At 37.5% G+C, this 115,343-nt stretch carries 106 protein-coding genes, 2 tRNA genes, 3 riboswitches and 3 other annotated features (2 of these 114 running past the window's edge); of the genes, 47 read left to right on the forward strand and 61 right to left on the reverse strand.

Annotation, left to right across the window (positions count from 1 at the left end):
* The 3 genes from CNQ82_RS00590 to CNQ82_RS00600 all read left to right on the forward strand — a co-directional run.
* On the forward strand, positions 1 to 59 hold the end of the coding sequence (locus CNQ82_RS00590; protein ID WP_123143608.1) for a hypothetical protein. It extends 214 nt beyond the left edge of the window; only the last 59 of its 273 coding nucleotides appear in the window; its start codon lies off the left edge, out of view; its stop codon occupies positions 57 to 59.
* Positions 60 to 181: 122 nt separating this feature from the next.
* The gene (gene merB / locus CNQ82_RS00595; RefSeq protein WP_123143609.1) at positions 182 to 772 is read left to right on the forward strand and encodes an organomercurial lyase; all 591 of its coding nucleotides are present in this window, start codon (positions 182 to 184) and stop codon (positions 770 to 772) included.
* 99 nt (positions 773 to 871) lie between these two features.
* Positions 872 to 1,162 carry a HesB/YadR/YfhF family protein gene (locus tag CNQ82_RS00600; RefSeq protein WP_123143610.1) on the forward strand — a complete coding sequence of 97 codons (291 nt, stop codon included), beginning with the start codon at positions 872 to 874 and terminating at the stop codon, positions 1,160 to 1,162.
* 29 nt (positions 1,163 to 1,191) lie between these two features.
* Here the strand turns inward: CNQ82_RS00600 and CNQ82_RS00605 are convergent, their stop codons facing one another.
* The gene (locus CNQ82_RS00605) at positions 1,192 to 1,581 is read right to left on the reverse strand and encodes an NUDIX hydrolase (RefSeq protein WP_123143611.1); all 390 of its coding nucleotides are present in this window, start codon (positions 1,579 to 1,581) and stop codon (positions 1,192 to 1,194) included.
* A gap of 165 nt (positions 1,582 to 1,746) precedes the next feature.
* Between CNQ82_RS00605 and CNQ82_RS00610 the strand changes: the two genes are divergently transcribed.
* Entirely contained in the window at positions 1,747 to 2,043 is a 297-nt protein-coding gene (locus tag CNQ82_RS00610; protein WP_123143612.1) for a HesB/YadR/YfhF family protein, read from the forward strand.
* A gap of 155 nt (positions 2,044 to 2,198) precedes the next feature.
* On the opposite strand, the gene CNQ82_RS00615 is transcribed toward CNQ82_RS00610, so the two are convergent.
* From CNQ82_RS00615 to CNQ82_RS00650, 8 genes are all read right to left on the reverse strand, one after another.
* A complete protein-coding gene (locus CNQ82_RS00615; RefSeq protein WP_123143613.1) occupies positions 2,199 to 3,218 on the reverse strand; it encodes a LysM peptidoglycan-binding domain-containing protein in 1,020 nt (339 codons plus the stop codon).
* 290 nt (positions 3,219 to 3,508) lie between these two features.
* Positions 3,509 to 4,297 (reverse strand): arylamine N-acetyltransferase family protein, encoded by a 789-nt coding sequence (locus CNQ82_RS00620; protein WP_123143614.1) that lies wholly within the window; start codon positions 4,295 to 4,297, stop codon positions 3,509 to 3,511.
* A gap of 93 nt (positions 4,298 to 4,390) precedes the next feature.
* Complete coding sequence (locus CNQ82_RS00625) at positions 4,391 to 5,002, reverse strand: LysE/ArgO family amino acid transporter (protein WP_123143615.1); 612 nt, start codon at positions 5,000 to 5,002, stop codon at positions 4,391 to 4,393.
* 127 nt (positions 5,003 to 5,129) lie between these two features.
* Positions 5,130 to 6,275, reverse strand: coding sequence for a bifunctional cystathionine gamma-lyase/homocysteine desulfhydrase (locus CNQ82_RS00630; protein WP_123143616.1), 1,146 nt, complete (start codon positions 6,273 to 6,275; stop codon positions 5,130 to 5,132).
* Between the two features lie 42 nt (positions 6,276 to 6,317).
* Positions 6,318 to 7,214 carry a PLP-dependent cysteine synthase family protein gene (locus tag CNQ82_RS00635; protein WP_123143617.1) on the reverse strand — a complete coding sequence of 299 codons (897 nt, stop codon included), beginning with the start codon at positions 7,212 to 7,214 and terminating at the stop codon, positions 6,318 to 6,320.
* Between the two features lie 201 nt (positions 7,215 to 7,415).
* Positions 7,416 to 8,747: a sodium-dependent transporter gene (locus CNQ82_RS00640; protein WP_123143618.1), complete on the reverse strand. Its 1,332-nt coding sequence runs from the start codon at positions 8,745 to 8,747 to the stop codon at positions 7,416 to 7,418.
* Positions 8,748 to 9,063: 316 nt separating this feature from the next.
* On the reverse strand, positions 9,064 to 9,654 hold the full coding sequence (locus CNQ82_RS00645; protein ID WP_123143619.1) for a TetR/AcrR family transcriptional regulator: 591 nt from the start codon (positions 9,652 to 9,654) through the stop codon (positions 9,064 to 9,066).
* 271 nt (positions 9,655 to 9,925) lie between these two features.
* Positions 9,926 to 10,660, reverse strand: a complete 735-nt coding sequence (locus CNQ82_RS00650; protein ID WP_123143620.1) for an alpha/beta hydrolase — start codon at positions 10,658 to 10,660, stop codon at positions 9,926 to 9,928.
* Positions 10,661 to 11,436: 776 nt separating this feature from the next.
* Between CNQ82_RS00650 and CNQ82_RS00655 the strand changes: the two genes are divergently transcribed.
* The 5 genes from CNQ82_RS00655 (at position 11,437) to CNQ82_RS00675 (ending at position 15,157) form a co-directional block, all read left to right on the forward strand.
* On the forward strand, positions 11,437 to 12,135 hold the full coding sequence (locus tag CNQ82_RS00655) for a type 1 glutamine amidotransferase domain-containing protein (protein ID WP_164711914.1): 699 nt from the start codon (positions 11,437 to 11,439) through the stop codon (positions 12,133 to 12,135).
* Positions 12,136 to 12,520: 385 nt separating this feature from the next.
* Entirely contained in the window at positions 12,521 to 13,045 is a 525-nt protein-coding gene (locus CNQ82_RS00660) for an HTH domain-containing protein (protein ID WP_123143622.1), read from the forward strand.
* A complete protein-coding gene (locus CNQ82_RS00665; RefSeq protein ID WP_123143623.1) occupies positions 13,042 to 13,899 on the forward strand; it encodes a hypothetical protein in 858 nt (285 codons plus the stop codon). The genes CNQ82_RS00660 and CNQ82_RS00665 overlap by 4 nt, the downstream gene beginning before the upstream one ends.
* 14 nt (positions 13,900 to 13,913) lie before the next feature.
* Positions 13,914 to 14,456 carry a DUF805 domain-containing protein gene (locus CNQ82_RS00670; protein WP_123145605.1) on the forward strand — a complete coding sequence of 181 codons (543 nt, stop codon included), beginning with the start codon at positions 13,914 to 13,916 and terminating at the stop codon, positions 14,454 to 14,456.
* Positions 14,453 to 15,157, forward strand: coding sequence for an LptM family lipoprotein (locus CNQ82_RS00675; RefSeq protein ID WP_123143624.1), 705 nt, complete (start codon positions 14,453 to 14,455; stop codon positions 15,155 to 15,157). Before CNQ82_RS00670 ends, CNQ82_RS00675 begins: the two co-directional genes overlap by 4 nt.
* Positions 15,158 to 15,252: 95 nt before the next feature.
* Here CNQ82_RS00675 and CNQ82_RS00680 read toward each other — a convergent pair whose 3' ends face one another.
* The 8 genes from CNQ82_RS00680 to CNQ82_RS00715 all read right to left on the reverse strand — a co-directional run bounded on the left by CNQ82_RS00680 (position 15,253) and on the right by CNQ82_RS00715 (position 21,177).
* Positions 15,253 to 15,804 carry a hypothetical protein gene (locus CNQ82_RS00680; RefSeq protein WP_123143625.1) on the reverse strand — a complete coding sequence of 184 codons (552 nt, stop codon included), beginning with the start codon at positions 15,802 to 15,804 and terminating at the stop codon, positions 15,253 to 15,255.
* Positions 15,805 to 15,972: 168 nt separating this feature from the next.
* Positions 15,973 to 16,788, reverse strand: a complete 816-nt coding sequence (locus CNQ82_RS00685) for a DUF4097 family beta strand repeat-containing protein (RefSeq protein ID WP_164711915.1) — start codon at positions 16,786 to 16,788, stop codon at positions 15,973 to 15,975.
* Entirely contained in the window at positions 16,785 to 17,345 is a 561-nt protein-coding gene (locus tag CNQ82_RS00690; RefSeq protein ID WP_123143627.1) for an HAAS signaling domain-containing protein, read from the reverse strand. Before CNQ82_RS00690 ends, CNQ82_RS00685 begins: the two co-directional genes overlap by 4 nt.
* Positions 17,338 to 17,661 carry a PadR family transcriptional regulator gene (locus tag CNQ82_RS00695; RefSeq protein WP_123143628.1) on the reverse strand — a complete coding sequence of 108 codons (324 nt, stop codon included), beginning with the start codon at positions 17,659 to 17,661 and terminating at the stop codon, positions 17,338 to 17,340. Before CNQ82_RS00695 ends, CNQ82_RS00690 begins: the two co-directional genes overlap by 8 nt.
* A 224-nt stretch (positions 17,662 to 17,885) precedes the next feature.
* Positions 17,886 to 19,013: a 5-methyltetrahydropteroyltriglutamate--homocysteine S-methyltransferase gene (locus tag CNQ82_RS00700; RefSeq protein WP_123143629.1), complete on the reverse strand. Its 1,128-nt coding sequence runs from the start codon at positions 19,011 to 19,013 to the stop codon at positions 17,886 to 17,888.
* A 67-nt stretch (positions 19,014 to 19,080) separates the two neighbouring features.
* Positions 19,081 to 19,327 (reverse strand) — a binding site (T-box leader).
* 122 nt (positions 19,328 to 19,449) lie between these two features.
* Complete coding sequence (locus tag CNQ82_RS00705; protein WP_123143630.1) at positions 19,450 to 20,097, reverse strand: DUF5067 domain-containing protein; 648 nt, start codon at positions 20,095 to 20,097, stop codon at positions 19,450 to 19,452.
* Between the two features lie 63 nt (positions 20,098 to 20,160).
* Positions 20,161 to 20,832, reverse strand: coding sequence for a DUF5067 domain-containing protein (locus tag CNQ82_RS00710; protein WP_123143631.1), 672 nt, complete (start codon positions 20,830 to 20,832; stop codon positions 20,161 to 20,163).
* A 165-nt stretch (positions 20,833 to 20,997) separates the two neighbouring features.
* Complete coding sequence (locus CNQ82_RS00715; RefSeq protein WP_123143632.1) at positions 20,998 to 21,177, reverse strand: hypothetical protein; 180 nt, start codon at positions 21,175 to 21,177, stop codon at positions 20,998 to 21,000.
* 73 nt (positions 21,178 to 21,250) lie between these two features.
* Positions 21,251 to 21,356: riboswitch (SAM riboswitch) on the reverse strand.
* Positions 21,357 to 21,521: 165 nt separating this feature from the next.
* On the opposite strand from CNQ82_RS00715, the gene CNQ82_RS00720 reads away from it, so the two are divergent.
* The gene (locus CNQ82_RS00720) at positions 21,522 to 21,995 is read left to right on the forward strand and encodes a thioesterase family protein (protein WP_123143633.1); all 474 of its coding nucleotides are present in this window, start codon (positions 21,522 to 21,524) and stop codon (positions 21,993 to 21,995) included.
* 117 nt (positions 21,996 to 22,112) lie between these two features.
* Here CNQ82_RS00720 and CNQ82_RS00725 read toward each other — a convergent pair whose 3' ends face one another.
* The 10 genes from CNQ82_RS00725 to CNQ82_RS00770 form a co-directional block, all read right to left on the reverse strand.
* A complete protein-coding gene (locus CNQ82_RS00725; protein WP_123143634.1) occupies positions 22,113 to 22,895 on the reverse strand; it encodes a (S)-acetoin forming diacetyl reductase in 783 nt (260 codons plus the stop codon).
* A gap of 138 nt (positions 22,896 to 23,033) precedes the next feature.
* The gene (gene cysC, locus CNQ82_RS00730; RefSeq protein WP_123143635.1) at positions 23,034 to 23,633 is read right to left on the reverse strand and encodes an adenylyl-sulfate kinase; all 600 of its coding nucleotides are present in this window, start codon (positions 23,631 to 23,633) and stop codon (positions 23,034 to 23,036) included.
* Positions 23,634 to 23,638: 5 nt separating this feature from the next.
* Positions 23,639 to 24,838: a sulfate adenylyltransferase gene (gene sat / locus CNQ82_RS00735; RefSeq protein WP_123143636.1), complete on the reverse strand. Its 1,200-nt coding sequence runs from the start codon at positions 24,836 to 24,838 to the stop codon at positions 23,639 to 23,641.
* An 18-nt stretch (positions 24,839 to 24,856) separates the two neighbouring features.
* Positions 24,857 to 25,759, reverse strand: a complete 903-nt coding sequence (locus CNQ82_RS00740; RefSeq protein ID WP_123143637.1) for a sulfite exporter TauE/SafE family protein — start codon at positions 25,757 to 25,759, stop codon at positions 24,857 to 24,859.
* A gap of 152 nt (positions 25,760 to 25,911) precedes the next feature.
* Entirely contained in the window at positions 25,912 to 26,691 is a 780-nt protein-coding gene (cobA, locus tag CNQ82_RS00745; protein WP_123143638.1) for a uroporphyrinogen-III C-methyltransferase, read from the reverse strand.
* Positions 26,692 to 26,719: 28 nt separating this feature from the next.
* Positions 26,720 to 28,429, reverse strand: a complete 1,710-nt coding sequence (gene cysI, locus CNQ82_RS00750; protein ID WP_095107072.1) for an assimilatory sulfite reductase (NADPH) hemoprotein subunit — start codon at positions 28,427 to 28,429, stop codon at positions 26,720 to 26,722.
* A gap of 23 nt (positions 28,430 to 28,452) precedes the next feature.
* Positions 28,453 to 30,303 carry an assimilatory sulfite reductase (NADPH) flavoprotein subunit gene (locus tag CNQ82_RS00755; RefSeq protein WP_123143639.1) on the reverse strand — a complete coding sequence of 617 codons (1,851 nt, stop codon included), beginning with the start codon at positions 30,301 to 30,303 and terminating at the stop codon, positions 28,453 to 28,455.
* A 163-nt stretch (positions 30,304 to 30,466) separates the two neighbouring features.
* Complete coding sequence (locus CNQ82_RS00760) at positions 30,467 to 31,192, reverse strand: phosphoadenylyl-sulfate reductase (protein WP_276308790.1); 726 nt, start codon at positions 31,190 to 31,192, stop codon at positions 30,467 to 30,469.
* A gap of 311 nt (positions 31,193 to 31,503) precedes the next feature.
* Positions 31,504 to 33,402 (reverse strand): glycosyltransferase family 2 protein, encoded by a 1,899-nt coding sequence (locus tag CNQ82_RS00765; protein ID WP_123143640.1) that lies wholly within the window; start codon positions 33,400 to 33,402, stop codon positions 31,504 to 31,506.
* A 207-nt stretch (positions 33,403 to 33,609) separates the two neighbouring features.
* Positions 33,610 to 34,206 carry a complement inhibitor SCIN family protein gene (locus tag CNQ82_RS00770; protein WP_123143641.1) on the reverse strand — a complete coding sequence of 199 codons (597 nt, stop codon included), beginning with the start codon at positions 34,204 to 34,206 and terminating at the stop codon, positions 33,610 to 33,612.
* A 159-nt stretch (positions 34,207 to 34,365) separates the two neighbouring features.
* Here CNQ82_RS00770 and CNQ82_RS00775 point away from each other — a divergent pair, with 159 nt between their 5' ends.
* Positions 34,366 to 34,770 (forward strand): NUDIX hydrolase, encoded by a 405-nt coding sequence (locus CNQ82_RS00775; protein ID WP_123143642.1) that lies wholly within the window; start codon positions 34,366 to 34,368, stop codon positions 34,768 to 34,770.
* Positions 34,771 to 34,921: 151 nt separating this feature from the next.
* On the opposite strand, the gene CNQ82_RS00780 is transcribed toward CNQ82_RS00775, so the two are convergent.
* From CNQ82_RS00780 to xpt, 5 genes are all read right to left on the reverse strand, one after another.
* Positions 34,922 to 35,968 carry a PTS sugar transporter subunit IIC gene (locus tag CNQ82_RS00780; protein WP_095107091.1) on the reverse strand — a complete coding sequence of 349 codons (1,047 nt, stop codon included), beginning with the start codon at positions 35,966 to 35,968 and terminating at the stop codon, positions 34,922 to 34,924.
* Positions 35,969 to 36,237: 269 nt separating this feature from the next.
* On the reverse strand, positions 36,238 to 37,779 hold the full coding sequence (gene guaA / locus CNQ82_RS00785) for a glutamine-hydrolyzing GMP synthase (RefSeq protein ID WP_123143643.1): 1,542 nt from the start codon (positions 37,777 to 37,779) through the stop codon (positions 36,238 to 36,240).
* A gap of 16 nt (positions 37,780 to 37,795) precedes the next feature.
* The gene (gene guaB / locus CNQ82_RS00790) at positions 37,796 to 39,262 is read right to left on the reverse strand and encodes an IMP dehydrogenase (protein WP_123143644.1); all 1,467 of its coding nucleotides are present in this window, start codon (positions 39,260 to 39,262) and stop codon (positions 37,796 to 37,798) included.
* A gap of 33 nt (positions 39,263 to 39,295) precedes the next feature.
* Positions 39,296 to 40,564, reverse strand: a complete 1,269-nt coding sequence (gene pbuX, locus CNQ82_RS00795) for a xanthine permease PbuX (RefSeq protein WP_123143645.1) — start codon at positions 40,562 to 40,564, stop codon at positions 39,296 to 39,298.
* A 1-nt stretch (position 40,565) separates the two neighbouring features.
* Positions 40,566 to 41,144: a xanthine phosphoribosyltransferase gene (gene xpt / locus CNQ82_RS00800; protein ID WP_095107097.1), complete on the reverse strand. Its 579-nt coding sequence runs from the start codon at positions 41,142 to 41,144 to the stop codon at positions 40,566 to 40,568.
* A 394-nt stretch (positions 41,145 to 41,538) separates the two neighbouring features.
* A riboswitch (purine riboswitch) is annotated at positions 41,539 to 41,640 on the reverse strand.
* A 239-nt stretch (positions 41,641 to 41,879) separates the two neighbouring features.
* Between xpt and CNQ82_RS00805 the strand changes: the two genes are divergently transcribed.
* The 4 genes from CNQ82_RS00805 (at position 41,880) to CNQ82_RS00820 (ending at position 45,839) form a co-directional block, all read left to right on the forward strand.
* Positions 41,880 to 42,260 (forward strand): general stress protein, encoded by a 381-nt coding sequence (locus CNQ82_RS00805; RefSeq protein ID WP_123143646.1) that lies wholly within the window; start codon positions 41,880 to 41,882, stop codon positions 42,258 to 42,260.
* Positions 42,261 to 42,368: 108 nt separating this feature from the next.
* Positions 42,369 to 43,034, forward strand: a complete 666-nt coding sequence (locus tag CNQ82_RS00810; RefSeq protein WP_123143647.1) for a hypothetical protein — start codon at positions 42,369 to 42,371, stop codon at positions 43,032 to 43,034.
* Positions 43,035 to 43,152: 118 nt separating this feature from the next.
* Positions 43,153 to 44,127: a hypothetical protein gene (locus tag CNQ82_RS00815; protein WP_123143648.1), complete on the forward strand. Its 975-nt coding sequence runs from the start codon at positions 43,153 to 43,155 to the stop codon at positions 44,125 to 44,127.
* Positions 44,128 to 44,513: 386 nt separating this feature from the next.
* A complete protein-coding gene (locus CNQ82_RS00820; protein ID WP_206125367.1) occupies positions 44,514 to 45,839 on the forward strand; it encodes an L-cystine transporter in 1,326 nt (441 codons plus the stop codon).
* 119 nt (positions 45,840 to 45,958) lie between these two features.
* Here the strand turns inward: CNQ82_RS00820 and nfsA are convergent, their stop codons facing one another.
* Positions 45,959 to 46,714 carry an oxygen-insensitive NADPH nitroreductase gene (gene nfsA, locus CNQ82_RS00825; RefSeq protein ID WP_123143649.1) on the reverse strand — a complete coding sequence of 252 codons (756 nt, stop codon included), beginning with the start codon at positions 46,712 to 46,714 and terminating at the stop codon, positions 45,959 to 45,961.
* 162 nt (positions 46,715 to 46,876) lie between these two features.
* Here nfsA and CNQ82_RS00830 point away from each other — a divergent pair, with 162 nt between their 5' ends.
* From CNQ82_RS00830 to CNQ82_RS00860, 6 genes are all read left to right on the forward strand, one after another.
* Entirely contained in the window at positions 46,877 to 47,656 is a 780-nt protein-coding gene (locus tag CNQ82_RS00830; RefSeq protein ID WP_123143650.1) for a 2-keto-4-pentenoate hydratase, read from the forward strand.
* Between the two features lie 401 nt (positions 47,657 to 48,057).
* Positions 48,058 to 48,627 carry an alkyl hydroperoxide reductase subunit C gene (gene ahpC / locus CNQ82_RS00835; RefSeq protein WP_095107108.1) on the forward strand — a complete coding sequence of 190 codons (570 nt, stop codon included), beginning with the start codon at positions 48,058 to 48,060 and terminating at the stop codon, positions 48,625 to 48,627.
* 16 nt (positions 48,628 to 48,643) lie between these two features.
* Positions 48,644 to 50,167, forward strand: coding sequence for an alkyl hydroperoxide reductase subunit F (gene ahpF, locus CNQ82_RS00840; RefSeq protein WP_123143651.1), 1,524 nt, complete (start codon positions 48,644 to 48,646; stop codon positions 50,165 to 50,167).
* Between the two features lie 581 nt (positions 50,168 to 50,748).
* Positions 50,749 to 51,378, forward strand: coding sequence for a phosphatase PAP2 family protein (locus tag CNQ82_RS00850; protein ID WP_123143653.1), 630 nt, complete (start codon positions 50,749 to 50,751; stop codon positions 51,376 to 51,378).
* A 68-nt stretch (positions 51,379 to 51,446) separates the two neighbouring features.
* Positions 51,447 to 52,070, forward strand: coding sequence for an NDxxF motif lipoprotein (locus CNQ82_RS00855; protein WP_123143654.1), 624 nt, complete (start codon positions 51,447 to 51,449; stop codon positions 52,068 to 52,070).
* Between the two features lie 243 nt (positions 52,071 to 52,313).
* Positions 52,314 to 53,480, forward strand: a complete 1,167-nt coding sequence (locus CNQ82_RS00860; protein WP_123143655.1) for an ArgE/DapE family deacylase — start codon at positions 52,314 to 52,316, stop codon at positions 53,478 to 53,480.
* Between the two features lie 58 nt (positions 53,481 to 53,538).
* Here CNQ82_RS00860 and CNQ82_RS00865 read toward each other — a convergent pair whose 3' ends face one another.
* From CNQ82_RS00865 to CNQ82_RS00895, 7 genes are all read right to left on the reverse strand, one after another.
* On the reverse strand, positions 53,539 to 54,132 hold the full coding sequence (locus CNQ82_RS00865; protein WP_123143656.1) for a histidine phosphatase family protein: 594 nt from the start codon (positions 54,130 to 54,132) through the stop codon (positions 53,539 to 53,541).
* Between the two features lie 224 nt (positions 54,133 to 54,356).
* Positions 54,357 to 54,950: a hypothetical protein gene (locus CNQ82_RS00870; protein WP_123143657.1), complete on the reverse strand. Its 594-nt coding sequence runs from the start codon at positions 54,948 to 54,950 to the stop codon at positions 54,357 to 54,359.
* Positions 54,951 to 55,500: 550 nt separating this feature from the next.
* Complete coding sequence (locus CNQ82_RS00875) at positions 55,501 to 55,719, reverse strand: hypothetical protein (RefSeq protein ID WP_123143658.1); 219 nt, start codon at positions 55,717 to 55,719, stop codon at positions 55,501 to 55,503.
* An 838-nt stretch (positions 55,720 to 56,557) separates the two neighbouring features.
* On the reverse strand, positions 56,558 to 56,800 hold the full coding sequence (gene rpsR, locus CNQ82_RS00880) for a 30S ribosomal protein S18 (protein ID WP_012664058.1): 243 nt from the start codon (positions 56,798 to 56,800) through the stop codon (positions 56,558 to 56,560).
* 56 nt (positions 56,801 to 56,856) lie between these two features.
* Complete coding sequence (ssb, locus tag CNQ82_RS00885; RefSeq protein ID WP_123143659.1) at positions 56,857 to 57,375, reverse strand: single-stranded DNA-binding protein; 519 nt, start codon at positions 57,373 to 57,375, stop codon at positions 56,857 to 56,859.
* A gap of 21 nt (positions 57,376 to 57,396) precedes the next feature.
* Entirely contained in the window at positions 57,397 to 57,693 is a 297-nt protein-coding gene (rpsF, locus tag CNQ82_RS00890) for a 30S ribosomal protein S6 (protein WP_095107129.1), read from the reverse strand.
* A gap of 145 nt (positions 57,694 to 57,838) precedes the next feature.
* The gene (locus CNQ82_RS00895) at positions 57,839 to 58,864 is read right to left on the reverse strand and encodes a thermonuclease family protein (RefSeq protein WP_123143660.1); all 1,026 of its coding nucleotides are present in this window, start codon (positions 58,862 to 58,864) and stop codon (positions 57,839 to 57,841) included.
* 155 nt (positions 58,865 to 59,019) lie between these two features.
* Between CNQ82_RS00895 and CNQ82_RS00900 the strand changes: the two genes are divergently transcribed.
* From CNQ82_RS00900 to argF, 3 genes are all read left to right on the forward strand, one after another.
* Positions 59,020 to 59,277, forward strand: a complete 258-nt coding sequence (locus CNQ82_RS00900) for an AbrB/MazE/SpoVT family DNA-binding domain-containing protein (protein ID WP_123143661.1) — start codon at positions 59,020 to 59,022, stop codon at positions 59,275 to 59,277.
* On the forward strand, positions 59,271 to 59,609 hold the full coding sequence (locus tag CNQ82_RS00905) for a type II toxin-antitoxin system PemK/MazF family toxin (RefSeq protein WP_095107133.1): 339 nt from the start codon (positions 59,271 to 59,273) through the stop codon (positions 59,607 to 59,609). Before CNQ82_RS00900 ends, CNQ82_RS00905 begins: the two co-directional genes overlap by 7 nt.
* Positions 59,610 to 59,819: 210 nt before the next feature.
* Entirely contained in the window at positions 59,820 to 60,824 is a 1,005-nt protein-coding gene (gene argF, locus CNQ82_RS00910; RefSeq protein WP_123143662.1) for an ornithine carbamoyltransferase, read from the forward strand.
* 255 nt (positions 60,825 to 61,079) lie between these two features.
* Here the strand turns inward: argF and CNQ82_RS00915 are convergent, their stop codons facing one another.
* Both CNQ82_RS00915 and CNQ82_RS00920 read right to left on the reverse strand, forming a co-directional pair.
* Entirely contained in the window at positions 61,080 to 65,342 is a 4,263-nt protein-coding gene (locus tag CNQ82_RS00915) for an Ig-like domain-containing protein (RefSeq protein WP_164711917.1), read from the reverse strand.
* 180 nt (positions 65,343 to 65,522) lie between these two features.
* On the reverse strand, positions 65,523 to 66,176 hold the full coding sequence (locus CNQ82_RS00920) for a DUF5780 domain-containing protein (RefSeq protein WP_123143664.1): 654 nt from the start codon (positions 66,174 to 66,176) through the stop codon (positions 65,523 to 65,525).
* Positions 66,177 to 66,616: 440 nt separating this feature from the next.
* Here CNQ82_RS00920 and CNQ82_RS00925 point away from each other — a divergent pair, with 440 nt between their 5' ends.
* On the forward strand, positions 66,617 to 67,327 hold the full coding sequence (locus CNQ82_RS00925) for a dihydrofolate reductase family protein (RefSeq protein ID WP_123143665.1): 711 nt from the start codon (positions 66,617 to 66,619) through the stop codon (positions 67,325 to 67,327).
* A 68-nt stretch (positions 67,328 to 67,395) separates the two neighbouring features.
* Here CNQ82_RS00925 and ychF read toward each other — a convergent pair whose 3' ends face one another.
* The 4 genes from ychF to CNQ82_RS00945 all read right to left on the reverse strand — a co-directional run bounded on the left by ychF (position 67,396) and on the right by CNQ82_RS00945 (position 70,516).
* Positions 67,396 to 68,493, reverse strand: a complete 1,098-nt coding sequence (ychF, locus tag CNQ82_RS00930; protein ID WP_123143666.1) for a redox-regulated ATPase YchF — start codon at positions 68,491 to 68,493, stop codon at positions 67,396 to 67,398.
* Entirely contained in the window at positions 68,493 to 68,705 is a 213-nt protein-coding gene (locus CNQ82_RS00935; RefSeq protein WP_095107140.1) for a DUF951 domain-containing protein, read from the reverse strand. Before CNQ82_RS00935 ends, ychF begins: the two co-directional genes overlap by 1 nt.
* Positions 68,706 to 68,723: 18 nt before the next feature.
* On the reverse strand, positions 68,724 to 69,623 hold the full coding sequence (locus tag CNQ82_RS00940; protein ID WP_123143667.1) for a mechanosensitive ion channel family protein: 900 nt from the start codon (positions 69,621 to 69,623) through the stop codon (positions 68,724 to 68,726).
* 89 nt (positions 69,624 to 69,712) lie between these two features.
* Positions 69,713 to 70,516: a ParB/RepB/Spo0J family partition protein gene (locus CNQ82_RS00945; protein WP_123145608.1), complete on the reverse strand. Its 804-nt coding sequence runs from the start codon at positions 70,514 to 70,516 to the stop codon at positions 69,713 to 69,715.
* A 315-nt stretch (positions 70,517 to 70,831) separates the two neighbouring features.
* Positions 70,832 to 71,155: a binding site (T-box leader), on the forward strand.
* 117 nt (positions 71,156 to 71,272) lie between these two features.
* Between CNQ82_RS00945 and CNQ82_RS00950 the strand changes: the two genes are divergently transcribed.
* The 4 genes from CNQ82_RS00950 to CNQ82_RS00965 all read left to right on the forward strand — a co-directional run bounded on the left by CNQ82_RS00950 (position 71,273) and on the right by CNQ82_RS00965 (position 77,356).
* On the forward strand, positions 71,273 to 72,445 hold the full coding sequence (locus CNQ82_RS00950; protein ID WP_123143668.1) for a trans-sulfuration enzyme family protein: 1,173 nt from the start codon (positions 71,273 to 71,275) through the stop codon (positions 72,443 to 72,445).
* On the forward strand, positions 72,399 to 74,240 hold the full coding sequence (locus CNQ82_RS00955; protein ID WP_123143669.1) for a bifunctional homocysteine S-methyltransferase/methylenetetrahydrofolate reductase: 1,842 nt from the start codon (positions 72,399 to 72,401) through the stop codon (positions 74,238 to 74,240). The genes CNQ82_RS00950 and CNQ82_RS00955 overlap by 47 nt, the downstream gene beginning before the upstream one ends.
* Complete coding sequence (gene metE / locus CNQ82_RS00960) at positions 74,237 to 76,480, forward strand: 5-methyltetrahydropteroyltriglutamate--homocysteine S-methyltransferase (protein WP_123143670.1); 2,244 nt, start codon at positions 74,237 to 74,239, stop codon at positions 76,478 to 76,480. Before CNQ82_RS00955 ends, metE begins: the two co-directional genes overlap by 4 nt.
* Positions 76,481 to 76,603: 123 nt before the next feature.
* Positions 76,604 to 77,356 (forward strand): cyclase family protein, encoded by a 753-nt coding sequence (locus CNQ82_RS00965; protein ID WP_164711982.1) that lies wholly within the window; start codon positions 76,604 to 76,606, stop codon positions 77,354 to 77,356.
* 461 nt (positions 77,357 to 77,817) lie between these two features.
* Here CNQ82_RS00965 and CNQ82_RS00970 read toward each other — a convergent pair whose 3' ends face one another.
* From CNQ82_RS00970 to rpmH, 9 genes are all read right to left on the reverse strand, one after another.
* A complete protein-coding gene (locus CNQ82_RS00970; protein WP_123143672.1) occupies positions 77,818 to 78,978 on the reverse strand; it encodes an aminotransferase class I/II-fold pyridoxal phosphate-dependent enzyme in 1,161 nt (386 codons plus the stop codon).
* Between the two features lie 97 nt (positions 78,979 to 79,075).
* A riboswitch (SAM riboswitch) is annotated at positions 79,076 to 79,187 on the reverse strand.
* A gap of 111 nt (positions 79,188 to 79,298) precedes the next feature.
* The gene (locus CNQ82_RS00975) at positions 79,299 to 80,252 is read right to left on the reverse strand and encodes a hypothetical protein (protein ID WP_123143673.1); all 954 of its coding nucleotides are present in this window, start codon (positions 80,250 to 80,252) and stop codon (positions 79,299 to 79,301) included.
* Positions 80,253 to 80,265: 13 nt separating this feature from the next.
* Positions 80,266 to 81,195, reverse strand: coding sequence for a hypothetical protein (locus CNQ82_RS00980; protein ID WP_123143674.1), 930 nt, complete (start codon positions 81,193 to 81,195; stop codon positions 80,266 to 80,268).
* Positions 81,196 to 81,330: 135 nt separating this feature from the next.
* A complete protein-coding gene (noc, locus tag CNQ82_RS00985; RefSeq protein ID WP_123143675.1) occupies positions 81,331 to 82,173 on the reverse strand; it encodes a nucleoid occlusion protein in 843 nt (280 codons plus the stop codon).
* 46 nt (positions 82,174 to 82,219) lie between these two features.
* Positions 82,220 to 82,942 (reverse strand): 16S rRNA (guanine(527)-N(7))-methyltransferase RsmG, encoded by a 723-nt coding sequence (gene rsmG, locus CNQ82_RS00990; RefSeq protein ID WP_123143676.1) that lies wholly within the window; start codon positions 82,940 to 82,942, stop codon positions 82,220 to 82,222.
* Positions 82,943 to 84,817, reverse strand: coding sequence for a tRNA uridine-5-carboxymethylaminomethyl(34) synthesis enzyme MnmG (mnmG, locus tag CNQ82_RS00995; RefSeq protein ID WP_123143677.1), 1,875 nt, complete (start codon positions 84,815 to 84,817; stop codon positions 82,943 to 82,945).
* Between the two features lie 15 nt (positions 84,818 to 84,832).
* Entirely contained in the window at positions 84,833 to 86,212 is a 1,380-nt protein-coding gene (mnmE, locus tag CNQ82_RS01000; protein WP_164711983.1) for a tRNA uridine-5-carboxymethylaminomethyl(34) synthesis GTPase MnmE, read from the reverse strand.
* Positions 86,213 to 86,344: 132 nt separating this feature from the next.
* Positions 86,345 to 86,692, reverse strand: coding sequence for a ribonuclease P protein component (gene rnpA, locus CNQ82_RS01005; protein ID WP_123145609.1), 348 nt, complete (start codon positions 86,690 to 86,692; stop codon positions 86,345 to 86,347).
* A 142-nt stretch (positions 86,693 to 86,834) separates the two neighbouring features.
* On the reverse strand, positions 86,835 to 86,972 hold the full coding sequence (rpmH, locus tag CNQ82_RS01010) for a 50S ribosomal protein L34 (protein ID WP_000240855.1): 138 nt from the start codon (positions 86,970 to 86,972) through the stop codon (positions 86,835 to 86,837).
* 642 nt (positions 86,973 to 87,614) lie between these two features.
* On the opposite strand from rpmH, the gene dnaA reads away from it, so the two are divergent.
* From dnaA to gyrA, 6 genes are all read left to right on the forward strand, one after another.
* Positions 87,615 to 88,976 carry a chromosomal replication initiator protein DnaA gene (dnaA, locus tag CNQ82_RS01015; RefSeq protein ID WP_123143679.1) on the forward strand — a complete coding sequence of 454 codons (1,362 nt, stop codon included), beginning with the start codon at positions 87,615 to 87,617 and terminating at the stop codon, positions 88,974 to 88,976.
* Between the two features lie 258 nt (positions 88,977 to 89,234).
* The gene (gene dnaN / locus CNQ82_RS01020) at positions 89,235 to 90,371 is read left to right on the forward strand and encodes a DNA polymerase III subunit beta (RefSeq protein ID WP_095102357.1); all 1,137 of its coding nucleotides are present in this window, start codon (positions 89,235 to 89,237) and stop codon (positions 90,369 to 90,371) included.
* Between the two features lie 377 nt (positions 90,372 to 90,748).
* Positions 90,749 to 90,958 carry a S4 domain-containing protein YaaA gene (gene yaaA / locus CNQ82_RS01025; RefSeq protein ID WP_371685364.1) on the forward strand — a complete coding sequence of 70 codons (210 nt, stop codon included), beginning with the start codon at positions 90,749 to 90,751 and terminating at the stop codon, positions 90,956 to 90,958.
* On the forward strand, positions 90,955 to 92,067 hold the full coding sequence (gene recF, locus CNQ82_RS01030; RefSeq protein ID WP_123143680.1) for a DNA replication/repair protein RecF: 1,113 nt from the start codon (positions 90,955 to 90,957) through the stop codon (positions 92,065 to 92,067). Before yaaA ends, recF begins: the two co-directional genes overlap by 4 nt.
* Before the next feature lie 12 nt (positions 92,068 to 92,079).
* Positions 92,080 to 94,011, forward strand: a complete 1,932-nt coding sequence (gene gyrB, locus CNQ82_RS01035) for a DNA topoisomerase (ATP-hydrolyzing) subunit B (protein WP_240624929.1) — start codon at positions 92,080 to 92,082, stop codon at positions 94,009 to 94,011.
* A gap of 45 nt (positions 94,012 to 94,056) precedes the next feature.
* Entirely contained in the window at positions 94,057 to 96,729 is a 2,673-nt protein-coding gene (gene gyrA, locus CNQ82_RS01040; RefSeq protein WP_123143682.1) for a DNA gyrase subunit A, read from the forward strand.
* A 63-nt stretch (positions 96,730 to 96,792) separates the two neighbouring features.
* On the opposite strand, the gene CNQ82_RS01045 is transcribed toward gyrA, so the two are convergent.
* Complete coding sequence (locus tag CNQ82_RS01045; RefSeq protein WP_123143683.1) at positions 96,793 to 97,626, reverse strand: NAD(P)H-hydrate dehydratase; 834 nt, start codon at positions 97,624 to 97,626, stop codon at positions 96,793 to 96,795.
* Positions 97,627 to 98,002: 376 nt separating this feature from the next.
* Entirely contained in the window at positions 98,003 to 98,497 is a 495-nt protein-coding gene (locus CNQ82_RS01050) for a hypothetical protein (RefSeq protein WP_123143684.1), read from the reverse strand.
* A gap of 263 nt (positions 98,498 to 98,760) precedes the next feature.
* Between CNQ82_RS01050 and hutH the strand changes: the two genes are divergently transcribed.
* Positions 98,761 to 100,275: a histidine ammonia-lyase gene (hutH, locus tag CNQ82_RS01055; protein WP_123143685.1), complete on the forward strand. Its 1,515-nt coding sequence runs from the start codon at positions 98,761 to 98,763 to the stop codon at positions 100,273 to 100,275.
* 85 nt (positions 100,276 to 100,360) lie between these two features.
* Positions 100,361 to 100,566, forward strand: a binding site (T-box leader).
* A 93-nt stretch (positions 100,567 to 100,659) separates the two neighbouring features.
* The gene (gene serS / locus CNQ82_RS01060; RefSeq protein WP_123143686.1) at positions 100,660 to 101,946 is read left to right on the forward strand and encodes a serine--tRNA ligase; all 1,287 of its coding nucleotides are present in this window, start codon (positions 100,660 to 100,662) and stop codon (positions 101,944 to 101,946) included.
* A 277-nt stretch (positions 101,947 to 102,223) separates the two neighbouring features.
* Here serS and CNQ82_RS01065 read toward each other — a convergent pair whose 3' ends face one another.
* Positions 102,224 to 102,445 (reverse strand): hypothetical protein, encoded by a 222-nt coding sequence (locus CNQ82_RS01065; protein ID WP_123143687.1) that lies wholly within the window; start codon positions 102,443 to 102,445, stop codon positions 102,224 to 102,226.
* A gap of 127 nt (positions 102,446 to 102,572) precedes the next feature.
* Positions 102,573 to 102,767 (reverse strand): hypothetical protein, encoded by a 195-nt coding sequence (locus CNQ82_RS01070; RefSeq protein WP_123143688.1) that lies wholly within the window; start codon positions 102,765 to 102,767, stop codon positions 102,573 to 102,575.
* Between the two features lie 226 nt (positions 102,768 to 102,993).
* Between CNQ82_RS01070 and CNQ82_RS01075 the strand changes: the two genes are divergently transcribed.
* The 5 genes from CNQ82_RS01075 to CNQ82_RS01095 all read left to right on the forward strand — a co-directional run bounded on the left by CNQ82_RS01075 (position 102,994) and on the right by CNQ82_RS01095 (position 109,406).
* Complete coding sequence (locus CNQ82_RS01075; protein ID WP_420876458.1) at positions 102,994 to 103,914, forward strand: DUF2232 domain-containing protein; 921 nt, start codon at positions 102,994 to 102,996, stop codon at positions 103,912 to 103,914.
* A gap of 14 nt (positions 103,915 to 103,928) precedes the next feature.
* A complete protein-coding gene (locus CNQ82_RS01080; protein ID WP_123143690.1) occupies positions 103,929 to 105,896 on the forward strand; it encodes a DHH family phosphoesterase in 1,968 nt (655 codons plus the stop codon).
* Positions 105,893 to 106,339: a 50S ribosomal protein L9 gene (rplI, locus tag CNQ82_RS01085; RefSeq protein WP_046099742.1), complete on the forward strand. Its 447-nt coding sequence runs from the start codon at positions 105,893 to 105,895 to the stop codon at positions 106,337 to 106,339. The genes CNQ82_RS01080 and rplI overlap by 4 nt, the downstream gene beginning before the upstream one ends.
* 34 nt (positions 106,340 to 106,373) lie before the next feature.
* Positions 106,374 to 107,771 (forward strand): replicative DNA helicase, encoded by a 1,398-nt coding sequence (gene dnaB / locus CNQ82_RS01090; RefSeq protein WP_123143691.1) that lies wholly within the window; start codon positions 106,374 to 106,376, stop codon positions 107,769 to 107,771.
* A gap of 348 nt (positions 107,772 to 108,119) precedes the next feature.
* Positions 108,120 to 109,406: an adenylosuccinate synthase gene (locus CNQ82_RS01095; RefSeq protein WP_123143692.1), complete on the forward strand. Its 1,287-nt coding sequence runs from the start codon at positions 108,120 to 108,122 to the stop codon at positions 109,404 to 109,406.
* A 505-nt stretch (positions 109,407 to 109,911) separates the two neighbouring features.
* Here the strand turns inward: CNQ82_RS01095 and CNQ82_RS01100 are convergent.
* Positions 109,912 to 110,805, reverse strand: coding sequence for a YitT family protein (locus CNQ82_RS01100; RefSeq protein WP_123143693.1), 894 nt, complete (start codon positions 110,803 to 110,805; stop codon positions 109,912 to 109,914).
* A gap of 106 nt (positions 110,806 to 110,911) precedes the next feature.
* Between CNQ82_RS01100 and CNQ82_RS01105 the strand changes: the two genes are divergently transcribed.
* Positions 110,912 to 110,986: transfer RNA gene (locus CNQ82_RS01105), tRNA-Glu, on the forward strand.
* A 5-nt stretch (positions 110,987 to 110,991) separates the two neighbouring features.
* Positions 110,992 to 111,064, forward strand: a tRNA-Asp gene (locus tag CNQ82_RS01110).
* Between the two features lie 52 nt (positions 111,065 to 111,116).
* On the opposite strand, the gene CNQ82_RS01115 is transcribed toward CNQ82_RS01110, so the two are convergent.
* The gene (locus CNQ82_RS01115; RefSeq protein WP_123143694.1) at positions 111,117 to 111,719 is read right to left on the reverse strand and encodes a stage II sporulation protein M; all 603 of its coding nucleotides are present in this window, start codon (positions 111,717 to 111,719) and stop codon (positions 111,117 to 111,119) included.
* Between the two features lie 394 nt (positions 111,720 to 112,113).
* Between CNQ82_RS01115 and yycF the strand changes: the two genes are divergently transcribed.
* The 3 genes in view from yycF to CNQ82_RS01130 are tightly spaced (at most 11 nt apart) and all read left to right on the forward strand, a layout consistent with a single transcriptional unit that may run on beyond the window.
* On the forward strand, positions 112,114 to 112,815 hold the full coding sequence (gene yycF / locus CNQ82_RS01120; RefSeq protein WP_095102401.1) for a response regulator YycF: 702 nt from the start codon (positions 112,114 to 112,116) through the stop codon (positions 112,813 to 112,815).
* A gap of 11 nt (positions 112,816 to 112,826) precedes the next feature.
* Positions 112,827 to 114,671, forward strand: coding sequence for a cell wall metabolism sensor histidine kinase WalK (gene walK, locus CNQ82_RS01125; protein WP_123143695.1), 1,845 nt, complete (start codon positions 112,827 to 112,829; stop codon positions 114,669 to 114,671).
* Positions 114,661 to 115,343, forward strand: the 5' portion of a protein-coding gene (locus CNQ82_RS01130; RefSeq protein ID WP_123143696.1) for a YycH family regulatory protein. The gene runs 652 nt beyond the window's last position; 683 of the gene's 1,335 nt are visible here — the first part of the coding sequence; it begins with the start codon at positions 114,661 to 114,663; the stop codon falls past the right edge of the window. The genes walK and CNQ82_RS01130 overlap by 11 nt, the downstream gene beginning before the upstream one ends.

A 115,343-nucleotide genomic window follows, 5' to 3' on the forward strand; every position in this document is an offset into this window, starting at 1 on the left:
ACTTAATAGCAGTATTCGCAACATCTTATAATCGCTTCAAAGAGTTGCGCAGTAAATAAGCTGACAGGGAGCGGAACAGAAAAATTTTTCTGTTCCGCTCCTTTTGCACTTTTTCAGATTTAGCTTTAAACTTAAATCAAAATCATTACGTTTTATAAACAAATAAGCGAGGAGCAACGTTATGAAAACTTTTAATTTTAAAGCGCAACTTAATCCCAAAGAACAACATCTTCGTCACAAACTGATTCAACAAATATTAAATCATCCTACTAAAACGATTCCGTTCAAATCTAAGTACCAAGCATTATTAGATAAACATGTATTGAATATCGAAGATGATCAAATTACATGTCTCTATCCTTTTTCATTAAAGTCGAATCACTTTAAGGTAACTTTAACCGAGACAAAGCAAACTATTTATGCGATGTGCGCAGTCGATGCGATTGGAGTATGCGATACACTTAAAACACCTATCAAAATAGACACAGTGTGTGCAGAAACAAATACGCCTATTCAATTATCAGTAGAAAATAATAAGATACACAATCTGACAGACTATCCTGACCTGCGCGTACTTTACAAAGATTTATGTCCAGATAGCCAATGCTCAGTTAATTGCTGTCCTTATATTCAATTTTTCAAAGATGAAGAGGCTTTAGAACAATATTATAATGAACAAATTGGGCATGCTCCCACTATCTCTGAAGATACTGCTTATCATTCACTATCACTTCAACAAGCGCGAGAAGTTGCTCGAGAACTATTTGCATAATCCTCTGGAAAAATCAGGCTAGCAGCCTATTTCTTATTCAGAACAAACCACTTATAATGATAAGTAAGCGAACTGAAAGAGAAAACGAGGAGGTACACCATGGAAATCCACATTACAGAGGATGCTTTAAATTGGTTTAAAGAAGAAGTTGATTTAGAGGCTGGCGATAAAATTAATTTCTTTGTACAAACCTATGGAAGCAGCAAATTACATGATAACTTTATGTTAGGATTTAAATTTGATCCGAATGATAAAGAAGCTGCAGCTGAAATAACTGTTGAAGATATCAGTTTTTATGTTAATGAATCTGACGAATGGTTCTTTAAAGGTTATGATTTATATATTGAATATAATCAAGAAAAAGACGAAATTGATTACGATTTCAAATAAAGCTAAAACGGATATTTGGCTGAGAAAGCTCAAATATCCGTTTTATTATTCTCTATCCATTTTAAAACAGCTGGCGCAATATGTTGCGTATCGCGCTTTGATATCCAACGCAGGTCAGTAATTTCTCCAGCCGGGCGGAGTTCGTTCCAGTCAATTTCATGAAGTACTCTATAACAGTTCAGCTCTGTCTGTGCATTCTTTTGCGGGTACGCAGGCCCAATAACTGTCCCAATGTATTCTACTTCTGAGGGTGAAAGTTCAAGGTTCAGCTCTTCAGATATTTCACGTATGAGTGCTTCAATTTGTGTTTCACCTGGATCTATTTTTCCTCCAGGGAAGTAATATTTTGCACGATTATGTGCTTGGACTAAGAGAATTTGTTCTTCAGTTTCTGCTACGAGACAGACACAACGTATCATCTTTATCATGTTCCTTTCTAGGTCTTATTTTTAGCTAGTATATCAAATTTTTATATCTACTTTCGCTTAAATCTGATATAATCACGTTAGATAGTGAATTAATTCACAATCTCATAATTAAACACACCAAACACACTATGTTAAGACATCCAGGAGGGAAACATTATGAAAATTGAAGTTACAGACAAAGCTTTGAAGTGGTTTAGAGATGAATTGGACTTAGAACCGGGTGCTAAAGTGAATTTCTATGTTCAAACTTATGTACACACAGGATTACATGAACATTTTACAACTGCTTTCAAAGTTGAACCACATGATAAAAATGCATCCGCTTCTGTTACTGTTGACAGAATCACTTTTTACATTAATGAATCTGACGAATGGTTCTTTAAAGGGCTTGATTTATTAGTGGATTATAACGCTGAAACTGACGAAATAGAATATAAAAACACACAATTATAAATGTTTAAAGGAAAGAGCGGGACAGAAACAATGTCCCGCTCTTTCATATTGGGGCGCAACTGCCCCTCTCCGCTCAACACAATCCCGTATCATTTTTCCGAACTCAAAAACCCAGAGGCAGAACGCCTCTGGGCATATTTTTCAAAGTCTATGAATTAATGAATATAATTAAAGTAACCTCTTTGGCTTGCTGGAATTGTACGATAAGTTAAAATGCCTGGGCCTGCTGAATAGTTCATTTCAGAGACAGTAATACTGCCGTCGCCATTCACGCGTTCTACGAAGGCAACGTGGCCGTAGTATCCCGCATCTGATTGCATGATAGAACCTACTGTCGGATTATGATCGACAGTATAACCATCTGCACGTGCGCCGCTATCCCAGTTGTTCGCATTCCACCAGTAAGTACTGATGCCTTTGCCGATTTGAGCACGACGGTTGAATGCATGCCATGTACACTGACCCCAATCATATAAGTTTGAATGATTGAAGACAGGAGAATAATATCCGCCTGCACCAGTTGATGCTGCAGGTGATGGAGATTTAGTCACTGTCGCTGTAGAGCCTGTTACTTTTAACTTTTGACCAGGGAAAATCAAGAAACTATTTAAACCATTCAAGTTCATGATATTTTGGTAAGTTGTATTATATTTAGAAGCAATCAAAGACAAAGAATCTCCAGGTTGAACAGTATAAGTTGAACCTGTTGCTGTATTTGGTTGCGTTCTTGTTGTATTGTTTGAAGCTGCTGGTGCAGAAGCTGTCCCAGATACTTTCAAGACTTGGCCTGGATGAATTAAGAAACTGTTCAATCCATTAAGTTTCATAATATTTTGGTAAGATGTCCCATATTTAGAAGCAATCAGTGATAAAGAATCACCTGCTCTTACCGTGTAAGTCGAACCGCCTGATACAGATGAACTGCTAGACGTGCTGCGATTCGTTGACGTGCTTGTCCCTGATACCTTGATAACTTGATTCGGGAAAATTAAGTTAGAACTTAAGTTATTAAGCGACTTTATATTCGCAATAGACGTGTTGTAACGCTGCGCAATGGACCATAAAGAGTCACCGCTTTGAACGCGATATGTTGTTGCTGCATCGGCTGCTCCTGCAGTTGCTATAGCAGAAACGGCTCCTGTCCCAACAACGGCAGCTATAATTTTCTTTTGCAATGGAAATGCCTCCTGACAATTTTATATTCTACCTATCAGTTTCACGTTCATCTCTCGCTTTGCCCTTGCATGATGAACCCGCTGATAATCATCTCTCTTTTCCACCTATACACTTAATTATTATACACATTGTCGTGTTACTTAATATATTTATTAGATGACATTTAGATTACAATTCATTTTTCTACTTTAAAAAATGAATTTAGTAAGCGCTTTCATTCATAATAAAAAAAGTGCTGGAGCACTCTCAAATAGCTCCAACACTGCCTCTTTACATGTTTTCAACCGCTTCACGCATTAAATGTTGCTATCTGCATCTCTGGAATACCAAAATACTTCGACAAGAGCCCCTCATAATTGGTAGGTCTCACATCCAAGGCTTTCTTTTCCCCCTTAGACAAAATAGTAAGCCGTCGCTCAGTCATCGTATGGCGCCCGGTCTCAGTGGCTTTCGTGATGAGCAGGCCTTTCACAAACGGGGAATCGGGATGGTGCTGATTGAAGTCGATACCGTCTGCGAAATCTTCCAACGACTTCGGTTGATACAACGCTCGATATTGTATGTGCCACTCCTCATCCGCTTCCGACCATTTCTGCACATCATAATGCTGTGCATCCGCAAAGTGCACTCGATACACGCCGGTCACGTCACGCATTCCTTCTGCCGGACAAGTATGCAGGGGCAGAGCAAATTTCGGCATGTCGCCAAAGCCGATATCGACGACATATTCCGTATCATCCACTGTCACAACCAGCGACATATGCGAATTCTCGCGCGCCCAACCATTCGGGCTCATGACCGTCGCAGACATCGCACCCACCTTAAATCCATAGTACTCTAAATAATGTTTGAAGAAATAATTCATTTCATAACAGAAACCGCCTCGATGCTCGTCCACAACCTTGTGCATCATCGCTTCATCCGTCAACGCAAGCGGCCAGCCATTCTGGACATTGATATTCTCAAACGGCACGTGCAGCATATAGTGGCGGATCAACATGTTCAACGTCGCTAAATCCGCAGCTTTCTGTTTCGTATCCATCTCTAAATAACGGTCCAACTGTTGAAAATTTGTCATCGCAAAGCCTCCCTTTCCTCCACTATATCATGGAAAAAGAAAGACTTGGAAAGCAGGCAACTCAAGAAGAGTGCCTTTCCAACACACTACCGCTTACAACAATTGAATAATATGTTTCACAATTACAAAACTGACGATTAAAATAATAACGCTCGATACTTTATTCAGTATCACAATATATCTGCCTGTTTTATCGACAGAACCTAGCATTCGGCCTGCGACTGCTAAGAAGATAAACCACAACCAGGAGACTGAGACGGTGGCTACTGTGAACAAGACTTTATCGAGTCCATTATAGACTGAGGCGCTCGTTCCAATTACGCCGATAGTATCCATAATGGCATGCGGGTTCAGCAATGAAACAGACAGCGCGAATCCGACTTGTTTGCGCGCACTCATCGGCTCGAAATTCTGCAATTTATCAGGCTTTTCTCTCCATAATGACCAAGCCATATAGAGCAGAAAGATAAGTCCGACGATATATACAATCAGCTGCAACACCGGTAATGACATTAATACCAACGACATGCCTAAAATGGCGAGTACAATCAGCAAAGTGTCGCATAATCCGGCAGTTATGATTACCGGCAGGGCCTTGATCCATTTCTTCTGATTGGCCCCTTGGTTAAAAACAAAGACATTTTGTGCGCCTAAAGGCAAAATCAAACCTAGCGCGAGTAGAAATCCGTGGATAATCGGCTGCAATCCAAACAACTCCCCTAATTGATAGAATTGTTTTCTATTCTACACAAATTTCTAACCATTCTCAAAATAATTTTCGTATAAAAAAAGCGCCTACCTCATTGGGTAAGCGCATTTCCATCTATCTCTATTAGTTCAATTTATCTAATGCTTGTTTTAAATCAGCTACGATATCATCTGTATCTTCAATACCTACTGATAAACGGATAAGTCCGTCTGCAATGCCTTCTTTTTCACGTACATCTTTAGGAATAGAAGCGTGTGTCATAAGCGCCGGCACAGAGATTAAGCTTTCAACCGCACCTAAGCTTTCTGCTAATGTGAAGTATTCAGTTTCACGAATGACTGCTTTAGCAGCGTCGACATCTTTCACGACAAAGGAAACAACGCCTGTGTGGCCAGAAGCTTGGCGTTCCTGCACATCATGATTTAAATGATCTTTCAAGCTTGGGTGGAAGACTGCTTCCACATTTGGATGTTCTGATAACATTTCAGTGACTGCCACAGCGTTGCGGCTCACTTGATCCATACGTAATGCCAATGTTTTAATACCGCGAATCAACAAGTAGCTGTCTTGAGGTCCTAAGATACCGCCTGTTGAGTTTTGGATGAAGCCGATGCGTTCAGCTAATGCTTCGTTATCAGTCACGACTAATCCAGCGATAACATCACTGTGTCCGCCGATATATTTAGAAGCTGAATGCAAGACAATGTCAGCACCTAAAGCTAATGGATTTTGGAAATAAGGTGACATGAATGTGTTATCCACTACTGAAATCAAGTTGTGTTTGCGTGCGATATCAGCTGAAGCTTGGATATCTGTCACACGTAATAGTGGGTTAGATGGTGTTTCGATAAACAACATTTTAGTTTCTGGTTTGATTGCTTTTTCAATATTTTCAGTGTGCGTTGTATCTACGAAATCTGCATCGATACCTAAACGCTTGAAGACTTTCGTCAACACGCGGAAAGTACCGCCATAAACGTCAGAATTCACTACGATATGGTCACCTTTGTCTAATAACATTACGACTGCAGAAATAGCTGCCACACCTGAACCGAATGCGTAACCGAAACGTCCGCCTTCTAAGTCAGCAATTGTGCTTTCTAAAGCTGCACGTGTTGGGTTGCCGCTACGTGAATATTCGTATCCTTCACGTAAATCACCAATATCATCTTGTAAATAAGTGCTTGTTTGATAAATCGGTGTTGTTACCGCACCTGTGTAATCATCAGTTGTATGTCCGCCATGAACCATTTGTGTTTTCTTTTTCATTATCTCTTTCGACTCCTTTATTCAATAGGTTTGAAAAATGCTTTATTTGCTTTGATAATTAAAAATTGCTTTCGACATGTAACGGTCACTGCCGTCTGGGAAGATAGTAACAATAATTCCCTTGTCGATACGTTGCTTTATTTCTAAAGCGCCTTGCAATGCAGCCCCCGATGAACTGCCGGCTAATATACCTTCTTGCAATGCGAGTTGTTTAACATTTTTAAATGCGTCTGCATCACTGATAGTTAAGATTTCTGATACTAAATCTTTTTCCAAGAAGCCCGGCCATTTTTCAGAACCGATGCCTTCCGTATCATGCAGATGTCTAGGTCCGCCGTTCAAGATGGACCCTTCAGGTTCAACCAGAATGTTTTGAGCATGACGTTCTGCTAAGCCTTCAGCTGTTCCTGTAAAAGTACCCCCAGAACCGACGCCGGCTACGAAATAATCGAATTCCGGTAATTCCTTCAAAATTTCTTGTGCTAACGTGTCGCGGTAAGCACCTGGATTGTCCTCTGTTTCGAATTGGTTAGTGTAATACGCGCCATGTTCTGCCGCATAAGCTTTAGCAGCATTTTGTGCACCAATCATACCGCCATTTTGCGGTGTGCGGATAACTTCTGCACCTAAGGCTTCCATAATCGCTATCTTTTCAGCTGCGAAACCTTCTGGCGCATAAATCACACAACGCAAACCATAATGATTGGCCGCAATGGCTAATCCAATTCCGGTATTACCAGCTGAAGCTTCTACAATCGTATCGCCACGTTGAATTTGTCCGCGTTCCATTGCTTGTTCGATTAGATATTTGCCTAAGCGGTCTTTCACGCTGCCGCCAGGATTGTACTGCTCTAATTTCGCATAAATCTCAACGTTGTCATCGCTGAACGATTCCAATTTGACTAGAGGTGTATTGCCGATTAAATCAAATGCAATCATGAGTGTCCTCCCCGAGAATTCCAAGCAGAATGGCCCGATTCCATTACCACTTTGAAACTCTCCCTTTATTCCTACTATACTGATATGGATTATAACCCATTAGGGCACATATTGCAATTAAGCTATTTCTATTTATTTTCTCTTACAAAAAAAGAACAGAAGAGGAAATGTTGCTGAGTTTTCCCTTCTGTTCTGAAGCTTCTATTTAAATAATTGCATAACAAAGACTAACAATATGACTGCGGGCAAAATGTATTTTACTAAGTAATACCAAGGCACAAAGAGTTTCAACTTATCGCGGCCGAAGACGCTCTCCAAGTCTTTCTTTTTCAACAACTGGCCTACAAAGAGGGTAGTTGCTAGTGCGCCTAAAGGCATCAAGATGTTGGACACGAGGAAGTCCATGTTGTCGAAGATGCTGCCGGCGCCGAAATGAATACCGCTTAAGCTGCTGAATGACAGGGTCGCGGGTATGCTAAGCAAGAAGACGAGCACGCTGCCGATAATTGCGACTTTGGTACGTTTGCGGTTATCGTTCTTGGTGAAGTTGGAAACGTTCAATTCGAGCAATGAAATGGATGAAGTCAGTGCTGCGAATAGGAACAAGATAAGGAATATCAGGTAGAAACCTGTTCCGAAACTCATTTGTTCGAAGACGCGCGGCAAGACTTTAAAGAGTAAGCCGGGTCCTTCTTCTGGTTTGTAACCGAATGCGTTGATGGCTGGGAAAATTGCCAGTCCTGCAAGCAAGGATACGATAATGTTCATAATGACGATGGACAGCGCGGATGTTTTAATGGTCATTTCCTTCGGTGCATAACTGGCATAGGTAATCATGCCGGTTGTACCGAGTGACAATGCGAAGAAAGATTGTCCTAAGGCAAAGAGCACGCCTTGCATCGATAAATCTTCCATGCGCGGTTCTAAGATGAAGCGTACGCCATCTGCTGCCCCATCTAGTGATAATGATTTAATTACAATCAGGATTAAGAAAATGAAGAGCAAAGGCATCATTACTTTGGATGCTTTCTCTAAACCATGTTCTACTCCTAGCATCACAATGACCATAGTAATTAAAATAAAGATACCTTGGCCCGTGATAGTATATACTGGATTGCTGATAACTTGGTCAAAATGAATATCCGCAAGTGATCCGCTTCCCAATCCGAACAGCTGCATGGCTACTTGTGCAATATAGATAATTATCCAGCCGCCGACTACACTATAGAAGCCGAAGAGCACGAAGACTGCTAGATTTCCGCTCCAGCCGATAATATTGGTCCACTTCTTGCCGGAAAGCTTTCCAAAAATGGCAGTGGTATAAGTACGGCCGAGTTTACCAATCGTGAATTCCATAATCAGTAAAGGGAGACCGATAAATATAGTGAAGATTAAAAACATAAGTAAGAACGCGCCTCCACCGTATACTCCGGCCATATATGGGAATTTCCACATGGCACCGAGTCCGATTGCGGAGCCCGCGCTCGCTAAAATAAAGCCAGTTGACGTTTTCCATTGTGATTGTTTAGACACTTCGTTCATCCTTTTCTCTCTGTATGTTATATCGCATTAGAGTTGAATTAATACTAGAATTAAACCGTTCTAATTGTGAATTGCATAATTTTAAAAAGTTAAATGAGTAATGTTTTTGATGTTTACTTTAAAGCGTTAAAGCGTTTAAGTAATTAAGTAAACTATATCACAATTTCAGCTATTCAGCAACTGCGCTTTTCGCTTCTGTGTCCTCTTTCTTCCTGTCATCACAGGGTTCAAACAAAATAAAAGAGATTGCGCCGTAGTATTCGGCCAACCTCCATGTGCTTAATCTATATGAAATTAATACTCTGTTTTATTGATTATCTTTTACAGTTTCATTCAATTCAAATAATAAATCTAACATGTTTGCGACGTCTAATTTTAAAGTTTTACGACGATAGCTGAGTTCATCGAAATAATTAATAAACGTTGTACGGATAAATCCGCTTTCCATGACGCCCAATACTAATTCACGATATTCTTTAAAGGAAACTTCAATGTCATTTGTTTCATAGTAACGTTTAAAAACGTCATCTAATTTCTCATGCAAACCTGAAACGCCTTCATATAACTCTTCTTTAAATTCATCTGGCGCTTGCGTAAATTGCAAATACAAACGTAAATAATTAATATCTGTTTTAAATACAGTATCCAAGATAAATTGTTTTAAATTACCTAAAGTCAATGTGGAAGCGCTTTTATTTTTCTGTACTTTAATCACGCGGTCGAAATAATCAATACAACGTTGGGTACACTCACGATAAATTGCGGCTTTACTCGGGAAATAATAATATAAGCTTGCTTTCTTTATATCTACACTTTTAGCTAATTCATCTAATGTACAGCCGAAATAACTTTTCTGTGCAAACAATTCAATTGCATTATCTATAATTTCAGTTCTCAATACGGACTTCCCCCACTCTTCTTTCGATTTCGAAATGACACTTGTCTCAATTCTATCATGTTTACACAAAAATATTACTATTATTATAAAAATTCCATTAAAATACGAAATTCTTTATTCATTCATTAACTTAACTCAATAATTTTGTAACTACGACTTCACATTGAATAACGACATAAATTAAATGTATCTAAAAAATAGATTGTTTATCACTATTTTTATATATATTACGCTATTTAGAGTATCCTTGTAAATTATTTTTACGCAATTATTACGCTTTACACATAAAATCCACAATTCTTTCAATAATAGCTGTTTTATCTGGGCTGTGTGGCATAAGATGTCCTGCATTTTCAAAGCATTCGACCGTTTTATCTTGCACGTTTGACAATTGCGCTTCTATTTTAAAGGCACTCTCACGATAAGACGGTTCATCTTTTCCGCCGTATAATAATAACGCCGGTGCATGAATCTTATCTAATTGCTGCATCGTTTGATCCGTAAATCCTTCAAACCGAATTGCTCCCGAACGATACTCCGGCACATGCGCCATTTCTTCAGCCTGTTCTTCTGCTGTACATAAAATATAATGCTGCAAACGCTCGCCATAAGCAGTCAAACGTTCCAACACACCCGCTTCTTTCTTCTCATAAGGAATAGACATGCCTACTACTCGACCGATTTCGAACCGCTCAGCCAATTTCAGAGAAAAGATACCGCCTAACGACACACCGATTGCATCAATCTGCTCATAACCTTCATTGCGCAAAAACTGATACGCTGCCTCAACGTCCTTCCACCAATCCAAAATATCATGGCGCACAAATTCAGACACCGGTAAACCATGCCCCGAATAACAAGGCGCATAACACGTAAAGCCTTCCTCATTTAAAGTTTCAGCAATCGCTTTGATATCCTGGACCGTACCCGTAAACGAATGCAACAGCAACACCGCACGTTCGTCGCCCTTCAAATAAAGATCCTTTGGTGCTTTGACATTCAACATAAAAATCCACTCCCGAGTATTCTTATCTGTTATTGTACAACCTTTTCGGAAGTTCCACCAACCTGCCACCTTACAATCTTTTTTCAGAAAAAGAGTACTTGAAAGCGACTGACCACTTAAAAGATACTCTTAACTTTAATATGGATGCGACATCGCCTGTTCTTCCTGGCGAATGCGTAGATATAAAATAAAAAAACCGTATGTATTTATGAGGACAGGGATATGATCATCATAAGAGCATACGGCAAAGAATTGAGAAATTTCGAAGTGACGTCTTGGGAGTTGTACGAGTCATTCTCAATTTTATTTAACTGAGAGAGATATTATTCTATTAGGAGAATATTGTGACTGTTATCAAGCGATGCTCGATATTCTTTATGAAGTGAAGGAATAATATCTACCTGTGAAAAACTTACGCTGTCGATAATACGCTTAATCTCTGATACAGATGAAAATACTGAGGTGGTTTCTAGATGAGAAGTTGATTCAATAGATGTAATAACTGTTCTGTTGCAAGACTATGATGTAAGTTCTTGATGATTTCTGTGTATACGGATGTTCAACTTTGTTTATCAACACCATTTATTTTACTCGCAATTCTCATCGATGCCCATTAATTAAAGTTAAATAAAAAATTAAATATAGTTAATAATTTAAATTTAAAGTTAACTAAACCGAGTGGATTAATATCCTTTTGAAACTGCAGAAGTGCATATCACATAGGTTTGAGGGTAAGAATACTATATAATGAATATACTTATTGAAAGTATGGAGGGATGACCGTGGTTAAGAAAGTTTTAATCGTTAATACAAGTACGGATCACTTTGCAGATTCAGATGTTCCAACAGGATTATGGTTAGGAGAACTTGTCCACTTCTATGATCTATTGCACCAAAACCACGTACAAATTGATATCGTGAATACAAAAGGTGGTTTAACACCGATTGATCCCGTGAGTACGTCACGTTTTATGTTAGATAAACTTACTAAGAAATATTTAAATGATGATACATTTATGACACTATTGAAAAATTCACCTTCTATTAAAGAAGTCGCACCTACCGATTATAATGCGGTTTATTTCACAGGCGGTCATGGTGTAATGTATGATTTCCCAGGAAATCCAGATATTCAGCGCGTTATTGCAGCTGTCAGAGAAAATGGCGGCGTTGTTTCAGCTGTATGTCATGGTATTTGTGCTTTTCTCGACTTCAAAGGCCGTGATGGACGTTACTATGTCGATGGCAAACGTTTAACAGGCTTCTCTAATATAGAAGAAAAATTAGCAAACCGTAAAAAATTAGTACCTTTTATGTTAGAAACTAAATTAAAAAATGAAGCCGCAGACTACAGTAGAGGTTTCTTGCCGTTTCGTCCTTACGTCGTGCAAGACGGCCACCTTGTTACAGGTCAAAATCCACAATCGCCTAAAGGGGTCGCTGAAAAAGTATTAGAATTACTGAATGTGAAATAAGTAACCTTAAAAATAAAAACCGCGCCGGCAGGGCTCAAAACTTTCGTTTTGAGCCCTGCCGTTTTTTTATCATCGAAAATCTTCACAAAACCTCTGAAAAAAATATCCTCTCAAGCTTGTGCCCACTCTCCCATCTTTTCTTTTTCAAAAATGAAGAGGCTTTAAAACACGTTGTCCTAGGGGCCAACGTGTAGATCCGGCCACGAATTTAAATAAGGAGGTCGGTTGGACATGAGATGTCTTTATCGAAAGAAAAATTTAAAAGTAAATTGTTTGAAACCCTATTGCAATAAGTATTATAGCGAATTTCAAAATTCTCGCCAAAGTGACGCTTCGTGCCTATATCTCTTTTGTATCATAGTGTTAGCGGATTGAGGTGAGGATTATGGAACAGGCATATCGCATTTTAAATATTTACACAAGGCTGGTGCAGCGTCAGACGGTGAATAAATCTGATTTGGCTGAACGCTTTGATGTGAATAAACGTACAATTCAACGTGATATTGATAATTTAAGGAATTATTTGTATGAGAATGGATCTTGGCAGACGCAGATTTTATATGATGCTAAAGCTGAGAGTTATTATCTCAATCGTCCTGATTTAATTAATCCTAAAACCTTTCGTCATTATCCTAAAATCTCTGTCACCTTTGAAATGACATTGGAAGTTTTTGATAAACTCCGCCCTTATTACACCTCAGAACTATTACAACAAGAAGCAGACGATGTAGTTCTTGTTCGGATGCAGATACCCGAACCGAACGCACTTTCTCTCGTCTTTATTTACCATTCTCGCATTCGAGTTATTGAACCTGCTTCTCTGCTTCATAAGGTCATCGACGCGATGTTAGAGATGCAAAAAACGTATTTAAATCAAGAAATCAAAACAAATTCAGGAGGCACAACTTGAAAAAATTAATCCCTGCACTTTTGATTGCAGCTCCGCTTCTTATAGCGGGTTGTGGTCAAAGTAATAGTGACGAAAATGACCAAAAGCACAGTGACAAATCAACTACTGCAACTACTTCTGATTCTGAAAATAAGAGTGAACAAACAACCCAGAAGCATTATAAAGAAATTACACTTTCAGATATATTTGCAGATGGGAAACCGCACATTCTCTATCGAGCAAGTCCTGGAGTCGAAACAGGCGGAGAAGATGATAAACATCAACCAGTTAAAGTAAACACTAATTCACTCAATGAGGCTTCAGTCAGCCAAGTGATTTACGTAAAGAATAACCAAGCACGTCAATTTTTCGTCTATAGTAATGATGATTTAAGACTAGGAAAGTTCTTAAAAACCAGTCCTGATGAAGTATTAAAGAAAATGGATCATTTAGCTGAAATAGAGAAAAAAGACAGCGATAATATGAATCCTTTAGTGACTACCATTGACAATTTTACTAAGATTGAAAAATTTATCTATCAAAAAAATCATAAAGTCGAGGGGAACGGTTATAACTTCTCACCAGCAACAGACGGCACCTTAGAAATGGAACCGGAAAATCCTAATTTAAAATTACGCACTAAAGAATTCAAACCTGATTTCACAGCTAAAGTTAAGCCTTTTGAATATAAAGGCAAAACTTATGCAGGTATCTCTCCATACGATGGTGAAATTTTGATAACTGAAGTACCTGCAGACACTGAAATAGAGTTAGAAACTAAAAAAGATAAAGAAATGCATGTCATTGATTATAAAGATTCTGAAAGCGGAAAAATGGAAGCTGATGAAAAAGAAAAAGAATTCGATAACTTATAAGGAGGTTACTCATCATGTATTGCAATAAATGCGGAGCTAAATTAAATTCAAATGATGCCTTTTGCGCTCGGTGTGGAGCGCCAATCGCATCTAATAAACAAACGGCAACATCTTCTGTTTCTTCTGAACTAAATATTTGGCAGAATTACCAAGCTTTTTGGCGAAATTTTATTAATTTTAAAGGCTACACAAAACGAACACCTTTTTGGGTGAGTACGATTATAAATATCCTGATTACAACTCTATTAATGATTCTCGGTATTACTGGAAGAGACGAATTAACCGGGCAAGCGTCTCCGATATTATATGTAGCGATTTTCTTTATCATCGCAACCCTCTGTCCCCAACTCGCAATCACATTTCGACGTTTCAACGATGTAAAGAAACGCAAATGGAGCATTTGGGTAAGTCTTATTTTACCTATTGAGCCATTTTTTGAAGTATCTAGCGGTGCAGGAAACCCTATCGCATCGCTGCTCTTATTAGTAACAATCGGTTTATTTATCTACAATTTCACCATTTTAATTTCACCATCAAAGGAGCGTGCTCAACAATGAAAAAGATATTTATGATTCTATTTGCACTTGTTTTAATTACGACTTTAACAGGGTGTGAAAAAGATTTTAAAGATAAAAAAGAAGTTTCGATTAAAGATATTATCAACGATGAACACGAACATGTGATTTGGGCAACAGGCGGTGGCGGCGAGCATTCTGGATATGTTTCGCAAATTATTTTTACAAAGAACGGCAAAATCAAATCCATTCCAATTAATCAATCAGCTGAAATGCCCACAACCTTCCTTGAAAGTAATACCCCTTCTGAATTAGAAGATAAATTGAAAAAAGAAGACGCTTCTAAGTATAAAGAAGCCAAATGGCAAGACCCCGCCTACATCGTGATTGAAAACAGCGACAATAAACCTCTTGTCACTATGATAATTAGCAATAAAAAAGGAATGAAGGACCACGACACAAAATCCGTAGACCGTGTTATGGAAGATTTAAGTAACAACGAGGGTCACTTAATGTACACGGAAACGAGCAGCAGCGGTACTCAATACCCTACAGACAAACCTAAAACTTATGGAACATTTACCTTCGATCCTTCTGTCGTGACTGGCAGTGATGATGCTGATAAATCATTAAGTTTCACTACTTTATTAGAAAAAGATCAGAAATTGGTTCCATTATCTAAAGACGATTTGAAAAACGATAAGAATGTCTATAACTTTAGTAGAAGCGAGCTTGAAAATTAATATATTAAATACAAACAACCTAGGTAAAGTGGAATTTCAATTATTTCTCCACTCTCCTAGGTTTCTTTTTTTAGGTGTACAAATTTTGCCACCTCTTAATCATCGTGTTTAATTGCGGATGCTTGTACAAATTGCAATTCGTAAGTCGGATTTTCTGAGAAGTGGTTAAACATGTCTATTTTTCCGAATAATTCTAGATATTTATATTTCTTACTTAAATTGTGTTTGTATTCCAATTCTACTTTCAAATCCGCTTCATAACCATTTTGTTTAATCGTTTCTGATAACTCATGAAATACTTCGTCGTTAATCGGCACTAAATACCATTCTTTGCTTGGCAAGATACTGACATATTTCTTTTGTAATACTTTATTCTCTGCCATGTGCTTGATTGTGATAATGACTTCTTTAGCTGATCCGCCGCCTAAGTTATACAGTTTCAGGTAACGATTGCTTTCTTCACCATTAGTACTGATATTATAAAATTTCAAACGGCCGTCATCTCTTTGTAAAAGGATTTGGTTGAAGCCGAGTGCTGGCACGAATGAAATGCGCATTTGATAGAGTTGTATTGAAACGGAAATGAGATAGAAACAAGCCATAATGAAGGTACCGATTGAGCCCACTGCAGATATAATGTTAATCATCCAATCCTCTCTTTCTAATGAGTTAAGGATTGTTATTGTAACGCATCTTTAAATACAGACAAAGTTATTAAATTTGAAATTAAAATAAATATTAATTTCATATAATTACAATTTTGTACTACAAAAAAAGAAACGGGACATTATTTCGTCCCGCTTCTGTCATTAATATTAATTAATTTCTACATAACCCGTATCTGTATCTACCTCAACTTTATATTTGCCTTGTCCATATTTTTCAGCTTTCAATTGAGGTTGGTTCACCCTTACTTCACTACCATTATCTTCATCAGTGTGGTTAATGAGTTTCGTATTTTGAGGAGGTTCTGTGTAATTCAATTCAATATCGCCAGTATCTGAGTCTGCTTTAATATTAGCATCTCCCTTAATTGAATTAATAGTAATGTCGCCAGTGTCACTTTCAGCTGTCACATCTTTGAAATGCGTTTTAGCCAAATCGATATCTCCTGTATCATTGACTAGGTTCAACTGATTGATGTCACTATTTCTAAATTCAATATCTCCTGTACTTGCGTTAGCGGTGGCTTGTTTAGCTTTCAATCCTTTTACAGTAATGTCAGTTGAATCATTATATAATTCTACTGTTTCCAACATGCGGTCCGGCACTGTAATCGTAATGTCTGAAGCCTTGATATCACCAATGTTGAAATTGATATTTGAGCCTTTATGTTTTTCTTTGACAATCAATGTACCATCTTTAATTTCACTTGTTACTTCTGTTTTCTTTTTATCTCCGCCTGCTGCTTCAACCTTAAAATGTTTACCACGTTGCACTTCAACATCAGCCAACTGACTATTTACTTTCAACTTTTTAATTGCAGCATCTTCTTTTTGATAATCCTTTACGTAGTGGAGAGGCGTTCTTGGTTGATTTGCAATCTTTTTAGCTTCAAAAAAGGTTGCTGAGCCAAATCCGATGAACATGAGCAGCCCGACTGTAAACAAAATGATTAATATTTTTTTCATGAGCGTGCACTTCCCTTCACAACATCGATATTCCATCTGAGATATTTCATGAATAAGATGAAGCTCCACTTACAAGCTAAGTACGTAATGACTAGAAGCATTAATCCGACACCGAATAAAGCAAAGACTGAGTAGATATCCAAAGGAATGATGGTACCGAATCCGTCTATGAAACCTTTCACTAAGAGTAAAACAGGTGAAACCAGGAGGGTGGCAGTTGCTGTGATTAGTCCAAAAAGGAGGCCAATCAATGTAGTCAGTACCACTATGACTACAAAGAAGTTAAGAATGCTAAGGCCCATAACTGCTAGTACAGCATTAGTCACATGATTAGGATTTTTAGAGCTCTCTGCTTTATCCATTGCTGCTGTGGCACTCATTTCGCGACCGATATATTTAGGATTACCGAGTTCTTTAGCAATTTCATCTTCTGATTTGCCCGCTTCTTTACCGCTGATAAAATGTGTTTCGTACTCGTCTAAAATATCGCGTCGCTCTTCTGGAGTGACTCTTGTTAAATAACGATCTAATAATCTCAAATATTCTTGTTTACTCATCGGCTTCACTCTCCTTTATAAATAAATTGACAGCGTGGGTGAAATCTTTCCATTCTGCTAATAGCGACTGAAGACGCTCTCTACCTTCTTCAGTGATTTTATAATACTTACGTGCAGGGCCTTCTGTAGACGGCTTGAAATAAGTGGTTAAATAACCTTCTTTTACCAGGCGGCGCATAAGCGGGTAAACCGTACCTTCCGCGATTGCGATGCGAGGTGTAATCTTTTGGACTAAGGAATATCCGTACTGATCTTCACCTTTAATGATGAGTAATACTAGAAATTCCAATGCACCTTTTTTAAATTGTACATTCATCGCATTACCTCCAATATACATTACTTAGTACTGTGTAATGTTCACTAGTTGTTATCTATAATATAGCATGAGGTATTAAACATTACAAGGTACTGGTTAATAAATATATGTATAAGTTGTGTCAGATTTTCTATCTAAGCCATCAACACTGCTATTAAAGCTTTCTACGCATAAAAAAACGTTGCTTCGGCGTACCCAAAACAACGATTTCTTTCTTATTCTATTTATCCTTCAACTTTTTCAGTATTCCACACTTCTTCAGCAATACTTTTCACTAAACGAATCTTAGCCCATTGCTCTTCTTCCGTGAGATTATTGCCTTCTTCTGTAGAGGCAAATCCGCATTGAGTACTCAAAGCTAAATTTTCTAATGGAATATATTGGCTTGCTTCTTTAATTCGTGCAATGACTTCATCGCGATCTTCGAGTTGGCCGTCTTTCGAAGTAATTAATCCTAGCACCACATTTTTACCTTCTGACACATATTTTAACGGTTCGAACCCTCCTGAACGGTCTGTATCATATTCTAAAAGGTAATTATCTACGTTTTCTCTATCAAAAAGCGGAGTAGCAACGGAATCATAAGCGCCTTCAGCAAACCATGTTGAACGGTAATTTCCGCGACATACATGTGTTTGTACCGTTAAATCTTCAGGCAATCCTTCGATGGCTTTGTTGTTCGCTTTAACAAATACTTCTTTCAATCGTTCTTTCTCTTTCGCATCTCCACTTTTACCGTTAATTTCTGTTTGATCTCCTACTAATCTGCCCCAAGTTGTGTCATCGAATTGGATAGTCCGTAATCCTTCGTCGTATAAATCTTGGATGACAGTTTGATAAGCTTGTGCAATCGCATCAATCAACGCGTCATCTGTGGGATAAAATTTTCTAGTCGCTTCAATATTTTCTTTACGTGTCAGTTCCGAGAATAAACGGGCTGGTGCCGGTACAGTTTGGCGGGCTTCAATGCCTTCTGGTGTGTGTGCTTTTAAAAATTTGTAGTGCTCAACGAATGGATGACGTTCTCCGTTTATGTAATTACTTAATCTTGCCGTTTCAAAGCGAGATTGTACATTCGCAAATTCAAATCCGCCTGCATCTTTAATCGCTTCTACACCATTTAGTCCCCAAAAGAAATCTAAGTGCCACCAGCTGCGACGAAATTCACCGTCCGTAATGGATTTCAAGCCATTTTCTACTTGTTTTTTAATGAGTTGCTTAATCTCTGCATCTTCTACCGCTGAAAGTGCGGCTTGGTCGATTTCACCTGCTTCAAATTGAGCACGTGCTGTTTTCAATGCTTCCGGTCTTAAAAAACTTCCTACAATGTCATATCTTAATAATTCACTCATATTAAATCCCCCTGTTTTTTTTATCTTGTCCAAATAACACGAAAAAACCCCTATAAAGCTAAAGCTCTATAGGGGCGAAGAATCTATTTCCACGCGGTACCACCCGAATTTGTATGCATCGTAGCACACCTCTGAAAAAGCACTATTCAATATTAGTACTTCCGGCAATTATAACGCGCGCCACTACGTGTCAACTTAATCATTCAGCCGACAGATTCAGAGTCCATTTTCTATATTCTCAAATCGCTTTTTCACACCATCCAAAAGCTCTCTGCAGATTTTTAAATATATACTTTACTCATCTTTATCTTTTCGAATTATTTGATTAATGCTCATTGTATATTTAAAAGAATATTCTGTCAACTTTAGTTATTAAATGTGTTAGTGGAACAGAAAGCAAGAGCTAGGATACCTTAATACCCCAGCTCTCAATCCATTATAATTCAGTTGTTTTTTCTTTTTTATCATCTTTTTTACTTTTTTCTGTTTTAGCATCTTTAATATTTACTTTGATTGTACCGATATGATTATCGCCCTCATAAATATCTCTGTCTCTTGCTTTTAATAACACTGGATCTGTTTCATTTTTAAGTTCATAGATTTCCATTGTCTCAATGGTAGCGCCTTTTTTAATATTATCATCTTGTTTATCTTCAGCAGCTTGAAACTTATCTCCACTTAAAAATTCAGTATCCAATTTTTGTTCTGAATCTTTTTGATCTTGATATACTTCAAAAGTACGTCTCCATGACATACCTGCTTTAACATCTTCACCCTCAGTTGAGTTGTTAGTTACTGCGTATTTCACAATGATTACTGGTTTCTCTTGAAACTTTTCAGTGCCTGCCGGTAATACTTCAGTAGATAAGACTTTAATTTTTACACCCTTAATTTCTACTGCATTGTTTTTTAACTCAGGTTTTTTCTTTTTTTCTGCTTTCTTAGCATCTAAACTTGATGATACTTTATCGTCTGAACTGCTCTTTTCGCTTGAGCTGCTAGATGATGTCTCTTTACTTTCTTTGTCTCCACATGCCGCCAATAAAATTGCCAGGGCACTTATTAATACTGCTAGTTTTTTCATTGGTGTCCTCCTGAATAATAAGCATTGTGCTTCTAAATCGAAAATTTTAATGTACTTTTATATTTATAATTCAGTTGTTTCTTCTTTATCTTTATTTGGCTTCTCTTTTTTAGCATCTTTGATATTTATTTTAATGGTACCAATCTTATTATCTCCAGTATAATCCTCATGATTAATTATTTTTAACAATACTGGATCTTCCATATTTTTTAATTCATAAAATTCCATCGTCTCAACTGTAGCGCCTTTTTTAATGTTGTCGTATCGACTATCTGTATACTTATCATATTTATCGCCAAATAAGAAGCCTGGATTTAAATGTTGCTCTGAGTCGTTTTGATCTTGATAAGCTTCAAATGCATACAATGCTTCTCCTGGCTTTACTTCTTTATCTTTAGTTGAATTGTTAGTGATAGCAAATTTGACTGCAAGTAAATCTTTTCTTTGATAATCTTCAGTGCCTGCCGGTAATACTTCTGTAGATAAGACTTTAGTTTTAACGCCATTGATTTCAACAGCATTATCTTTCAACTCAGGTTTTTTCTTTTTTTCTGCTTTTTTCGCATTCATACTTGATGATACTTTATCATCTGAACTGCTGTTATCATTTGAGCTGCTGCTTTCGCTTGAGCTGTTGCTTTCGTTTTTACTTGATGTCTCCTCCTTACTTTCTTTACTTCCGCATGCCGCCAATAAAATTGCTAAGGCACTTATTAATACTGCTAGTTTTTTCATTGGTGTCCCTCCGATTAATAAATTACGTCTCTCTATATTTAATTAATATTATACACTATAATGCACTGTTTAATAATAATAATTTTTAAACGTTGAAAACACACCAACTCATTATTAAGCTGATGTGTCTTTGTATTAATATATTTTTTTGTAATACCTAACCCTTTATTCCTTCAACCATTCTTTAATCACTTCAATAGGCATCATCCCTCTGATTGAAGCTTTAAGATTGTTGATTTGTGCTTTTCTTCCCATACTGCTCGCCATATTCATGGGTTTATAATTTTCCCAGTGTTCAAGTTCGTCCATCTTTTCTCTAATTTGTTGTTTGCTGAATTGTTTCATTTTATTTACCACCTTTATTGTTTTTGGATAAATAAAATAGCCCTCCTTACAAGAAGAAGCGCTTCAACACATCTTCTTATCTTTCAAGTCATCAACTTGTTGGATTTAGCACGATACCGTAAAACGGTTGCTGCTGGAGTTTCACAGGGCCAAGTCCCTCCACTCACTCTTAATAAGAACTATTTTATTCAATTATAATCATACCGTATTCCTGTACTTTTTCAACTTATTCACTACAAAAAATAAGGTAAAGTCGAAAATTTCATTTATAAACCATCTAAACTATTTATTGTACAAAATTATGTTAAACTTCAAATATGTTCAAATAAAGGGAGATGTTTGAAATGAGTACAATTTATACATACGAAGATAAGGTCCATCCGTCTTGGATTGATCATAATCAACATTTACATGATGCGCAATATTTCTCTATATTCAGCGATGCTGTAGTAGGCTTCTTTGCAAGTTTAGGATTCTCGATTGATTATCGTCAAAATCACGATACAACTATTTTTAATTTAGAAGCACATATTACTTTCATGAAAGAAATGGTCTTAGACGAAGAATTTAAAGTGGAGGTATATGTTTATGACTTCGACCATAAACGTGTGCACTTCTTCTTAAAAATGTTCAATCAAGATGGTGTACAAACAGCGGCTTATGAAGTCATTATGATGTGCATTAATAACGAAGAACGTCGCAGTGCTGAGTTCCCTGAGTTCGTGTACGGAAATATTGAAAAATATTATCAAGAACAAGGAGATTTTGAAACGCCGAAACAACTAGGACATCAAATTGGAATTAGACGTAAAAAATAAGGGAGCAGAATAGAAAAGAGCTCGGAACAAGCCCACTTTCTGTTCAGATAGCTACTTCCATTTGAAAATGAAGAGCTGAGACATTATAATGTCCCAGCTCGTTTCATCTTATATTGCTTAGTTAAATACCATGCCGCCATCAATAATCAATGCTTGGCCTGTCATGTAATCACTATCTGGTCCTGCTAAATAAGATACACATGCAGCGACATCAGATGGTTCTGACAAACGTTTCAAAGCAATATTTTTAGAGAATTGTTCCATTCCCCATTCGTAAGGTTTGCCCGCTTCATCCGCAGTTTTTTGCGCAATATCTTCCATCATTGGTGTTTTCACAATACCTGGGCAATAAGCGTTCACTGTAATACCTTTGTCTGCTAAATCACGCGCTGCAGTTTGTGTAATTCCGCGAATTGCAAATTTAGTAGCACCATATAAAGCTAAACCTGGGTTGCCGACTTGACCTGCTTGTGAAGAAGCACTGATAATTTTACCGCCATGTCCTAGAGACTCAAAAGCTTCAACCGCTGCTTGGATACCCCAGAAAATGCTGCCAACGTTTACATCAAATACTTGGCGATATTGCTCATAAGTAATCGTATCTAATGGTGTTTGCGGTCCTAAACCAGCATTGTTCACAATAACATTAAAATCACCGAACTTATCTTTCACTTCTTTTACAGCCGCAAATACTTGGTCACGATCCGCCACATCTACTTTTACAGCAACCGCCTCATGTCCTGCATCACGTAAACTTTGCGCAACTTTTTCAGCAGTTTCGATTTTATAATCTGCAACTCCTACTTTAAACCCATCTACTGCTAAACGACGGCAAATGGCTTCCCCAATACCTTGCCCTCCACCTGTTACTAATGCTACTTGTCCTTTTACTTCTGTCATCTTGATGTCCAACTCCTCGTTGTATGAAATATGAATTCTCACTTATATTATAGTTTATTTTCTGAATAATCTCAAAACAATCTATAAAAATAAGCACATACAGTCCCTCATTACTGTATGTGCTTCTCATTTAAAAAATTATATTACTTTTTGGTCTTCTAAATATCGGATAATTTGTTCTACCGCTTCTTCTACCGAATTTTCTTCTGTATCTACGATGATTTCTGGGTGTTCAGGAGCTTCATATGGAGCATCAATACCCGTAAAGTTTTTAATTTCTCCTGCACGCGCTTTTTTATACAATTGCTTAGGATCTCTTTCTTCACAAGCTGCTACACTTGCTTTGGTATAAACTTCTACAAACTCGCCATCTTCTAAGATTTCACGTACATGGTCACGATCTTCTCTATAAGGCGAAATAAACGCTGTTAAAGTGATTAATCCTGCATCTGCTAGAAGTTTGCTCACTTCTCCGATACGTCGGATATTCTCTTTACGGTCTTCAGGACTGAATCCTAAATTATTATTCAGTCCATGACGGATATTATCACCATCTAAGCGATAAGAACGCACGCCGCGTTCAAATAATGCTTTTTCTAAAGCTACACTGATAGTAGACTTCCCAGAGCCTGATAAGCCAGTAAACCAGAGCACCACACTCTTATGGCCATTCTTTTCTTGGCGTTCTTTTTTTGTCACTTCTGAATCATGCCAAGTAATATTTTGTGATTTCACCATTTACTTTACGCCTCCCCATTTTGTTCTCTATGTCTGCGTAAACCACGAATCAGCACTTCTGCTACTTCAGGTCTTGAGAATTCTTTCGGCAATGGCTCACCGTTACGTAATTTCTCACGTACTTTTGTACCGCTTAAATGTACATGATATTTTTTATCATGCGGACAAGTTTTTGCAGTTGCCATATTTTCACATTTCGTGCAGTAGAAAGCATGTTCAAATTTCATAATATTAATGCCAAGTTCATCTTCGTATTGACTGATGAGTTCTTGAGCTTCGTATGTACCATAGTAATCACCGACACCCGCATGATCACGGCCGACAATGAAATGCGTACAACCGTAATTTAAACGTACAATGGCATGTAAGATAGCTTCACGTGGTCCTGCATAACGCATTGCGGCTGGATAAATTGCTAAACGCGCTCTATTTTCCGGGAAATAATGCTTCAAAATAACTTGATAGCTTTCCATACGTACGTCTGCTGGAATATCATCCGCTTTCGTTTCACCTACTAAAGGATTTAATAATAATCCATCTACTGTTTCTAAAGCCGCTTTCTGAATATATTCATGCGCACGATGCACTGGGTTGCGTGTTTGGAAACCGACTACTGTTTTCCAGCCTATATCATGGAACATGTGTCGGACTTCAATCGGATCTAATTCGAATTCTTCAAACTCGCTATGGTCAGGACGGTTCACTAATTGAATCGGACCTGCTAAATAAACGTTACCTTTTTCATAAACTTTTTTCACGCCTGGATGTGCTTCTTCAGTTGTTCCATAAACATTCTGCGCTTCTTTTTCTTTATCGTAAGTAAATTTTTCTTGTAATTCTAATACTCCATAAAGTTTGTTATCTTCCCCATACAAAGCAATTTTGTCACCTACTTGATAAGTCTCAGCTTGTGCTTCAGTTACAGGTAAAGTAATAGGAATACTCCATAAGGTGCCGTCAGCTAAATGCAAGTTCTCCACCACATTCGTATAATCCGCTTCTCCCATAAATCCTGTTAAGGGACTGAATCCGCCGATTGCAATTAATTCCAAGTCAGATAAACTCCATGCGTTCAACGTCAATTTCTTGAAAGAAGCAGCTTCCTTAATAAGCTCTTCTCTTTCTGAACCTTCAAGTTGACGGTTAATCAGTTCTCCACCATGAGGGGTACTTGTATCCTTAATAATTTGAGTTGCTGTTGCCATTTTATCCATCTCCCTTGTTTAATTTTTTTCTACTTTGTGTGTTTGCTTTTTCTGAAAATAGTTGGGCAATTTGCCAGCTTTATTCAAGGTGTAAACTAAAAGTACTAACCATGCGACTACTACTGTAATTCTTACAACTGCTGCGACCGCTGCATCAGCTCCGAAAGCATTCATCAACGTGTTACTATTAGTAAATATAATTAAACCGCCGACAAAGATACCCAGGACTTCTACAGGAATCACCTTTACCATCCATGCAGCAAATGGCGCGGCTGCCACGCCTCCGATACTCAGTGCTGCTACTAATCCCCAATTAATTTGATCTAATCTTAGGAAAATTAAGAAACTGATTGAAGCAGCGATTGTAACAAAGAATTCGCTGACTGAAACACTGCCGATGACGTGACGTACGTTCGCATTACGTCTTGAAACTAATACCGATGTATTCACCGGTCCCCAACCTCCGCCGCCGACAGCTGTTAAGAATCCTGCCAAAGAACTAAGCGGAATTAACAGCTTATTACTTGGTGGAGGACCATCGCTGTAGCTTTTCTTACCTTTAAATGCAAATTGATACAGAATATATATTCCAATCGAAATCAGGAACAAAGCAACGGCCGGTTTGACTAATCCAGCATGCAGATGACTGACTAAGGCTGCGCCGATGAAAGCGAACATGGATCCCGGCACCGCCAATCTTAGAATGAGTTTCTTATCTGCATTTGCAAATGACATATGTGAAATACCTGATGCTGCGGTAGTTGCAATTTCAGAAAAATGAATTGTCGCTGAAACAATGGCAGGAGTAAGTCCGAGTGTTAATAAGATAGAGGATGAAGTAACACCGAACCCCATGCCGAGAGACCCGTCAATCAGTTGTGCAAAGAAACCGACAAAAGCGATTATTATTAATTTTTTCATTGTCTCTGCTCCTTTCTTCGAGTAGATATTTTCAAAATTTTCAATTTATTTAAACTGACTTTTCAGTCAATAATTTTACTATTCCTATGTGTTTACAAGGATTTATAGTCGAAAGAATTTCGCTTTCTTCATGTATGACGCACATTAACTTATTACGATTGCGCCGCTGCTGCTTCTGTTTCTTGCTGATGTTGTGCATATTCTTGGAACCAGTTGATTTTACTGTTCATACGTACAACTTCTCCAACGACAATCATCGAAGGATTCTTAAAATCTTTCGCATCTTCTACAATCGTTTCTAACGTTCCAATCGCTGTTTGTTGTACATCAGACGTGCCTTGATAAACCAATGCTGCGGGTGTATCTGCAGCTCTGCCATTTTCAATCAGCAAACGACTGATTTCAGGCAAACGGCTGACCCCCATATAAATACACAAAGTTTCAGGTCCACGTGCTAAATGTTTCCAATAGTCTTGTTTAAAGGTTTGCGATTTATTGACGCCTGTTACAAACGCTACAGAAGAACTGTAATCGCGATGTGTTACAGGTATTCCTGCATAGGCAGGTGCTGCAATACCGGAAGTGATGCCCGGCACAATTTCAAATGGCAAATGATGGTCTGCCAATACTTCTGCTTCTTCTGCCCCTCTGCCAAACAAGAAAGGATCTCCGCCTTTAAGACGTGTGACGGTATGTCCTTTGCTTGCTAAGCTGACCAATAAATGATTGATCTCTGATTGAGGGATAGAAGGCCCATTCGGATCTTTGCCGCAATAAATAAATCGTGTGTTAGGTTTAGCGTATTCTAATAATGTTTTATTAACAAGGCGATCATATAGAATCACATCGGCGCTCTCAATGGCCTTCATGCCCTTGACGGTGATTAAATCCGGATCGCCCGGGCCTGCTCCAACTATATATACTTTTCCCATCTGATCACCTCGTTTGTTTTTTAAAAAATTAACCGCGGAAATCGCGTCCATCTGTTACTTTATCTACAATGCCTTTGCGTACTACGAAGTCGCCGAAATGTTCGCCTTGTTCGCGTTCTTTACTATATTGTTCTAGAATCGGACGCAGACTTTCTAAGATTTCTTTTTCAGCAATATTTTCTTTATATAATTTGTTCAAACGGTCGCCTTTGAAACTGCCGCCTAGGTAGAAATTATATTTACCCGGTGCTTTACCGATAAATGAAATTTCAGCTAAAGCCGGACGTGCACATCCATTTGGACAACCTGTCATACGAATTGTAATTTCTTCTTCGCTTAAACCGAATTCATCTAATAAATCTTCAATTTTACTCACTAATGAAGGTAAATAGCGTTCTGATTCCGCCATAGCAAGTCCGCAAGTCGGGAAGGCCACACATGCCATAGAGTTACGGCGTAAACCGCTGTAATTCTTGCCATCTGTTAAACCATACTCATCAATAATCTGTTGAATTTCTGGTTTATCCTTTTCATCTACGTTAGCAATAATCAAATTCTGGTTCGGTGTCATTCTGAAGTCACCTTTATGAACTTCCGCCAAGGCTTTAATTGCGGATTTCAACTTGTAATCTTCAGTGTCTTTGATACGGCCATTTTGAATGAAAAGTGTGTAATGATGTTTGCCTGAACCTTCTGTCCAACCTAAGCGATCTCCGTTATCTTCAAATTCAAACGGTTTCGCTTCTTCTAACTCCCATCCTAAACGGTCATTCAATTCTTGCTTAATCCAATCTAGACCTTTACGGTCAACTGTGTATTTAAATCGAGCTTGTGCACGATCTGAACGATCGCCGTAGTCACGTTGGATAGTTAAGATTTTTTCACAAACTTCTTCCGCTTTATCTTTAGGAATAAATCCAATCACTTTACCGACTTGAGGATAAGTTCTCAAATCATCATGTTTCATTCCCATACCACCGCCGACAGAGACGTTATAGCCAATCAATTCGTCGTTCTCTACGATACCGATTAAACCGATATCTTGTGAATACACATCGATATCATTTGAAGGCGGTACTGCGATGCCGATTTTAAATTTACGTGGCAAGTAAGTTTTGCCGTACATCGGTTCATGGTCTTCTTTTTTAGTATCTACAATCTTCTCGCCATCCAGCCAGATTTCATGGTAAGCCGTTGTTTTCGGCAGTAAATGTTCACTGATACTATCTGCTGCGCGATTGACTTCTGCGTAAATGTCAGACTGATAAGGGTTCGGGTTGCACATCACGTTACGTGTAACGTCGCCGCAAGCTGCAATCGAATCTAATACAGCATCATGAATACTCTGCATAGATTTTTTTAAATTGCGTTTTAAAATACCGTGGTATTGTAAGGTTTGTCGTGTTGTTAAACGAATTTGTTCTCCCGCATAATTATCTGCTAATGCATCAAGTTTCAACCATTGGTCTGTTGAAACTTTACCGCCAGGGATTCGTACGCGAATCATGAAAGCGTAGAGTGGTTCTAACTTTTGTTTACGGCGTTCTTGACGCAAGTCTCGATCATCTTGCATGTAGCTGCCGTGGAACTTCAACAGTTTAGTATCCGCATCTGCAATGGCACCTGTGACAGGGTTGTTCAACCCTTCCACGATAGTGCCGCGCAGATAATTACTTTCTCCTTTTATACGCTCTAAATCATCTAAGCCTTTGTATAACTCATTATCATTTTTCGCCATCTTGGACTGTCCCCCCTTAAATATTAATAAACGTCACGTTGATAGCGTTTGTCTTTTTTCAATTCTGCTAAATAATTCTCTGATTCTTCTTCAGTCAAGCCGCCTTCTTTTTCTAAAACATGGACAATTGCTTGGTGTACATCTTTAGCCATGTTTTTTTCATCGCCGCAGACAAAGACAGCTGCGCCATTTCTTAACCAGTCGTAGAATGATTCGCTATTTTCATCAATTAAATGTTGAACATAACGTTTTTCTTCTTGGTCTCTTGAGAAGGCCAAATCTACTTTTTCCAAGACACCACTATCTAACCATTCTTGAATTTCAGTTTGATATAAGAAATCTGTTGTAAAATGTGGGTTTCCGAAGAATAACCAGGTTTTACCTGTTAAATCCAACTCTTCACGTTCTTGTAAAACAGCACGGAATGGCGCAATACCTGTTCCTGGTCCAATCATGATAACAGGTGTGGTTTCATCAAACGGGAATTTGAAATTAGGATTTTTCTTCAAGTACACTTTCAATTTATCGCCAGGTTCTACTCGTTCTGCTAATTGCACACTGCAGACGCCTGAACGTTCGCGGTCGTGTGCTTCGTAGCGGACCGCGCAAACTGTGATGTGGACTTCGTCCGGATTTGCCTGGTTACTGCTGGAAATAGAATAGCTGCGTGCCGGAATTTTTCTCAAGAATTGATATAACTGATCAGGTTGCAATGATTCAGTCGGGAAATCATCCAATAAATCCAGTAAATCGCGACCGTAAATATATTCTTTCACCCATTCGTTATCTGAAAGACGATCCATCAATTCTTCGTTATCAAAAATTTGAGCTGCGCCTTCCAGTAACGGTTTCGTTAATTTGGTGATTTCGAAATAAGAAGTCAATGCATCTGATAAAGTCATTGTTCCGCCTTGTGTATCGACTTCAATTTCTTGTTCAGAATCCCAATCTTGCATTTCGATTAATTCGCTGACGAGAGCTGGGTCATTTTCAGGTAAGATATTTATCGAATCTCCTGGCGCATATTCGTCACCGTAACCTTCTAATGAAAGTTCAAGATGGCGCACTTCTTTGTCAGAACCGCGTCCTGTAATATTGATATTTTCTAACACTTCCGCTTCATACGGATTCGTGCGTGAATAAACAGGTGCAGCTATATCATTTTGAATCGGTTCACTTTGCGCATCTTGAACGACTTGCTTTACCTCTTGGTCACCTAATTCGTTGATGATGTTATCAATCCATTCATTCGCTAATTCTTCAAAATCAATATCACAATCTACACGCGGCAAGATACGATCTGCCCCTAATTCCTCTAAGCGTGCATCGAAATCTTTACCTGTTTGACAGAAGAATTCATAAGATTGGTCACCGAGTGCTAATACGGAGAAGCGCGCACCTTCTAAGTTAGGCGCTTTGCGTCCATATAAGAAATCATAGAATGAAATTGCGTTATCCGGCGGGTCCCCTTCACCATGTGTGGAAGTTACAATCAATAAATCTTCTACTTTTTTCAGTTCTTTTGTTTTGTATTGATCCATTTCAGATAATGTAACATCGAAATCATTTTCTTTTAATTTACTTTCTAATAGTTCAGCCACCCATTGTGCATTACCAGACTCAGAGCCGAATAATACTGTGATTTTTCTAGGCTCGATGACTTGCGGTTGTGCTGCTTGTGCACCTTGTGTTTCAGGTACTTGTACAGCTCCAGCTGCTGGCGTTGGAACTGCGCCTGCTTCGCTGCCTTGCATATTAGCTGTCAAATAACCGCTCAACCAAAGTTTCTGGTCATTGGATAAGGTTGATAAAGCTTGGTTAATAAGTTGTGCCTGTTCATCGTTGAACGGACTGTTTGTTGATGATAAGTTCAAGTCTCTTCCCCCTATATATTCAATTTATTCTTAGTTTTTTAGTAGGAATTATGCTTAAAAAAATATATTTTACGGAACCTAAACGCTTATCATTATTGCGCTGGTCTAATTCCAATAGGATTACTAAGAATTAACAACAAAATTTTTTTGCCGCGACTTAACTTTAAGACTTACGGCCTACATGCAGTCCGCATTCGGTCTTCATATTGTTCGACCATCTGCCTTCTCTGGAATCTCCACCTGCTGCCACGGGCGATGTACATGGTGCACAGCCGATACTCGGATAATTCTGATCGTGAAGTGCATTGTAGGGTAAATGATTAGATTTAATATAATCCCATACATTATCCCAAGTCCAATGGATTAATGGACAGACTTTCACAGATTGAAAACGTTCATCTTTATTTAAAAAGTCTGTGTTTGCTCGTGTAGGAGACTGTTCTCTTCTAAGTCCTGAAACCCAGGCTGTTTGACCTGTCAAAACTTCTTCTAACGGTTTCACCTTACGAATATAACAGCACTGATTAGGATCTCTACGCCATAGATTGTCGCCGTAATGTTCTGCTTGTTCGTCTACAGTTAAGTCTGGTTTCTTTAATTCAATGTTCAGTTCTGGATACTTTGCTTTAACGCGTTCGATTAAATCATAAGTTTCTTCAAAATGGAGTCCTGTATCGAGAAATACAATGCGTGCATCTGGTTTCACTTGTGAAATCAAATCAATTAAAACAATGCCCTCAGCTCCGAAACTGCATGCATACACAATTTCATCTCCATAGGTATCATAAGCCCATTTCAAGACTTGATACGCACCCTTCGTTTCATCAAAGATATTTAATGAATCAAATGGGTGTGAGGCGAAGTTTGTATAAGTGATTTTAGAATCCAAATAAATACTCTCCCCTCATATTATATAAATTTTGCGAGTTACAATTCAAACAGTAACGATGTACGAATTGTCTGAAAATAATTATGTTATGAATCATACCGCGTTCTTTTATTCATGTCAATGAATTATCGGAAGATTTACAAAATTAACATCCTATCTCTTTTTATGCTAATTTATGCCTCTTTAGAGACCGGTCAGACTCCGGGAAGTATATAATTTTATTTTTAAGACTGCTCTCCCAGTTCTTTTTTCAAAAAATAAACTAAAGAGGAACCAAGTATTAAACTCAGTTCCTCTTTCAATATCTTAAATTAGATTATCGGCTTTACAAAGTCTCGATTAGCAGTCATATATGTCCCTTTATCTGTCTTCAAACGCGGCGTGCCATTAGAAGAGAAAACGATTTTAACAATATTTACAACATTACCTTTCGCAAACTTCGCACCCGTTTCCTCTTTAAAGTCACGGTCATTATAGGCCTTGCAAACTTTCAGCACTTGCACGCTTGCGGGAACTTCTACTAAATATTGTTCTGCCACTGAATCATCCAAAACAGTAACGAACTTTTTATTTGCTGTCACAACTGATCCGTCTTCCAAAATGAGACGTGGCGTTCCTTTTTCTGTATATTGAATCTCTTTCACCGCAAACAACTCACCGACCTCAATTTCGCGGGCAGCCTCATTTTGAAATTCCACGTCTTCATACACTTTAAATTGCTTAGCCGCATACACTTTACCAGGATTTTCATCATAATACTTACTAGTATCCACAAATTGCGGTTGATCAGCCGCTTCTTTATAACGCTTATCTTCAAATTCAGCTTTAAATTGTTGCCACTTCAATGCAGGATGCTGGCTAGCACTTGGCAAATTCATATTAACTGTGCATCGACGATAGTGATTATAGGTGATTTGAATATTAAAGTTGAAATCCGCATCTTCCAACTCTTTCGTCGGAATACGCAATCGTCCACCCCTGACTTGATATCCAACATCTCTCGTCACCGCTTCATCCCCAAGCTTCACCAACTGCACACGGCTAATTTGGGCAGCCATGCGTTTATAGAGATAAATCACCTCATAAAATTGGCCGTCCGCTTCTTCCGTTCCGCCGTACACGGCAAAGAAATCTTCAGAGAGCGGGGCAACTTCTTGTAATTCCTCTGGCACTGCAAAGTGAACTAAACCGTTTGAAACATAACGTGGCGCACGTTCACCTTTAACCAGAATTTTAATCAGCTTCACAACTTTTTCTTTATCCGACTGATTAAGTAATTGGTAGACTTTTTCATATTTATCTTCAGTAAGATAATCTCTAATGTTGAGATGATGGTGGTTTAATACCGTTTCCATTTCCGCGAAAGCATCATAAAATGCTTGCTTATCCTTACTTTTTAAGAAACGTTTATTAATAAAGAGACGAGATAGATAATCCATCTCTATAATACGGCTAATAGCATTGTGTCGTGCCGTCTCAGGGATGTCTAGTTCAAATAATTTTTTCAAGATTTCCAGGTTGCAAGTTGTCTTTTCAAAGATATCTGTTTCGCTAATTAACGAGCGGTTCGCACCATAACGATTTACGTGATAGACTATAGCTTCATTCATTCCTGCAGTTTGTGATTTAGCAATTACTTCAGTGAAGAATAATTTATCTTCACCATACTTCATGTGTTCAAAACTGATATCGTTTTCTTTAATAACGGAGGCCTTTATAATTTTTCCAGGGGGGCCTACTGCTCTGAATATTTTATCTATCTCATAAGGGATGAGATTAGAGGCTGTTTCATATGAAGAGAAGCGGGCAATTTTACGCACAGAATGATTTTTATGTCGCAAACTTTGTCCAAATAAAATATCATTTTGTGTACCTAATGCTTGTTGCAGCAGTTTAGGAAAACCTTCTGCATCCAACCAATCATCAGCATCTAAAAAAGTGATGTATTCACTATCAGATGCGTCTATTCCTACGTTGCGAGGCATTGCAGGACTTTCCGTATTTTCTTCTAATCGTATTGTCCTCACATATTCATATTCATTTTCATAAGTTTTTATTTTTTCTAAAGATTGATCTGTAGAGGCATCATCTACAAAAATTACTTCTATCTGAGATTTATCGAGATTTAAGTTATCAATTGAATTCATAGTTTTATCTAAAAATAGTTCTTTATTGTAAACTGGAACGATGATTGCTAAATCTTTAGTCACAAAAGTTCCTCCTCGTCTGCATGGTCTTCTGAAATATTTTATTTACTTTTTACCCGCTACATAAAAATTCATGTTTACAGATGATAGTCGTCCAATTTTACAGTCAGTTTTATAGATTTTTCGCTGAGTTTTGTCAAAATATATAGTAAAAAGCAGCCTTACTCTATGCAACAATGTACATGAGAAAGACTGCTTATCTTCATTTTATTAACGATGGTTTACGAATGCTTTGTATTGTTCAACGTTTTTAATACCTTGTTGTACAGTGCTGATTGCATTGACTAATTCATAATCTGGTTGCGCTTGCTTTAATACAGTTTGTGCTTGTTCCACTGTCTTTTTCAATTGTGCTTCATCTTGATTCATTAAATGACGACTTTCTGTTAATAAACCGTTTGCTTTAATAATTAAATTTTGTAGTTCTGTCTTTTTACTTTGAACATCTGAACTACCTTTTTCAGTTTGCAAGTGGATTTGGAAAACTTCGTTATAGACAGCTGATAATCTGTTAATCGCTGTTACAACTTGTGAATCATTTGAAGCATTTTGTTGTTTTTTAGCAAAGTGCAACTCTTGATTCAATTTATTTTGATAAAATCTTGCCCCTGATTCTTTCGCCATTCCTTTATAATACGAACTTGCATTAAGTAAGTTCTTTAAGTTTTCTTTCGCTGTTACATTATAGTCACGGAACTCATATGCCCCATAAGAAGCAGCTTCAGCTTGCTTTGAAAATATGTTTGCTCCTGCAGATCCAAGTAAAGCGACTGCTAATCCTGAGAGTAAAAATTGTTTAAAATTCATGGTTGTAATCTCCTTTAATTTACATACTCAAATTGTAAGTCAGAAATAGCTTTTATTGAATTAACCAATTATTAAATATTAATTATTTTATTCAAAGAATAGATGAGATAAACTTATAATCATCGGGTATAGGAGAACAGCAATGAAAGGAGATTTATAATGCCCCCAAAACATATCGTGTCTGCTTCATGTGTTGTATTAAACGACGAAGATATAATTTTATTAATCAAAAGTCCATTGCGCGGTTGGGAAATTCCTGGTGGCCAAATTGAAAACGGAGAAACTATTCGAGAAGGCGTCATCCGTGAAGTCAAAGAAGAATCAGGCGTTGACGTTGAGTTGACTGAGTTCTGTGGTGTCTTTCAAAATACAGAGCATTCTATTATCAACAACTTGTTTAAAGGTAAATATATCAGTGGTCAACTCACAACGAGTGACGAAAGTTTAGAAGTCGGTTTCTTTACTTATGCAGAAGTAATGGAAAAAGTAACCTGGGGAAATTTCACTGAACGCATACGTTTGTGCTTTTCTGAGGAAGAGCAACCTTTTTTAATTTCGTTTTAAACGCTCAATAAAACAACTTTTTCTAGTCTAAAATATTATTTTCCATATTTTTCACTTTGCAAATTATTCTCTATTATTACTAATAATATACTCTCAAGTTTATACACTAAAACACAGTAACCCCTAAGAAGATTACTGTGTTTTAATTTTCTTATACTTTTGTTAGTTCTGGATTTATTTTCGATTGATATCCTGTAACTTCACTGTTCCGAATAGGATAATTTCTAAATAAATAAGACATTACGATACCTACAATAAAGCAGATTATTGCAGCAATCGCAGCATATTTCAACACTTCTAATGCAGGATTGAATCCAAACATCACCAATATACCTGGCGTCGGCGCTGCAGTGCCTGGCGCGTCATTAATTAAACCTGAATAAGCAATTACCATTCCAGCCAGTCCGCCGCCTATAAAGTTTGTAACATATATCGGCACAGGATTCGATGATACTAAATCCGCTTTTGATAAAGGTTCAATTGCAATAGAAATCACAGATTTCAAATTACCGATTTTCAGGCGATGCAAGAGAGTTGTATTCATGAAGCTGGAAGCAAACGCTGTTAGAGCTGCAACTGCCATCGGAGCGCCTGTCAATCCTAACATCGCTGTAAGTGCCATAGAACTCAACGGTGAGGTACCTACTACTGTGATAATACCGCCAAGTATTAAGCCCATAAGCAATGGACTTGCTGCCATCGCCGCATCAATAATACCTCCAATTTTTAGTAACGATCCATCAACTAACGGGGTAAAACCTACTCCTAATAGACGCGCTAATGGAATACAGAAAATCACAACTATGATAAAGTCTAATCCATTTGTAATTTTCTTTTCTATCAATCGAATAACAAATGTCATAAGATAAGCTCCGAATAATGCTGGAATTAATCCGATTCCTGCAAATGACACAGCAAGCAGAGCTGAATTTTGTGTGTTTATTTTTCTAGACAAAGCAACTAGAAAACCTACAATAACACCACTTAATGTCCCTGCTAATTTCCCTGTTTTTTTCAAAAATTCAATATGCAAGATATCTCCCAAAACATATCCTTGAAGTGCTTCAACTAAAAATGTCGCAATTGCTGCAGTGGCCAAAGCCCCCATTACTGCACGGCCATCTGGTGCATAATATGTAAATAACGTGAAAAAGACTAAGATGAGTAATAATAAGCCAGTACCAATTATAATATCTATTTTACACAGCTCCTTAAAAAGTATAGTGTCTCAACTTTATCTTTTTTGTAGGAAAATTGCAATGAGTTTTTTGTTTAATTTGAATTCTCTAAATTGTGATTACAATTTCAGATTGATATTGTTTCAGAAAAGTTTCTCAAGAGTCCATAAACAATCTAATCATGATTTAGACGTTTATAATACGTAGTTACACAGTCGCTGATAATCGAAAAAAGAGGCTAGAAAACGCCTTATATCAACGTTTCTAGCCTCTTATATCAGTTATATTATTATTCCCACTCTATGGTACTTGGCGGCTTAGAAGTTACATCATAAACAACACGGTTTACGTGATCAACTTCGTTTACGATACGACTTGAGATTTTTTGTAATACTTCCCAATCGATACGCGCAAAGTCACTTGTCATACCATCGATAGAAGTTACGGCGCGGATACCAATCGTATAATCATAAGTGCGATAGTCACCCATAACACCTACTGAACGCATACCTGGTAATACTGTGAAGTATTGCCAAATTTCACGTTCTAATCCTTCTTCACGAATCACTTCACGTAGAATCGCATCAGATTCGCGGACGATTTCTAATTTTTCTTCAGTGATTTCACCTAGTACACGGATACCAAGTCCTGGACCTGGGAATGGCTGTCTCCAAACTAAGTGTTCAGGAATACCTAATTCAATACCTAAAGCACGTACTTCATCTTTGAATAAAGTATTGATAGGTTCGATTAATTCAAACTGCATGTCTTCAGGTAATCCACCTACGTTGTGGTGAGATTTAATTGTTTGTGCAGTTTTAGTACCTGATTCGATAACATCAGTGTAAAGCGTACCTTGTGCAAGGAAGTCTACACCTTTTAATTTAGAAGCTTCGTCATCAAATACATAAACGAATTCGTTACCGATGATTTTACGTTTTTGTTCTGGATCAGAAACACCTTTTAATTTATCCATGAAACGATCTTTGGCATTTACACGAATAATATTCATGTTGAAACCTTCACCGAATTGTTCCATTACCATGTCGCCTTCGCCTTTACGTAACAAACCATGGTCAACGAAGATACAAGTCAATTGGTCGCCGATAGCTTTATGCAATAATACAGCAACAACGGATGAGTCTACACCGCCGCTCATAGCACATAATACTTTACGGTCGCCGACTTGCTCACGAATTTTTTCGATTTCTAAATCGATGAAGTTTTCCATAGTCCATTCACCTGTACAGTCACAGATACGACGTACGAAATTACGTAAAATATCGTTACCATATTCTGTATGACGTACTTCTGGATGGAATTGAACACCGTAAATTCGACGTTCTTTATCTTCAATCGCAGCATATGGCGTACTTGGGCTATCTGCAATGGATTCAAAGCCTTCTGGAATTTCAATCACTTTATCAGAATGGCTCATCCATACTGTTTGTTCTTCAGGTAATCCGAAGAATAATTCATCTGCTTTAGCACGAATGATGGCTTTACCATATTCTCTTTCGTTTGCACGTTCTACTTTACCGCCTAATAATTTAGTCGTTAATTGCATACCGTAGCAAATACCAAGAACAGGTACGCCTAGATTATAAATTTCAGGGTCGATTGTGTATGAGCCTTCTTCGTATACTGAGTTAGGACCACCTGACAAGATGATACCTTTTGGGTTCATCTTTTTAATTTCTTCAATAGAAATTTCGTGGTCATGCAACTCACTATATACGCCCATTTCACGAATACGACGTGTAATTAATTGGTTGTATTGGCTACCAAAGTCTAATACAAGAATTAACTCTTGTTCTTTCGCCATTTCCATAAATCAGTTTCTCCTTTTATCTTGAGTAGTTTGGTGATTCTTTTGTAATTTGGATGTTATGCGGATGGCTTTCTGCTAAACCAGCTGGTCCCATACGAGTGAACATTGCTTCTTCACGTAATTCTTTCAAGTTGTGAGAGCCTGTGTAACCCATTCCGCTTCTCACGCCACCCATCAATTGATAGATGTTGTCTTGTAATAAACCTTTATAAGCAATACGGCCTTCAATACCTTCCGGCACATATTTTTTAGGTACTTTATCTTCTTGGAAGTAACGGTCATTTGAACCACTTTCCATAGCGCCCAATGATCCCATTCCGCGATAAGTTTTATATTGTCTGCCTTGGAAGATTTCAGTTTCTCCTGGGCTTTCTTCAGTACCTGCAAGCAAGCTGCCTAACATTACGGCATGTCCGCCGGCTGCTAATGCTTTCACAATATCACCAGAGAATTTAATTCCACCGTCAGCAATAATTGTTTTACCTTGTTTACGTGCTTCAGTTGCGCAATCGTAAACTGCAGTAATTTGAGGGACACCTACACCTGCAACAATACGTGTTGTACAAATTGAACCAGGACCGATACCTACTTTAACGACATCTGCACCCGCTTCAAACAATGCTTTAGTAGCTTCGCCTGTTGCAACATTTCCTGCAATCACTGTAACTTCAGGATAAGTTGTTTTGATGTGTTTAACTTGGTCAATTACACCTTGTGAGTGACCGTGTGCTGTATCAATAACTAATGCATCTACGCCTGCTTCAACTAATTTTTCCGCACGGATATCAGTATCTTTAGAAATACCGATTGCTGCTGCACATAATAAACGACCTAATGAGTCTTTCGCTGCAAATGGATATTCATGAACTTTTTCAATATCTTTGATAGTGATAAGTCCTTTTAATTTGCCATTTTCAACTAATGGTAATTTTTCGATTTTGTGTGTTTGTAAAATTGATTCTGCTTCATCTAAAGTTGTGCCTACTGGAGCTGTAATTAAATCTTCTTTCGTCATGACATCTGAAATTTTAATTGAAAAATCTTCAATAAAACGTAGGTCACGGTTAGTGAGAATACCAACTAAGTTGCGGTCTTCTTTGTTATCTACGATAGGTACACCAGAAATACGGTATTTACCCATTAACGCTTCTGCTTCGTAAACTTTTTCATCTGGAGTTAAGAAGAATGGATTAGAAATAACGCCATTTTCAGAACGTTTTACTTTTTGTACTTCATCCGCTTGGTCTTCGATGTTCATATTCTTATGAACAACACCTAGACCGCCTTGTCTTGCCATTGCAATTGCCATTTTTGATTCAGTAACAGTATCCATACCTGCTGAGACTACTGGAATGTTTAATTTGATTCTGTCTGATAATTCAACACTTAAATCAACTTCCTTCGGTAATACATTAGACTCCGCTGGAATTAATAGTACATCATCGAACGTCAAAGATTCTTTAGCAAATTTATTTTCCCACATTGAATACAGCCTCCATTTATTTTATTAATTACATTATTTCACATTTTCCTCATTTTGTTGATACTTTATACCGTTAAAAAAGAAATTAAGAATGATTGCTGAAATTGCACCGAGTACAATTCCATTTTGTGTTAACCAAGCAAACTGTTCTCCCATTGCTTTAAATGCTTCAGGAACAGCACTGATGCCTGTACCGAGTCCTACTGATACTGCGATTATTAATAAATTGTTTTGGTTCTTGAAGTCGATACCACCTAAGATACTTACACCATAAGCCATTACCATTCCAAACATCGCAATCATTGCGCCTCCAAGTACAGGAAGTGGTATCACGTTGGCTAAAGCACCTAATTTCGGAATACATCCGCAAATTAAGAGCAGTATGACCATTCCATAGATGATATTATTCTTTTTCACGCCAGAGAGGGAAACCAAACCGACATTTTGAGAATAAGCAGTGTATGGAAAGGCATTGAAGATGGAACCTAGGATAATCGCAAGACCTTCGGCAGTGTAACCTCTGCGATAATCTTTACGATTTAATTCTCTGCCAGTGATTTTACTTAATGCTGTGTAAACTCCAGTTGACTCAATCAAGCTGACAAGTGCAACAATAAAGAATACGAGTGTAGCGCCTATGTCAAAGCCGAAGCCGGAGAAGCGGAAAGGTCTTGGTAATTCAAACCAATGCGCTGTACCGATTTGATTTAAATCTACAATCCCGAAGACGCCTGCTAAACAAGTACCTGCAATGAGTCCGAGCAGTATAGCAATAGATTTCAAAAATCCACGCGTAAAACGTTGTAAAATTAAGATGATCAGCAAAGTTGAAAAGCCTAAGATAATATTTTTCATATCACCATAATCTTTAGCACCCTGGCCTCCAGCTACGTAATTCATAGCTACGGGCATCAAATTAATTCCGATAATTGTGACAACACTACCTGTAACAACAGGCGGAAAGAACTTTACTACGTAGGAGAAGACGGGAGCAATTAAGACCACTAGGATACCAGAAAGGAACAAGGAGCCGTAAAGGACGCCCAATCCTTTGGTTTGTCCTATTAATATCATCGGGGCAACCGCCGTAAAGGTACAACCTAAGACAATCGGCAAGCCTGTACCTGTAATCTTGTTTGCTTCTAAAAATGTTGCAACCCCGCACATGAAGATATCTGCTGTGACTAAATAAGCAATTTCTTCTGGGGTAAATTTGAGACTTGTCCCGACGATAATTGGAACAAGTATAGCACCTGCATACATGGCAAGTAAATGTTGTAGACTTAAAATGAAATTCTTCATATTATTCTTCTCCGACCAAAGTCACTTTATTACCGGCAAGAGAAGCTACTTCACATAAAGAAGATACTTTTAAGCCAGCTTCTTCTAATCTTGTACGGCCTTGTTGGAAACTTTTTTCTACTACAATACCGATACCGACTGTTTCTGCGCCTGCTTGATGAACTAAACGGTTCAACCCAAGGGATGCATCTCCATTCGCTAAGAAATCATCAATAATCAATACGCGATCATTTTCATCTAAGAATTCTTCCGAAATAATGACACTGTTCGTTTTATTTTTTGTAAAGGAATGAATATCTGTTTGATAGAAACCTTTATTCAAAGTGTTAGGTTTTGCTTTTTTCGCAAATAAGCAAGGCACTCCGAATTTGTAAGCAACCATAATTGCAGGTGCAATACCTGAAGCTTCTACAGTTAGAATTTTAGTCACCTTTTGATCTTTAAATTGGTCATAAAATGTTTCGCCGATTTCATACATAAGCTGTGCATCAATTTGATGATTTAAAAAACCGTCAACTTTCAAAATCTTTTCTCCGATGACTACACCATCTTCTTTAACTTTCTGTCTCAACGCTTCCACGTAAAAACAACCTCCTCAATTTGTGTATAAAAAAATCCCAAACTACTAACTTAGTTTCAGGATCTATGAGTGGCATAAGCAATACATATCATTTTATTATTTGCTTGGAATAAGGAGGTTATGAAAATGATAACCGACTTTATCGCTCCATATAAATTAACAGCTGCTGAGGCTGTTGTTTCATATCAGCTCTAGCCAAAAACCCCTTATAGCTAGGTGCCAAAGCAAAAATATGAAAGATGATGGTTTGAGAAACTAGAATGTTTCCATTTCGCAAATAGAAATGTATCATCCTGCAAGCAATGAAGTATATGTCCCATTTCCCCAAATAGTCCTCACATATAAATCGCTGCACTGCATGCACTTCCCGCATTTCTAAAAAGCACCATTGTGTTGTATTGTTTAAGTGACTCATAGTCATGTCGTTAAGGCGACATGGTAGAAACTTCTAAAGCCTGATTCTCTAGATTATATGAGTTAGTTAAATTATTTACTGATAATACCACATTTTGAGGCTATTTTTCAATATTCCTTAAATAGATATTCTAATTTTCTAGGAATTCTATTTTCATTGTAAATAACTATAAAAGACGGTTTCTTTTTTCAGAATTTTCAACTTTATCTTCTTGAAAACCTCTAAAATTAGACGTACCATAATAATTGAACCGTTTACATTATTATCAGATAGGGTAAATAGTTTTATATTAGTAATAATTTCGGAGGGGGAGCTTTACTATGGCAGATATTCTTATTCTTACATCACAAGATGAAATTTTCGACGCATTAAAACGTAAATTAGATGAGGGTTACACAAAAGAGGAGCTATCGGTAATTAGTAAAAACAAACTGCATATCGGCAGCGTTGAAAGTACAGACGTAAAAGTGCAATCAACGAGCGGTACATTCAGTGACCGAGTAGCCCGCCTCCTTACTGGAGAAGATGGAGAAGCAGCAGTATTAGGTCATTACGATTTAACAGACACAGAAAAACAAGTGTGCAAACGCGAAATCTTGAATGGCAATATTGTAATTTTAGCTGACAAATATGCGCACAGCAGAAAAGAATTCAAATCAGAGCACGATGAAAAAAAGCCTGAGAAAGAGTATGAAATTTAATACTTAGTTGAGTGATGAAATCGGCAGTATTTCTGCCGATTTTTTTATTTCTTAATCATTATTTCCGCTATGCTATAATGAAAAGAAAAATGCGGGAGGGCAATCTTTATGGAATTTAAACTAGTAAAACAAACATCTGATCCGTTGTATGAAACTGCCTTAAACTTATATGATACCTACCAATTCGGCAATGTAATGCAGCAACATCACGTCTTCAAACAATCTCTTGAAAATAAAAGGACTAAAAATGATTACGTCTTTTTAGTAGGTTTAGATAAAGGAGAGGTTGTGAGTTTAGCAACTGCTCATTATGAGGCCACTACCAATGCTGCATTTATTATTTATCTCGTAGCTGTAGATACACCTGAACGTGAACAATATTTGACCGATACACTCGCACAAGTTCAAAATGAATTAGATCATTTGGCTCAACGCGTTCATAATCGCGAAGTGAATTTCTTTATGATGGAAGCCTTACCGTTACCTGATTCAATGGACGAGAAAGATGCTGACCTACTCTTTAAACGCCATCGCTTTTTGAATGATCACGGCTTTGAAGAACAAACTGAAATTGATTATAAGCGTCCAGGGTTGGAAAAAGATGCACCGCCTATCCCGTTAAATTTATTCCTGCACACTCGAATTCCTCTTACGAAAGATATTTATGCTACAAGTGTGAAGTCATGTTATATCTTAAAATATGTTTTTGCGAATCACCTTTCACGAAAAAGAGTGTATCCTCTGTTAGAAGAAATGGACTTACGAAAATCTTAAGACAACTTGAAATATTGCAGCAATCACGGTAAACTAGCATAGAGGTTAGACTGACGTTTGTGTGCCGGAAGACAGACGTCTCACTAAAACAATATAGAAGTGAAAGGATACTGATCAGATGCTAACAAAAGAATTTGCCCAACGCGTTGAATTGAGCGAGAAACAAGTACGTAAAATCGTTCAACATTTAGAAGAACGCGGTTACCATTTAAATAAAACAGAATACCGCGGCCGTGAAGCGACTGACTTCCAAGAAGAGGATATTGAACTATTTAAAGAAATAGCGGAGAAAGTTAAAAAAACCAACAGCTACGAATTAGCTTTTGAAGAATTAGAAAAAGAAAACGACTTCTTGCAAATTGTCGTTAAAGAAGACGAAGAAAATCTTCCAAGCGACCAAAACTTTGCGAAGATTTTAAACGACTTGCATAATGACATTGCAAAAATGCGCGAAGAACGTCAAATGCTCGGTCAAATGATTTCTCAAGTGCATCAGCAACAAAAGGACTTGCAAACATTGCAACAACAAATGACTGATAAGCTAGATCAACATGCTGAAACATTGAAAGCAATCGAGACAGCGCAGCAAGAACACGCTAAAGCGGTGGCAGATAACACTAAAGCTGTAGAATCAAATACAGCTAAAGTATTGTCTCAACCGCAAGAAGCTAAACAAGAAACTAAACCTGAAGCATCAAAATCAACTACCGCTTCTTCCACTAAAGCGGAACCTGCTAAAGCAGCATCTCAAAATGAAAAACCAAATTCTACAGCAGACTTCAAAGGCGTTGCCGTTTCAGCACAACCTGAGAAAAAAGAAGAAAGCAAAACAACTGCTTCTGCTTCATCTGAAGATCAACCTAAAGCGACTGCTGCTTCTACTGACAAAGAAGATAAGCCTAAAACTGAAAATCAATCTTCTTCAAAACAAAAAGATTCAAACAGTGTACCTGAATCTGAAGTACAAGGCACACCTAAAACAACAACACCTGAGCCAGAAGTTCCTGTGGATGCACCACGTAATGAACACCAACCATCTGCTCACCATAAACAAGAGAAGAAAGGTTTCTTCGCTCGTTTATTCGGAATGTAACTAATTAGAATATACAGAACTGAGCCTTCAATAAAAGGCTCAGTTCTTTTTCTATATACCAGCCTTTACTCACAGTTAGTCCTCTTCCTTCTCCTTATCAAAACCGCCATTGACCCGTGTTGATAAATACGATATATTTACTAAGGATTTAAATAGCATTAATAATTATTTAATAATAGATATCTACTCTTAATTTGTCTTTTGTAATTATTCATGTCTACAATTAAGCTAGGGATATGTGAACTTTCTACATAAATGCTATTTAAAACTCATAATTGTGCTTCTTACAATATCAAATTATCAGAAGAAAGGAAGTTTCGATTCGATTGGGTTTTATCATTCTTAACATCATTGTATTTTTACTTCTCATCATAGGGTTATTTTTCATGGCGAAGAAACACGTGGCTTTCTCTAAGCGCGTCTTCGCAGCACTAGGCATCGGAATTGTATTAGGGGCAATTCTACATCTCGCTTACGGATCAGATTCAAAGATCACTACCACAACTACAGACTGGTTCAGTATTGTCGGAGATGGTTACGTCGCCTTATTACAAATGATTGTCATGCCTTTGATTTTCATCAGTATCGTTTCAGCATTCACTAAGATTCAATTAGGTGAAAAATTTGCGAAAATCGGTTTCTTCATTTTCGTCTTTCTCATCGGTACAGTCGCTGTAGCCGCTATTATCGGTATCATTTCAGCACTAGTATTCGGCTTAGATGCTTCATCTATTGATTTAGGAAGCGCTGAACATGCACGCGGAACAGAAATTACTCAAAAAGCTAAAGAAATGACTGCAAGTACCTTGCCGCAACAAATCTTAGAATTATTACCTACTAATCCATTCTTAGATTTCACAGGTCAACGTACAACTTCTACCATTGCAGTAGTTATCTTTGCAACATTTATTGGCTTTGCCTACTTACGTGTTGCACGTAAACAACCAGACAATGGTCATATTATTAAACGCGGTATTGAAGCCGTTTATTCATTAATCATGTCTATCGTTACTTTCGTCTTGCGCTTAACGCCGTACGGAATCTTAGCGATTATGGCTTCTACCATTGCTACAAGTGATTTCGGCGCGATTTGGACACTCGGAAAATTCGTTCTTGCTTCTTATGCAGCCTTAATCACCATGTTCATCATTCACTTGATTATTGTAGGAGTGCTTGGATTAAATCCTTGGCGTTATTTAAGAAAGACAGCAGAAGTTCTTATTTTCGCCTTTACTTCACGTTCAAGTGCAGGCGCATTACCATTAAACGTGCAAACGCAGAAATCCCGTTTAGGTGTGCCAGAAGGTATTGCGAACTTATCCGCTTCATTCGGTCTTTCCATCGGCCAAAACGGTTGCGCAGGTATCTACCCTGCTATGCTTGCCGTAATGGTTGCACCCGTAGCACACGTACAAGTCGACTTCCAATTCATCATTACGTTGGTGGCAGTAGTAGTTATCTGTTCATTCGGTGTAGCTGGAGTCGGAGGCGGCGCAACTTTCGCAGCCATCTTAGTTTTATCAACATTGAACTTGCCAGTCGCACTTGCAGGGGTCCTAATTTCAGTTGAACCCTTAATCGATATGGGACGTACAGCGTTGAATGTAAATGACTCTATGTTAGCAGGCACAGGTACAGCAAAACTTACACATAATCTAGACAAAGAAAAATTCAATTCAAACCAATATGGTGATTTAAGCACAGATTATTAAGATAATCAGAATTAGAGTACTGACTGAGGTTCCAACCTTTCCGTCAGTACTTTTCTTTTTGAAAAAAATAAAAAAAGAGCAGAATCCTCTTCAAGAGAACCCCACTCCTTAATAAGTACTTATCTTTCAATAAATCCAGATTTATGCAATTCATCCAACATGTCTGCACGTTGTTTAGAACCTAAGAAACCAGCAATTTGTTGTGACCAAGTTTCACTACGTTGTCCGCCAGTACGTTTTTTATAATATTCACTGACTTCTGTATCAAATTCTTTCAAGTAAGCTAATTGATCTGCTTTATCTTGATTGTATTCATTTTCATGGAAGACACTTTCAAATGGTAGACGCGGTTTCGGTGCACCATTTTCATCATCAGCCGGCTCTCCTACTGCCATACCAAATAATGGGAAAGTGTACTCAGGCAATTTCAAAAGTTCTTTAACACGAGCTACATCGTTTCTCATTGAACCTAAGTAAACGATGCCTAATCCTAAACTTTCAGCTGCTACCGCCATATTTTGTGCTAATAATGCAACATCAATGGTTCCTACAAGCAATCCTTCAGCAGATTGGAATGATTTTTCCATGTCTCCATCAATTTGTTCATTAATCAATTCATGACGATGATAATCCATTACAAACATAAATAAGTAACCATTTTCTTCTACATAAGCTTGTCCAGAAACTTCACGCAACGCTTTTTTAATCTCAGGATCAGTGATACCGATAACTGAGTATGTTTGCAAATAACTAGAAGTTGAAGCGCTTTGTCCCGCTTGTACCAACTGTTTTACAGTTTCTTTACTTAATGGTTCTTGTTTGAATTTTCTTACTGAATGATGTCGATTCATTAATTGTTCGATTACATCTGACATAAACATTCCGCCTCCAATTTATTAGCTTTAAATAGTTAAAGTTATAATACTGTTCCCTATTCTACCTTCTCTTCAATCAAATATAAAAATAAACGCTTTGAAAGTTTTTTCAATTAAAGTTATTCTAATAATAGTAATATTCTGATAAAAGGAGTGATTTTTGTGACTCAACACAAAAAAGAAATCGTCAATACCTTATTCAAAGCGCAACAAAATCATGAACCCGTAGAATTTATCTCTAAAACTTACGAGGTAGAAGAGCCTGTCGCTTATCAAATTCAAGACGAACTGATTTCCGAACTGAAAAAAGCTGATAACAGTGAAATTGCCGGCTATAAAGTGAGTATGACTAGTGCTGAAACACAGGCCTATGCAAATACAAACGAACCTGCTTATGGCACTATCTTATCTAATAAAGTAGTCAAATCCAGAGATACAGTAGCTTTATCTAAACTATTCGCACCGTTAATTGAACCTGAATTAGTCTTTGTCTTGACTGAAGATTTAACTGTCAGTGCTTCAGATGAAGAAATTTTACAAAGTGTTAAAGTAGCACCTGGCATTGAAATACCTGATGCACGTTATATCGACTGGTTCCCTAACTTTACTTTAGGCGATCTAATTTCAGATAACACCGCTTCTGGATTAGTAGCACTCGGTGAAGCAGCAGACCCCGTTTCTTATGAAGACTTTGCAAAGATTACGTTAAAACTTTCTCATAATGATGAAGAAATTGCGACAGGCGTGTCTTCCGATGTCTTGGATAATCCGATTGAAGCATTGAAATGGTTAATTCGCAAACTTGATGAACAAGGCAAACGCCTCCACAAAGGAGAAATCGTATCATCAGGTACCTTTGTACCGCCTGTCCCTGCCAAAGAAGGCACTTATACAGCTGAATATAGTTATCCTGGCGCTATCCAAGTTACTTTTGAAAAATAAACACAAAGACAAGACGGTTTATTGAAGTTTTCTCACTGCACATACACTGGTGTTAAGTGGGTATAATGATAATGGAAATGTGATTGCGATTAATAATCACTATTCTTTATTGAGAAAATGAAACGCTAATTGATATTACGAAGCACGTATCAATCTCTAAGAAATCTTATTTCACGCAGATAAGCACGAAAGGTCTAAAAACCTTTATAAATCAAGAGATTCGCCTTAAAAATAAAGGTATTCTCAAATTGAGTTTCTTATATTGACTATTTATAACGTAAATGTGATAATAGGTTTCGAAGAGATTAGAATTATTATAATTAAATAATTAAGACAATGTAGCTTTCTTAATTGAGTTCTAATCTAAATTAACTACTTATATTTCTAGGAGGATGTATTTTATGTCATTGATTAACAAAGAAATTTTACCATTCACAGCAGACGCATATAACCCTAAAGAAGATGAATTTATCGAAGTTTCAGATGAAACATTACGCGGTTCTTGGAACGTTGTAGTATTCTATCCAGCTGACTTCTCATTCGTTTGCCCAACTGAATTAGAAGACGTTCAAGGTCAATATGATGAATTACAAAAATTAGGTGTGAATGTTTATTCAGTATCAACTGATACTCATTTCGTACACAAAGCTTGGCATGACCATTCAGATGCAATCAGCAAATTGCAATATACAATGATTGGTGATCCTTCTCAAACAATCACTCGTAACTTCGACGTATTAGACGAAGAAAAAGGCTTAGCTCAACGCGGTACTTTCATCGTTGACCCAGACGGCGTAGTACAAGCTGCTGAAATCAACGCTGACGGAATCGGCCGTGATGCAAGCACATTAGTACACAAAATCAAAGCTGCTCAATATGTACGTCAACACCCAGGTGAAGTTTGCCCTGCTAAATGGGAAGAAGGCGGAGAAACTTTAGAACCAGGTCTTGACTTAGTGGGTAAAATTTAAGGAGGCATTCATTTAAATGCTGAAAAAAGAGTTAAAATCACAATTATCCCAACTTCTTAAATTAATGGAAGGCGACGTGGTTTTAACAGCGAGCTATGATGACAGCGAAAAATCTAAAGAGTTGAAAGACCTGTTAGATGAAATTGCTGATATGTCATCTCATATCACTGTTAAAGAGGATACACTAGAACGCACACCAAGTTTTAGTGTAGACCGTCCTGATGAGCGCACTGGTATTGTATTTGCCGGTGTGCCGTTAGGTCATGAATTCAACTCACTCGTTCTGGCTTTATTACAAGTCAGCGGCCGCCCTCCTAAAGAAGAACAAAGTGTTATCGATCAAATTAAAGCGCTAGATCAACCGCTTCATTTTGAAACATTTATCAGCTTAAGCTGTCATAAATGTCCTGATGTGGTTCAAGCGTTGAACTTAATGAGTGTGCTCAATCCGAACATTTCACACACAATGATTGATGGCGCAGTATTCAAAGAAGAGTCTGAAGATATCATGGCAGTACCTGCTGTGTTCTTAAATGGCGAAGAATTTGGTAATGGCCGTATGAGTATTTCTGACATTCTAAACATGTTAGGAAGCAAAGCAGACCCAGCTGAATATGATAATAAAGAACCTTACGATGTATTAGTTGTCGGAGGAGGTCCTGCAAGCGGTACAGCTGCAATCTATACTGCTCGTAAAGGACTGCGTACTGGTATCGTTGCAGATCGTATCGGCGGTCAAGTCAACGAAACTGCAGGTATTGAAAACTTTATTACCGTCAAAGAAACAACAGGTCCAGAATTCTCATCTGCTTTAGAAGCACATATTAATGAATACGATATCGACGTAATGGAAGGTATGCGTGCTTCTCATATCGAGAAAACTGAAGACGGTATTGTTGTAACTTTAGATAATGATGCGAAACTAAAAAGTAAAACAGTGATTATTTCTACAGGTGCACGTTTCCGCAATCTGAATATTCCTGGTGAAGATGAATTGCGAAACAAAGGTGTAGCTTACTGCCCTCACTGTGACGGCCCTCTATTTGAAGGTAAAAATGTAGCAGTAGTCGGCGGCGGCAACTCTGGTGCTGAAGCAGCCATCGACTTAGCAGGAATTGTAAAACACGTCACACTTGTGGAATACAAAGACTTTTTACGTGCAGATGAAATTCTGCAAAAACGTTTACATGAATTACCAAATGTTGAAATCTTGAAAAACGCGCAATCTTCAGAGATTCTTGGTAAAGATCATGTAACTGGACTTAAATATACAGATAATAAAACTGGCGAAACGAACCAAATCGATGTTGAAGGTGTATTCGTTCAAATCGGCTTATTACCAAACACTGAATGGTTAGAAGGCGCTATTGATACGAATAATCAAGGCGAAATCATAGTCGACCGTAAACAAGAAACAAGTATGCCAGGTGTATTCGCTGCAGGCGATGTAACAGACGATCGCTTCAAACAAATTATTATTGCAATGGGTTCAGGTGCAGATGCTGCACTGAATGCATTCGACTATATTATCCGTAACTAATCTCTCCCTATCATTTTGATTACTACGGAAAGTAGAGAAACGGAATTCCTACATTATAGAGGATTCCGTTTCTTTTTTTGTGTTTTAATTATGTTAGAATATATATTGTTACTCTATTTTATAGCTAAAGGAGCTTGCACTTATTATGCTCTTACTACTGGTTTCACTCATTCATATCAACCAAGCTTCCAGCGCCTCCGCTAATACGCGAAATCTTTTCCTTGGATTCAACTCTCATCACACCTTGCAACATATCGATTGGCGCGAAATTCAACACTACTACCAATTACTCGAATTAAAGTATTTCAAATGTCTTTTATATCTCAGCTTTCCATGTATAATTATTGATATTTTCACTTTAGTGAAGTTTCATAATGCCTGGTTGATTTTGGCAGAGTTGGTGATTTATTTACTTTCTCTGACTCTCATTTCTAAAAAGGTAAAGCGCCATATCAATCAAATAGACGAATAAGTCGAATTCTATTAAAAATAAAAGCGTGAGTTCGTTCCAAAGTAGGATGGCAGCAGGCGTTCTATCCGCTATAATTTAAGTTATTAATTCAGAAAGTCAGGTTTTTAATATGTCAGCAATCCACAGAAAATATATTGCTTCCACTTTAATTATCTTAATTGCTTTAATGATGCTCGTGAAAACGAATCTCATCCTTTTCATAGACGAACCTGTTTATCATTTAGTGAGATTGCTCCATTACATACCTTATGCGCATACATTTCTGACCTTCTACTCAGAGATATTTGCGCCTTGGCATATGGTCGGTGTAATGGCCGTCATCATTCTTATTCTCTTATTTAAAGATCGACAAGTCGCATATATTACTTCTATATTTGCGACTTGTACTCTATTGTTAGGGATCGGCTTGAAATATTTTATTCATCGACCTAGACCGGTAGAATATATTTCAGGTTACAGCTTCCCAAGTTTGCATACATTGACAATAGCCGTAGCAGGTGTAGTATTCTTAATGTTGTTCCGCCGATTTTATTGGCACATTATCGTGTATATTATGGTATTCATCATGATGATTTCGCGCATTTACTTACACGCGCATTATTTTTCAGACACAGTCGCAAGTCTAGTATTTGAATTTTTATGTTTACAAGTTGCGCATCATTATTTAGTGAAGTACCATTTAGATGTCCCATTTACGACTTATTTACGTCATCCAAGACGTAAGAATTTCGACACTTAAGGTCTGATACAGAGATAGGCTATAATGGATGATAAGAGCAAGCAGATTATTAAAGGAGTTTCAATCCCATGAAATTAAAGTATCTCATAAGTATTACACTAGCTTTGGTGCTAACAGTTGTATTAAGTGCATGCGGCCAGAATCCAGATAACTCACAACACCACAATGCAAAATACGCGCCTAAAAATGCCACACCGCTTTCGAAAATTCAAATTTTCAAATCAGACGAAAAAGGTAAACAACTGACTGAAAAGGAAATGAATGAAAAATTGAAAGCATACTTAAAAGCTAACAACGATATCATCGATAACAAGTATGTGCTGCAACACCAACTCGATGAACAATATGACGGTAATCAGAAAGTCTCTAAAAAGTTAGATTCTGATTTACGTGATCTTGCCAATATCGCTACTAAGAATCAGATGAACTTCGAAAATTATATTAAAGATAATAAAGTGCCTGCAAATGAAAAAGAAGATATTAAACGTATTGAGAAATATTTCAAAGCGGTTAACCATAAAGCAGCACAAGCAGATCAGCAACTTGAGGAATTAAGTTACAGTCCAAATAATACAGTCAATGTAGTAGACGTTCCAACTAACTATGCTGGTGACGTCAATAATAAACAGCAAAAGAAAATTAAAGCTTTCTTGAAGGCGCATAATCTAGAAACCAAAGCAATAGATAAATAAAATGTATGACCGCTTCACTCTGAGGATAAGTGAAGCGGGCTTTTATTATTCCGATTTCATCCATCCCTTTTCTCTTAAGACGTACTTTCAATGATTTTATTTCTCTCATAGTCCGTCTTTTATACCAAAGGAAAATACACTATTTAATGTTCGTGTTTAGTGTGTTGAGTGATTTGTTTGAATTATGTGATTTCGGAACATACTATTATATATAAGTATAAATAAGATGAGGGGATGTTGATTATGGGAAAATTAAGTACAGATGAGAAGATTAAAATTTTAGCTGATTTAGTAGGTATTGAATCTGTAAATGATAATGAATTAGAAGTCGCTGAATATTTAAAGTCGTTATTGGCGCAACATGATATTCAGTCAACGATTATTAAAGTTACTGATTCACGTGCTAACTTAGTAGCAGAAATCGGAAGCGGAACGCCTGTCTTAGCTGTCTCTGGACATATGGATGTTGTTTCACCGGGCGATCCTTCGAAATGGCAGACGCCTCCCTTTAAATTGACAGAAGATAACGAAGGACGGTTGCACGGTCGCGGCTCTGCCGATATGAAGTCAGGCTTAGCAGCGTTTGTCATTAGTATGATTGAATTGCATGAGCAAGGCTTGCCGAAAAATGGAACGATTCGTTTATTGGCTACAGTTGGGGAAGAAATCGAAGGTCATGGCGCAAAAGCTTTTTATAAAAAGGGTTATATGAACGACGTAGATGCGTTAGTCATTGCAGAACCTTCGCAAGATAAAATTATTTATGCGCACAAAGGCTCTATGGATATTCGCGTCGCTTCAAATGGTAAATCTGTTCACAGTTCTATGCCGGACTTAGGTTATAACGCAATCAATCCTTTAGCGGACTTTATCAACCGCATTAACCAGGCTTATAACTCCATTAAAGATAGCAATGAATTACTAGGCGATTCTGTCGTAAACGCGACTATCATTAACGGCGGCTCACAGGTCAACTCTATACCTGATTATGCAGAGGCAGAATTCAATGTGAGAACGATACCCGAAGCCAACAATGAGAGCTATCAGAAATTGTTCGAGCAAATTGCTAAAAATGTGAAAGTAGATGCTCCAGATAGCGATTTGCAAATTGATACGTATATGTCACGCCCTCCTGTATTTACTACTGGCGATAATCGTTTAGTGGAAACAGCTCAAGCGTTGAGCAAACAATATTTAGGAAAAGAAGTTCCTAAGAAAGCTTCTCCAGGCGTTACGGATGCTTCTGATTTGGTAGTAGACAAAGGAGAAGACTTCCCATTTATCATGTTTGGTCCTGGAGAAACGAGCCAAGCACATGTTATTGATGAATATGTAAAGAAAGAAGATTATCTCAATTTCATCGACTTATTCGAAGCCTTGTTTATAGAATATCTCGACCATCAGAAATAATAATATAGGGGAGCGGAACAGAAATTATCTCGCTCCCCCTCTTTTTTGTCTTAATATATCAATAAATTGCCTGATCTGTATTCACTAAAATCGGTGTAGTATTCTTAATCTTTTTATTAAATAATTCTTCTTCAGTGATGATACCTAAATAGAATAAGCAACAACGAATCCAAATTAAATGCGCTACAATCACTACTACGCTATCTTTCTTATCAAATAGTTCAGAGAAAAATTCATCCACTCTAGCCAATACATCATTGTAATTATCGCCGCCCGGTGCACGTTGTGTGAAGCTATGGCGAAAATCTGACATGAGCGGATTTTCAAAATAAGGACGATATTCAGATTGCTTTATTAACGCTTCCTTAGAATGTCCTTCAAACTTTCCTAAAGAGCGCTCTCTTAATAATGCTGTAAACGTAACTGGAATAGAAGGGTCAAATCCATTACGATAAGTTTGTACGGTTCTTTTTAAATCTGATACATAAATATGATCGATATGTATGTCCGAAAAATATGCTTTCAAGCTTTCTGCTGATTTAATACCTACTTCGGTCAAATCCACATCCAGCTGACCGCAAAAGTAATGCTTCCCATTTCTATTATCATAATTTGTTGTTGATTCTCCGTGTCGAATTAAATAAATCTCCATGTTGTCTCACTCCAATTATCACTTTCATGGCCGGCCACTCTATTACTCTGTGTTGCCAGTAACAAAGTTGTAGGCACTAATGTATGTTTTACCCCATAATATGATAACATGAATTTATTCAATTTTATTATCGTTTTGTCATTTTGTTATGTAACTTTAATATTTTCTAAATCTTCTCGAAAATAAAAAAGCTGAGTGCCTATACACCCAACTTTAAAGTTTGCTTAAAGCAAATTTAATTTATTATTTTTCATTAAGATCAGTAAAAATTCACGTTCATCTTTTAATAAGTGAACATAGTCATCTGACATGACTTCTTTAGCTAATTCAATATTTTTCTTAGAAATAAAGTCAATCAACTTTTCATTTTCTTCATTGTCACCGTATTCATCTTTTGCTTTCGAAAGTAATGAATCTTCACATACTAGAATAAATGCTCGACCATAAGTCATATCCACTTTGCCACGTTGGTAATAAGATTCTAAGAATTTTTCAGCTTCATCAAAGTTGTCGGTATGTTCAAATATACCAAATACTTGATCCGTTACTTTTTCTGATATATTAGATAATCTTTCTTTTTCAGGGATATTATCAGGTTTCACTCTATCTTTGACTAGCATCTTTTGTTTTTTAATTTCTTCTTCAATTATGTCCAATTCTTTAGTACGTTCTTCTTTATTCCATTTATCACGATTATCTTTGTATTCTTGAAGTAAACTTTCTACTCTATGCAAGTCGAAATGACTTTCATCGTGTTCGCTTTGATCTAAATGGTCATAGTAATTTTGGTCATTTTTTTTAATATCTTCTTTGCTCATAATTAAAACTCCTTCATCCACCGAGTTTATTCAGTTGTCCAATGTACTTGGATACATCTCAAGAAAAGTATACCCATGCACAGTCGTGCTAAACACGGTTCACAATATAATTGACAACTATCATTTGAAAAGTAACGATTACAGTTAGGAATCTTAACTGTTATTCAAGATTCGTTTCACAACACTTTGGGACATATCACGTCGAGTTAAGGAATATTCGCCAAAACTTTCTCAAAATCTTGTACGATGAAATCAAGATAAAACGAAGGAGGTTACTTATCATGATGGTAGCAGATATTATCGGCGGTATTATCAAATTAATCGTGAACTTAGTAGACACTTTCAAACCTAAAAAATAGTAATAAGTTAAATATGGCTGCAGAAAGGAGCGGGGACATTATTATTATGTCCCGGCCTTTTTTCATTTTCTTTTTAAAGAAAAAAGAGTACCACAGAGAAACCTCGATATGAAATAATCTTATCCGCATCATTTGCGACTATTAATAAAATAGGGAGCGAGACCCTATTTTGTCCCGCTCCTTTCCCTAATTTATTTGCCGTGTTCATTCACAAATTTCTTTCCTTCATCTGTGACTTGCCATGAATTAATTTCCCCATCTATATAATCAATATCTACATATCCCTCGTGGCTTAAAGTGATAATATCATCCTTTAATTCTTCAAGTTGCTTTTGTGAAGTTGTTTCACTATCATCCTCAGTAGGTCGTAAAAACATTTTCAATAACTCATATCTTCTTTCATCATTCATATCTGTTCATCTCCTTGATATTAGATACGCTAACGAGATAATTTAATTTTAATAATCCTATTAATAGTTGAATTACCTTTATGTATAGCGAGTCAAACATTTAAAAGAGCGCGCATATGCCTGTTTAGTAGTTATTTCTTTTATATCGCTTCCCCATATTTCAAAATAAGTCACATATTGCTACTATATTGTTAAAATTATAATAATATTTTATTGACGAGCAGTATTTAAATTTAGTATTATATTTGTATCAACTCGTTAAATAGATTTTCTAATTTTAATAGGGCCCTTTATGTAGGAATTTATTTACTTGTTGAGCTTTGTTTCTAACAGATTGTTACATTCAGAAAGTTTGGTGGATTTATTTTGCCAGAAATAAGTATAATAAATAAAGCGTCTCTTCTATACTTTAAATGCAGTAGGAAGAGACGCTTTTATTGAGTTGAAAGAATTTTATAGAACTAGCTTATGATTAGAGCGATACATTTATTGATATTATTAAAATCGTTATGAAGATATCGGATATGTTGCTCTCGTTCTTGGCCAATATATCTGTTTATTGGACACGTTGCTCTCGTTCTTGGCCGATATAACCATTTATTGGACACGTTGCATCGGATCTTGGCCAATATATCTGTTTATTGGACACGTTGCTCTCGTTCTTGGCCAATATACCCACTTAACACTTAACAATCATATTTATGCAATTCCGATTTCAATTTGTCTTTCCTCATCGTTCTCCTACCATCTCTGCCCTTTTTCCGCCCTTTCCACAATATTTTAGACATAAAGAAACCCCGTAAGCCTATGCCTACGGGGTTTATCTATAAGTTCTATCTTAGTTTTCTTCTTTAACATATGGTAATAAAGCCATATGACGAGCACGTTTGATAGCTGTAGTCAACATACGTTGATATTTAGCTGAAGTGCCAGTTACACGACGTGGTAAAATTTTACCGCGTTCTGAGATAAAACGTTTTAATAAGTCAGTATCTTTATAGTCGATGTGTGTAATTCCGTTCGCTGTGAAATAGCAAACTTTTTTACGACGACGTCCGCCTCTTCTTGGTCCACCTGCCATGGTTAACTGCCTCCTTTAATTGATATTTTCAAATTTCTACGTTCATTACACGTTGATTAGAATGGTAAATCATCATCACTGATATCAATCGGGCCGTTTGCATTTGCAAATGGGTTATCAGATTGTCCAGATTTTGATGAATTTTGATAAGATGACGTATTTTGACCTTGTTGTTGTCCACCGTAACTTTGACCATAATCTTGGAATTGGTTATTACCGCCTCCAGATTGTTGACCGCCGTGACGTTGATTTTGTGATTTAGGTTCAAGGAATTGAACACTATCACATACAACTTCTGTCACAAAAATACGACGTCCTTCTTGGTTTTCGTAACTGCGTGATTGTAAGCGACCATCAACGCCGGCTAGACTACCTTTAAACAAATAATTGTTTACATTTTCTGCTTGTTTTCTAAAAACAACACAGTTAATGAAGTCTGCTTCACGTTCCCCTTGCGCATTCGTAAACGTACGATTAACCGCTAAGGTAAAAGTCGCTACACTTACGCCTGAGGGTGTCGTTCTGTATTCAGGATCTCTTGTTAAACGTCCTACTAATACAACTCTGTTAAGCATTTAAACGCCCCCATTCTGTTTTTACTTATCTTCGTCTTCGCGGATTACAATGTAGCGAATAATATCGTCATTGATTTTAGCTAAACGTTGGAATTCATCTGTAGCTTCACTGTCTTCAGTGTTGATACGTACAATGTTGTAGTAACCTTCTTTGAAATCTTCAATTTCGTAAGCAAGGCGACGTTTGCCCCAATCTTTTTCTTCAATGATTTCAGCACCGTCTTTAGTTAAAATACCGTTGAAACGTTCAACTAATGCTTTTCTAGCTTCGTCTTCAATGTTAGGACGAACTACGTACATAATTTCATAAGTTCTCATTTTATATTTGCACCTCCTTGTGGTCTATGCGGCTTACTATCTGATGTAGCAAGCAAGGAATAATTTTCATTACTCACAATCAAAAATTATAGCACACGCAATTACTTTTTACAATCATTTTTACAGCACTTTTCAACCCAATTTCTTAGTTCACTTCACACGCGTAACCATCTTTGTCACGATCCATTTTAGCTTGATAAGCAGGATGACCTTGCGGAACACCCTCAGGATGCGCTTGTCTTAACGCTGTGCAATTGGCATAACTTTCACTTGCATTGCTGCTTGGGCTTTGACTCGATGCACCTGTTGCACTACCAGAATTTACACTCCCCTCAGACTGACCCGTTGTCTGCCTTGGAGTTTGTGCTTCACTAGGCGCACTGGACTGAGCCTCCGTATCAGCAGGCACATCACCACTCCAAATATTCAAATGTTCTTCTTGAGCTAAGCGCTGACTTTCCTTTAATTGATCCAAGTACGTAACACTCGGCGGATAAACATAAGCCACCTTCGCTAAACCTTGACGCACCAACGCATCATTAACCATCTGACCATCCGCATAGACATAGGCCAAATAACGTCCATATTTATCCGTCTTGTCTCCCTTATCAAACTCAACTTCAATTTTCGAAGCATTCTCCAACATATTCTTCGTATAAGCCGAAGCTTCCTTACCATAAGGTTGTACACCCTTCGTAGGATGCTTCGTTTCCGGCGTATCAATCAATAACAAACGAAACACAGCTTCTTTCCCGTCATACATTAAACGTACCGTGTCACCATCAACCGCCCTGGCATAAGTCGCTTCCTCTCGCACCAAGCCATTTGCTTCCTTCTGAGAATCCTCTTTTTCAGCTTCCTGATGCTCCTCCTTTGGTGCCTCCTTAGCCTTAGGTTCCTGCGTCGGAGCAGTCTTAAACTCCTTATCCTTTTCATTCTCAACATCCGAATCCTTCTCAGGTGACTTTGACTTCTGCGCCGTCTTCTGATCATGAGGCTTAGAAGACTCTTCATTTCCCCCACTCACTGCCGTGAAAAGAATACCTAGAAAGAGGCTGGCCGCAATGATTGTCACAGCCGTTTTCTTAGGCTTTCTCGTAGTTGCCAAATAAATAAGTCGAATTAAAAATATAAAAAATACAATAAAACATATTACACTCAAAAATTGCATTATGTAGTACACCTCTGCCATGTCTTTATTTATGACATTATTATACTATAATTTTGATAAATCTATGATTATTTTTTTACTTTGCATTTATAAGAAGTGAGTGTTCACATTTTATTTGCCACTTAAGTTAAAATAGCCTTAAAGAGGTGTTGAATATGTCTAAAAACAAAGCACGAATTTTTAAATCTGACGCATCACACGCTATAACTCTACCAGATTCAATCATTGAAGAATTAAATTTAAAACCTGGCGATGTCTTAATCCAAGAAGTACACAACAACCAGATTATTTTAAAAAAAGAAAGCCACCGCAATTTCTCCGAAGAATGGAAGCAATTCTTCGAACAAGGCGGCAGTTATGAAGATTACGAAACTCACCAATGGGGTGAAGCATCGGAGCGTGAAAAATGGTAGAACAATATAAAATTATCGACGTAAATTTAGATCCTATATTAGGGCGAGAAAAAGGAAAATATCGACCTTGTGTTGTCTTAAGCCGTACAAGCTTTAATGATAAAACAAGTCTCGTGTGGGTTTCACCAATTACTAGCCGTCCCGTTAAATATCCTACTGATGTACCTTTGAAAACCTTAGAAAATCATATCAAAGGCACAGTTGATGTCGGCCAAATTCGTACACTCGATTTAAGTACTCGCCATTTTCGAATAGTAGACAGCGTTTCTCACGAAGTCATGCATCAAATTGATGATATTATTACAAATATACTCAGAATAGAATTTCAATAAGCAGCTTCTGGTATAATTCTTGTTTAAATCTTCTAGGCAGGGTAAACCAATAGTGTAAGAGTTAAAAATAAATATTAAAATAGTATATTCTTTGTTAAATTATTGCGTAATTGTGAAAGTTTTGTAGATAAACATGTTTTGAATTGGATTTTAAATTGTAAGCGCTTATAATAAAAGTGAAATCAATCACAAAGAGGAGTTGTATGTATAATGCAAAACTTAAGAAACAGAAATTTCCTAACATTATTAGATTTTTCACAGAAAGAAGTTGAATTCCTACTCAACCTTTCAGAAGATTTGAAACGTGCGAAATACGCAGGTATCGAGCAGCAGACGATGAAAGGAAAAAATATTGCATTAATTTTCGAAAAAGACTCAACTCGTACTCGTTGCGCATTTGAAGTTGCCGCTTACGACCAAGGTGCTCACGTGACTTATCTTGGACCTACAGGCAGCCAAATGGGCAAAAAAGAAACAGCAGCAGATACTGCTCGCGTACTCGGCGGCATGTATGACGGTATCGAATACCGCGGATTCTCTCAACGTACTGTTGAAACATTGGCTGAAAAATCAGGTGTTCCGGTATGGAACGGTTTGACAGACGAAGATCACCCTACTCAAGTATTGGCTGACTTCTTGACTGCCAAAGAAACATTGAAAAAACCTTATCACGAAATCAACTTCACATATGTTGGTGACGGACGCAACAACGTAGCAAACGCATTGATGGCTGGTGCTGCAATTATGGGTATGCGTTTCCACTTGGTATGTCCAGAAAAATTGAATCCTGCTCCAGAATTATTAAGTCGTTGTAAAGAATTGGCTGAAGAAAACGGCGGCGAAATCTTGGTAACTGACGACATCGACAAAGGTGTGAAAGGTTCTGACGTACTTTACACAGACGTTTGGGTATCAATGGGCGAACCTGACGAAGTTTGGAAAGAACGTATCGAGTTATTGAAACCTTACCAAGTCAACCAAGAAATGATTGAAAAAACAGGTAATCCACGTGTCATCTTCGAACACTGCTTACCTTCATTCCACAACACTGATACTAAAATCGGTAAAGAAATTTCTGATAAATACGGCTTGAAAGAAATGGAAGTGACTGACGAAGTCTTCGAAGGCAAACACTCAGTAGTATTCCAAGAAGCTGAAAACCGTATGCACACAATCAAAGCAGTAATGGTTGCAACTTTAGGAGATATTGGATAATAATTTTTAAGTAACTCAAAGAGCCGCAACAAGGCGAGATCGCCTTGTTGCGGCTCTTCTTTTTTTTATACAACCAGAAGTCTTTCTAAATTTCTTATATATTAGAGAACTCTATGAAATTATAATACTATTGATCTAGTTAATAGTTTATCCGGAACTCTTACTAAAGCCCTCTAAAAACACGAACGTTATTTAATAACTAAAAATTATACTCCGAACGCCCTAGAACACAAATCTAATCTCATTTTTTATAATCTAACGTTCGTCTTTTTTCTTGCGATTAGCTATTATTCCTAAAAATGTTAATCCGAAAATTAGTAATAATCCTCCAGGAATCTTACTTCCTTTAGCTAAAACTCCTGTCATTGGTAGTTCTGCTAGATGAGTTTCCTCCGGTTTAGATTGATAAATTGAATTATTTTTCATCTTAGGATGTCTCACACCTACTAAATTCTCTTTAATAGTTTTACCATCAGCAAGATCCTTTTCTTCTGATGTAACTGTATTTGGTTCACCTAGTGTGATTCCATGTTTAGTACCAATCATTAAGTTTTGTGTATCTTGCTTATCCTTATTCAAAATACTACCTTTATTAGAATCAATCCGACACGGTATAGTTACTTTTTCAGATTCGTCTGTACCTACCGCCTTATTTTCAGTCACTTCATTATTTTCTGGTTCGTTTTCTTTCACAGTAACTGTTTGATTCATAGAGTTTGTTTCTTTTTTCTCTTCATTAGATTGTTTTTCTTCAACAACTTGTTCTTGTGAATTATGTGTTTCTTCTTCGAAAGATTCCTCTACTTTATTATTTTCAAGATGTTCCTCTTCGATTACTTCTTCAATTCCACACTCATTAAATTCTTCTTTTGCTTCGTTCTCTTGGAAACCTTTTTCTACTTCATGATTCTCTTTACTCGGCTCCTCAATTACTTCCTGCGTTTCATCATTCTTAAGCTCTGCTGATTTTTCATTTTCAGTTTGTTCTTCTTTTGGCAACTCTATATTTTCTTCATTTTTCATAGGTTCTTCTGGCAGTGATGGCGCTGTTTCTGACTCATTCGGCAGTGGCATCACTATATTTTCTACTATGCTTTCGGCTTTCGAAGATTGGTTACTCGCTTTATCTGCGGCTGTTACTTTTATCAGAGTGTCACCTTTTAATGACGTGCTTCCATCTAATTCGTATCTCCACTGACCTATATTATCCGCTTCAGTAGTCCACACATTTCCATCGGACAGTTCAATTATAATTTGAGAATTCGGTTCGGCTGTCCCCGTCACTTCAGTATCAGTCGATTTTACATTATTGATAGTAGGAAGCTCTGGAGCTACCGTATCTTGTACAAGTATAGTTACATTTTCAGAGGAGTTTCCAGCTGAATCTTTAGCTGATACTTCAATAGTTGAACCATAACTTAACTTATTATTGGTTTCTAATTTCCATTTTCCTTCGTTATCGGCTTCAACTTCTACTGTTGCTTCTCCTGGTATAGTGATAAATACTGAACTATTAGGTTCACTTGTTCCTGTAATTTCACTCATTCCCGTTTCAATCGCATTTACATAAGGTGCTGCAGGTCTAATACTATCCTCAACTTTTCCTTTCACTTCATTGCTTGTAGAACCTAATGCTCCTATTGCTTTAACTAACGTAACATCGTTATGTTCTAAATAGAGTCCTTCTGGAACATTGATTTTCCATTTTCCTTCTGTATCAACCTCAACTGTTGAAGCAGTTTGGTTTGGAAAAGTGACAACAATAGTGCTTTCCGGTTGTCCTTCTCCAGTTATTGTTGTCGCACTTTTTTCAATGTGATTCACAACAGGTGCTTTCACATAATATTTTTCAGCAAAAGGTTGTAAGATACCTTCTAATTCATCCTTTAAGGCATCATTAGTATATTTCGTGCCTTGCAGTATGTGAAATAATCTTGTGCGATAATCTCTATCAGGATGCGCTTTAATATCAACTGCTATTTTATCCACATCTGAAGTAATTGCTGTACTATATCTTCTATTGGCATCAGCTTCAGTTTCGTTATTTATAATATAGCCTTTATCTGTAAGTGTGTACGTTACGATTTCATTGCTAGCATACGGAAAGACGAGATCTTCATTCGTTTCTTTTCGAACAACCTTACGTCTCGCAGCAGGTTCTCGGTGGCGTACTATAATCTTATCTCCATAATCTAAATTAAATGCTTTGATTTTATATGCAAAGTTACGATTTCCTGCTAGTGATTTATCTAACAAGACGGTGCCATCAGCCTTTTCAATTTTGACATGGGCATACTCATCCGTAAAATAGAGATGCGGTTTGCCGCTATTTTCTACGAATTCTACTTTTTTCTTGTCTGGATAGTAATCTGCATATGCAAATTCTCTATCGCTTAATCCTCTTAAAGATAACCGTTGTGCAACATTTGATTGTGTGCCTTTATACGTCGGGTAGTCTAAAACAGCTTGATTATTACCTTTCTCTTTAACAATCAAATATTGGCTTCTAGGTAAGGCATTATCCAAAGTTAAAGGTGCTTCAATTTGATAAACGCCTGCTCTCAAGTGAGGGAAGACTACCTTACCGTCTTGTACTGTCGCTTGTGCAACTTCTTTTCCATTTTCTAACAAGCTGACCTTTACGTTTTCAGCTAAAGTCTGGTCATTTAAATTCAGAGTAATTTCAGCGTTTGAATAAACAGAGGTATCTGCTAAATCAGAGGATTTTACTAATTCATATTCAGTAGCAAGATTCAACTTCTGTTTAATGCGTTGTAATTCTGCTTTATCTTGAATCAACATTGCAAGCGGATAAGCGAAACTATTATTATAAGCAGAAAGCTCGTCTTTTAAATTTTGCGATAGCTCAATATTATATAAATCAAAGTAAGCTGTACCGTTTACTCCGTGATTTGCTAACCAATAAGTATTAATCCATCGGGGTACATCTTGGTTAAACGGTATGTGCAGTCTATCTGCTACCGCTTCTTCTGCTCTAATTCCTTTCCACATTTCTGTAAAGCCTTCTATTCCAATGAGTCTTACCATTTTCGTCATGAAGTCTAAGCGTTCTCTATAACCGATGTTTCCAAATTTAAATGTTCCATGTAAATTGATAATCCGATTATGAATATTACGTTGCGTGCTTTCTTGGTGACCTTCGTATAACCAACCATTATCAATCCCCATCACGGTTGTTTGATATTGGTTCGCTAAAATATTATTTTCGACCTCCATCAAATTCATCTTTTCATCGTTAACCATGATGCCATCGTATCCATGGCCTACCTCATGTAATGAAAGCCATCCTTTTTCTAAATAGCCATACATTGATGGGTTATTTGAGCCCATTAAATTAGATGAATAATAAGCTAGGCCATAACCATGTTTATCAGCAATTGTAAAATATTTTTGAGGCACATTATAATGTATAGAATTAATATCCTCGTTCAAACCGACCCATTCATCATAATGCTTAATAATATCTTCGTAATAAATAATCATGTCATCCAAATTTTTAAAACTTAAATTCGAAGGTTTGACGCCGAATTTTTCGATTCTAGGAAGATCAATTTTAGGAATTAAGAAAGCAATTTTATCTCCTTCTACATAACCATACGGCGTTTTTCGTGCCTTCCAATCATCAATAAATGCTTGTTGATCTCCATTTTTGCGAAAAGTAGGCAAGGTAATGCCTGCATCATCTTCTACGTAATATTCAACAATCGGATTACGTTTTAAACCTGTTGGAATACGTAGAAATGCCGCGCTATCTATGCCTGTAGAAACTTCGGTCCATGAGCCATTATTAGAAACTGTTGCGTTCTTAATTTGTTGATTATCATCTGTCATTAAATCTACACGTAAATTTGCTTCATTACTCCCTTTCCCTTGGCGAATATGAAGTTTTTTATTTTTAGGCACAATGAGGCCAAGACTTTCACGTGCTTGGTTAATACCACGTTGTTCTTTAGCTGTCTTAGCAGCTTTTGACGCTGGATAAACAGTTACTGATTTTGAATAGACTTGCTCCTGAATGTCTTTTACAGTTGGAATACTTGTTGCATTAACTTCTGGTGAAGGTGCATGATAATTCGGCTTTTGAGTTTCAGTATGAACAGGGGTTTTCGTAGTTTCCAGCGATGTAAGCGTCTCAGTTGGTTTATCTTGTGTAACTACTTTATTGTCTAATGTAGCTTGGTTTTCAGTGTGAATAGGTGGTTGATCGGTTGGATTTTCTTTTGGCTGCTGATTCTGTAATTGAGAAATTTCAGAGGTTTCAGGTTGCTTATTCTTAGGTGCTTGATCAATATTTTCAGTAAGCGTGGTACTTGGCTGATTGACCTTTTCTGCTTGAGGAGGAGGAGCTGCTTCTGTTTCAGCTGCTTCAGCAGGATTTGCGTAAACTAAAAATGTTCCAAAGAGAACAGATGCAAGTCCTACACTGAACTTCCTAATGCGGTAGTGGTTCTTGCTTTGCGGTCGAAAAACGATATTCCTTTTTTGTTGTTTTGTCATATATTTCATCACTTCTCATGTTGTTATTTACTACTATTATTTTAACATGTTTTTATTGAAATTAGCGAAAATTTTCATGTAAAAAACCTAAAAATTTAAAAATAGGATTGTTAAGTAACAAAATAACTTTTAAAAGAAGTTAAAAAGCAATCGCATCCTTTGGACGATTGCTTAAATAGATTATTGGTTTTGTTGTTCTTCGTTTTGTTGATTTTCTTGTTCTTTATAAGTAACTAATTCTTTATATCCTTTAATATCAGACAGCTTTTTATTTTCATATATCTTTTTAAAGTTATCAATTTCTGGATTTTTCCAAGTTTTCCCGTCAAAATCTTCATATTCTAAAACGATAGGCTTAAAGATTGCAATAGACGTTTCATTATCTAATTCATATCCTGTAGTATAAATATCTGTTGACTTAGCCGCCATATTACCATCTTGAACAAGTACTTTTCTTAAATATGCAGGATGAAAGTCTAAGTGTCCTTTCACTTTAACTGGTAAACCATTTTTATCCCAAGCTACATATCCCATCATGATATTCTTTATATCTTTATCACTATTATTCTTTAAATCTGCTGTTATAGCATCTGGATATAAACTTTTCAATCTTTCATCTTTTACCACATAAGCACTATTGACAATTTTTACTGGTTGTTTGTTTAATTCTTCTTCTAATTCTGAAGCAGATTTTGTATTGATTTTTAATAAGCTTCTGTCCTTTGCGTTTGAATCTGATTGTGGTCCGAACGTTTTGAAAATAAATAAAGAAGTTAAAAAAATTACTATTATTCCCAACCCGATTAATAATGACACTTTAGTTTTTTTCTTCATTTACGCTCCTCTTTCTAAGTTGTATTATTAGATATATGGATAAGTTGTAAAGTAAACATGCCATCAGACTGCGCTTTACCCTCGCCATTTTCAATATTCTTATTATATATTAATTTTTGGTTTTTAACAGCATTATTTCAAACAAAAAATACTTATCCCCAACTTTGCCAAAGGAAAGCATTATTTCAACTATAACTTTATTTATTATTTACGCATGAAATCTCGAGTGAGAGTGTAACGAGACTGTTTAAATTTATAATAAAAAGAGTTTAATTAGACTCCCTTCAGTCTAGTTAAACTCTTTTTTTCGTATATGAGTATTATTACTCTCTTTTCGACCTCTATTATTTGTAATATTTATTTCAGGTGTTACCGTTTATTATATAAAAATAAGAAATAGCTTGATTATATTTCTTTTAACTATAATAGGAGGTATTTTGATGACTCGACCAAAAATAATTTTGCATATGTCTGAATCAATTAACGGTAATATCACAGGGCCTTATAATAAAGCTGCCGGAGCAAACTTAGGAAAAGCATATGAATACGCAGATGAAAAAATAAATTCAAATGCAATGATATTAGGACGTAAAACTATCGAAGAAAACTTTACAAGTAAAGAAATGCCAAGCTTACCTGAAAATCCTAAATCTTATTCAAGAAATGAGGATTTTGTCGCAAATACAGAGTTAGACCATTTTGTCATTTCTATTGACCCCTCTGGTAAAGCTGCTTGGGAACAAAACTATATAGAATACCGTGATCGACCTAAAATGCACGTTATTGAAGTACTTTCAGAAAAGGTATCTGATGCCTACCTTGAACATTTAAGAAACCTCGATATTTCTTATGTTTTTGGTGGCCCAGATAAAAAATTAGATTTAAAATCTGTTGTCTCTAAATTAAATCAATTATTCAACTTAGATAAACTTACCTTATCAGGCGGTGGTGGAGTGAACTGGTCTTTCTTTGAACAAGGACTAGTTGATGAAATTAGTGTCATCATCGCTCCTGTAGTGGATGATCATTTTAACCGTCCACATTTATTTGATAATCATGAAAAAGATAAAAGTGATGTTATCCAAAATTATAAAATCGACCACGTTGAACAATTGGATGGCAATATCGTATGGTTGTACTATAAACTTTAAAATGATATAAAAAACGGAAAGGTTCTTAGATTAATCTAAGAACCTTTCCGTTTATTTATTAGCTTTATTTACACGTTAAATCTGAAGTGTACAACGTCGCCGTCTTGCATGATATAGTCTTTACCTTCTAAACGCATTTTTCCCGCTTCTTTCGCACCATGTTCCCCATCATTTTCTACATAGTCTTCAAAGCTTGTCACTTCTGCACGAATAAATCCACGTTCGAAGTCTGTATGAATAATTCCCGCACATTGTGGCGCTGTCATGCCTTTACGGAATGTCCAAGCACGCACCTCTTGAACACCTGCAGTAAAGTAGGTTGCAAGGCCCAACAAGTCGTAAGTGCTGCGGATTAAGCGATCCAGACCAGGCTCAGTGATACCTAAGTCTTCTAAGAACATTTCTTTATCTTCTTCATCCAACGTTGCAATTTCTTCTTCGATTTTCGCACTGATAACAATTACTTCAGAACCTTCTTTATCAGCGTATTCTTTAATCGTTTGTACCTTTTCATTATCCGCTTCATTAATTTCATCTTCACCTACGTTAGCGATATAAATCATAGGTTTAGAAGTTAATAACTGCGCTTGTTTGACATATTTAGTGTCTTCTTCATTGAATTCAAGACTGCGGACAGGGTCCCCGGCCTCTAAAGCTTCTTTAATACGTTCTAAAATACGTACTTCATTAACCGCATCTTTATCTTTTTGACGCGCCATTTTTTCTAAACGTGGCAAACGTTTATCCACTGATTCTAAATCAGCCAATACAAGTTCCATGTTGATAACTTCAATATCATCTAATGGGTCGACACGTCCAGAAACGTGCGTCACATTTTCATCATCAAAGGCACGTACGACTTGGCAAATCGCATCTACTTCACGGATATGTGATAAGAATTTGTTTCCAAGGCCTTCACCTTTTGACGCACCTTTTACAATTCCAGCAATATCTGTAAATTCGAAAGTAGTCGGAATGATTTTTTTAGGATTCACAATATCAGAGAGTGCTTTCAAACGAGAATCCGGTACTTCTACAATTCCGACGTTAGGATCGATAGTAGCAAAAGGATAGTTTGCCGCAAGCGCACCTGCTTTTGTAATTGCGTTAAATAGTGTAGACTTTCCGACGTTCGGCAAGCCCACGATACCAGCTGTTAAAGCCATTATTCATTCTCCTTCTCATTTGTATCATTGGATACAAGTACTTTTTTTAATTTTTTGTTGAACTCTGTACGAGGCATCATAATGCTTCGATGGCACTTCTCGCATTTGATTCTAATATCAGCACCCATGCGTATAATTTTAAAGCGATTTGCACCGCAAGCATGCGCTTTTTTCATTTCTACAATATCATTGAGACCATACTGTGCTGCCATTTACACAATCCTCCATCATTATGAATTGTCACTTTGCCCGAATTGACCGTTATATTGCATCATAACTGGTGTAGGAGATTTGATTCCTTCTTTATTCAAGAAGTTTGCAATCTCTTTACGCAAAATACGTGAACCTGGCACTGCATTATTCGGTGTTGTTTCAGCCGCAACTTTAAGAATATAAGCATTTCCTGTCAAATCCTCAATTCCTAGAATTTCAGGCTTCGACACAAAAATATAATAACTTGAATGTAAAGTAGCTAAGAAATCATTTAATTTCTGTTCAACTTTATCCACATCTTCATCCATTGCAATCGGTACTTCAACTAAGGCTTTTGCGTTTGAGACTGAAAAGTTGGTAATCTCAGACATCACACTATTCGGCAAAACTGTAAGCTCGCCAGTATAAGCATGAATGCGTGTCGAACGCAGACCAATAGACTGAACTGTTCCCTCTGTAATCGGAGTTCCGTTCATATTGATTTTAACATAATCTCCAACATCAAATTGATTTTCGAAGATAATAAAGAATCCTGTAATAATATCTTTAACAATCGTCTGCGCACCAAAGCCGATTGCCAGACCGACAACTCCAGCTCCAGCTAAGAGACCCGAGACACTAATACCGAATTTACCTAAGATTGTAGTCAATACGATAAACCAGACCACATAACGTACAACATTTTTGACCAAAGCAGTCAGTGTAATCGAACGCTTTCTGCCATGACTCGTACGGTTTTGCAATTTAAAAAATTGTTCAATTGATTTATTCAAGACTTTAATAACAATGATTGCGACAATAATATAAATCAGGATCATGATGAGCCTATTTAAGATTTCTGCATAGGTTTCAGACTTCGTAAAAGGTTCAATCAATGAATTGAAGACCCCATTTAAAGTATTCCAAAACGTGTTCAAGCCGTTTTCCTCCAGTCTTACTGCAAGATGTTTTTAATATCCTATTTTTACATCAAATATATATTTTACCATGAATTGCGCTCAATTTCTTACGATTCGCTATTGAAAGCTTCTATTAAGCGTAAGAATTCTTCTTCAGACGTAAATTCAAATGTAATCTGTCCTTTATTGCGTTTTGTCGTAATAGCGACATTGGTTCCATAACGCTCTTTCAAGCGCCGTTCTTCTCTTTGAATCAGGCGCGGCTTTTTAGGAGACGGCTCCTCTTTAGACGGTTTCTTTTCCTCAGAAGTCAATTCACTGACATACTTCTCCAAATAGCGCACACTCCATGCTTCGCGAATAGCTTGTTTCGCGGTGCGTTTCATCGTCGGCTCATCTTTCAGCACCAATAAAGTCCGGCCATGCGCACCAGACAGTTTGCCCGCTTTAATGTATCCGGTAATCGCCGGCGGTAAATTCAATAAGCGCAGCATGTTCGCAATGTAAGGCCGCGATTTTCCTAATCTAGTCGCCACTTCCTTTTGCGTCAGCTTCAAATCATCCATGAGTTTACGGTAACTTTCCGCTTCCTCCACCGCATTCAAATCTTCACGCTGCAAATTCTCGATAATCGCAAGCTCCATCATCTCCGCTTCCGTCATGTCCTTCACAATCGCCGGAATATGCGTCTTCCCAGCCTTTTGAGAAGCACGAAAACGCCGCTCGCCCACTACGATGTGATAACCACGTACTGTTTTCCGCAGAATAATCGGCTGCAAGACCCCATGCTCACTAATAGACGCAGCCAAATCCTCTAATTTAGCGGCTTCAAAATGCTTACGTGGCTGATACGGATTAGGGCGAATCTGATCTAAACTTACCTCTTCAACTTGTGCTTGCGAATCATGCATTTCCTCAGACACATCGCAGCCCACCTTTCACATTGATACTCCTCTCTTATTGTATGAAAAATACCGTTCGCAATAAAGCAATTTTTCTTTTTCACTTGGAAAAGAAAGCTCTGGAGAGAAGAATCAAAATAAAAAATTCAAAAAATTTTGATTCCTTCAATCCCTTGAAGCTGTAAGGATTGAATCGTGTTGTAAAATTTCTTTAACAAATAATTCTGAAAATTCTGTTGACAAAGCTATACAGAGCAATATACAATGTGGTCATCAACAAAAAACAAAACATTTTACACAAAGAAAGATAATTGAATATCGTTCTTAAACACGATAATAAGGAAAGTAGAACTTACACTGCTGGCACAGAGAGCCTCCAATTGCTGAAAGGAGGCGCAGAAAGAAAGTTTGAAAATGGCCTTGGAGTGGTGATGTCGATATGAGGCATCAACGGGGGCGCCCGTTACAGCGCTACAGTATTAACATTTTTGCACAATGGCGTACTGGATAACGAAACGTTATTTTTTAATAGCGGGCCTTCATTCAGTATCAGAGCCATCAACAGATTTAGCGTACTGGAAGAGGTTGCTTTAGCAATAAAGCAGCGAATTAAGGTGGTACCGCGAAGCTCAAGCTTTCGTCCTTTACATCCGATTTTGTTCGGGTTTAAAGGACGGAAGCTTTTTTTCGTGGTCAGCTTTCCTCCTTAGTTCCAGAACTTCCGCAGCCAAAAGCAATCTCAATAACTAAAGGAGTGTTTATTCTATGTCACTATCATCAGAAACAAATTTAATCAAGCATCACCAATTCCCGCATATCTTAGCAGCCAATCCGCCATTATACGATTCATCAACTTTTCCGACAGAATTAATCGGTTCAGAAGTTGCTTATGACTACGCCAGATCAGGTCATCCGAATCGTGAAGTATTAGAAGAAAAAATTGCAGCGCTTGAAGGTGCAGATTACGGCATCGCCTACAATTCCGGCATCGGCGCAATTTCAGCAGTTTTCTTTTTACTAGAAAGCGGAGACCATCTCATTATACCGAATGACGTTTATGGCGGAACTTATCGCTTATGTACACAGTTCTTACCAGGGTTGAACATCGAAGTAACTACAGTCGATACTACTAATCCTGCAGAAGTAGAGAAAGCGATTAAAGATAATACGAAACTAATTCATATTGAAACACCATCTAATCCATTATTTAAAGTGACAGACATCCAAGCGATTGCAGATGTAGCGAAAGCGCACAACTTGCTGCTTTCAGTAGACAACACTTTCTTAACACCTTTATCACAGAAACCTTTAGAATTAGGCGCTGATATTGTCAGTCACAGTGCTACTAAATTCTTAAGTGGCCACAGCGATCTAATCGCAGGCATCGTGGTAACGAACAATGCGGAAGTCGCAGAACAATTAAGATTTATCCAAAATACGTTAGGCAGCGGTTTATCAGCACAAGATAGCTGGACGCTGACAAAACACCTTAAAACATTGCATGTACGTTGGAATCAATCCGTACACAATACACAAAAAATTGTTGAATTCTTAAAATCTCGTCCGGAAATTACCGAAGTTTATTACCCAGGAAATGATGAAATCAATCAAAAGCAAGCTGAAAATGGCGGTGCAGTTTTAAGTTTCCGCTTAAGCGATCCTGAAAAAGTGCCCGAATTCGCAAAGGCTCTGAAAATACCTCAAATTGCAGTCAGCTTAGGCGGTATTCAAACAATTGTTTCTCATCCAGCTACAATGTCTCACGCTTCAGTTCCTGAAGATGTACGCAATGAACGCGGCATTACCTTCGACTTACTGAGATTAAGTGTTGGATTAGAAGACCCTGACGAATTGATTGCAGATTTTGAAGCAGCATTGGAGGAAGCATACTATGAACCGATTTCTACAAACTTTGAAAGAGAACGTCTTAGTAGCTGACGGTGCAATAGGAACGATTCTTTACTCCGAAGGGATCGATACTTGTCCCGAAGCTTATAACCTGACACACCCGCATAAAATTGAACGGATTCATCGTTCTTACATTCAAGCAGGCGCAGATGTCATCCAAACCAATACGTATGGCGCTAATTTTGAGAAGCTCCAAACATTCGGCTTGGAACATCGCGTGAAAGATATCACTCGTGCTGGCGTCAGAATTGCGAAGAAAGCCGCTGACGAAGATACCTTCATTTTAGGAACGGTAGGTGGATTTAAAGGTGTACAGCAGAATGAATTATCTTTATCTACCATTCTTTATCATACAGATATCCAAATCGAAACTTTAATCGATGAAGGGGTAGACGCCCTGCTATTTGAAACGTATTATGATTTGAATGAACTCTTGCAAGTCATCAGGGCAACCAAGAAAAAGTACGATATTCCAGTTATCGCACAACTTACCGCTTCCAACACGAATTACTTGCAAGACGGCACTGAAATTAATGAAGCCTTGAAACAAGTAGAAGCGGAAGGCGCAGATGTAATCGGATTGAATTGTCATCATGGTCCACACCATATGCAGCAATCCTTTACTCATATCGAACTTCCGCAACATGCCTTATTATCGTGCTATCCGAATGCGAGTTTGCTAGACTTTGAAAATTCTTCAATTAAATATAGCGATAATGCCACTTATTTCGGCAAAGTCGCAAAGTCACTCGTCAAAGAAGGCGTACACTTGATCGGCGGTTGTTGCGGCACTACACCCGAACATATTCATTACATTAAAGAAGCGGTAGAAGGGTTAAAACCGATTAATGAGAAGAAAGTGATTCCTATCAGACGCAAGAGCAATCACCCTTCCATTCCGGTTCGCAAAGACAATCTGACAACGAAAGTGAAAGCAGGTCCTACCGTTATTGTAGAACTTGATACACCGAAACATTTAGATACTACGAAATTCTTTGCTAATGTGACGAAGCTTGATAAAGCAAAGGTAGATGCGATTACCTTAGCCGACAATTCATTAGCAACAGTGCGGGTCAGCAATATCGCTGCAGCCAGCATTATTAAACAAAACTATAATATTGAACCTTTAGTACACATCACTTGCCGAGACAGGAACTTGATCGGGCTGCAATCCCACTTATTAGGTTTATCACTATTGGGCATCAACGAAATTCTGGCTATTACCGGTGATCCTTCAAAGGTAGGTCATCTGCCAGGCGCTACAAATGTTTATGATGTGAATTCCAAAGGATTGACTGAACTAGCTGTCCGCTTCAACCAAGGCTTGAACATCGACGGCGGCGCTTTGAAAACGACTACCAACTTCAACATTGCAGGAGCCTTCAACCCGAATGTCCGCAAGATGGAAGCAGCCGTACGACGTTTGGATAAGAAAGTCGACAGCGGAATGAATTATTTTATTACACAGCCTGTATACACGGTAGAAAGGATTCAAGAAATTGCTGAAAAGACAGCACATTTAGATGCCCCTTTCTTCATCGGTATTATGCCGATTACCAGTTACAGAAACGCACAATTTTTACACAATGAAGTACCAGGCATTACCTTACCTGAAGAAATACTAGAGGAATTTGAAGCGGTTCAACATGATAAGCAAAAAACAAAAGAACTCAGCTTAAAAATTTGCAGAGAGCTAGTAGATGAAGTAACCAAACACTTTAATGGTTTATATCTCATCACCCCATTTGAACAAGTTGATTATTCATTAGAACTTGCAACTTATTTTAAATCTAAAACTGAAAGTAACCAGGAGGCAATAATATGACAATTAAAACAGCTAATATCGGATTCCCACGTTTAGGACGCAAAAGAGAATGGAAGAAAGCCATCGAAAGTTATTGGGCAGGCAAAACAAATTATGATGAATTAACAGCAACACTTAACGATTTGCATAAAGAAAATTTACTCTTACAAAAAAACTATAACATCGACAGTGTACCAGTCGGAGATTTCTCATTATACGATCACGTACTGGATACATCATTATTATTCAACATCATTCCAGAACGTTTCCAAGGTCAAGAAGTAAACGACGATTTATTATTTGATATCGCTCGCGGTACGAAAGATCATGTCGCTAGTGCCTTAATTAAATGGTTCAACACAAACTATCACTACATCGTACCTGAATGGGACCATGCAGAACCTAAATTAAATCGCAATGTTTTACTTGAAAGATTCCAATTCGCACAACAATTAAATGTGCCAGCACATCCAGTTATCTTAGGACCAGTGTCATTCGTACAATTATCACGTGGCGGCGAACAATCATTTGAGGAAAAGGTAGAAACATTATTGCCGCTTTACAAAGAAGTTTTACAATCATTAGTAGATGCAGGTGCTGAATATATCCAAATCGATGAACCTGTATTAGTCACTGACAACGCTAAAGATTTAGAAGACATTACACATCACGTTTACGATTACTTTGATAAAGCAGGTTTAGGCGACAAATTAGTCATCCAAACTTACTTCGAACATGTAGATTTAGAGTTTGTAAACAGCTTGCCAGTTAAAGGCTTAGGCTTAGACTTCGTACATGATCGCGGTGTCAACTTACAACAAATCAGAGATGGCAAATTATCTAAAGACAAAGCCTTATACGCAGGTATTGTAGACGGTCGTAATGTATGGGCTGCAGACATCGAAGTGAAGAAAGATTTGATCGAAGAATTACAACAATTTACAGACGAGTTAGTCATCCAACCGTCTTCTTCTTTACTCCATGTTCCAGTTTCTTTAGATGATGAAGTGCTAGATGAAACAATTGAAGAAGGTTTAAGCTTCGCTACTGAAAAATTAGATGAGTTAGATGCTTTAAAACGTCTTATCAACGATGGAGATACAGAAAAATACGATCAATTGAAAGCACAATACGAACGTTTCCAAAATCAAGCATTCAAAAACCTTGAATATGATTTCGACAGCGTACGTACCAATCGTGAATCAGCATTCCCTGAACGTAAGAGAGTACAAGATGCACGCTTGAAATTACCAGAGCTGCCAACAACAACAATCGGTTCATTCCCACAAACTAAAGAAGTACGTAAGAAACGTGCAGATTGGAAAAACCACCGCATCAGCGATGAAGAGTATAATCAATTCTTGCGTGATGAAATCGCACGTTGGATTCAAATCCAAGAAGATATCGGTTTAGATGTGTTTGTACACGGTGAATTCGAACGTAACGACATGGTTGAATTCTTCGGTGAAAGACTGCAAGGCTTCTTAGTTACAAAATTCGGATGGGTACAATCTTACGGTTCTCGTGCGGTCAAGCCGCCAGTAATCTACGGAGACGTTAAATGGACGAAACCAATTACAGTAGAAGAAACAGCATACGCACAAAGTTTAACAGACCACCCTGTAAAAGGAATGCTGACAGGTCCGGTTACCATCTTGAACTGGTCATTCGAACGCGTAGATATTCCACGCCAAGAAGTTCAAGATCAAATCGCTTTAGCTATCAACGAAGAAGTATTAGCATTAGAAGACGCTGGCATTAAAATTATCCAAGTAGACGAACCAGCATTGCGTGAAGGCTTACCGCTTCGCAAAGAATACCATGAAGAGTACTTGAAACAAGCGTTGCGCTCATTCCGCTTAGCTACGTCTTCTGTGGCGGATGCTACGCAAATCCATACACATATGTGTTATTCTCAATTCGGCGAAATCATTCATACTATCCACGATTTAGATGCAGATGTGATTTCAATCGAAACATCTCGCAGCCATGGTGCACTAATTAAAGACTTCGAGGATATTACGTATGATTTAGGTATCGGATTAGGTGTTTATGATATTCACAGCCCACGTATCCCGACTGAAGAAGAAATTACAGTAGCTATCAATCGTGGACTACAAGAAATCGACCGTTCATTATTCTGGGTTAACCCAGACTGCGGCTTGAAAACACGTAACGAAGATCAAGTAAAAGAAGCATTATCTGTCTTAGTATCAGCAGTTAAAAAATTACGTCACGAACAAGGTCAAGAAACAGCATAAACCAATAAATATTGAGCATGGTAATACATGATTAGGCCTCTCCTTCCCCTAATCATGTTGCCAACTCAATGTAAAGTATTACTATTTTTTTAATAACAACAATGCAGTTGCAGCGAGGTGTTTATCATGAGTTATCCTTTATGGGATCAGCTGAAAACTTTGAAAGAAAATAAATGGGTCGATTTGACACATACATTTGATTCAAAGAGTCCACATTTCAGCGCTTTAGAAGAAGCATATATCGATACAATCAGTACAGTACCTGAAGATGGATTTTTCGTACAAAGATGGAGTGTTGCAACGCAATATGGCACACATATTGATGCTCCTATCCACTTTGTAGAACATAAACGCTATTTGCACGAGCTCGATTTAAAAGAATTAGTATTGCCCCTCATCGTGCTCGACTATTCTAAAGAGGTAGCCGAAAATTCTGATTTCCGTCTTACACGTGAAGATTTATTGAACTGGGAAGAGGCACATGGCCGTATCGAACCTGATTCATTCGTTGCGTTCCGCAGTGACTGGTCGAAACGTTGGCCGAACGTTGAACAATTCGAGAATAAAGATGCTGAAGGCAATCCTCACTCTCCAGGATGGGCATTAGATGCATTACAATTCTTACTTGAAGAACGTGGTGTGACTTCCATAGGTCATGAGACATTTGATACTGATGCCTCTGTTGATGTCGCAAAACACGGCGACTTAATCGGCGAACGTTATGTCTTAGGACAAGATACTTTCCAAATTGAACTATTAACAAACCTTGATCAACTCCCTGAAAGAGGTGCGGTAATTTATACAATCAGCCCTAAACCCGCAGATGCTCCCGGATTCCCTGTCCGAGCATTTGCTATCACTCCAGATAAGCAATAATGGACACGCGATCATCCATTATAAGCAGCCATTATGAGTGAACTTAATATGTTGGCTACATGCCCTGGGTCCACAGGAATTGGGGCATGAATCGCCACTGTTCTTAAACCCGATTAAGAACATCTTTTCATTATCCGGTATACATCTTCACCCGATAGGGATGTATACTGAAATTCATTTTATTGCCAGTTCCCGATAAACGGCAATAACCTAACTCCTTTTACTAATTATAAAAAGAAGACACTGGATATCAGGCAGCACCTCCCACCACCCCGTGAGTGTTGAAGCCTGATATCCAGTGTTCTATTTTGGAAAAGTTTATATATTAAATAAAAAAGAGAGGCGAAACAACTTTACGTTGACTCGCCTCTCTTTTTTCCGTTGTACTTTTGTAACTTCTTACAATTATAATATGCGTATGAATCGCTTAAAACGTAATTCTGTTTGATCTTAATTTACAGTTATTTTTTATACATAGTGCTAAGTGATTTCAACCGCTTCGCCGCTTCATCTAATTGTTCATCATCTAATGCAAGGGAGACACGCACATAATGATTGCCATTTTCGCCAAATGGAATGCCTGGCGCAACTAATATAGACTGATCTTGTAATAGGAATTCCACAAATTGTTCCCCAGTATAGCCTTCAGGTGTCTTTAACCATAAGAAAATACCACCTGTCATAGGTTCATATGGAATAGCGCCTTCATCTAAAATGGCTGTGAAGCGGTCTCGACGTTTTCTGAACACTTCGCTTTGTTGTTCTAAAAAATCATCATAATTATTTAAAGCAAAGGTAGCAGCATCTTGTAATGCGCCGAACATACCTGCATGGTGATGCGTATGATACTTTTTCAATGCTTGAATAACTTCTTTATTCCCTACCGCAAACCCAACACGATAGCCTGACATATTATAGCCTTTAGACAGAGAGTAGACTTCTATAGCTACATCTTTTCCATCTTTTGACTGCAAGATACTCGGGTTCTTATGATCAAATCCAAAGGCTGCATAAGCAAAATCATGTACAATTTTAGTTTGTGTTCCTTTGAATTTTTGAACCGCTTCATCGAACACTTCTTGTGTCACTGTGGAACCTGTTGGATTATTCGGATACGTTAAATAGATGAGCTTCGTTTGTTTCAAGACATCCTCAGGTACTTTATCCCAATCCGGCTGGTAATTCGGTGGATCTAACTCCAATGCATAGGGATGTGCATCTGCAAATAAGACACCTGCCAGATAATCAGTGTAGCCAGGGTCAGGCAGCAGCACATAATCTTCTGGGTTTACAATACAGTTCGGTAAGCCTACCAGACCGTTTTTAGTGCCGTATAAGATACATACTTCATCATCTTTATCTAATTCAACACCATATTGACGTTGATAAAAATCGACAATCGCTTGTTTGAATGTTTCTTTACCATGGAACGCTCCATATTTCTGGTTTTCAGGAACACGCAAAGCATTCGCAAATTCATCGACAATTCCTTTGGGTGTTTCTCCATCCGGAATACCTACTGCCATGTTGATAAGTGCAAGCGGTCCGTGTTCGATTTTTCTTCCCATTGTTTTTCCAAAGTAACTATCCGGTATCTTCTCTAATCTTCTTGACATCACCATTCATAGTCCCCCTTTTATTTATGATAGATACGTCATACTTTTTTCAAAAAAAGCTATATGTCACTGCATAAGCAACATATAGCCGACTATGTATATGCACCTATCTTTCAAGTTGTACTTGTTGGATGAAGCACAGTGAGGTCAGTCTCAATAACCTTCTGTTGCTGAAGCTTCATAGGGCCAATTCCCTCTGCTTCTCTTAATAAGTCTGATTAATATAATTAACGTTTCTTATTGTACTAAAAATTCTGACATTTATCAATTATAGGAGTAATACGCAAAAACTCCACAGCATAGTAAGCTGCAGAGTCTTATAGATATTATTCAGGTTGTCCTTTTGCATCAAATTTTTCTACTGAACCATCTGAGTTAACGATATACGAACCTGCAAGGTTGCCAGACTTATCAACAAATGAGAAGCCCCACTTGCCGTCTTCTAATTGTTCAGGTTCTTTATACGTATAAGTACTTGTATCTAACTTGTGCCCTTCGTAATCTTCCACTTTATCGATGACGTTATCACGTGTCACTGTGCCGCCTGAATTCGTGCTTTGTTTAGCATCACTATCACTATCCGAGTTAGCGGCTGACTTACTACTTGTCCCTACTTCAGGGGTTTCACTAACCGAAGTCATGTTTGCCACTTTTGAAAAGTTTGGATTATCCATATATTTTTCATACAAATCTTTAAGATTATAAATCGCACCATAATCTAGTAATTGTTGATACGTATTTGTTCCTTTTTCAGGCATGATAATAATTTGTGAATCTGTCATAGCCATCATTGTGAGATAGTTGCCTTTTGATTCATAAGACTCATAAACATCCATATTAGAAGGCTGGCCTGGTACTTGTCCATCAAATGTTCTTTGGAATTTAATATGTTGGATTGATTCTTGTCCCCTATCAAGCCCATCCCATTTCACATAACTATGGTTTAATAATTCTTCTGCAGAAACGGTTGTTTCTGCAGACTTTGAATGTTCCACTGCAAACATTGCGAGTACAATCTTATCTTTGTTAGTGAGTTGATTAAAACTTTTGGTATTACTAGAATTATCAGATGATTTCTCTGATTCGGAATTATCTTTTTCACTATTCTTTTCTGATAATCCTTCTTTATTGTTTTGTTTTTCAGAAGTTTTGTTATCTTTGTGCTTTGTTTCTTGTTGAGTGTCTTCTTTGCTGTCTGATGATTTATGGTCACTGTGCCCACATCCTGAAAGGAAGAGAGCCAAAGTTGCAGAAGCAGCAAACAAATACTTCAATTTCATCTGAGGTGCCCTCCTATTCTGGTTGTCCTTTTGCATCAAATTTTTCTACGGAGCCATCTGAATTAACAATATATGAACCTGCGAGGTTGCCAGACTTATCAACAAATGAAAAGCCCCAGCTTCCATCGCCCTTTTGTTCAGGTTCTTTATACGTATAAGTGCTCGTATCTAGCTTGTGACCTTCGTAGTCTTCCACTTTATCGATTACATTAGCACGAGTTACTTTTTCTCCAGAATCTGATGAGCTACTTTCGCTGTCACTGCTTGAATTATCCTCTTTTGGTGCAGGTTCAGCTGATTCTCTAAAGGTAATAAGATTTGCTACTTGTTGGAAATTTCGGTCTTTATATTGATTATAAAGATCTTTCACATCATATAATCCACCTATATTTACTAGCTGTTGATACGGATTAATCCCTTGTGTGCCTGAAATCAATACTTGTGTATCACTCACACCAATAACAACAACTGAAGCCGCTTTAGAATCATTTGAATAATAAAAAGTCATATTTTGAGGTGCGTTTGGAATATATTGAGGTACATTATCAACTTTAGATAATTTTAATTGTTGAATCGTACGCTGGATGTTTCCTCCATTTCCGTTTTGCACATAACTATGATTCAATAACTCGCTAGGAGTAACTGTAAACTCAGCTGATTTTGGTGCATATAATGCTAAAGCGACCTTTTCTTGAGGTGTAAGTTGGCTTACAGGTTTAACATTTGAGTGTGATTCTTTTTTTGATTCAGAATTTTCATTAGTTTGGTTTTTAGTAGTTGAGCTTGATGTTGATTTTTCATCTTTTTTCTCAGTCTTTTGATTATCGTCTTTTTTAGACTTCTCTTCATGCTTAGTATCATTGTCCGCTTTCTCTTGTGAACCGCATCCTGCTAATAAAATAGATAGAGCTGCTGTAGCTGAAAATAAATATTTAAGTTTCATGTTAGTCTTTCTCCCCTTTTATTGATAGTTAGCATACAACCTTATTATATATAAAAGGGTGGACGTATTGTGTACTTCCGTTTAATTTTTTTAAAATAAATATAAAAAAGTCACTCGCCTAATAGTGAATGACTTTTATCGTTTATAAACTTTAATTTTTATTTCTAAATAATCATCGTGGTCACGTTCTTTTTGTTCCACATGGATACCGCTTTGTTCTATTTTGTCCAAACTGTTTTGAAGTGTTTCGCGTGCGTTCGTTAAATCCTTAGCGAACTGAAATGGCTGAGCTTTGACTTTCTCAGGACCGACCATTGACTTAACTCTTGCTTCTGTTTGTTTCACGTTCAAATGTTGATCCACAATGGTTTGAACCATGTCTTCTTGCTGCTCAAAAGACAAACTGAGTAACGCTCTCGCATGACGTTCAGTGATTTTACCTTCTGAAAGTTTCTGTTTCGCTTTAGGTGCAAGTTTCAACAAACGCAGCTTATTAGCAATAAAGCTTTGGCTTTTACCGACACTTTGGGCTAATTCACTTTGCGTTGTATCACCAAGTTCTAATAGCTTTTGATATGCTTCAGCTTCTTCAACAGCTGATAAATTTTCACGTTGAATATTTTCAATCAGTGCCACGACAGCAGTTTCTTCATCTGTCATTTCGCGAATAATAACATCTGCATATGCCATCTGATTTGCATTTAATGCACGAAAACGTCGTTCGCCCGCAATGATTTCAAACATACCTTCTTCAATTGGTCGCACAACGATGGGTTGAAGCAGTCCATGTTCTTGAATTGATTCAGCAAGTTCATTGATTTTGTTTGGATCAAAAACTTGTCTTGGCTGATAACGATTCGGTACAATGCGCTCTATTTGAATGGATTCAACGTTATTCTTACGTTCTTCTTCTGTGTAGCCTGTGAGATCTTCATCTTTATTTGTTAAACCGAATAGTTTAGAAAAAGGCTTCTTCATAGTCCATTCTCTCCCTCTAAATATACTTATATAGTAATATTTATTTTTATTTTAGTAAAGGAGATTTATTAGGCGTACCCGCTTTACGTGGATATTTTTTCGGTGTTTTACTACGCTTTGCAATAATAATCATTTGGCGTTCACCTGCATCACCAGGTAATTCAAATGTTTCAACCGCTTCTACTCTTCCACCGAACACACCAATACCAAATCGAGCTTCCTCTAATTCTTCTTCACCTTTAGCAGATTTCATCGCAATAAAGTGACCGCCTGTCTTCACTAACGGCAAGCATAGTTCGCTTAAGACTGAAAGACGCGCTACAGCACGTGCTGTAACAATATCATAAGACTCCCGGTTGTCTCCTCTGAAGTTGCCAAAATTCTCTGCACGTTCATGAACAAAACTGACACCGCGCAAATCTAAAGCATCAGCAAGATGATTTAAGAATTGAATACGTTTATTTAAAGAATCTACAATCGTCACTTTTAATTGCGGAAAAACAATTTTTAAAGGAATACTTGGGAAGCCGGCACCTGCGCCGACATCACAAATACTCAATTCTTGATTCATATCCATGAAAAATGCTGCAGTGATGGAGTCATAAAAGTGCTTTAAATAAACGCCTTCTTCATCAGTAATGCTTGTTAAGTTCATCTTTTCATTCCACTCTACAAGCTTTTCATAGTAAGTTTGAAACTGCTGTTTTTGTGTATCACTTAATGTTATGTCATGTTCTTCAAGCTTCTCAGCCAGCCATTCAACATTCATCTATTTCACCCTTTCAAGTTTTCCTTGTTCTAAATATACAAGTAAAATTGAAATATCAGCAGGATTAACACCTGAAATACGTGAAGCTTGTGCAATATTCAATGGTTTGACTTCAGCTAATTTTTCTCTTGCTTCACTTGCTAAGCTGTCAATTTTACTATAGTCCAAATCATGTGGAATTTTTTTCTGTTCCATACGTTTTACTTTTTCAACTTGTTGCAATGATTTATTGATATAACCTTCGTATTTCGTTTGAATTTCTACTTGTTCTTCAACATCTGGAGAAATTTGATGTTTTTCTTCTAAGATATCTAAAATAGCTTGATAATCCATTTCCGGACGGCGTAGTAATTCAATTGCTAGAATGCCGTCTTTAAGTGGTGAACCGTTATGAGCTTTGATGACTTCTTGTGTATGCTCATTAGGTTTAATACGAACGTTAGCCAAGCGTTCTTTTTCCGCTTCAATTTGATCTCGTTTCGCATTGAAACGTGCGTAACGTTCATCTGAAATTAAACCGATTTCATGACCTAAGTCAGTTAAACGTAAGTCTGCATTGTCGTGGCGCAATAATAAACGATATTCGGCACGTGAAGTTAATAAACGATAAGGTTCGTTTGTACCTTTAGTGACAAGGTCATCAATTAGTACGCCGATATAGGCATCTGAACGGCTTAAGACTACTTCGTTTTCTCCGAGCACTCTGCCGGCAGCATTAATACCTGCCATAATACCTTGACCAGCCGCTTCTTCATAGCCTGAAGTACCGTTAATTTGACCAGCTGTATATAAGTTTTTAATTTTCTTAGTTTCTAATGTCGGCCATAATTGAGTCGGTACAATCGCATCATATTCAATTGCATAGCCTGCACGCATCATATCTGCTTTTTCTAAACCTTCTATAGTTTGAAGCATTTCGCGTTGTACATGTTCAGGCAAGCTTGTTGATAAGCCTTGAACATAAACTTCGTTAGTATCGCGGCCTTCAGGTTCTAAGAACAATTGATGACGCGGTTTATCGTTGAAACGTACATATTTATCTTCAATTGAAGGGCAATAACGTGGGCCAGTACCTTTAATCATACCTGAATACATTGCAGATAAATGTAAATTATCATCAATTACTTGGTGTGTTTTAGCATTCGTATAAGTCAACCAGCAAGGAAGTTGGTCTAAAATATATTCAGTTGTGTCGAAACTGAATGCACGGCCTACATCATCACCTGGTTGAATTTCTGTTTTGCTGTAATCAATCGTTTTAGCGTTTACACGTGGCGGTGTTCCAGTTTTGAAACGTACAATGTCAAAGCCAAGTTCGCGTAAGTTGTCTGCTAAAGTAACAGATGGTAATTGATGGTTAGGACCGCTTGAATATTTCAAGTTTCCTAAAATGATTTCTCCGCGTAAGAACGTACCAGTAGTAATCACCACTGCTTGTGCACGGTATTCTGTACCGATATTCGTACGTACACCTTTAATTTCATCATCTTCAATGATTAAATCGTCTACCATACCTTGCATCAGATGCAAGTTCTCTTCATCTTCTAACACGCGTTTCATTTCTTTTTGATATAACACTTTATCCGCTTGGGCTCTCAATGCGCGGACAGCAGGACCTTTACCTGTGTTCAACATACGCATTTGAATATGTGTTCTATCAATTGTTTTAGCCATTTGACCGCCAAGTGCATCAATTTCACGTACTACAATACCTTTGGCCGGTCCGCCTACTGATGGATTACATGGCATAAACCCAACATTATCTAAATTAATTGTCAGCATTAAAGTTTTAGCACCACGTCTTGCAGAAGCTAAACCTGCTTCAATTCCTGCATGTCCAGCACCGATGACAATTACATCATAATCCAAACTCATTTTTTGACCTCCTTATTATTTTCCGAGACAGAACTGACTGAACAATTGATCAATCAATTCGTCGCTTGCACTTTCTCCGATAATTTCTCCTAATATTTGCCAAGTTCTTGTTAAGTCAATTTGTACCATATCCATAGGCACACCCGCTTCAGCTGCATCTATTGCATCTTGAATCGCGTTTCTGGCTTGTTTCAACAATGAGATATGACGTGAATTAGAAACATAAGTCATATCTTGGTTCTGTACTTCTCCGCCAAAGAATAAATCGCGAATTTGCTCTTCCAATTGATCGATACCTTCTTGTTTCAACATAGAAGTTTCAATTACTGGCATATCACCGACCATCGCTTTAACTTCCTCTAAATCTAAATGCTGTTCAAGATCAGTTTTATTCACAATAATAATAGCGTCTTCATTTTTAATCACTTCATATAATTTACGGTCTTCTTCTGTCAGTGACTCGTTATAGTTAAGTACAAATAAGATTAAATCAGCCTCGCTTAATGCTTTGCGTGAGCGTTCTACACCGATTTTTTCTACAATATCTTCAGTTTCACGAATACCCGCTGTATCAACTAAACGTAATGGTACGCCGCGTACATTGACGTATTCTTCTAAGACGTCCCTCGTAGTACCAGCAACTTCTGTAACAATCGCTTTATTATCTTGAATTAAATTATTAAGCATAGAAGACTTGCCTACGTTCGGCTTACCTACAATTACTGTAGATAATCCCTCTCGCATAATCTTACCTTGAGTTCCAGTAGCTAACAGTTTCTCAATATCTGCTTTAATTTCTTTAGACTGCTTTAATAAGAACTCAGTTGTCGCATCTTCCACATCATCATATTCTGGATAATCAATATTCACTTCAACTTGAGCTAAGATTTCCAAAATCGATTGACGTTGACGTTTAATCATATCACTTAAACGACCTTCAATTTGATTCATCGCAACTTTAGACGCCCGGTCAGTCTTAGAACGAATAAAGTCCATTACTGCTTCAGCTTGAGATAAATCAATTCTGCCATTTAAGAATGCACGTTTTGTATATTCACCAGGCTCGGCTAATCTTGCGCCATATGACATCGTCAATTCTAAAATATGGTTGATAGTTAAAATACCGCCGTGACAGTTAATTTCAACAATATCTTCTCTGGTGAATGTTTTCGGTGCCCGCAGCACAGATACCATAACTTCTTCCACTACTTCATTCGTTTCCGGATTTACGATATGCCCATAATTAATAGTATGAGATTCAACCTCGGCTAACGGTTTCTTTCCTTTATATAATTTATCCGTAATTTCGACAGCTTCTTTACCTGAAAGTCTGACGATTCCGATTGCGCCCTCACCCATTGGAGTAGAAATGCTTGTAATCGTATCTAAATCCATCATGCTGCTTCGCCTCCTCTGCTTAATTTTCTAACTCTATAATTGTAAAGACTTTTGTTGTAAATTGCTACATATGTGTTCTAATTCCTTTAAGTTAGTCTTACGTTTGTCTTACCTAAGACTTCGGTTAGTCTACTTTATTCTCTTATTGAATAATTTTGCAATTTTCAACACGTGTTCTAAACTCTTTTGAATTTCTAATGTCGTCATATTTTTAGCAGGATGTCTCGCAATAACGATTATATTTCTAGGCAATATATCATTTTTATGTACTTTAAAATTTTCTCTGATTGCCCTTTTAATACGATTGCGTGTAACCGCATTACCCAACTTCTTTGAAACACTAATACCTAATTTGAAATGAGTCAATCCCTTGTCCGGTATCATATAAATAACAAACTGACGATTTGCTACGGATTTTCCTCTTCTATATATCATTTGGAAATCGCTGTTCTTCTTAATACGGTATGGTTTTTCCACTTCCATCACTCACTTATATATTCTTATTTACTCCCCTACCCTGCTGCTCACCTGCAGTGCAAGGAATGCACCTTAAAGGTTCCAACTTAGCCTTCTTTTTAGGATTTAAAGCAAAAAAAAGACCACTGATAGGTCAGTGATCTTATGCTGATAAAACTTTACGGCCTTTACGACGACGACGCGCTAATACTTTACGGCCGTTTTTAGTGCTCATGCGTTTTCTGAAACCATGAACTTTACTGTGTTTACGTTTATTTGGTTGATAAGTACGTTTTACCATGTAAAAACACCTCCATATTGATTCTTCTTTTCATTTATAGTCGCTTTCTCACATTTACATTAATGAGATTTCTTGGAAAAAGATCTGCATCTTCAGCCTATTTACATATAACTGAGATATTACAGACTTTCCGCCAAGCTGCTCCGTATGAATCTACGGTGTCGTTGAGAGGTCAGAACTCGCTGAAAGTTCCTCCTCGCTTAGTTAAATTAATAAATATCTTAGTCATAATTCAAGCAACTACTAAAATATAACAAATTCAACCTTATAAAGCAAGTACATTTTAAGTGTCATCTCTCAATAAAGTTATCCACTTATACACAATATAAACGTGACATTCTGTGGATAAATATGTTACGATACACAGACTCTTACACATAAAACCAACATATCCACATAGGTTTGACAGAAAATAATGTTAATAAGTATAATTATGTGGATAAGTCCTGTAAACTTTGCTAGGACTCTATTTATTACGTTTATTTATTAACATTTTCCTTGTGGTTAATTACGCTGCATGAAAAGTTATCCACCGATTGTGATTAACTTGTGGATAATTATTAACATGCTGTGTATTGGATTATCCACTGGATGTGATTTTGTGAATAAGTCTAAAAAAATTTATAGAAAGATGGAGTTTATATGTCAAAAAAAGAAATTTGGGACAAAGTTCTGGAATTGGCAAAAAGTGAATTGACCCCGATCAGCTATAATACTTGGTTCGATCCTCCGAAAACAGAGTTGATCGATATTCAAGAAAATACAGCACTTATTTTGGTTGAATCAAATTTTGTTCAAGATTTTCTGAAAAAGCAATACACAGATATCGTGGCAGATTTATTCGAAAAAGCTATCGGAACTAAATTGATGCCTAATTTTGTGATTGAAGAAGATTTAACTTCTGACAAACAACTTAAAGATTCTGCTAAAGCAAAAACTGAATCTAAACCCGATGTACAACCGCTTCAAAACACTAGCGAAGACCAATTCAATGTACATAATACGTTCGAAACTTTTGTCATCGGTCCCGGCAACCGCTTCCCGCATGCTGCAAGTTTGGCAGTAGCCGAAGCACCGGCCAAAGCTTACAATCCACTTTTTATTTATGGTGGTGTTGGTTTAGGAAAAACCCATTTGATGCATGCTATCGGTCATTATGTTTTAGAAAATAATCATGATGCCAAAGTCATTTATACATCAAGTGAGAAATTCACGAATGAATTCATTAAATCTATTCGTGACAATGAAACCGAGCAATTCCGCGAAAAATATCGTAATATCGATGTGCTGCTCATTGATGATATTCAATTCATTCAAAACAAAGAACAGACACAAGAAGAATTTTTCCATACCTTTAATGATTTACATCAAACCGGAAAACAAATTGTGATTTCCAGTGATCGTCCACCTAAAGAAATTGCAAAATTGGAAGACCGCCTGCGTTCACGCTTTGAATGGGGCTTAATTGTAGATATTACGCCACCAGATTACGAAACAAGAATGGCCATTCTTCAGAAGAAATTAGAAGAAGAAGATGTGGATATTCCACTCGAATCACTCACTTATATCGCCAACCAAATTCAATCCAACATTCGTGAATTAGAAGGCGCGCTCACTCGTGTAATCGCCTATTCAAGATTGCAAAATGAATCGATTACCACCGAGCTGACTGCTGAAGCATTGAAAGATATTATCCAAACTCCAAAATCTAAAAAAATAACAATTCAAGATATTCAAAAAGTGGTAGGTCAATACTATAACGTGCGACTTGAAGACTTTGCTGCTAAAAAACGTACTAAATCAATTGCCTATCCAAGACAAATAGCAATGTATCTCTCTCGAGAGTTAACTGATTTTTCACTTCCGAAAATCGGAGAAGAATTCGGTGGTCGTGATCATACAACTGTGATTCATGCACATATGAAGATTCAAACAGATATGTCGGAAGACCCTATTTTTAAACAAGAAGTAGAAAATTTAGAAAAAGAAATACGAAATCAGTAAACATTAAGAATGATTTACTAAGGAAATCGGGTAAAATGGAGTGGAAATGTAAAACTGTTATATTACAGAAGCTGAAAAACAAATTGGGGATAATATGAAAAAGTTATACACACCATACACAGTTTATCCACATGTGTATAACTTAGCACATCAAGGTTTTCTCGAGTTATCCACTAATCCACAGCCCCTACTACTATTACTACGATTTTAAAACCTATATAATTAATTTATAAACGACTGGAAGGAGTTTAATAAATCATGATGGAATTCACGATTCAAAGAGACTATTTCATAAACCAATTAAACGACACATTAAAAGCCATTTCACCAAGAACAACTTTACCGATTTTAACAGGTATTAAAATTGACGCTAAAGAAGATGGCATCGTTCTTACAGGATCAGATTCAGAAATATCAATTGAAATTTCAATACCTAAACAAGTAGATGGCGAAGAGATTGTCACTATTTCAGAAACAGGTTCAGTAGTACTTCCTGGTCGTTTCTTTGTAGATATTATTAAAAAATTACCAGGAAAAGATGTTAAGCTTTCAACAAATGCACAATTCCAAACTTTAATTACTTCAGGACATTCAGAATTTAATTTAAGCGGCTTAGATCCAGATCAATATCCTTTATTACCGCAAGTTTCCCAAGATGATGCAATTCAATTACCAATCAAAGTCTTGAAAAACGTCATTGCACAAACTAACTTCGCTGTGTCCACCTCAGAAACACGGCCAGTTTTAACTGGTGTGAACTGGTTGATTCAAGATAATGAATTAATATGCACTGCTACAGATTCACATCGCTTAGCTGTAAGAAAACTAAAATTAGAAGATGAGGATATTGAAAATAAAAATGTCATCATTCCTGGTAAGGCATTAGCCGAGCTAAATAAAATCGTTTCTGATTCAGAAGATGACATTAATATTTTCTTTGCATCTAACCAAGTATTATTCAAAGTTGGCCATATTAATTTCATATCACGTCTGCTTGAAGGACATTATCCAGATACTTCACGCTTGTTCCCTGAGAATTACGAAACAAAAATCGAAATGAGCAATAGTGATTTCTATCACGCGATTGATCGTGCTTCTTTACTTGCACGTGAAGGCGGCAATAACGTAATTAAATTAAGCACTGGCAATGAAGAAGTTGAACTTTCTTCTACTTCTCCTGAAATCGGTACTGTAAAAGAAGAAGTTAATGCAAATGAAGTTGAAGGCAGCAACTTGAAAATCTCTTTCAACTCTAAATACATGATGGACGCACTTAAAGCAATCGATAGTGATGAAGTTGATGTAGAGTTCTTCGGAACAATGAAACCTTTCACTTTAAAACCAAAAGATGACGATTCAGTCGTGCAATTAATTCTTCCAATCAGAACTTACTAAATTCGTAAAAATAAAAGGTGACACCATTAAAAAATAAGCGGAAACCCTCTTTGGGTTTCCGCTTATTTTAATTTCACCTGAATCATTTTCAAATTTTACTCAGAAATCAATTTTAAAGTATCTCAGACTTCACAGAACGTTCTTGATTTATTTATTGGATAAAATAGTCATCTTTAAATTAAAAAACGCTGACGGCTTTTAAAATGCAAAATATAAATCAGAACCTTGTAAATTCTACATTTTCTATAAAAAGTTGAATAATATAAGCGAAACTGCCTAGAAACTAGCCTCTAATACATGAAATTTACGACAAAAAAAGGTATAATATATTAATGACCTTATAAAGAAATGGAGTGAGTAATTTGGTTGAAAAAATCATGGTTGAAGGTGAAATTACTTTAGGACAATTTTTAAAAACTGAAGGAATTATTGAATCTGGCGGACAAGCAAAATGGTTCTTAAAAGAATTTGATGTGTATCTGAATGGTGAACGCGAAACACGTCGCGGCAAAAAACTAGAAGAAGGCGATCAAATTGATATTCCGGAAGTTGGTTCGTTTGTAATTGCTCAACAAGGTGACCAATGAAACTAACTTCACTCCAGCTTGAAAATTATAGAAATTATGAAGAAGTTGTGCTGGATTGCCATCCTGATGTCAATATTCTAATCGGCGAAAATGCGCAAGGAAAGACCAACTTATTAGAATCAATTTACACGCTTGCTCTTGCTAAAAGTCATCGTACTTCAAACGACAAAGAGCTCATACGTTTTAATGCTGAATATGCTAAAATAGAAGGTGAGCTGAGTTATAGACACGGGAAAATGCCTTTAACGATGTTTATAACTAAAAAAGGCAAGAAGGTTAAAGTGAATCACTTAGAACAACATCGTCTGACTCAGTATGTCGGACACTTGAATGTTGTTCTTTTTGCCCCAGAGGACTTAAATATCGTAAAGGGTTCGCCACAAGTGCGTCGACGTTTTATTGATATGGAACTGGGACAGATTTCAGCAGTCTATTTAAACGACTTGTCGCAATATCAGCGTATTTTGAAGCAAAAAAATAATTATTTAAAGCAGATGCAGATGAATCAAAAGACTGATCGTACAATGCTAGAAGTCTTAAATCAGCAATTTGCAGAGTACGCGTTGAAAATTACGTTGAAGCGTGCACACTTCATCAATGAATTAGAAACTCTCGCTAAGCCGATTCATTCCAGTATTACTGATGAACGCGAAACTTTGGATTTGGATTATTGGCCAAGTTTGAAGCTTTCGGAAGAAACTGATGAAGCAAAGCTTTATGAAGAGGTACAACAGCTTTTACAAGACAACATGGAACGTGAAATAGAACGCGGTGTGGCTTTGTACGGTCCCCATCGTGACGATTTAGGTTTTAAAGTTAACGGTATGGATGCACAAACATACGGCTCACAAGGTCAGCAACGTACAACTGCGCTATCTATCAAGTTAGCTGAAATCGAATTAATTAATATCGAAGTGGGTGAATACCCTATCTTATTATTGGATGACGTATTAAGTGAATTAGACGACTCCCGTCAGACTCACCTGTTGAGTACCATTCAAGATAAGGTGCAGACATTTGTGACAACCACATCTGTCGAAGGGATTGACCATGAAATAATGAAACACGCTAAACTTTACCGAATCAATCAAGGTGAAATTATCAAGTAATAGAAAGTGAAGGTGGAAGCATTGTCAGATGTGAACAACACGGAAAATTATGGCGCTGGACAGATTCAAGTTTTAGAAGGACTTGAAGCGGTTCGTAAGCGACCTGGTATGTATATTGGTTCAACTTCAGAAAGAGGTCTGCACCATTTAGTTTGGGAAATTGTAGACAATAGTATTGACGAAGCATTAGCTGGCTATGCTGATAAAATCGAAGTCATTATCGAAAAGGATAACTGGGTTCGAGTAACAGATAATGGACGTGGAATTCCTGTTGATATTCAAGAAAAAATGGGACGCCCGGCAGTTGAAGTTATCTTAACTGTGCTGCATGCCGGCGGTAAATTCGGCGGCGGCGGTTATAAAGTTTCAGGTGGACTGCATGGTGTAGGTTCATCTGTTGTAAACGCACTTTCAGAAGACTTAGAAGTCTATGTACACCGCAATAATAAAATTTATAACCAAGCTTATAAACGTGGTATTCCGCAATATGACTTGAAAGTTATCGGAGAAACAGAACATAACGGTACAGAAATCCGTTTTAAAGCTGATCCTGAAATTTTTACGGAAACTACGACTTATCAATATGAAATACTGCAAAAACGTATTAGAGAACTCGCTTTCTTAAATAAAGGTATTCAAATTACCTTACGTGATGAACGTGATGAAGACAATATTCGCGAAGATTCTTATCACTATGAAGGCGGAATTAAATCTTACGTTGAATTATTGAATGAAAATAAAGAACCACTCTTTGATGAACCTGTTTACTTACATGACCGTAAAGATGACGTGGAAGTAGAAATTGCTATTCAATATAACAGCGGCTTCACTACTAATTTATTGTCTTATGCGAATAACATTCATACTTATGAAGGTGGTATGCATGAAGATGGCTTTAAACGTGCATTGACACGTGTCTTAAATAGTTATGGCACTAAATCAGGTTTGATTAAAGAAGACAAAGATCGTTTATCTGGTGAAGATACGCGTGAAGGATTAACTGCTATCGTTTCTATCAAGCACGAAGATCCACAATTCGAAGGCCAAACTAAGACTAAACTCGGCAACTCTGAAGTACGTCAAATTGTAGACAGACTTTTTGCAGAAGATATGGAACGTTTCTTGTATGAACATCCTCAAGTGGCGCGTATCATTATTGAAAAAGGTGTAATGGCTTCTCGTGCACGTATTGCTGCTAAAAAAGCCCGTGAAGTTACACGCCGAAAATCTGCTCTAGAAGTTTCTAGTTTACCTGGTAAATTAGCAGACTGCTCTAGTAAAAATCCTGAGGAGAGTGAAATCTTCTTAGTCGAAGGTGACTCTGCCGGGGGGTCTACAAAACTCGGTCGTGACTCAAGAACGCAAGCCATCTTGCCATTACGAGGCAAAATCTTGAACGTTGAAAAATCACGCTTAGACAGAATCTTGAACAACAATGAAATTCGTTCGATGATTACCGCTTTCGGTACAGGAATCGGCGGAGAATTTGATATTTCTAAAGCCCGTTATCATAAGATTGTTATTATGACAGATGCTGATGTCGACGGTGCCCATATCAGAACATTGCTGTTAACTTTCTTCTATCGCTTTATGAGACCGTTAATTGAAGCGGGTTATGTATATATTGCACAACCGCCATTGTTCAAATTGACACAAGGCAAACAGAAATATTATGTCTTCAACGAAAGAGAATTGGATAAATTAAAATCTGAATTGAAACCAACGCCGAAATGGTCAATCTCACGTTATAAAGGTTTAGGCGAAATGGATGCTGACCAATTATGGGAAACAACTATGAACCCAGAACACCGTTCAATGCTTCAAGTAACATTGGAGGATGCGATTGAAGCGGACACAACGTTTGAAATGCTGATGGGCGATGTGGTAGAAAATCGCAGACAATTCATCGAAGATAATGCTGTATATGCAAACTTGGATTTCTAATATGGCATACAGCATAGGAATTAATAACTTAAGGAGGAGTTCTTGATGGCTGAATTTCCTGAATCAAGAATAGTAGAACGAAATATTAGTAGCGAGATGCGTGAATCGTTCTTAGATTACGCGATGAGCGTTATCGTATCTCGTGCTTTGCCTGACGTCAGAGATGGTTTGAAACCAGTACATCGTCGTATTTTGTACGGGTTGAACGAACAAGGAATGACGCCTGATAAACCGTATAAGAAATCTGCACGTATCGTTGGGGATGTAATGGGTAAATATCACCCTCACGGCGACTCTTCTATCTATGAAGCGATGGTACGTATGGCACAGGATTTCAGCTATCGTTACCCTCTTGTTGATGGACAAGGGAACTTTGGTTCTATGGATGGCGACGGTGCTGCAGCAATGCGTTATACAGAAGCAAGAATGACGAAGCTTGCAACCGAATTACTGCGTGATATTAATAAAGACACTATTGATTTCATCGACAACTATGATGGGACAGAAAGAGAGCCGGCAGTCTTACCTGCTCGCTTCCCTAACTTGCTTGTTAACGGAGCGTCTGGTATCGCCGTAGGTATGGCAACCAATATTCCACCACATAATATGACAGAAGTCATTAATGGCGTATTAAGCTTAAGTCATAACCCAGATATTACTGTCAACGAATTGATGGAAGATATTCAAGGTCCTGACTTCCCTACAGCCGGGTTGATTTTAGGAAAAAGCGGTATCCGTCGTGCTTACGAAACTGGTCGTGGCTCTATTCAAATGCGTGCACGTGCTGAAATCGAAGAACGTGGCGGCGGTCGTCAACGTATCGTAGTTTCTGAAATTCCATTCCAAGTTAACAAAGCTCGAATGATTGAAAAAATTGCCGAGTTAGCGCGCGATAAAAAAGTAGACGGCATCACAGATTTACGTGATGAAACAAGTTTACGTACAGGTGTACGTGTTGTCATCGATATTCGTAAAGATGCAAATGCCAGCGTTATTCTTAATAATTTATACAAATTGACACCGCTTCAAACATCATTCGGTGTAAATATGATTGCCTTAATTAACGGCAGACCAAAACTAATCAACTTAAAAGAAGCATTGGTTGAGTATTTAGAACACCAAAAAGTTGTAGTGCGCAGACGTACTGAATATAATTTGAAAAAAGCAGAAGATCGCGCACACATCTTAGAAGGTTTAAGAATCGCGTTAGATCACATTGATGAGATTATTACGACGATTCGTGAGTCAGAAACAGATAAAGAAGCAATGGAACGCTTGCAAAGTCGTTTCAAATTATCTGAACGCCAAGCTCAAGCAATATTAGACATGCGTTTAAGACGTTTGACAGGATTAGAACGCGACAAAATTGAATCAGAATATAATGACTTAGTTGCTTACATCGAAGAATTAAGAGCAATTTTAGCGGACGAGGAAAAATTATTAGAACTTGTACGTGAAGAATTGACTGAAGTCAGAGATCGCTTCGGTGATGAACGCCGCTCAGAAATCCAACTTGGCGGCTTAGATACAATCGAAGATGAAGACTTAATTCCAGAAGAACAAATCGTTATCACATTAAGTCATAACAACTATATTAAACGTCTTCCAGTTTCTACGTATCGTGCACAAAATCGCGGTGGTCGCGGTGTACAAGGTATGAACACTTTAGAAGAAGACTTTGTCAGTCAAATCGTGACGATGAGTACCCACGATAACGTATTGTTCTTCACAAATAAAGGACGCGTTTATAAATTGAAAGGTTATGAGGTGCCGGAACTCTCCCGTCAGTCTAAAGGTATTCCGGTTATCAACGCAATCGAATTAGAAAATGATGAATCTATCAGTACGATGATTGCGGTCAATGACCTTGAAAAAGAAGATGCTTACTTAGTATTCGCTACTAAAAACGGTATTGTTAAACGCTCATCACTTAGCAACTTCTCACACATTAACCGTAATGGTAAAATTGCGATTAACTTCCGTGAAGAAGATGAGCTCGTAGCGGTACGTCTTACAGATGGTACTAAGGACGTCTTGCTTGGAACATCACATGCTTCATTAATCCGCTTCAAAGAATCTAAATTACGTCCATTAGGTCGTACAGCAGCAGGTGTAAAAGGTATTACATTACGTGAAGGCGATGAACTAGTAGGACTTGCAGTTGCGACAGAAGATAGCGAGGATGAAGTCTTAGTAGTAACTGAAAATGGCTACGGTAAACGTACACCTCTTGGTGAGTACCGCATTTCAAATCGTGGCGGTAAAGGTATTAAAACTGCAACGATTACTGAGAAAAACGGAGATATTGTTTGTATCACTACAGTAACTGGCAGCGAAGATCTTATGATTGTAACGAATCAAGGGGTTATCATTCGAATCGATGTCAGCGATATTTCTCAAAATGGACGTTCTGCTCAAGGTGTCCGTCTTATCCGCTTAGGAGATGACCAATTCGTTTCTACTGTGGCTAAAGTACAAGAAGACCCTGAAGACGAATTAGAAGGAACATCTGACAGCGAAGTGGTACCAGGTGAAGGAGAAGCAACAGTTTCAGTTGAAGAACATGTTGTGGAAACTGATGATGATGGTCAAACTATCCATACTGAAGTCGATGAAACAGTCGATGAAGATGGCGAAAAAGAAGAATTAAGACAAGACTTTATGGATCGCGTGAATGAAGATATTGAAAGCGCGGATCATGAAGATGACGAAGAATAAGAACTAATTAAAAAAAGCTTTCTGCACTACTGAATCTCATCAGTAAGCAGAAAGCTTATTTTTTTATGCTTCTTCGTTATTTCCTTCTTCTAAACGTTTCATCGCATAAGGAATTTCTACAATTAAATTGGATGGTGGTACGACATACATATCTTTAGATAAGCATTCACCAATATAACTATGCACATATGTGGCTGTTGTGACAGCATAATCGAAATCATCAAATTGACCGACAAAACTTGTAATGATACCAGCAAGTGTATCACCCATGCCGCCTGTAGCCATTGCAGGTGTTCCGATATCTAATTTATACGTTTTATCTTTCAAATAGATTTCAGTACCGTGTTTTTTCAATACGACTACGCCGCCCATATTATCCACCGCTTCACGGTTACGTTCTTCTGTTTGTTCATCAATAGGAATACCGCTTAAACGTTCCCATTCCATTTGGTGCGGTGTATAAACAATACGACGACATTTCGGAATATCCAATTTCAATTTGCTGATAATAGAAATTGCATCCCCATCAATAATTAAATTCTGATGCGGTTGAATATTTTGAAGTAAGATTGTCATTGCATTATTACCCTTGAAGTCTTTACCGAGTCCAGGGCCAATTAAAATACTGTCAGTCATTTCGACCATTTTTGTTAATTGTTTAGTGTCATTAATATCTATCACCATTGCCTCAGGACAACGTGAATGGATAGCAGCATGATTAGTCGGATGCGTTGCTACTGTAATGAGACCGCTGCCGCTATAAACACAAGCGCGTGCTGCCATCATAATTGCACCGCCTAAATTCGCATTTCCTCCAATTAAAAGAATCTTGCCATAATCACCTTTATGCGTATCATCTTTTCTTTTTGGAATAGATACGTTATTTAAAACTTCCACCACAATCCCTCCATATTTCTTTAAAATAGTTGAATAAGCAATAGAGACACTGCTATATGTCTTGTTGTTCAAATTGTCTTTATTATGCTTTGAATGAAATTATAAAAATTTAAGGACGCGGAACAGAAATAATATGAATGTCCCAGCCTCCCTTTAAACGTCTTTAATACACTTTTTCTTAATGCAATAACTCATATTATACCTGTCCATTCAGGAAGTCAACACTAAAATTTATAGTAAATATTAATACTTTATTAACCCTATCCATATGTGTGAAACAAGTGATAAAGAGTAGTGTGAAATGCATTTCAAATATACTTGAATATAAAAAAAGACCAAAGCCTGAGAAAGACTTTGGCTCAAAAAATTCACTTGCTTATTTAAAATGCTTTCTAAGCGTAATGAATGTACCAAATGCAATGAAGAGACCTGCCACGATAGTCATAGTAGTCGTATCTGCACTATCTTTTCCTGTGTCAGGAAGTGGATCAATGTTTTGTCTAGGTTGTTGATGATTTTCTACAGGAGCACCATGAGCGTTTAAATATTCTTGTCCCTCTTTAGGAACGATAACGTCCCCATATGCAGTCTGATTTTCTGCTGCATTAATTGAACTTTCCACATACTCACGATAAGAATTTTGGTAGCTGTTAATAGAACCTATTCCGCCGCCTTCACCTAGATTAGAACCGCTTAATCTAGATTCTAAAAGTTTATCATGCTGGGTCTGCCATTCAGCAGGTGTGGCTAAGTGGATGTCTACCTTTTCGTTATCCTCTGCCGCTTCTGCTGAATTCAAAGTTACAGTGGCCGTTCCCATAAGTAATGAAGATGCAATTAAAGATGACACAACAAATTTAGACTTTCTCAATTGATTACACTCCTTTATTTTTTAATTCACTTGGAGTGTATCATCAAAGGATTTTTATATCTTAATATTTACAAAATCAATACAGATTTGATGCAAGTATTAACAAACTTTAAATCAACTTAAGGAGGTAAAAGGTTTTAGCTTGTTAAATTAGTGACGTATTAACACGCTACGGCTTTGCTGAAATCTATTGTCGCTCTCTGAATGTAAGCGTATACTTGTGATAATTATAACCATTTATTTTACTGAGGAGGTAAATTCAATTGACATTAGAATTAAACGGAGCGTCGCTCACAATTGAAGATATAAAGCATTTTTTACATCAGCAAGATAAGATTTCAATCTCATCTGAGGCGATGGAACGTGTTAAGAAGAGCCGTGCTATTGTAGAAGATATTATTAAAAATAAAGAAACAATCTATGGCATTACCACAGGATTCGGTTTATTCAGTGATGTCTTAATTGATCCAGACCAATATAATCAGCTTCAAGTCAACTTAATTCGTTCACATGCGTGCGGGACAGGCGAGCCCTTTTCACATGATGTTTCATTAGTGATGATGATTTTACGTTTGAATACGATGTTAAAAGGTCATTCAGGTGTAACGACTGATTTAGTAGAGCAATTGACTTATTTCATTAATGAACGTATTATTCCGATTATTCCGCAACAAGGTTCATTAGGAGCGTCTGGCGATTTAGCACCTCTGTCTCATCTGGCTTTAGCATTAATCGGCGAAGGTAAAGTTTATTACCAACAAGAAGAACGCGAGAGCATTGCTGTATTAGACGAATTAGGACGTCAACCTTTACAGCTATCTGCTAAAGAGGGACTGGCATTAATCAATGGTACGCAAGCTATGACAGCACAAGGCGTGATAAGCTGGATTGAAGCGGAAGCCTTAGCTTATCAATCAGAGTGGATTGCTGCTTTAACACATCAAGCGTTGAACGGAATCACAGATGCCTATCGTCCTGAAGTACATGATGTACGTAACTTTCCTGAACAAAGCGCAGTGGCAGATCGTATGTTGTATTGGTTAGAAGATTCTAATTTAACTACTAGACAAGGTGAAATCCGTGTTCAAGATGCTTATACTTTACGTTGTATTCCGCAAGTACACGGTGCCAGCTTCGAAACTTTGAATTTTGTAAAAAAACAATTAGAACGTGAAATGAATGCGGCTAATGACAATCCGCTGATTTTTCATGAAGACGACGAAACGCTCGTCATCTCTGGAGGCAATTTCCACGGCCAACCTGTCGCTTATGCCTTAGACTTTTTAAAGGTAGCCGTAAGTGAATTGGGCAATATTGCAGAACGTCGCTTAGAACGTTTAGTTAATCCGCAATTGAATGGTGACTTGCCTGCCTTCTTGAGTCCGGAACCAGGATTACAAAGTGGCGCAATGATTATGCAATATGCGGCAGCAAGTTTAGTTTCTGAAAATAAAACCCTTGCACATCCCGCAAGTGTAGACTCTATACCTTCTTCAGCCAATCAAGAAGATCACGTATCGATGGGAACAATTGCCTCACGTCACGGATATCAAATTGTGGATAATACGAGACGCGTGTTGGCTATTGAGTTAATTATTGCTTTGCAAGCTGTAGAGTTGAAAGGGATCGATAAATTGTCTCCACGGACACGTGAAAAATATGAAACCTTACGCAATATCACACCAGCGATTACTCAAGACCGTCAATTCCACAAAGATATTACGCAAGTATCCCGCTATTTACAGCAAAGTGCCTATGCAGATATTGAATGTAAATAACAAGAATTTTTATTGAATTCTGAAAAAGTTGAAAATACTTATTGCAAATTATAATGACGTTTGCTATAGTGAACTTAAGTTCATAAGACATTGTTCGCAGGACAAGTAATCCTGATATTTGATTTCAGAGAGCTTATGGTGAGTGTGAATAAGCAATCAATATTTGAGACGAATCTACCTGCATATTAAAGGAACAACCGGTAATAACCGTTATTTTAGCGAGAGTGCAGTCCGAGTATTTATGCTTGTACTGTTAAATAGGGTGGCAACACGTAATACCACGTCCCTTGTAGGGGCGTGGTATTTTTTTATTGTTTTTTGCCTCCTTAATAGATTTACATTACTCAAAAAATTGGTAGATATATTGGAAAGGATGACAGCATTATGTTAGATATCAAATTATTCAGAAATGAACCAGATCACTTAAAAGAAAAAGTTAAATTACGTGGTATGGAGCCACAAGTAGTAGACGAAGTTTTAGAATTAGACAACAAACGTCGTGAGTTGATTGGTAAAGCAGAAGAAATGAAAGCGAAAAGAAACAAAGTCAGTGATGAAATTGCTGAGAAGAAACGTAATAAAGAAGATGCAGATGATGTTATTGCTGAAATGAGAAAATTAGGCGAGGACATTAAAGAAGTAGATACTGAATTAAATGAAGTAGATGAAAAATTAAATTACAGATTATCTACAATCCCTAACATCATGAATGACGATGTTCCTGAAGGCGATTCTGATGAAGAAAATATCGAAGTGAAAAAATGGGGTACGCCTCGTCAATTCGACTTTGAAGCGAAAGCACACTGGGACTTAGTAGAAGAATTAGGAATGGCCAATTTTGACCGTGCTGCTCGCGTATCAGGTGCGCGTTTCGTCTTCTTAACAAATGAAGGTGCACAATTAGAACGTGCATTAATGAACTACATGCTTACTAAGCACACAACACAACACGGTTATACTGAAATGATGGTACCTCAATTAGTAAATGCAAACTCTATGTATGGTACAGGTCAATTACCTAAATTTGAGGAAGACTTGTTCAAAGTGGAAAAAGAAGGCTTGTACATGATTCCGACAGCAGAGGTTCCGCTTACTAACTACTACCGCGAAGAAGTCTTGTCTGCAGATCAATTGCCAGGCAAGTTCACTGCACAGTCAGCTTGCTTCAGAAGTGAAGCGGGTTCTGCCGGACGTGATACACGTGGCTTAATTCGCTTGCATCAATTCGACAAAGTTGAGTTGGTACGTTTTGAAAAACCTGAAGATTCTTGGGATGCATTAGAACAGTTAACAAGCAACGCAGAAGCTATCTTAGAAGAACTTGAATTACCATATCGTCGTGTCATTCTTTGTACTGGCGACCTTGGATTCAGTTCAAGTAAAACTTATGACTTAGAAGTTTGGCTTCCAAGTTATGAAGATTACAAAGAAATCAGCTCATGCTCTAACATGACAGATTTCCAAGCACGCCGTGCAAATATCCGCTTCAAACGCGATAAAGATTCTAAACCAGAATTAGTTCATACATTGAACGGAAGTGGTTTGGCAGTCGGACGTACATTCGCGGCGATTGTAGAGAACTACCAAAATGCGGATGGTTCAATTACAATTCCTGAAGCATTAGTTCCATTCATGGGCGGAAAAACAAAAATCGGCCCAGCAACAAAATAAATGGGATCATCGAGTAGTTGGAATAACGAATTAAGATGATCCAACCTCGTTCCAATATATATTTTACCTACCACTTTGAGTGCTGCACCTACCAATGCAGCACTCATCTTTTTTATTTCCCAAACTATTATTTCCCAAAAAAGTACAAAAAATACCGACTATCCTCTTCGGATAATCGGTATTGAATAGTATATAATAAATAGCATAGCATCAAGGATTGAGAATGTACCGTATGTCTAACTTCAGACAAACGGAAGTCTTACCTTAGAAGCTGTATTCAGCGTAATCTAGTTGAATCAAGAGCATTTGCACATAGAAATGCGATAAAGCTGATGATACTTAAAGTAAAGAAACCATAACCAAGTGGAATCAAGAAATCTCCAGCATTAAAGAAAATGAGTCCTGTAATTGTCATTCTGATTAATGCATGTAAAACAAAACATAAAACACTGGCAAAAAATAGTGCTAAACTACTTCCGCCGAAAAGGACTTTCTGCATTTCAACTGGTACTCCTTTATAAATTTAAAACTTCTTTTCTCATTTCTTAACAATTCAATTATAACGTGGTTTTTAACAGATTACGATAGGAGTTTGAGGATTTTAACAAATAATTAATAAAGTACAATTATTTAAAAAAATGCTGAATGATAGAGCCGACTAAGAGAATAATCATTGCGACAAGTACCATAATATTCGCCACTAGCGTCGGATATTGATTACGTAAATGTTTAGGTTTAGAAAGCTCTATTAACAATATAGCCCCTGCAATGAATAACAATAAAAATATAATCACGTAAAAAATTACAGATCCAATTGACATATAATATATCCTCCTTCCATTTAAATTCGAACGATTTCTTTAATGAAATTGTACCTCAATTAACATTTTGAAAACATAGCCAAAGAAGAGAAATTGAATAGAACAAGTTGATAAATGTTAACGGTTTAATCAACACATGCAGTTTCATGTTTCTTACAAGGTAAATGAAGTAGGTGATTCTTGCCAACTATGTTAAAATAATTCTTATAGTTACTAAAGTATAGGAGTGGCGAATTTGTTTGCAAAAATAGACTTTAAGGCGACGTTTCTCGCAACATTAGCACTCATTATTGTTGCAGCAGTCACCTACTTTCTGCCGTTTGCTGGACTACTATTGTTCTTCGTAGCAACAGTGCCAGGAATCATTTTATGGCATAAGTCCATCATGTCATTCGGCATAGGCGCACTCATTACAGTTGTTTTAGTAGTATTTTTTGGAAGTGAAGGGCTTCTTAGCTACATTGTTTTTGTCTTACTATTGAGTTTAATTGTAGGTCAGCTATTAAAAGAACGAACTTCTAAAGAACGCATACTTTATATCGCAACTACATATATGAGTATTTTAACGTTAGGCGCGTTTATGATGCTGCAAGTATTCAAGCGTATTCCGAATACCCAAGTACTCGTGAAACCGTCTAAAGATCAATTGTACGATATGATGGCGATGAGCGGTTTAGACTCAGCATCTCGCGGTGTATTAGAAGAGGGATTCCGCCAAATGGCTGTGCAATTGCCAAGCTACATCATCATCGCAATTTTCTTCTTGATTTTAATTAATTTGATTGTAACATTTCCGATTTTACGTAAATTCAAGATCGCAACACCCGTGTTCAGACCATTATTCGCATGGCAATTCAATCGTATATTAGCATATATCTACTTTATCGTTCTGTTGTGTGTCATGTTTGCATCACAACCAGGAACATTCCAAAGCATTGTCTTGAATATGCAAGTTATTCTTTCGTTCGTCATGTTTATTCAAGGTTTAAGCGTGATTGCTTTCTTTGCAAAAGTAAAACAACTGCCACCTGGTATAGGCATTATATTAATGATTTTAGGATTTTTATTGACACCTGTTTTACCAGTCATCGGACTCTTAGGTGTAGTAGATTTATGTTTCAACTTAAAACGATTTATCAAAAAATGATTTGAGGTGACAGAATGAATCGTCAATCCACTAAGAAAGCACTGATTATTCCTTTTTTATTGATGGTATTAACTGCTATTGCACTTGTAGTAGTCTGGTTTGTCTTTAACCAACTTGTAGCAGGTATTGCTTCAGCAGTTTTATTGGTAATGATTTTTATCAGTGCATTTGCACTGCGCAATGCATTCTTACGTTTGGATAATTATGTAGATGATTTAAGCGGACAAATATCAGCCGGTAACAGCATAGCAATTAAGAGCTTGCCAATCGGTGTGATTGTCTTAGATGAAAATGAGGATGTAGAATGGATGAACCATTTCATGTCTGATCGGTTAGACCGTAATGTTATCTCAGATCCGATAAATGAAGTGTATCCTAACATTCTGAAACAATTAGAGAAGACACAAGAAATTGAAATTACTGACGGCAGTTATCATTATCGCGTCCGTTATTCTGAAGAAGAACGCGTACTTTATTTCTTCGATATCACAGAAGAGGTACATACAACGCAATTGTATGAAGATTCCAAGCCGATAATTGCGACATTATTCTTAGATAACTACGATGAAATCACACAGAACATGAATGATACACAACGCTCTGAAATCAACTCTATGGTGACACGCGTCATCAGTCGTTGGGCTTCAGAATATGATATCTACTTCAAACGTTACAGCTCAGACCAATTCGTAGCTTATTTGAACCAACGTATCTTATCCCAATTAGAAGACTCGAACTTCGATATTCTAAAACACTTACGTGAAAAAAGTGTCGGGTACCGTGCTCAATTGACCCTAAGTATCGGAGTAGGGGAAGGCTCAGAGAACCTCATCGATTTAGGTGAATTATCACAATCTGGACTTGATTTAGCGCTAGGACGTGGCGGTGACCAAGTCGCAATCAAACACATTAACGGCAACGTACGTTTCTATGGTGGTAAGACTGACCCGATGGAAAAAAGAACCCGTGTACGTGCCCGCGTCATTTCTCACGCCTTGAAAGATATCTTAATGGAAGGCGACAAAGTTATCATCATGGGACATAAACGTCCTGATTTAGATGCAATTGGTGCAGCTATCGGTGTTTCACGCTTTGCTATGATGAACAACTTAGATGCATACGTTGTGTTAAATGAAGAAGATATTGATCCGACATTGCGACGCGTAATGGATGAAATTGATAAGAAACCAGAGTTGAAAGATCGTTTCCTTACTTCTGATGAAGCATGGGATATGATGACATCCAAAACGACACTCGTTGTAGTAGATACACATAAACCAGAGATGGTCTTAGATGAAAATATTTTAAATAAAGCCAACCGCAAAGTAGTTATTGACCATCACCGTCGTGGTGAAAGCTTTATCTCTCATCCGCTCTTGGTTTATATGGAACCATATGCCAGCTCTACAGCAGAATTGGTAACCGAGTTGCTGGAATATCAACCGACAGAGCAACGTTTAACAAGACTTGAATCCACAATTATGTATGCAGGTATTATTGTAGATACAAGAAACTTTACGTTGCGTACCGGTTCCAGAACCTTTGATGCGGCAAGTTACTTGCGTGCACACGGTGCAGATACTATTCTGACACAACATTTCTTGAAAGATGATATTGATACCTATATCAATCGTTCAGAATTAATCCGTACGGTTAAACTGCAAGATCACGGCATAGCAATTGCACATGGTTCAAACGATAAAATTTATCATCCTGTAACAGTTGCACAAGCTGCAGATGAATTGTTAAGTTTAGATGGTGTAGAAGCTTCTTACGTGGTTGCACGCAGAGAAGATGACCTAGTCGGTATTTCTGCCCGCTCGCTCGGTTCTATTAACGTTCAATTGACAATGGAAGCGCTGGGAGGCGGCGGTCATTTAACCAATGCTGCAACTCAAATCAAAGGTGTATCAGTAGAAGAAGCAGTACAACAATTACAACAAGCGATAGATGAACAAATGAGTAGGAGTGAAGAAGCATGAAAGTAATTTTTACACAAGATGTTAAAGGTAAAGGTAAAAAAGGCGAAGTTAAAGACGTACCAGTAGGTTATGCAAATAACTTCTTATTCAAGAAAAATGTTGCTGTAGAAGCAACTCCAGGTAATTTAAAACAATTACAACAACAAAATAAACGTGCTGAACAAGAAAGAGAACAAGAAATTGAAGACGCTAAAGCATTGAAGAAAAAATTAGAAGATATCGAAGTTGAAGTAACAGCTAAATCAGGCGAAGGCGGCAAACTTTTCGGTTCTGTCAGCACTAAACAAATCGCACAAGCCTTGCAAAAACAACACGATATCAAAATTGATAAACGTAAAATGGACTTACCAAATGGTATCCACGCGTTAGGTTATACAAATGTACCTGTTAAATTAGATAAAGAAGTCGATGGTACAATTCGTGTCCACACTGTAGAACAATAAGTTTGAAATGGAATAAATCAGAGGTGTAATCATAATGGATGGAATGTACGAACAAAACCAAATGCCGCATAACAATGAGGCTGAGCAATCTGTCTTAGGTGCCATTATTATTGATCCGCAGCTCATCGGGGAAACTCAGGGAGTCTTACTTCCTGAGTCCTTTTATAGAGGCGCACACCAACACATTTTCCGTGCGATGATGCACCTCTCTGAGGAAAATAGTGATATTGATGTCGTTACCTTGATGGATCAGCTGACATCAGAAGGAACATTAAGTGAAGCGGGCGGACCGCAGTACTTGGCTGAATTAGCTAATAAAGTACCGACGACCCGCAATATTGAATATTATCGAGAAATCGTCTTTAAGCTTGCAGCGAAACGTAATTTGATTCGTGTTGCGGATCAAATTGCGAAAGACGGTTATGATACAGAACTCGATTTAGATGACGTTTTAAGTGATGCCGAACGAAAAATTTTAGAACTCTCTGCCACAAGAGAATCAGAAGGTTTTAAAGATATCAGGGATGTCTTAGGTCAGGTTTATGAGAATGCTGAAGAACTCGATCAAAATAGTGGCCAGACTCCTGGTATTCCAACAGGTTATCGTGATTTAGACCAAATGACAGCAGGGTTCAACCGCAATGATTTAATCATTTTAGCAGCCCGCCCATCAGTAGGTAAGACTGCCTTCGCTTTAAATATTGCGCAAAAGGTTGCGACTAATGAAGGCAACTACACTGTAGGTATCTTCTCGCTTGAGATGGGTGCTGATCAGTTGGCTACACGTATGATTTGTAGCTCAGGAAACGTAGACTCTAACCGTTTACGTACAGGTACAATGACTGAAGAAGACTGGAATCGATTTACAGTAGCTGTCGGTAAATTGTCTAGGACAAAAATCTTTATTGATGATACACCAGGTATCCGTATTACAGATTTGCGTTCGAAATGCCGCCGTTTAAAGCAAGAACATGGCTTAGATATGATAGTAATCGACTACTTGCAGTTGATTATGGGAAGCGGTTCTCGTATGTCAGACAACCGTCAACAAGAAGTATCTGAGATTTCCAGAACACTCAAAGCCATTGCACGTGAACTTGAATGCCCAGTCATTGCGTTAAGTCAGTTATCTCGTGGTGTAGAACAACGACAAGATAAACGTCCAATGATGAGTGATATTCGGGAATCTGGTTCCATCGAGCAAGATGCCGACATTGTAGCCTTTTTATATCGCGATGATTACTATAATCGTGAAGGTGACGAAGACGACGATGATGGCGGTATGGAACCTGTAGCGAATGATGATAACGGCGAGATTGAAGTCATTATTGCTAAACAACGTAACGGTCCAACTGGTACCGTTAAATTACACTTCATGAAACAATACAATAAATTTACAGATATTGATTATGCACATGCAGATATGATGTAAATTGCAGGAGGTTGAATTTAGATTTCAACCTCTTTTTTTATGGCTGAAAAGAAATTTTTGGATAGCGGAAAATAAATTTTTACGTACAATTAAAGTTTTTTACATATAAATGTACGGTTTTTAGTCGATTTAAAAGAAGGTAAATGTCAATAAGTATGTGTAATATTCTTAAAGAAATAATCCTTGAAATACTATCAATAAAGGCGTAAAGACATTTTGTAGCTGAAATCAAAGAATTGCTTTTTGTCTAAAAACTGTAAAAAATAATGTTCGTTTTCTATTTGCATTACGCGCTTACAATTGATAGAATACTTAATGGTTAATTGAGAATAACTTGGAGGTGCTCTTATGTCATCAATCGTAGTTGTTGGGACACAATGGGGAGACGAAGGTAAAGGTAAAATTACAGACTTTTTAGCAGAACAAGCAGACGTGATTACACGTTTTTCAGGCGGTAACAACGCTGGTCATACAATCAAATTTGGCGGCGAAACTTACAAATTGCACTTAGTACCATCAGGAATTTTTTATCAAGATAAACTTTCAGTGATTGGTAACGGTGTAGTTGTAGATCCTGTTGCTTTATTGAAAGAGTTGGATGCATTAAACGAACGCGGTATTCCAACAAATAATTTGCGCATTTCAAACCGTGCTCAAGTTATTTTGCCTTACCACTTATTGCAAGATGAGTATGAAGAACGTCTTCGCGGCGATAACAAAATCGGTACGACTAAGAAAGGTATCGGCCCAGCATACGTTGATAAAGCACAAAGAATCGGAATCCGTATGGCGGATTTATTAGACAAAGAAACTTTTGAAAGATTATTAAAATCAAACCTTGAATACAAATCAGCATACTTTAAAGGTATGTTTAACGAAGAAGCTCCTGCTTTCGAAGATATCTTTGAAGAATATTATGCAGCAGGTCAACGTTTGAAAGAATATGTAACAGACACACCTAAAATCTTAGATGACGCTTTAGCAGCAAATGAACGCGTATTATTCGAAGGTGCACAAGGTGTAATGCTTGATATCGACCATGGTACATATCCATTCGTTACATCAAGCAACCCAATTGCTGGTAACGTAACTGTTGGCGGTGGCGTAGGTCCGACTGCAGTATCTAAAGTTATCGGTGTATGTAAATCATATACTTCACGTGTCGGTGACGGCCCATTCCCTACTGAATTATTTGATGAAGACGGCCATCACATCCGTGAAGTCGGCCGTGAATACGGTACAACTACAGGCCGCCCTCGTCGTGTCGGCTGGTTCGACTCAGTAGTATTACGTCATTCACGCCGTGTGAGCGGTATTACTGATTTATCTATCAACTCAATCGACGTTTTAACTGGTTTAGACACTGTTAAAATTTGCGTAGCTTATGAGTTGGATGGAAAAGAAATCACTGAATACCCTGCAAACTTAAACGACTTGAAACGTTGCAAACCTATCTATGAAGAATTACCTGGATGGACAGAAGATATTACAGGCGTACAATCTTTAGAAGCACTTCCAGAAAATGCACGTCATTACTTAGAACGTATTTCTGAGCTTTCTGGCGTAGACATTTCAATCTTCTCAGTAGGTCCTGATCGTACACAAACAAACATGTTAAAACCTTTATGGTCATAATTGGATAAAAGAAGACGTGCATATCATGAAGATGTGCACGTCTTTTTATATATGAGTTGGTTGTTTTGTATGGCTCAGGGAACGACGGATTGATCTAGACACAAGTTTCAGAGAAGGGAGCGGAACAGAAATGATTTTGATTAAAAATTATTTCGTTTTTCCGCCCCGGCAAAGCTAACTAGAATAGAAAAAAGCTTGGAACAAGCGCATTTTCTGTTCAGATAGCTACTGCTAATCTAGAAAAGGGTGTTATTTAGACACAAGTTTCAGAGAAGTGTCTAGAAAAGGGCGTAATCTGGACACAAGTTTCAGAGAAGTGTCTAGAAAAGGGCGTAATCTGGACACAAGTTTCAGAGAAGTGTCTAGAAAAGAGTGTAATCTAGACACAAGATTCCGAGAAGTGTCTAGATTCCGCGCCGTACCGCATCACGCCCTGTCATGCTAGCCCGCCACTTTTGCAACACCCACATCACACCTGCTTACCACACTCCCACTACGCACTAATTTAGTGGATATCTTTCTTACGATGATGACCGCCACGTACTTCAGAAACATTACCGAAGGACAAGAAGGCGTTCGGATCGATTTGCATCACAAACTCTTTCAATTTGGCTTCTTCGACACGTGTGATGACGCAGAAAACGACTTTACGCGGTTCGCCAGTATAAGCGCCCTCCGCATTTAAGTAAGTCACACCACGTCCTAGACGGTCATTGATAGCTTCTCCAATTTCTTTATAATCATCGCTGATAATCCAAACAGCTTTTGACTCATCGAGACCGACAAGTATCAAATCAATCATCTTGAACGCGATAAAGTAGGCTACAAAGCTGTACATCGCACTTTCCCAAGTGAAAATAAAACCTGCAATCGCAAAGATGAAAAAGTTGAAAATCATGACGATTTCACCTACGGAAAAAGGAACTTTATTGTTCAAGAGGATAGACATGATTTCGGTACCATCCATCGTACCGCCTGCACGTATTACCAGTCCTACGCCGATTCCGACAATAGCGCCACCGAAAATAGTGATGAGAAGCGGTTCTTTCACCACGGCTTGTACGGGATGCAAGAGCGTTGTACCCACAGAAAGAATGGTAATTGCATATAAAGTAGAGATAGCAAACGTCTTACCTATTTGTTTATATCCTAAAAAGAAAAACGGTAAATTGAGTATGAAAATAAATAGGCCGAGCGACCATCCTGTTAAGTGAGATAAAATAATTGAGATACCGACAATGCCTCCATCAAGCAATTTGTTCGGTACTAAGAAAAGTTCCAGCCCTGCAGCTGTAAGTAATGCACCTATGGTTAAAAATAATATGCGGACAACAATTTGTGTGAGTGATAATTTTTTCTCTTTTTTGTTATGACCCCCAGAAATAGTAGTATGTTCCATAAATTTCCTCCTAAATTGGGTTATGTAAAAATTATACAAAAAAACTTTAAAAATAGCTTGTGTTTTTTAATACCGCTTGATATAATCAATCTTGTGCTTAAGAAATGGCTCCTTGGTCAAGCGGTTAAGACACCGCCCTTTCACGGCGGTAACACGGGTTCGAGTCCCGTAGGAGTCACCATTTCTGGTCTCGTAGTGTAGCGGTTAACACGCCTGCCTGTCACGCAGGAGATCGCGGGTTCGATTCCCGTCGAGACCGTATATTGCTCATCCAATAGGGTGGGCAATTTTTTTATGCTTTTTTATTAATATTATGTAAAAATTTTAAAAATCCATTCACTGACATAGGTTTCTAAAAAAGCTGCGATGATAATTAATGGTAACCCAATCAGTACAAAAGCTTTAATCAAATTGAGAAGCGCTTCTTTAAGAGAATAGTTCTCTTTTTTATTACTGCGAAATAGATTAGTAATTTTTCGAATAATAGCTTGATTAACCTTATATAATCCACTCGCCACAATACATAAACCAAAAACTTCAAATGTATAGTGAGGTATAGTTGCAATAACAGCTATAAAGCCACGGTAAGGCGTAAAGTTAAGTAAAAATCCCAATAATACTCCTGGAAGTACAGCGGTAAAAATGGTGTTTAATAAATAAAGGAAAGGGATAGGTATGAGCGCTAAGATAAACATTTGAGACGGTACTCTCAGTCCATTTTCATAAATAAATCCCCAAACTTTGTGCAAACCTGATTCATGGTTAAGATGCTCAGGTATTTTGTCTCCAATACTTTTAAGTGTATTGAATGAAGGATGAAATATGTAAGCTAAGATGATGCCGAGTATAAGAAAACAAGTCATCAGCAGAAATATTTTCAGTGCTCGTTTAAGATAAGTTGAATCAGATAGCATATATAAACTCCTCTGTATTTAATCTCTCCCCTCAGTATAACAAACTAACTACTTAATTCAGGGTTAATAGCATCGTCCTTCATTCCACTCCATCCCTCCACGCCTTCATAAACAATTTACAATGCGAATGAGCGATGAGATGCTATAATATATCCGTATGCATGACTCTTTCAGTAAATCACATTCACCATTTTTAAACAGTAACCACGTTTTACCTTCTGCGCTTTTATCACTTTCTATACAAGATTTTTGTTCAATTGTCGACAATCCTTTTAAATTTGTTTGGAAAATAGAATTGGTACGTCAAAAATGGTAAATTATATAGTAGATACTTATGTAAATTTATAATAGATTCATGTACGATTATTTAAGATTAGAAATGAGGTTTAGGATTATGGCGAGAAAAGTAGTTGTAGTAGACGATGAAAAACCTATTGCTGATATTCTAGAATTTAATTTGAAAAAAGAAGGTTATGAAGTCTTTTGTGCATATGATGGGAATGATGCAATCGACTTAATTTACGAAGAAGAACCAGATATCGTACTTTTAGATATTATGCTTCCTGGACGTGACGGCATGGAGGTTTGTCGTGAAGTCCGCAAGAAGTACGAAATGCCTATTATTATGTTGACTGCAAAAGACTCTGAAATTGATAAAGTCTTAGGACTTGAACTTGGTGCTGACGACTATGTAACGAAACCATTCAGTACACGTGAATTGATTGCACGTGTTAAAGCGAACTTACGTCGTCGCAACACACAACCAGCACAAGAAGCGGAGAATGCACCGAATGAAATTACGATTAAAGATATCGTGATTTATCCAGATGCTTACTCTATTAAGAAACGCGGTAAAGATATCGAATTGACACACCGTGAATTCGAATTGTTCCACTATTTAGCAAACCATATGGGACAAGTAATGACACGTGAACACTTATTACAAACAGTTTGGGGTTACGATTACTTCGGCGATGTTCGTACGGTCGATGTAACTATCAGACGTTTAAGAGAAAAAATTGAAGATGATCCGTCACATCCAGAATATATTGTGACACGCCGCGGCGTTGGATATTTCCTTCAACAACATGACTGAGGCCGTATTTTATGAAATGGCTTAAACAGTTTCAATCCTTACACACAAAGCTCGTTATTGTTTATGTGCTGTTGATTATTATCGGTATGCAGATTATTGGTTTATATTTTACTAATAACTTAGAACGAGAATTGACACAGACATTTAAGAACAATATTTCGCAATACGCGAAGCAGATCGAGATTAACGTGGAAAAGGTAAAAGAAGAAGATAATTCGGATAATGGGCAAAAAGAGATACAAAATCTATTAAACGAATATGCCAATCGCCAAGAGATAGAACAAATTAATTATATCGATCGGAATCAAATTATCATTGCAACATCTAAACAATCTAGACAGAGCATTGTAAACCAAAAAGCGAATGATACATCTGTACAAAAAGCTTTATCACTTGGTCAGCCTAACGATCATACAATGCTGAAAGACTACGGTAAAGGTAAACAACGTGTGTGGGTTTATAACTTGCCTGTTAAATCATCCAAAGGTGTTATCGGCGATATTTATATCGAATCAGATATTGATAGCGTTTATGACCAATTAAATAACTTTAACCAAATCTTTATTGTCGGTACAGCAATTTCTCTCTTTATCACAGGACTCTTAGGTTTCTTCATTGCCCGTACGATTACTAAACCGATTACGGATATGCGGAACCAAACCGTCGAAATGTCTAAAGGGAATTATACACAACGTGTGAAGATTTATGGTAACGATGAAATTGGTGAGCTTGCTTTAGCCTTCAACAACTTGTCTAAACGTGTGCAAGAAGCACAAGCGAATACAGAGAGTGAGAAGCGGCGTCTGGACTCCGTTATCACGCATATGAGCGACGGAGTTATTGCGACCGACCGTCGTGGCCGTATCCGTATCGTTAATGATATGGCGCTTAAAATGTTAGGTATGGCAAAAGAAGACGTTATGGGCTACAACATGCTTAGCGTCTTAGATCTTGAAGATGAGTTTGCTTTAGATGAAATGCAAGAAAATAATAACAGCTTCTTGTTAGATATTAACGAGGAAGAAGGCATTATTGCGCGTGTCAGCTTCAGTACGATTGTGCAAGACACTGGCTTTGTGACAGGTTACATCGCAGTATTGCATGACGTTACTGAACAACAACAAAATGAACGTGAACGCCGTGAGTTCGTAGCCAACGTTTCACACGAATTACGGACGCCGTTAACATCAATGAACAGTTATCTTGAAGCCTTGGAAGAAGGCGCTTGGAAAGATGAGGAAATCGCACCGCAATTCTTATCTGTGACAAGAGAAGAAACCGTGCGTATGATTCGTCTGGTCAATGACTTGCTGCAATTATCTAAAATGGATAATGCGAATGAAGAAAATGCTTCAAACCAAGTAACGAAAGAAATCGTCGACTTTAATATGTTCATCAACAAGATTATTAACCGTCATGAAATGGCAGCCAAAGATGTTACATTTGTACGCGATATTCCAGACGAAACTATTTTTACAGAAATTGATCCAGATAAGATGACGCAGGTGTTTGATAATGTCATTACTAACGCGACGAAATATTCACGTGGTGATAAACGCGTAGAGTTTCATGTGAAACCTAATCCGCTCTATAATCGCATGACGATACGTATCAAAGACAACGGAATCGGTATTCCGATTACTAAAGTAGATAAGATATTCGATCGTTTCTTCCGTGTCGATAAAGCACGTGCACGTAAAATGGGCGGTACAGGTCTAGGATTAGCGATTTCTAAAGAAATTGTCGAAGCACATAATGGCCGTATTTGGGCAAATAGTGTCGAAGGCCAAGGTACTTCAATCTTCATCACTTTACCGTGTGAAGTCATAGAAGATGGTGATTGGGATGAGGCATAAGGAAGCAGCGAAATCAGTTATTTTGACACTGCTTGTCTTGATGAGTATTGTGTTGACGTATTTAATGTGGAACTTTTCTCCGGATTTAGCGAATATAGAAAGCCAAGATAGTAAGAAAACTACAGAGAATACAATCGGCAAGCCGAATTCTGAAACCATGGACAGTGCCATCTCTCCTTACCAAGTCATCTATAATCACGGTGATAAGACGGATGGCGCCTTAGAAACACGTAAGTTGAATCGCGATGTCGCAAAAATACTGAAGAACCAGAAGATTACGGGTGCGTCTGAAATTTATCATGACCATAACTTGTTTATTCCGGAACTCAGTGACAATTTTGTAGCGTTGGATTTCACCTATGATATGCCTTTAACGACTTATCTAGGACAAGTATTAAATATGGATACTAAGATTCCAAGCAAATTTAAATTCAGTCGCTTGATTATTGATGCCGATCAAGAGAAAACGGCTGTGCTTTATGCTATTGGTAACGATCGTCATCATGTAATGCGCTTGAATACTTCCATTCCGAGCCGTACTGTGAAAAAGATGGTGAAAACCATCCAGCCTGAGCTTACACCGTTCTCTGAGATTATCACAGGTAAAGAAACCATTGATACAGCGTCACATATTTTCGCACCAGAGAAGCCTAAACATTTGAAAAGCTATCG

The sequence above is a fragment of the Staphylococcus debuckii genome, assembly GCF_003718735.1.
GTDB lineage: Bacteria > Bacillota > Bacilli > Staphylococcales > Staphylococcaceae > Staphylococcus > Staphylococcus debuckii.

Coding starts and splice junctions, on each gene's coding strand:
- merB (WP_123143609.1), top strand. CDS start 182: ATGAAAACTTTTAATTTTAAAGCGCAACTTAATCCCAAAGAACAACAT.
- CNQ82_RS00600 (WP_123143610.1), top strand. CDS start 872: ATGGAAATCCACATTACAGAGGATGCTTTAAATTGGTTTAAAGAAGAA.
- CNQ82_RS00605 (WP_123143611.1), bottom strand. CDS start 1,581: ATGATACGTTGTGTCTGTCTCGTAGCAGAAACTGAAGAACAAATTCTC.
- CNQ82_RS00610 (WP_123143612.1), top strand. CDS start 1,747: ATGAAAATTGAAGTTACAGACAAAGCTTTGAAGTGGTTTAGAGATGAA.
- CNQ82_RS00620 (WP_123143614.1), bottom strand. CDS start 4,297: ATGACAAATTTTCAACAGTTGGACCGTTATTTAGAGATGGATACGAAA.
- CNQ82_RS00630 (WP_123143616.1), bottom strand. CDS start 6,275: ATGAAAAAGAAAACACAAATGGTTCATGGCGGACATACAACTGATGAT.
- CNQ82_RS00635 (WP_123143617.1), bottom strand. CDS start 7,214: ATGATTGCATTTGATTTAATCGGCAATACACCTCTAGTCAAATTGGAA.
- CNQ82_RS00650 (WP_123143620.1), bottom strand. CDS start 10,660: ATGTTGAATGTCAAAGCACCAAAGGATCTTTATTTGAAGGGCGACGAA.
- CNQ82_RS00655 (WP_164711914.1), top strand. CDS start 11,437: ATGACCGTGGTTAAGAAAGTTTTAATCGTTAATACAAGTACGGATCAC.
- CNQ82_RS00660 (WP_123143622.1), top strand. CDS start 12,521: ATGGAACAGGCATATCGCATTTTAAATATTTACACAAGGCTGGTGCAG.
- CNQ82_RS00670 (WP_123145605.1), top strand. CDS start 13,914: ATGTATTGCAATAAATGCGGAGCTAAATTAAATTCAAATGATGCCTTT.
- CNQ82_RS00675 (WP_123143624.1), top strand. CDS start 14,453: ATGAAAAAGATATTTATGATTCTATTTGCACTTGTTTTAATTACGACT.
- CNQ82_RS00680 (WP_123143625.1), bottom strand. CDS start 15,804: ATGATTAACATTATATCTGCAGTGGGCTCAATCGGTACCTTCATTATG.
- CNQ82_RS00685 (WP_164711915.1), bottom strand. CDS start 16,788: ATGAAAAAAATATTAATCATTTTGTTTACAGTCGGGCTGCTCATGTTC.
- CNQ82_RS00690 (WP_123143627.1), bottom strand. CDS start 17,345: ATGAGTAAACAAGAATATTTGAGATTATTAGATCGTTATTTAACAAGA.
- CNQ82_RS00695 (WP_123143628.1), bottom strand. CDS start 17,661: ATGAATGTACAATTTAAAAAAGGTGCATTGGAATTTCTAGTATTACTC.
- CNQ82_RS00700 (WP_123143629.1), bottom strand. CDS start 19,013: ATGAGTGAATTATTAAGATATGACATTGTAGGAAGTTTTTTAAGACCG.
- CNQ82_RS00705 (WP_123143630.1), bottom strand. CDS start 20,097: ATGAAAAAACTAGCAGTATTAATAAGTGCCCTGGCAATTTTATTGGCG.
- CNQ82_RS00710 (WP_123143631.1), bottom strand. CDS start 20,832: ATGAAAAAACTAGCAGTATTAATAAGTGCCTTAGCAATTTTATTGGCG.
- CNQ82_RS00715 (WP_123143632.1), bottom strand. CDS start 21,177: ATGAAACAATTCAGCAAACAACAAATTAGAGAAAAGATGGACGAACTT.
- CNQ82_RS00720 (WP_123143633.1), top strand. CDS start 21,522: ATGAGTACAATTTATACATACGAAGATAAGGTCCATCCGTCTTGGATT.
- CNQ82_RS00725 (WP_123143634.1), bottom strand. CDS start 22,895: ATGACAGAAGTAAAAGGACAAGTAGCATTAGTAACAGGTGGAGGGCAA.
- cysC (WP_123143635.1), bottom strand. CDS start 23,633: ATGGTGAAATCACAAAATATTACTTGGCATGATTCAGAAGTGACAAAA.
- sat (WP_123143636.1), bottom strand. CDS start 24,838: ATGGCAACAGCAACTCAAATTATTAAGGATACAAGTACCCCTCATGGT.
- CNQ82_RS00740 (WP_123143637.1), bottom strand. CDS start 25,759: ATGAAAAAATTAATAATAATCGCTTTTGTCGGTTTCTTTGCACAACTG.
- cobA (WP_123143638.1), bottom strand. CDS start 26,691: ATGGGAAAAGTATATATAGTTGGAGCAGGCCCGGGCGATCCGGATTTA.
- cysI (WP_095107072.1), bottom strand. CDS start 28,429: ATGGCGAAAAATGATAATGAGTTATACAAAGGCTTAGATGATTTAGAG.
- CNQ82_RS00770 (WP_123143641.1), bottom strand. CDS start 34,206: ATGAATTTTAAACAATTTTTACTCTCAGGATTAGCAGTCGCTTTACTT.
- CNQ82_RS00775 (WP_123143642.1), top strand. CDS start 34,366: ATGCCCCCAAAACATATCGTGTCTGCTTCATGTGTTGTATTAAACGAC.
- guaA (WP_123143643.1), bottom strand. CDS start 37,779: ATGGAAATGGCGAAAGAACAAGAGTTAATTCTTGTATTAGACTTTGGT.
- guaB (WP_123143644.1), bottom strand. CDS start 39,262: ATGTGGGAAAATAAATTTGCTAAAGAATCTTTGACGTTCGATGATGTA.
- pbuX (WP_123143645.1), bottom strand. CDS start 40,564: ATGAAGAATTTCATTTTAAGTCTACAACATTTACTTGCCATGTATGCA.
- CNQ82_RS00805 (WP_123143646.1), top strand. CDS start 41,880: ATGGCAGATATTCTTATTCTTACATCACAAGATGAAATTTTCGACGCA.
- CNQ82_RS00810 (WP_123143647.1), top strand. CDS start 42,369: ATGGAATTTAAACTAGTAAAACAAACATCTGATCCGTTGTATGAAACT.
- CNQ82_RS00815 (WP_123143648.1), top strand. CDS start 43,153: ATGCTAACAAAAGAATTTGCCCAACGCGTTGAATTGAGCGAGAAACAA.
- CNQ82_RS00820 (WP_206125367.1), top strand. CDS start 44,514: ATGGCGAAGAAACACGTGGCTTTCTCTAAGCGCGTCTTCGCAGCACTA.
- nfsA (WP_123143649.1), bottom strand. CDS start 46,714: ATGTCAGATGTAATCGAACAATTAATGAATCGACATCATTCAGTAAGA.
- ahpC (WP_095107108.1), top strand. CDS start 48,058: ATGTCATTGATTAACAAAGAAATTTTACCATTCACAGCAGACGCATAT.
- ahpF (WP_123143651.1), top strand. CDS start 48,644: ATGCTGAAAAAAGAGTTAAAATCACAATTATCCCAACTTCTTAAATTA.
- CNQ82_RS00850 (WP_123143653.1), top strand. CDS start 50,749: ATGTCAGCAATCCACAGAAAATATATTGCTTCCACTTTAATTATCTTA.
- CNQ82_RS00855 (WP_123143654.1), top strand. CDS start 51,447: ATGAAATTAAAGTATCTCATAAGTATTACACTAGCTTTGGTGCTAACA.
- CNQ82_RS00860 (WP_123143655.1), top strand. CDS start 52,314: ATGGGAAAATTAAGTACAGATGAGAAGATTAAAATTTTAGCTGATTTA.
- CNQ82_RS00865 (WP_123143656.1), bottom strand. CDS start 54,132: ATGGAGATTTATTTAATTCGACACGGAGAATCAACAACAAATTATGAT.
- CNQ82_RS00870 (WP_123143657.1), bottom strand. CDS start 54,950: ATGAGCAAAGAAGATATTAAAAAAAATGACCAAAATTACTATGACCAT.
- CNQ82_RS00875 (WP_123143658.1), bottom strand. CDS start 55,719: ATGAATGATGAAAGAAGATATGAGTTATTGAAAATGTTTTTACGACCT.
- rpsR (WP_012664058.1), bottom strand. CDS start 56,800: ATGGCAGGTGGACCAAGAAGAGGCGGACGTCGTCGTAAAAAAGTTTGC.
- ssb (WP_123143659.1), bottom strand. CDS start 57,375: ATGCTTAACAGAGTTGTATTAGTAGGACGTTTAACAAGAGATCCTGAA.
- rpsF (WP_095107129.1), bottom strand. CDS start 57,693: ATGAGAACTTATGAAATTATGTACGTAGTTCGTCCTAACATTGAAGAC.
- CNQ82_RS00895 (WP_123143660.1), bottom strand. CDS start 58,864: ATGCAATTTTTGAGTGTAATATGTTTTATTGTATTTTTTATATTTTTA.
- CNQ82_RS00900 (WP_123143661.1), top strand. CDS start 59,020: ATGTCTAAAAACAAAGCACGAATTTTTAAATCTGACGCATCACACGCT.
- CNQ82_RS00905 (WP_095107133.1), top strand. CDS start 59,271: ATGGTAGAACAATATAAAATTATCGACGTAAATTTAGATCCTATATTA.
- argF (WP_123143662.1), top strand. CDS start 59,820: ATGCAAAACTTAAGAAACAGAAATTTCCTAACATTATTAGATTTTTCA.
- CNQ82_RS00915 (WP_164711917.1), bottom strand. CDS start 65,342: ATGACAAAACAACAAAAAAGGAATATCGTTTTTCGACCGCAAAGCAAG.
- CNQ82_RS00920 (WP_123143664.1), bottom strand. CDS start 66,176: ATGAAGAAAAAAACTAAAGTGTCATTATTAATCGGGTTGGGAATAATA.
- CNQ82_RS00925 (WP_123143665.1), top strand. CDS start 66,617: ATGACTCGACCAAAAATAATTTTGCATATGTCTGAATCAATTAACGGT.
- ychF (WP_123143666.1), bottom strand. CDS start 68,493: ATGGCTTTAACAGCTGGTATCGTGGGCTTGCCGAACGTCGGAAAGTCT.
- CNQ82_RS00935 (WP_095107140.1), bottom strand. CDS start 68,705: ATGGCAGCACAGTATGGTCTCAATGATATTGTAGAAATGAAAAAAGCG.
- CNQ82_RS00945 (WP_123145608.1), bottom strand. CDS start 70,516: ATGCATGATTCGCAAGCACAAGTTGAAGAGGTAAGTTTAGATCAGATT.
- CNQ82_RS00950 (WP_123143668.1), top strand. CDS start 71,273: ATGTCACTATCATCAGAAACAAATTTAATCAAGCATCACCAATTCCCG.
- CNQ82_RS00955 (WP_123143669.1), top strand. CDS start 72,399: ATGAACCGATTTCTACAAACTTTGAAAGAGAACGTCTTAGTAGCTGAC.
- metE (WP_123143670.1), top strand. CDS start 74,237: ATGACAATTAAAACAGCTAATATCGGATTCCCACGTTTAGGACGCAAA.
- CNQ82_RS00970 (WP_123143672.1), bottom strand. CDS start 78,978: ATGGTGATGTCAAGAAGATTAGAGAAGATACCGGATAGTTACTTTGGA.
- CNQ82_RS00975 (WP_123143673.1), bottom strand. CDS start 80,252: ATGAAATTGAAGTATTTGTTTGCTGCTTCTGCAACTTTGGCTCTCTTC.
- CNQ82_RS00980 (WP_123143674.1), bottom strand. CDS start 81,195: ATGAAACTTAAATATTTATTTTCAGCTACAGCAGCTCTATCTATTTTA.
- noc (WP_123143675.1), bottom strand. CDS start 82,173: ATGAAGAAGCCTTTTTCTAAACTATTCGGTTTAACAAATAAAGATGAA.
- rsmG (WP_123143676.1), bottom strand. CDS start 82,942: ATGAATGTTGAATGGCTGGCTGAGAAGCTTGAAGAACATGACATAACA.
- mnmG (WP_123143677.1), bottom strand. CDS start 84,817: ATGAGTTTGGATTATGATGTAATTGTCATCGGTGCTGGACATGCAGGA.
- mnmE (WP_164711983.1), bottom strand. CDS start 86,212: ATGGATTTAGATACGATTACAAGCATTTCTACTCCAATGGGTGAGGGC.
- rpmH (WP_000240855.1), bottom strand. CDS start 86,972: ATGGTAAAACGTACTTATCAACCAAATAAACGTAAACACAGTAAAGTT.
- dnaA (WP_123143679.1), top strand. CDS start 87,615: ATGTCAAAAAAAGAAATTTGGGACAAAGTTCTGGAATTGGCAAAAAGT.
- dnaN (WP_095102357.1), top strand. CDS start 89,235: ATGATGGAATTCACGATTCAAAGAGACTATTTCATAAACCAATTAAAC.
- yaaA (WP_371685364.1), top strand. CDS start 90,749: ATGGTTGAAGGTGAAATTACTTTAGGACAATTTTTAAAAACTGAAGGA.
- recF (WP_123143680.1), top strand. CDS start 90,955: ATGAAACTAACTTCACTCCAGCTTGAAAATTATAGAAATTATGAAGAA.
- gyrA (WP_123143682.1), top strand. CDS start 94,057: ATGGCTGAATTTCCTGAATCAAGAATAGTAGAACGAAATATTAGTAGC.
- serS (WP_123143686.1), top strand. CDS start 100,660: ATGTTAGATATCAAATTATTCAGAAATGAACCAGATCACTTAAAAGAA.
- CNQ82_RS01065 (WP_123143687.1), bottom strand. CDS start 102,445: ATGCAGAAAGTCCTTTTCGGCGGAAGTAGTTTAGCACTATTTTTTGCC.
- CNQ82_RS01070 (WP_123143688.1), bottom strand. CDS start 102,767: ATGTCAATTGGATCTGTAATTTTTTACGTGATTATATTTTTATTGTTA.
- CNQ82_RS01080 (WP_123143690.1), top strand. CDS start 103,929: ATGAATCGTCAATCCACTAAGAAAGCACTGATTATTCCTTTTTTATTG.
- rplI (WP_046099742.1), top strand. CDS start 105,893: ATGAAAGTAATTTTTACACAAGATGTTAAAGGTAAAGGTAAAAAAGGC.
- dnaB (WP_123143691.1), top strand. CDS start 106,374: ATGGATGGAATGTACGAACAAAACCAAATGCCGCATAACAATGAGGCT.
- CNQ82_RS01095 (WP_123143692.1), top strand. CDS start 108,120: ATGTCATCAATCGTAGTTGTTGGGACACAATGGGGAGACGAAGGTAAA.
- CNQ82_RS01100 (WP_123143693.1), bottom strand. CDS start 110,805: ATGGAACATACTACTATTTCTGGGGGTCATAACAAAAAAGAGAAAAAA.
- CNQ82_RS01115 (WP_123143694.1), bottom strand. CDS start 111,719: ATGCTATCTGATTCAACTTATCTTAAACGAGCACTGAAAATATTTCTG.
- yycF (WP_095102401.1), top strand. CDS start 112,114: ATGGCGAGAAAAGTAGTTGTAGTAGACGATGAAAAACCTATTGCTGAT.
- walK (WP_123143695.1), top strand. CDS start 112,827: ATGAAATGGCTTAAACAGTTTCAATCCTTACACACAAAGCTCGTTATT.